The sequence below is a fragment of the Mycobacterium xenopi genome, from assembly GCF_009936235.1.
In the GTDB taxonomy this organism is placed as follows: domain Bacteria; phylum Actinomycetota; class Actinomycetes; order Mycobacteriales; family Mycobacteriaceae; genus Mycobacterium; species Mycobacterium xenopi.
In genome coordinates, this window is record NZ_AP022314.1 from 173,015 (window position 1) to 288,357 (window position 115,343).

Annotated in this window: 55 protein-coding genes and 11 pseudogenes (2 of these 66 running past the window's edge); 36 read left to right on the forward strand and 30 right to left on the reverse strand. The window is 63.6% G+C overall.

Annotated features, from left to right (window positions below; genetic code table 11):
* On the forward strand, positions 1-308 hold the 3' end of the coding sequence (locus tag MYXE_RS00700; RefSeq protein ID WP_023870415.1) for a recombinase family protein. Its footprint begins 1,132 nt before the window's first position; only the last 308 of its 1,440 coding nucleotides appear in the window; its start codon lies off the left edge, out of view; it ends in the stop codon at positions 306-308.
* 238 nt (positions 309-546) lie between these two features.
* On the opposite strand, the gene MYXE_RS00705 is transcribed toward MYXE_RS00700, so the two are convergent.
* From MYXE_RS00705 to MYXE_RS00720, 4 genes are all read right to left on the reverse strand, one after another.
* Positions 547-1,071, reverse strand: coding sequence for a hypothetical protein (locus MYXE_RS00705; RefSeq protein ID WP_033720770.1), 525 nt, complete (start codon positions 1,069-1,071; stop codon positions 547-549).
* The gene (locus MYXE_RS00710) at positions 1,061-2,161 is read right to left on the reverse strand and encodes a helix-turn-helix domain-containing protein (RefSeq protein ID WP_023870417.1); all 1,101 of its coding nucleotides are present in this window, start codon (positions 2,159-2,161) and stop codon (positions 1,061-1,063) included. Before MYXE_RS00710 ends, MYXE_RS00705 begins: the two co-directional genes overlap by 11 nt.
* Before the next feature lie 147 nt (positions 2,162-2,308).
* Positions 2,309-3,898 (reverse strand): SIR2 family protein, encoded by a 1,590-nt coding sequence (locus MYXE_RS00715; protein ID WP_033720768.1) that lies wholly within the window; start codon positions 3,896-3,898, stop codon positions 2,309-2,311.
* Positions 3,899-4,043: 145 nt separating this feature from the next.
* Positions 4,044-4,247 carry a three-helix bundle dimerization domain-containing protein gene (locus MYXE_RS00720; RefSeq protein ID WP_078336429.1) on the reverse strand — a complete coding sequence of 68 codons (204 nt, stop codon included), beginning with the start codon at positions 4,245-4,247 and terminating at the stop codon, positions 4,044-4,046.
* Between the two features lie 131 nt (positions 4,248-4,378).
* Here MYXE_RS00720 and MYXE_RS00725 point away from each other — a divergent pair, with 131 nt between their 5' ends.
* Positions 4,379-4,741 (forward strand): hypothetical protein, encoded by a 363-nt coding sequence (locus MYXE_RS00725; protein ID WP_023870420.1) that lies wholly within the window; start codon positions 4,379-4,381, stop codon positions 4,739-4,741.
* Positions 4,742-5,134: 393 nt separating this feature from the next.
* On the opposite strand, the gene MYXE_RS23710 is transcribed toward MYXE_RS00725, so the two are convergent.
* From MYXE_RS23710 to MYXE_RS00740, 4 genes are all read right to left on the reverse strand, one after another.
* A complete protein-coding gene (locus MYXE_RS23710; protein WP_023870421.1) occupies positions 5,135-5,299 on the reverse strand; it encodes a hypothetical protein in 165 nt (54 codons plus the stop codon).
* On the reverse strand, positions 5,292-6,722 hold the full coding sequence (locus MYXE_RS00730; protein WP_225332406.1) for a replication initiator: 1,431 nt from the start codon (positions 6,720-6,722) through the stop codon (positions 5,292-5,294). The genes MYXE_RS23710 and MYXE_RS00730 overlap by 8 nt, the downstream gene beginning before the upstream one ends.
* Before the next feature lie 67 nt (positions 6,723-6,789).
* Positions 6,790-8,244 (reverse strand): FtsK/SpoIIIE domain-containing protein, encoded by a 1,455-nt coding sequence (locus tag MYXE_RS00735; protein WP_033720764.1) that lies wholly within the window; start codon positions 8,242-8,244, stop codon positions 6,790-6,792.
* 94 nt (positions 8,245-8,338) lie between these two features.
* Positions 8,339-8,683: a hypothetical protein gene (locus MYXE_RS00740; protein WP_023870424.1), complete on the reverse strand. Its 345-nt coding sequence runs from the start codon at positions 8,681-8,683 to the stop codon at positions 8,339-8,341.
* A gap of 255 nt (positions 8,684-8,938) precedes the next feature.
* On the opposite strand from MYXE_RS00740, the gene MYXE_RS00745 reads away from it, so the two are divergent.
* Both MYXE_RS00745 and MYXE_RS00750 read left to right on the forward strand, forming a co-directional pair.
* On the forward strand, positions 8,939-9,739 hold the full coding sequence (locus MYXE_RS00745) for an XRE family transcriptional regulator (RefSeq protein ID WP_033720763.1): 801 nt from the start codon (positions 8,939-8,941) through the stop codon (positions 9,737-9,739).
* Between the two features lie 8 nt (positions 9,740-9,747).
* Positions 9,748-10,215 (forward strand): NUDIX hydrolase, encoded by a 468-nt coding sequence (locus MYXE_RS00750; protein WP_023870426.1) that lies wholly within the window; start codon positions 9,748-9,750, stop codon positions 10,213-10,215.
* A 20-nt stretch (positions 10,216-10,235) separates the two neighbouring features.
* Here MYXE_RS00750 and MYXE_RS00755 read toward each other — a convergent pair whose 3' ends face one another.
* Positions 10,236-10,769, reverse strand: a complete 534-nt coding sequence (locus tag MYXE_RS00755; RefSeq protein ID WP_031354460.1) for an HD domain-containing protein — start codon at positions 10,767-10,769, stop codon at positions 10,236-10,238.
* A gap of 559 nt (positions 10,770-11,328) precedes the next feature.
* Here MYXE_RS00755 and MYXE_RS00760 point away from each other — a divergent pair.
* Positions 11,329-11,970, forward strand: coding sequence for an RNA polymerase sigma factor (locus MYXE_RS00760; protein WP_031354461.1), 642 nt, complete (start codon positions 11,329-11,331; stop codon positions 11,968-11,970).
* Complete coding sequence (locus MYXE_RS00765; protein WP_023870429.1) at positions 11,967-12,200, forward strand: zf-HC2 domain-containing protein; 234 nt, start codon at positions 11,967-11,969, stop codon at positions 12,198-12,200. The genes MYXE_RS00760 and MYXE_RS00765 overlap by 4 nt, the downstream gene beginning before the upstream one ends.
* Before the next feature lie 822 nt (positions 12,201-13,022).
* Here MYXE_RS00765 and MYXE_RS00770 read toward each other — a convergent pair.
* Complete coding sequence (locus MYXE_RS00770) at positions 13,023-14,306, reverse strand: bifunctional alpha/beta hydrolase/OsmC family protein (RefSeq protein WP_043079263.1); 1,284 nt, start codon at positions 14,304-14,306, stop codon at positions 13,023-13,025.
* A gap of 317 nt (positions 14,307-14,623) precedes the next feature.
* On the opposite strand from MYXE_RS00770, the gene MYXE_RS00775 reads away from it, so the two are divergent.
* Together MYXE_RS00775 and MYXE_RS00780 are read left to right on the forward strand one after the other, a co-directional pair.
* Complete coding sequence (locus MYXE_RS00775; RefSeq protein WP_023870431.1) at positions 14,624-15,370, forward strand: SDR family NAD(P)-dependent oxidoreductase; 747 nt, start codon at positions 14,624-14,626, stop codon at positions 15,368-15,370.
* A gap of 103 nt (positions 15,371-15,473) precedes the next feature.
* The gene (locus MYXE_RS00780) at positions 15,474-16,316 is read left to right on the forward strand and encodes an LLM class F420-dependent oxidoreductase (protein WP_225341763.1); all 843 of its coding nucleotides are present in this window, start codon (positions 15,474-15,476) and stop codon (positions 16,314-16,316) included.
* A 1,475-nt stretch (positions 16,317-17,791) separates the two neighbouring features.
* On the opposite strand, the gene MYXE_RS00785 is transcribed toward MYXE_RS00780, so the two are convergent.
* The 5 genes from MYXE_RS00785 to MYXE_RS00805 form a co-directional block, all read right to left on the reverse strand.
* Positions 17,792-18,580, reverse strand: coding sequence for an HAD-IIA family hydrolase (locus tag MYXE_RS00785; RefSeq protein WP_031354504.1), 789 nt, complete (start codon positions 18,578-18,580; stop codon positions 17,792-17,794).
* A 313-nt stretch (positions 18,581-18,893) separates the two neighbouring features.
* Positions 18,894-19,241, reverse strand: a complete 348-nt coding sequence (locus tag MYXE_RS00790) for an ArsR/SmtB family transcription factor (protein WP_196760141.1) — start codon at positions 19,239-19,241, stop codon at positions 18,894-18,896.
* 389 nt (positions 19,242-19,630) lie between these two features.
* Complete coding sequence (locus MYXE_RS00795) at positions 19,631-20,755, reverse strand: alkene reductase (protein ID WP_016343720.1); 1,125 nt, start codon at positions 20,753-20,755, stop codon at positions 19,631-19,633.
* A gap of 61 nt (positions 20,756-20,816) precedes the next feature.
* Positions 20,817-22,301 carry an aldehyde dehydrogenase family protein gene (locus MYXE_RS00800; RefSeq protein WP_016343721.1) on the reverse strand — a complete coding sequence of 495 codons (1,485 nt, stop codon included), beginning with the start codon at positions 22,299-22,301 and terminating at the stop codon, positions 20,817-20,819.
* 407 nt (positions 22,302-22,708) lie between these two features.
* Positions 22,709-22,909: a hypothetical protein gene (locus MYXE_RS00805; protein WP_036448118.1), complete on the reverse strand. Its 201-nt coding sequence runs from the start codon at positions 22,907-22,909 to the stop codon at positions 22,709-22,711.
* A gap of 620 nt (positions 22,910-23,529) precedes the next feature.
* Between MYXE_RS00805 and MYXE_RS00810 the strand changes: the two genes are divergently transcribed.
* Both MYXE_RS00810 and MYXE_RS25155 read left to right on the forward strand, forming a co-directional pair.
* Positions 23,530-24,012, forward strand: a complete 483-nt coding sequence (locus tag MYXE_RS00810; RefSeq protein ID WP_031354506.1) for a YkgB family protein — start codon at positions 23,530-23,532, stop codon at positions 24,010-24,012.
* Positions 24,013-24,378: 366 nt separating this feature from the next.
* Positions 24,379-24,606, forward strand: coding sequence for an anti-sigma factor family protein (locus MYXE_RS25155; RefSeq protein WP_033710422.1), 228 nt, complete (start codon positions 24,379-24,381; stop codon positions 24,604-24,606).
* 75 nt (positions 24,607-24,681) lie between these two features.
* Here the strand turns inward: MYXE_RS25155 and MYXE_RS00820 are convergent, their stop codons facing one another.
* Entirely contained in the window at positions 24,682-25,392 is a 711-nt protein-coding gene (locus MYXE_RS00820) for a cysteine hydrolase family protein (protein WP_033710423.1), read from the reverse strand.
* A gap of 128 nt (positions 25,393-25,520) precedes the next feature.
* Positions 25,521-26,102 (reverse strand): TetR/AcrR family transcriptional regulator, encoded by a 582-nt coding sequence (locus MYXE_RS00825; protein ID WP_036391083.1) that lies wholly within the window; start codon positions 26,100-26,102, stop codon positions 25,521-25,523.
* A 182-nt stretch (positions 26,103-26,284) separates the two neighbouring features.
* Here MYXE_RS00825 and acuR point away from each other — a divergent pair, with 182 nt between their 5' ends.
* The 4 genes and pseudogenes from acuR to MYXE_RS23875 all read left to right on the forward strand — a co-directional run.
* Positions 26,285-26,917, forward strand: coding sequence for an acrylate utilization transcriptional regulator AcuR (gene acuR, locus MYXE_RS00830; protein ID WP_086370962.1), 633 nt, complete (start codon positions 26,285-26,287; stop codon positions 26,915-26,917).
* Between the two features lie 14 nt (positions 26,918-26,931).
* A complete protein-coding gene (acuI, locus tag MYXE_RS00835) occupies positions 26,932-27,915 on the forward strand; it encodes an acrylyl-CoA reductase (NADPH) (protein ID WP_031354507.1) in 984 nt (327 codons plus the stop codon).
* 206 nt (positions 27,916-28,121) lie between these two features.
* Positions 28,122-28,763 carry an SDR family oxidoreductase gene (locus MYXE_RS00840; protein ID WP_036391071.1) on the forward strand — a complete coding sequence of 214 codons (642 nt, stop codon included), beginning with the start codon at positions 28,122-28,124 and terminating at the stop codon, positions 28,761-28,763.
* Positions 28,764-29,106: 343 nt separating this feature from the next.
* A pseudogene (locus MYXE_RS23875) lies at positions 29,107-29,355 on the forward strand (hypothetical protein); the annotation flags it as partial.
* Here MYXE_RS23875 and MYXE_RS25160 read toward each other — a convergent pair.
* From MYXE_RS25160 to MYXE_RS00855, 3 genes and pseudogenes are all read right to left on the reverse strand, one after another.
* Positions 29,352-29,663 (reverse strand): annotated as a pseudogene (locus MYXE_RS25160) (hypothetical protein); the annotation flags it as partial. The pseudogenes MYXE_RS23875 and MYXE_RS25160 sit on opposite strands and share 4 nt — an antisense overlap.
* 107 nt (positions 29,664-29,770) lie before the next feature.
* The gene (locus MYXE_RS00850; protein WP_039890044.1) at positions 29,771-31,042 is read right to left on the reverse strand and encodes a glycosyltransferase; all 1,272 of its coding nucleotides are present in this window, start codon (positions 31,040-31,042) and stop codon (positions 29,771-29,773) included.
* A 65-nt stretch (positions 31,043-31,107) separates the two neighbouring features.
* Positions 31,108-32,223, reverse strand: a complete 1,116-nt coding sequence (locus MYXE_RS00855) for an NAD-dependent epimerase/dehydratase family protein (RefSeq protein WP_039890046.1) — start codon at positions 32,221-32,223, stop codon at positions 31,108-31,110.
* A 282-nt stretch (positions 32,224-32,505) separates the two neighbouring features.
* Here MYXE_RS00855 and MYXE_RS00860 point away from each other — a divergent pair, with 282 nt between their 5' ends.
* From MYXE_RS00860 to MYXE_RS00890, 6 genes and pseudogenes are all read left to right on the forward strand, one after another.
* Positions 32,506-33,678, forward strand: a complete 1,173-nt coding sequence (locus tag MYXE_RS00860) for an acyltransferase family protein (protein WP_081485318.1) — start codon at positions 32,506-32,508, stop codon at positions 33,676-33,678.
* Between the two features lie 283 nt (positions 33,679-33,961).
* Positions 33,962-35,233 (forward strand): annotated as a pseudogene (locus MYXE_RS00865) (glycosyltransferase).
* Positions 35,234-35,373: 140 nt separating this feature from the next.
* Positions 35,374-36,486, forward strand: coding sequence for a class I SAM-dependent methyltransferase (locus MYXE_RS00870; RefSeq protein ID WP_085197325.1), 1,113 nt, complete (start codon positions 35,374-35,376; stop codon positions 36,484-36,486).
* A gap of 390 nt (positions 36,487-36,876) precedes the next feature.
* A complete protein-coding gene (locus MYXE_RS00875; protein ID WP_003920657.1) occupies positions 36,877-37,104 on the forward strand; it encodes an MbtH family protein in 228 nt (75 codons plus the stop codon).
* A gap of 44 nt (positions 37,105-37,148) precedes the next feature.
* A pseudogene (locus MYXE_RS25410) lies at positions 37,149-42,960 on the forward strand (amino acid adenylation domain-containing protein); the annotation flags it as partial.
* A 29-nt stretch (positions 42,961-42,989) separates the two neighbouring features.
* Complete coding sequence (locus tag MYXE_RS00890; protein ID WP_462931602.1) at positions 42,990-54,251, forward strand: amino acid adenylation domain-containing protein; 11,262 nt, start codon at positions 42,990-42,992, stop codon at positions 54,249-54,251.
* A gap of 193 nt (positions 54,252-54,444) precedes the next feature.
* Here the strand turns inward: MYXE_RS00890 and MYXE_RS25165 are convergent, their stop codons facing one another.
* Positions 54,445-55,854, reverse strand: a complete 1,410-nt coding sequence (locus MYXE_RS25165) for a condensation domain-containing protein (RefSeq protein ID WP_039889302.1) — start codon at positions 55,852-55,854, stop codon at positions 54,445-54,447.
* Between the two features lie 440 nt (positions 55,855-56,294).
* On the opposite strand from MYXE_RS25165, the pseudogene MYXE_RS00900 reads away from it, so the two are divergent.
* A pseudogene (locus tag MYXE_RS00900) lies at positions 56,295-56,444 on the forward strand (IS110 family transposase); the annotation flags it as partial.
* A 141-nt stretch (positions 56,445-56,585) separates the two neighbouring features.
* On the forward strand, positions 56,586-57,386 hold the full coding sequence (locus tag MYXE_RS00905; RefSeq protein ID WP_039889303.1) for a TylF/MycF/NovP-related O-methyltransferase: 801 nt from the start codon (positions 56,586-56,588) through the stop codon (positions 57,384-57,386).
* An 84-nt stretch (positions 57,387-57,470) separates the two neighbouring features.
* Here the strand turns inward: MYXE_RS00905 and MYXE_RS00910 are convergent, their stop codons facing one another.
* The 3 genes from MYXE_RS00910 to MYXE_RS00920 form a co-directional block, all read right to left on the reverse strand.
* Positions 57,471-58,256 (reverse strand): GAP family protein, encoded by a 786-nt coding sequence (locus MYXE_RS00910; RefSeq protein ID WP_039889315.1) that lies wholly within the window; start codon positions 58,254-58,256, stop codon positions 57,471-57,473.
* A gap of 173 nt (positions 58,257-58,429) precedes the next feature.
* Positions 58,430-59,203 (reverse strand): GAP family protein, encoded by a 774-nt coding sequence (locus MYXE_RS00915; protein WP_050947608.1) that lies wholly within the window; start codon positions 59,201-59,203, stop codon positions 58,430-58,432.
* 172 nt (positions 59,204-59,375) lie between these two features.
* Positions 59,376-60,644 (reverse strand): glycosyltransferase, encoded by a 1,269-nt coding sequence (locus MYXE_RS00920; RefSeq protein WP_003918665.1) that lies wholly within the window; start codon positions 60,642-60,644, stop codon positions 59,376-59,378.
* A gap of 330 nt (positions 60,645-60,974) precedes the next feature.
* Between MYXE_RS00920 and MYXE_RS00925 the strand changes: the two genes are divergently transcribed.
* The 5 genes and pseudogenes from MYXE_RS00925 to MYXE_RS00940 all read left to right on the forward strand — a co-directional run bounded on the left by MYXE_RS00925 (position 60,975) and on the right by MYXE_RS00940 (position 65,897).
* Positions 60,975-62,363: a wax ester/triacylglycerol synthase domain-containing protein gene (locus MYXE_RS00925; protein ID WP_003918666.1), complete on the forward strand. Its 1,389-nt coding sequence runs from the start codon at positions 60,975-60,977 to the stop codon at positions 62,361-62,363.
* Between the two features lie 229 nt (positions 62,364-62,592).
* A complete protein-coding gene (locus MYXE_RS00930) occupies positions 62,593-63,507 on the forward strand; it encodes a sulfotransferase family protein (RefSeq protein ID WP_232061698.1) in 915 nt (304 codons plus the stop codon).
* A gap of 178 nt (positions 63,508-63,685) precedes the next feature.
* Positions 63,686-63,786, forward strand: a pseudogene (locus MYXE_RS25170) (hypothetical protein); the annotation flags it as partial.
* Positions 63,787-63,895: 109 nt separating this feature from the next.
* A complete protein-coding gene (locus tag MYXE_RS00935) occupies positions 63,896-64,171 on the forward strand; it encodes a hypothetical protein (RefSeq protein ID WP_139821188.1) in 276 nt (91 codons plus the stop codon).
* A gap of 457 nt (positions 64,172-64,628) precedes the next feature.
* Positions 64,629-65,897 (forward strand): glycosyltransferase, encoded by a 1,269-nt coding sequence (locus MYXE_RS00940; protein WP_003918669.1) that lies wholly within the window; start codon positions 64,629-64,631, stop codon positions 65,895-65,897.
* 188 nt (positions 65,898-66,085) lie between these two features.
* Here the strand turns inward: MYXE_RS00940 and MYXE_RS00945 are convergent, their stop codons facing one another.
* Positions 66,086-66,298: a GAP family protein gene (locus MYXE_RS00945; RefSeq protein WP_003918670.1), complete on the reverse strand. Its 213-nt coding sequence runs from the start codon at positions 66,296-66,298 to the stop codon at positions 66,086-66,088.
* A gap of 116 nt (positions 66,299-66,414) precedes the next feature.
* Here MYXE_RS00945 and MYXE_RS00950 point away from each other — a divergent pair, with 116 nt between their 5' ends.
* Complete coding sequence (locus tag MYXE_RS00950) at positions 66,415-67,431, forward strand: Gfo/Idh/MocA family protein (RefSeq protein ID WP_003918671.1); 1,017 nt, start codon at positions 66,415-66,417, stop codon at positions 67,429-67,431.
* 40 nt (positions 67,432-67,471) lie between these two features.
* Here MYXE_RS00950 and MYXE_RS00955 read toward each other — a convergent pair whose 3' ends face one another.
* Positions 67,472-69,037 carry a GMC oxidoreductase gene (locus MYXE_RS00955; protein WP_112650074.1) on the reverse strand — a complete coding sequence of 522 codons (1,566 nt, stop codon included), beginning with the start codon at positions 69,035-69,037 and terminating at the stop codon, positions 67,472-67,474.
* A 253-nt stretch (positions 69,038-69,290) separates the two neighbouring features.
* On the opposite strand from MYXE_RS00955, the pseudogene MYXE_RS24100 reads away from it, so the two are divergent.
* The 6 genes and pseudogenes from MYXE_RS24100 to MYXE_RS24110 form a co-directional block, all read left to right on the forward strand.
* A pseudogene (locus MYXE_RS24100) lies at positions 69,291-69,374 on the forward strand (hypothetical protein); the annotation flags it as partial.
* Entirely contained in the window at positions 69,368-70,132 is a 765-nt protein-coding gene (locus tag MYXE_RS24105) for an NAD-dependent epimerase/dehydratase family protein (protein ID WP_003918673.1), read from the forward strand. The pseudogene MYXE_RS24100 and the gene MYXE_RS24105, both read left to right, overlap by 7 nt.
* A gap of 245 nt (positions 70,133-70,377) precedes the next feature.
* The gene (locus tag MYXE_RS00970) at positions 70,378-71,643 is read left to right on the forward strand and encodes a glycosyltransferase (RefSeq protein WP_003918674.1); all 1,266 of its coding nucleotides are present in this window, start codon (positions 70,378-70,380) and stop codon (positions 71,641-71,643) included.
* Between the two features lie 153 nt (positions 71,644-71,796).
* Positions 71,797-73,113, forward strand: coding sequence for a glycosyltransferase (locus MYXE_RS00975; protein WP_003918675.1), 1,317 nt, complete (start codon positions 71,797-71,799; stop codon positions 73,111-73,113).
* Between the two features lie 652 nt (positions 73,114-73,765).
* Positions 73,766-75,022, forward strand: a pseudogene (locus tag MYXE_RS25415) (condensation domain-containing protein); the annotation flags it as partial.
* A 147-nt stretch (positions 75,023-75,169) separates the two neighbouring features.
* Positions 75,170-91,578: pseudogene (locus MYXE_RS24110) on the forward strand (non-ribosomal peptide synthetase).
* Between the two features lie 70 nt (positions 91,579-91,648).
* Here MYXE_RS24110 and MYXE_RS00995 read toward each other — a convergent pair.
* Positions 91,649-92,643 (reverse strand): annotated as a pseudogene (locus MYXE_RS00995) (ERCC4 domain-containing protein).
* 52 nt (positions 92,644-92,695) lie between these two features.
* A protein-coding gene (locus MYXE_RS01000; protein ID WP_415624423.1) for an IS3 family transposase occupies positions 92,696-93,966 on the reverse strand; the annotation gives its coding sequence in 2 pieces (ribosomal slippage) (positions 92,696-93,693 and positions 93,693-93,966; 1,272 coding nt in all).
* 53 nt (positions 93,967-94,019) lie between these two features.
* Between MYXE_RS01000 and MYXE_RS24900 the strand changes: the two are divergent.
* Positions 94,020-108,116: pseudogene (locus tag MYXE_RS24900) on the forward strand (amino acid adenylation domain-containing protein); the annotation flags it as partial.
* A 101-nt stretch (positions 108,117-108,217) separates the two neighbouring features.
* On the forward strand, positions 108,218-108,409 hold the full coding sequence (locus tag MYXE_RS25420) for an acyl carrier protein (RefSeq protein ID WP_232061699.1): 192 nt from the start codon (positions 108,218-108,220) through the stop codon (positions 108,407-108,409).
* A gap of 64 nt (positions 108,410-108,473) precedes the next feature.
* Here MYXE_RS25420 and MYXE_RS01040 read toward each other — a convergent pair whose 3' ends face one another.
* Both MYXE_RS01040 and pks2 read right to left on the reverse strand, forming a co-directional pair.
* On the reverse strand, positions 108,474-109,148 hold the full coding sequence (locus MYXE_RS01040) for a methyltransferase family protein (protein WP_085197320.1): 675 nt from the start codon (positions 109,146-109,148) through the stop codon (positions 108,474-108,476).
* A gap of 69 nt (positions 109,149-109,217) precedes the next feature.
* A protein-coding gene (gene pks2 / locus MYXE_RS01045) for a sulfolipid-1 biosynthesis phthioceranic/hydroxyphthioceranic acid synthase (RefSeq protein ID WP_085197318.1) crosses the window boundary here: on the reverse strand, positions 109,218-115,343 show its 3' portion. 222 nt of this gene lie beyond the right edge of the window; the window shows 6,126 of its 6,348 coding nt (coding positions 223-6,348); its start codon lies off the right edge, out of view — the gene reads right to left on this strand; its stop codon occupies positions 109,218-109,220.

Genomic DNA, 115,343 nt, shown 5'->3' on the forward strand with positions numbered 1-115,343 from the left:
GCCTCGACGAGCTCGCCGCACTCTATGCCGAGGGCGCGGTGACCGCACGGGAATGGATCGCTGCCCGCGACCCCATCACCAACCGCATCACCCAAACCCGCCGCGACATCGCAAAAGCCACCGACACCAGCTCAATAGTGGACCTCGTGGGCACCGGCAACGCGCTACGCGGCCAATGGGACGGCCTCGACATCGACCGCCAACAAGCCATCATCAAATCAGTACTCGACCACGCCGTCATCGCACCCGGCACCCCCGGCTCCCGCGGCCTCGACATCAACCGCGTCCAGCCAGTTTGGCGTGTGTAGATCGCGCTTCTGTCGCGCAGGCACGACTGTCGCAAACTGTTCCAGATTGGACCCGTGTGACAATCCGGCTGGTGTCCGACTTGCTATTTCGTCGTTCATGCCAGGCGTCCTGGTCAACGGCGACAGGCGCTGCCGACTTAGCATCGGATCACAGAGGGCGCACTGTGCAGATCAGTCCTGGCGACCGGTGCGCCATGATCAGCCATGAGTGACACCTGACCGGCAGTGTGAAACCGGGTCACCTGAACAGCTCAGCGCCGGATCTCACGGGCAGGCGCATATCTGTGGCGAGTAGGGCATCGATCAGAGCGATAGTCTGGTTTTGGTCTCGGTCGAAGATCTCGGTGTGAGCTTGCGCGACCAGCCGCATCGTATCGATGAACGGTATGTGGCGCAGTTTCGCTTGTTCCACTGCCGCGCGTTCATCGAGAACTGCAACCAGTCCACGATGTTTGGCACAGGCGATGACGGCGCACTCGCCCATGTGCTCACCAGTGCCGCCCCCAAGCACCACTTTGACGTGCAGTGCTGTCCATTGTTCGTCGTCATTCATGAATATCCGCTCTGCCCACGCTGCCGAATCCACAGAAGGCACACCAGGATGGAGGTTTCTTGCCTTGTCGATCTCCACTTCGACCTCGCGCGGCACCAGCACGATGCCCTGAGGAGCCAAGCGCTCAAGGACACCGCTGTGACCGGCGCGGCAGAAATGGGTGAATGTGCTGGTGTCCATCACCCATTGCGCGGCGGGGTCAGTCCCCACCGACCGCGAACAGCGTTCGTAGGCTGGCGAGAGATTCCGTTTCCCGCTCTGGAAGATCGTCGCGGGTCATCGTTGCGCGAAGCAGTTCGATTGTCCTGGCGGCGGTCAATCGACCGGATGTGTAGCCCTCTACACATGCGGCGGCGAACCCTGGTGAAAGATAAGGGCATTTCGGTTCGTCGTCCCAGGATAGTTCCAGCCGAACGTAATCCCCGTGGCGGGGTTCATGGTCCAGTAGAGACTGAAACACCTCATATGAAATGAGGTCCAGGTTCTTTAACTGACCGACCGCCGCCTTCCAGCTCAGCCGAAACTGTGCTCCGACAGCGAGTGCACGGTCACGGGTGCTCCATTCGCTGTGTTCGTTCCAGACCTTTACCACTCCTGCACGAGGAGCGAGGAAGTGGATGGCGAATGACATGATCATCTTCTCGTGATCATCACCTGGTGACCCGTCATAGGCGTCGCCACACAGCCAGTGCCCGAGTTCATGCGCGAGGGTCATACGCCGTCGACCAGAGCGAACGTGCCCGTTGACAACGGCAACCGCCACGCCGTGGCTGACCTCAACGCACCCACCGTCAGGTCCGTTCTCGCCCAGCGACGCCGCATAGGTGTACAGCCCCAATCGTTCGCACACGTGCGCGAGGTGGTGTACGGGCTCATTGCCGATATCGAGCTGGTCTCGGACGTGCCTCGCCAATTGCTCGGCATCCTGGTGAGTGTGCGGGGTACGTGCCTCCTGGTCCCGCTTGACGGGATGAAGCAGGCCCATGTCGAGCAGCGTCCGCGTATCGCTGGCGAACAACTCGATCTCGTCGTCGAGGGCCCGCGAGGTCTCATCGGGTCGGGCGCTGTCTGACCGGCGGCTGACCACTGCTGGCAGCGGCTCGTTGACGAAGAAGGCGAGCGGACGCCTCAGCGCCTCTGCGATGGCGACCATCTCGGTCATGGCGAGTTTGCGTTCGCCCTTCTCGGCACGAACCAGCGCCGTGCGCTCCATGTCGACCAGCTCAGCGAGTTTGCTCTGAGGGATGCCCGCGTCTTCTCGCGCTCGGGCAACACGGTGTCCAAGCGTTACGTGGTCCATGTGTGCGATTTTCACACATGAAGGTCGGAGTGTCGATACCGGGCCCTCTACCTGCGGAATTACGCGGCTGTAGTTCCCAGCCCAACGACACCACTGCCGCAGAACCATGGGAGATGGTCACGGTCTCCGGAGCCGGCGAGATCGGACTCACGCAGCGGTCCAGTCCGCCTTGGGACCGTACTTGAGTAGGTCGTAGATGCACACCGCCTTCGTGAACTGTGAGGTCATTTTGCCGTCCTCGTCGGTGTATTCATTCTCACATTCGATTAGGAAGTTCTTGAGCACCCGAGGCTCTATTGCGGTGTGCGCGAACGCCCCGAAGTGTGCCAGCACCTCATCGGTCGTGCAGTACTGGATCATCCCCTTGAGCGACTTATGTGTCTGCGCAAGAGTTTTCGCCTTGCGCATAATGCTGGTGCTGGGCCGCAGGTTGCTGGTGTCCTGAATGCGTTTCAGCAACTTTGGTGAGATGTCCTGGTCGTCCTTGATGTGCCCGCTGGTGTCGAGATACCCCGCCGCCCTCAGATACTTGTACATCGGGAAATTGCCGGCACGACTCATCATCTCGGGCAGCGTCATCTTCACCACGAAGTCAGAATCGAATTCCGCTGTCTCGTGCAGCACGTCGTGGCAGAGATCCTGGCGGGCGACCATCTTGTATCCACGCTTCTGAACCGCGGCAATAACTCCCACTCCGACGACGAACTCTGCATCGTCGTCAACAACTGCGTCGAGGTCGGTCACGTGCAGGAGCCTGTCCTGAGCCTCACTGTCGAGTACGAGCTTGTACAGTTTCTCCTTGATCTGGCGCAGGGTCCGCCTCGGAATCTTCTGATCGAGAGCGGCTAGGACATCGAAGATCGCCTGGAAGTCGGGCACGGTGATCGCGCGAACGGGCACGTTGTGGGCATTGGCACCAATAACCGTCGGCACCATCGAATGCTGGCTACCTTCCTGCCAGTTCACGAACAGCAACCGATCCTGCAACCGCGACATGTGCTCGTCGGTGAGACAACTGGCAAGACTTCCAAGGATCGACTGGACGTTGCTGTCGGTCATGCTGTAGCCGATGAAGATCACCGGATGCTCGGCGAAGAACGTCAGGAGCTTCGCCGCGAGGTAGGCGTTGCGGTCGCGAAACACTGCGTAGTCGGACTCTGTGATGACTAAACTGTTCGGGTCGTCCAGACTGCCGTGGATCTTGTAAATCTCGGCGATTCCAGTCGGATCGGAGAAGACAAGCTCATCCTGCCCGACGAACACACGATAGTCGGGGAAGACCGTCTCAAGGAACGGGTCGTAGTTCGTCGTGATGATCGCGTCGACCTTGGCGTTACGCAGTGCATCGACCTCTGACCTCAGCGCTCTGGGAATCGAACTCTTTAAACCTATGTCCTTCAGAACCTCGGCGACATAGATCTTGAGCGCGCTGTCGGGTCGAATCAGCTTGTCGGAGTGCTTATTCCGCAGCGGCTTCTCCTTGGCAGTCCACAGCCTGTCCTTGAGCGGCTCCACGAGTAGCTCGGCAATCTTCGGCAGGTCTTCGCTGGCGGTCGACCTGTAGTAACTGAACTCACGGTCGGTCATGCCTGCCAGCATTTCCAGCAGTGACTGCCAGTCCGGCATGTTGAGATATCGCCGCGAAACCCCCGACCCAGCGAACAGGATCGGCGCAGCGGCGAAGCGCGCGAGATGCGCAGCAAGGTCGCTGCGGAACTTGTCATCGAACCCTGCCACTGATCACCTTCCGATTGACGGCAACGTCAACCGGCAGAGTATCGCGGCCGTTGCTGTTAACTGGGCTAAATAGGTGTAAGCGATCAGAGTCCGCATGGCTCCGCCCCCGGTCTTGACGGCAGGGGGCGACTCGACCCAAGCGGAATTAGGCGCTGGTTGCCATGTGATGCTGTGCAAGATGGCTGCGCGCGTGCTTCTCGACGAACAGCGGAACGAAATCTCGAATCGGACTCGCATCAAACCGAGCGTGAGCCTTACGGACCGCAGCATCAACATCCGCCAACGTGACCCCGGGAAACTCCTGGATCAGTCTGCGCTCAACCTCGGCCAACACCGTCTGCTCGGCAATCTCGATCATCGGCCACCAGGATCCATGTCCAGTCCGATCGCCGTCAACCAACAGAACTATGAACCTCAGACGGCCGGCGAAGGTAGTCCGCTGGCACACCAGGTCACCGCAGAAGTGACACGATAATCCTCATGACCGATCCGAATGTCGCTCAGGCCGCGCTGCTGATCACCGCCATCAACGAGCAGCTTCGCGACATGACACGGAGGCTGGCGGTCGCCGAGCGTGAAGGGGCCTGCGGGCACCACCCGGCACGGGCACAAGAGATGCGCTCGGTCACCGCCGAGCTTCGCCGCGACATCGACCGGGCCCAGTTCCTCATCACGCGGCTACGCCACCGCTTCCCCGAAGTCGACGTCTACGCGCCGACTACGGCGGCGGACGGGACGGAAGGTGAGGTGCCGATCACCGAAGCCGCTCGCAGTGACAATGCCCGGAATCGGGCACCAAACAGCTCGACGAGCAGCGACGTGCGCCGAGTCATCGCAGGCTGAACCGCAGCACTTACTGCCCTCAATAGTGCGGCCGGCAGGTCGTCTCCCAGGGATATACCGCCCTCAGATTCGCGGCGAGAACAGCTGACGCCCAGCGTCACAGATCGACGTCGGTTTCCACTCTCCCCGACGACTCCTGATGTCGCCGCCGGACCGAGACCATCGATAAAGCACTACATCGACGACAACAACAACCGTCCCCTCGTCTTCTCTGGTCGCAGGCGACGGTGCGGGTCGTGACGGGTGATGTCAAGGCTCGAACCGTGGTTCGCCCGCACGCGGCGCTGGCGTTGACATCACCCGTCACAACTCAGCTTGGAGTTCTTGCATCCAGGAGAAGAACAGTGCCATATAGGCGCTTCGTCATGCTCGGCGGGATCGACTACTCGTGGTTTACCGCAGCAACATCGCGATGTCAGCCAGCACGGTGGGGTTGGTGACGGCAACCGATACCTGTTGGCGTTCGCACGATTCCGTGAGCCATTCGGTGAACTCTTCACGGCTGTACGATCTTTCGTCTCGGACATTCTTGGCGGTGTGGGGTTGTGGGCTAACCATCGAGCACCTCGACAGGAGCGCCACGGCGGGGCTGTCTTGCCTCGCGCGCGGTATGACGCTGCTGGATGCGGCGTAGTGAGGCGCTGATGATCAGTGTGCGTTCGCCGAGGCTCGCGTGCCCCGCGCGGTCGAATTCCCACGCGACCAGATCGTCATCGTCAACAGCGCCGCTGGAACCCCTATACGGTCTCTGATCAGGGTGTTGTGCAGTGCTCTTCGATTGTTGTTTGCGGGTCCAGGTGGCGCGCCGTTGCCGTAGGGCGGTCATGGTGGTGGAGTAGCGGCGGGACTTGGAGGTGATGTGACCGCGGAACCCGAGAGTGTGCAGCCACCGTCTGATCCCGCTGAGTCCTTTGTCGGCGAGCGCGCTGATGGTGGTCAGGATGGCACGCACATGCTCGGACACGTCCAGGTCGCCGATCGCTTCGGTGGAGAGGCGTCGTGCGCTGATTCCGAGGTCGGCCAGGGACTTGGTGACGTACTTGGCGAGATAGCGCGCCACCCGCCTCCCTGACAGTGACCCGGCGATACCTGAATTCTGCTCAGCCGAACCCGTTTTCTCGGGAGCCGAGGATGCGGTGAGGGGTTGGGTGTCGATCTGCGTACCGAACCTGATCCTCCGCACGGCGCTGTCGGTGGTGGGATCGGTCAGGGCGAGCGTCACGGTGCGGGCCGCGTGCTCGATGATGGCGGCAAGTTTGGTTGCACTGGTGGGTGATTCCCAATCGGTCTGATCCGGGTCGTCACCGTTCTCGTGCGGATCGAGGCGGATCAGGGCGTGGATGTGCGGGATGGCGCGGACTTGCAGTTCAATGATTTTGATGAAGCTGACCCGCACCCCGTCCGGATCCACACCTGTGGCTTTCAGTTCTTTGTGTAGGGCGCGTCGCAGGGTGATGGTGAAGCGGCGCCACAGTTCAGGTAGGTGCCAGGTGAACAGCACATGCCCGACGTAGTCGTAGCACTCGCTACAGAGCGGCTGACCGACACGGCCTTCGCCATGATCATGGACGGTGCTGCACCACAACGGTTTTCCATGAGGGCAGCGGCGATAGCCACCGATGCGGTGATGATCCCGACACACGCCGCGCTTGCCGTCGCCACCGCGTGTGGCCGCATGAACGGCCCCGTAGCTGGGGGCGGTAAGGGTGAGGAACACTTGCGGCCGGTCGGCCACCGTGATGGGCATGCCGTGATGCCCGCCCGCGGCGCCGGCATGGACGAGTTGCCAGGTGTCGCGAGCGTAGAGGTCCGAGCAGGAGGGGCAGATGTGGGCGCGGCGATTATTGCACCGCGTCCACACCACCCGATCCCGCCTGTATTCATCGGCACCGACGAGTTGGATGGGGTGGGCGCAGAATCCAACTGATTCGGCTCGCCGCCACCATGATTCGAACCCCATCGAAGATGCTCGGCGCACCATCTGCTCGACCACCTTCGCCGTGTCGACCGTGTCCGGCACCCCGGGCAGGGCGAGCTGGCCCAGGTAATCAACGCTGTTCACTGTTGCCCTCACCCGAAGTGTGGCCGGCATCGGTGGCGCGTGGCCGGCGGGTGCTGCTTGCTCGGCTGGTGGGGCGGCGGAAGCGGCGCGCGAGGGTGGTGATGTCGTGGTCGGTGACGTGGAAGGCCCGCACCCGCTGCGGCTGAGCGGTGCCGTCGATCAGCATGTACCCGACACCCGGGGCGGTGTCGGGGATCCGGTCGCATTCCGCCCCGGCGTCACGGGCTCCTTGCCCGAGGACCATGGTGGTTTGGGTGGCTTCGGTCAGCCGCAACCCGATCCGCACGGTGAACAGCTGCCGCACCGGCAGGGTGTCTTTGGCCGGGTCTTGCACCGCGGCCACCACACTGATCCCCACTGCGCGGCCTTGGGAGAGCAGCAGGCCGAGGAGTTGTTCAATTTCGGTGCGGACCTTGCGGTCGGTCACATACGCAGTCAACGCGGCGATCTCATCGATCACCACTACAAACAACGGCTCAGCCGATGTCGGGGTGTGTAGCCGGGTGTGGCCACGCAGCCGGTTGGCCCGTGCGTGCATCACCGTCACGAGTTGGCGGAGGAGTTCCAGGGTGGTGTCGGTGGCGTCGTGGGTGAACACCGTGAACATCGGTGCCCCGGCGCCCAGTTCCATGCCGCCTTTGGGATCGATGACACACAACCGCACCAGCCCGGTTTTCACCGCTGGGGCGATCCCGGCAATCAGCGACCACAACACCGAGCCTTTCCCGGCGCCGGTGGCTCCCGCGATCAGCACATGATGGCCGAGCAGCGGTAGCTGCCAGCTGTGGCGGGTTTCGGTGATCCCCACCGGCACGGCCCCCAGATCCACCGGGGTCACCGCGGTGGGTATCGGCAGACCAATGGGTTCGGCGAGCACATCCCCGCGCATCAACGTGATCTTCAGTTCGCCGGGGGCGGTCGCGCGGATGGTGATCCGGTCGGCGCGCCACGCGGCGGCCAACGCATCGGATTGCTTGTGCCAGTCGGCCGTCGATTGGCCGGTGACGATCCGCACCGCCAACACATCGGTGGTTCTGCCGATGCGCACGTAGCGCAGTGTGGGTGTGAGGGTGCGTTCGCCGAGGCGGGCGGCCAGGCCGTGCAGGGTGCATGTCGATTCCCAGCTGCGGGTGTAGCGCGACCAGGTCAGCCACCGTCGGCGTACCGGTTCGGTCACCCAGCCGCGAAACGAGCCTCGATCGAGCCACGCCCAGCCTGCATACGCGACGCTCGGTGCGAGCGCGCAGACTAGGCCCGCACGCGGGCCATGGGTGATGCCGAGTGCGAGGCTGGCGATGATGGGGAGGCTGATGGCCGGGAACAGCGCCGCCCACCACAGCAGATATCCGGCCGCGGTGAACAGAGACATGACCAGATCCCCGAACCAGTCATCATCATTATTCTGCTCAGTGTTGTTGGTGTTCCTATTGTTTAATGCCATGTCAGGTGCCCTTCGTGAGCGAAATGGTCGGCAGGAGTTCCCCGGGGGTGGGGCGCGACGATCTGCTCAACGCGCGCCCCAACCCGCTCAGCGGTTATTTCTGCGGACGGGCCTGCTCACTCGACCCAGCACCGTTCGGGGTGGTGGGGCTGATCGCGTCGGCTCGGAACGCCACACCACTGCGATCGCCTTGTGCCCATGGGATGGCCACCAACCCCGACACTGAGACTGGTTGCGTGACTGTCACTTTCGGGTCACCTGCGACGGTGACGTTGAGGACTTCACCGCCGGTGTCATCCAACGCCAGCACCTGGGTGGCAAACAGCGGCACCCCGGTGGCGGTGTCGACTTTCGGGCTGCCGGTCTCGAAGTTCAGCCTTGGCTCAGCCGCACGGGTGACGATGAACCGGGTTCCTGACGTATCGATTCTCAAACGCATTGTCCTACTGGTCCTTTCATGATCTGCTTGCACCCGTTTCGAATGCTGGGCACAGTTCACGTGGACACCGGGGACGTAGCGAGGGACATTTACAGGCATTGCCGACACGGCCTCGGACGTTTCAGACACGACCGAGACACACCAGCGGACGTCGCACGGGCATTACCGTCACGGAGTGGCGACGGACCCATGGCAAACTAGGAACCACGCGTAGAGGATGGACAGAATCGACACGGGAAGATGTGCGCTGACACGATGGACGATCACGACGATGCTGAGGCCGTGACGATCCCCAACGAGCGCCTCGCACAGCGGCTACGGGCCAAGGGCCTATCCCACGCACGGTTCGCCACTGCCGTGGGTGTGGATATCAAGACAGTGCGACGCTGGCTGGCCGACAGTGACTACAAGGTCCGAGAACACAACGCCCACCGGGCCGCCGATGTGCTCGACTGCACCCCGTACGACCTGTGGCCCAACCAATACCCGCCCTCCACTGCGCACCCACTGGCGACAACGTCATCGGGTGGGCCGTTCACCGCGACGCTGTATGCCAGCCGCACCCAGCTACCGATCACCGCATGGCAGCAGCATTTCGCCGACGCCACCACCAGCATCGACATCCTCGTCCTGGCCGCCACGTTCCTCTTCGACACCCTCGACGGATTCCTCGACACCCTCCTCGGCGCCGCCGCCCGCGGCGTTGCAGTGCGATTTCTCGTTGGTAACCCCGACACCGCCACCACGATCCTGCGCGGTCAAGACGAGGGGATCGGTGAAGCCGTCATCGCCCGATGCCGCACCTCCGTCGAACTGCTCACCCCCCACGCCGGCACCCCAGGACTGAACATCCGCACCCACGACACCACGCTCTACACGTCGATCTTCCGCGTCGACGATGCGATGATCGTCAACTTCCACATCTACGGCTCACCCGGACGCAACAACCCCGTCCTCGTGCTATCGCGCCACCACGAACCCCGCCTCTGGGCCACCCTCGAACAGGCCTTCACCCAGGTATGGGACAACGCCACACCCCTGACCGCGAAAGGCTGAACCCATCGATGCGCACCGACTACTACAACGACCCCAACGCCCCGCAGCCCAACAGTGTCGTCCCCTCGGCTTCGGCCATCGTCACTGACGAACAGGGACGCATCCTGCTCATCAAACGCCGCGACAACACCCTGTGGGCGCTACCCGGCGGTGGACACGACATCGGCGAAACCATCGCCGATACCGCGGTACGCGAGGTCAAAGAAGAAACCGGGCTTGACGTCGAAGTCACCGGACTGGTCGGTGTCTACACCAACCCGCAGCACGTGGTCGCGTTCTCCGATGGTGAAGTCCGCCAACAGTTCTCGCTGTCCTTCACCACCAAGGTGCTCGGCGGAACCCTGGCGATCGACGATGAAAGCACCGAAATCGCCTGGACCCATCCCGACGACATGACCGGCCTGGACATGCACCCATCGATGCGGCTGCGCATCGACCACTACCTGCAACACCGCGACGCTCCCTACCTCGGCTGATCCGCGAGCAGTAAGGGCGGCTACTTCCAGGCGCGTACCCGTCCTACTGTCGCCAGCAACTCGTCGCGACCTGCGTCGACCGCCCGGTGCACCGGATCCTCGGGCCCGTAGCGCGCTAACACGTCGCTCAGGCGATCCTGCGGAGGTATCGGTAACCCGTCAGGTCCGGTCGTGAGATCGCAAAAGGTCAACGCATCCAGAACATCGCTGGGTGGATCGCCGAACGCCGATAAACCCGACACGCCTCGCTCAGCAGCCTCCGCGAGCGCACCGGTGTGAAACGCCACCAACGACGCGACCAATTCCCCAAAACCCGCCCACCGGGCAAACTTCGCGCCGTCGAGAGGATGAAACTCGGTTTGGCGCACCGACGGTGCGTAGCCGATATCGTGCAGCCACGCCGCCGCCACCAAGCAGTCCGCTGTGTCCGCATCGAAACGTCGACTCAACCGCTCGGCAGCCGCCGCGACACCCCGCACATGCGCCAACCGCGGCAACCCAGCCAGCCGTGCCTCCGCCTCTCGCCGTGCACGCTGCGTCAGAACCCCGCTCACAACCGCCAGCCTACGAGTCCCACCGCCACTGTGCAGGCCCATAGCTGATGGCCGTTGCAGCATTCGTCTCCGAAGCCCGTAGAAATCCGGCGGCTACCTGCGGGCTTCGCTACGCTCGCTCTGCTCCCGTCCGCTGGCGCTCCCGTCCGCGCCGCTCCCTACGCTTCGCCCTCCGTCCGCCGCCAACACCAGCCCGCGCAGACATCCAGTGCCCGCATCTCAATGCCCACCACACCCTGGCAGCACGACCAGCCTCACTGTCCTCGCCCCCGCCGCATCGAGACGCCGCGCGCAGCAGGCGCGACCGATGCCCGCCTGACCGCCTTGACCTGCGGTGTGATAACTTTCCTTACTGCTATCAAGGACGAGACCACGCGGCGCATCGTCCGGCCGAACTGTACATGTATTTCACCAAATCGTTCGAGAGCGCAGGCCTGCCGAAATGTAGGCAATTCGGCTCGCACCCGATTGGGAATCCCGGTCAATAGAGGTATGACGGGTATGGCTGAGCCGTCGGTAGCGCCATCGCTATACCGGTAGGTACAGTCGCTGAGTGACCATGACCGCAGCCACGGTTTCGGAAGACGAGGGCGCTTTGGTCGCTGCACTTCGCGCCGGCGACCATCGAGCTTTTGCTCGGTTGGTCGATCGTCACACTCCGGCGATGCTGCGGGTGGCACGTGGCTACGTGCCGAGTGAGCAGCATGCCGAGGACGTCGTGCAGGAGACGTGGATCGCGCTCCTCAAGGGCTTGGACAGATTCGAGGGACGGTCGTCCCTACGTACTTGGCTTTTTACGGTTCTTGTCAATATCGCCAAGACTAGAGGGCTCAAGGAACGCAGGCACGTCGACACTCAGATCAAAGCGTTCACCGGCGGCACAGTTGACCCCGAGCGGTTCCGTGCTGCTGGCGACGAGCTACCCGGGCACTGGAAGGCGGAGGAGACACCGACTCCTTTCCCGGACACCCCTGAGGGCTCGGCTCTCAGCAGAGAACTCACCGACGTCGCCAAGCGCAATCTCGATACCTTGCCTGAGCGTCAGCGCATTGTCGTGACGATGCGCGACATGCTCGGTCTCGATTCCGATGAGGTCTGTGCACTACTCGAGATCAGCGCTGCGAACCAGCGGGTATTGCTTCATCGTGGCCGTGCGGTCATTCGAGAGGCTCTCGAAAATTACCTGAAAGATGCGTCGTGAACCCACTCGATTGCAACGAGCTCGTCGAAATTGTCACTGCCTATCTGGACGGCTCACTCGACCTCGAAACGCGGGCGCGCTTCGACGAGCACCTGCTCGAATGCGACGGATGCGATAACTACCTGCAGCAGTTTCGGGTCACTATCAGCACGGTCGGCCGGATCCGTGAAAGCGAGTTGGCACCGGAATTCCGCGCGCAACTACTTGAGGCTTTCAAGGATTGGCGGTGACGCCCTTTTACAACCACAGAGTGCCACCTGCGGGCCAAATGAAGCAGTCCCGGCGCCTGGCAAGCACGCGCGATCGTGCGGGGATGGCGCCACAGTTGTTGGTAGGCGCTATTTGACTCGGGCATCGGCTTGCGAAGGTCGCAGCGGGCTTCGTCCCGAGTAACTTGACCAAACCTATTCGTGCGCAACTATTTGCATGCTTACGCTCTTGGTCAGCGGCATTGGTGTATGGTGAGCCTCCCCGGTTTCAGTGGACACCCGAGATAGCGGGGCACGGGGTTCCGCTGGGAGGATGTGGGTATGTCCAGGACTCGTCGGTCGTTCACGGCGGAGTTCAAGGCTCAGGCCGCTCGGCGGGCGATTGATGGTGGCCCAGCCGGTCGCCGAGATCGGCCGGGAGCTCAATGTTCACGAGCACCTGTTACGTAAATGGGTGGCGGCCGAAAGGCTCCGGGACGGCGCTGCCACCGATGCGCACAGGGTTCCACCGGATGGTGGCTGACCGCGATCGAGCGTGCCGAGTTGGCACCCGGTTCCGTACGGGGATCGCCGAGAAGGAACGCGATATCGCGTTCGTGAGAAAAGTATCGGCGTACTTTGCGGCACAGCAACGCAGTCGTTTCGAGCTCATCGCCGCGGGGTTCGGGCTACCTGTGGGCGGTTCCGGCGCACCACGGTGCCCGGTCGGATGCGCATTCGCGCAAACTATCCTGTCACCACTTCTGTACCGGACATTAATCCGCACGACGCCAACGGGACGCAATGGGCTCATGCGATGAAGCGTTCGCGGCCCATGATCCGCGCTTCGGGCTCGTGGGTGACTCAGCGGTCGCCGATGATCGAGGATGCTGGTGAAAGCTGGGAATGATTACTGTCACGGAGTCGCCCGGTGGTGCGAATGTCCACTTCGGAGCGGAGAGTGCGGTGCACTGGACACCTGCTGGCGATCTCCATGAGCCTGTCGCGTTGGATGGCGCTCAGTGGTCCCTGCAACATAATGTGGCGTTCAATGCGATCGATGAACCCTTTCGTTTTGTCGAGCTCGGCACAGTCCTGCGCGTGGACACGGGAATGGCGGGCATCGACAACCACGCTTTCCAGTGGCCATCGTTTGCGTTCGGCGTACATCCTGATCGTCATCGACGTACAGGCTCCCAACGCGGCGAGCAATAGGTCGTACGGGGTGGGGCCCATGTCGTCGCTGATCGGACGAGGTTCATCCGCAACAAGGCGGTGCGAGCCGACCGTGATGTCCTGGGTGAGACTTCCCGCATCACCCCGCTCTGCGACCCGTACGACACCGTCGTCACTAGGCGGAGGGCCGCTGCGAGTCAGAGCTGTGCTCGCATGGTGCTTCAGGTAACGGCCAGCCCAGGCAGCTATCACAGTAGCGGCGTACTCGGCGTCGTCGCGGCAGCTGAGCAGATGATCAGCGCCGTCAAGTGCGACAAAGGATTTAGGGTGCCGCGCGATGTCGAAGATCTCTCGGGCATTGTCGACTGAGACCACCTGGTCGGTCGGCGAGTGCAACACTAGGAGTGCAGCGTCGGCCGCTCGGATACGTTCCCGCTGGGGCTGTGCTGCGATGTCGTCGAGGAACTGCCGCTGCAGACGGAACTCGCGACCGGCGATAGATATAGTCGCCTCACCTGCCGCGATGTCGTCGCGTGACTGGCGCAGCAGGCCCGCTACGTGACCGGGATCTGCCGGTGTACCAATAACGGCAATGGCATTGACATCATTGATTCGCGACGCCGCCGCAAGCACCGCAGCCCCACCGAGGGAGTGCCCAATCAGCATCGTTGGCGCACCGTGGCTCGCTCGCATGAAGTCGGCTGCACACACCAAGTCATCGACATTGGAACTGAATCCTGTCGCGGCGAAGTCGCCCTCGGAGTCCCCCAACCCCGTGAAGTCGAAGCGTAGGACGCCGATACCACTGCCGGTGAGGGCACGAGAGATTCGCGCCGCAGCCGAGTTGTCTTTTCCACAGGTAAAGCAGTGCGCGAATACCGCCCACGTCGTGGGCGGCTGTTCTGGAGTCTCCAGCCGCCCAGACAGCGAACCGCTACTGCCAGCGAACGTCACGCGTTCTGAATTGCTCATCGGGACGACCTCCTCATCGCTAGAACTGGCCGGATGTGTCAGTCCGCCCGCGGTGTCCAGTTCGCGGTGGGCGGGGTCGTAAGCCCGACGAACGCAATACTTGTCCTTCCACTCGGGATCGGCTTGCCAGCAGACCCTGCACACACGGGTGCTCCAGCGCGAGCATCGCCACGCTGAACCCTATAGCACTCTGCGGGACGGCCGAGACTTGTAACGCTTGACCGTCGTCCGCACACTCATTAGTCGCACGTGATAGTACGAAGAAAACCTTGGCCGCGGCACACAATCCGGTCGACCATAAGAAAGCAGGATGAACGATGGCTGTCCAACTGTCCGAGGCACGCGTTCTCATCACCGGCGGAACTAGCGGAATCGGGCGGGCTGTTGCCGTCTCTCTGGCTAGTCACGGTGCCGTAGTGGCAGTGTCAGGCCGGAACGCGGAGCGTGGGCAACAGGTAGTAGGAGAGATCGAGTCCACGGGCGGCAAGGCCGAGTTTCTCAGCAGTGACCTGCACGACGCCGAATCCGCGAGGCTGCTCGCTGCTGAGGCTGTTACACGGCTCGGCCATATCGACGTGCTGGTGAACAACGCCGGCGTCTATCCGTTCGGACCAACCGAATCGATGACCGAAGAAGATTTCACCGCGGTGTTCAATCTCAACGTTCGCGTTCCGTTCTTCTTGGTAGCCGAACTAGCCCCCAAGATGGCCGAACGCGGCAATGGCGTGATCGTCAATGTCACTACGATGGTCGCCGAGTACGGAAACGTCGGAACCAGTCTGTACGGCGCCAGCAAAGCTGCGGTCGTATCCCTCACCAAAACGTGGGCAGCCGAGTACGGACCGCGGGGCATACGGGTCAACGCGGTCAGTCCAGGACCGACATTCACCGAAGGCACCGCAGCTATGGGTGAGGGGCTTCGCAGGCTGGTTGGCCCTGCTCCCGCGGGCCGTCCCGCGCAGGCTGAAGAAATCGCCAACTCGATTGTGTTCTTGGCGAGCGACCAAGCCAGCTACATCCACGGGGTCACCCTCGCTGTAGATGGCGGCCGCACCGCCGTCTGAACACCGGCTAACCGCACAGTCCATGCTGCCATCAATTCCGATCACACGGGAGCCGAATGCAGCGTGCATCGATTAATAAGTGTCCTGCTCATCCCATTGAAATATGAGGTATATCAATATGTCTAGCCGTCGGAACCTGCCTATTCGCGTCGGTGTGCAGCTGTGGCCAGGAGACACCCCTGACTACCGCACCTGGCGCGACGCAGTGATCACCGCTGAACAACTCGGCGTAGACGCAATCTTCGGCTACGACCATTTCCATAAACCCGCAACCGCCCCGACCTCCGACGGGTTGCCCGAGCTCCTACCCGTGCAGCCCGACGTCAATAATTTCGAAGGCTGGACGTCGCTGGCCTCATGGGGCGAGATCACCTCACGCGCCGAGATCGGCTTGCTCGTAACTGGTGTCGGTTACCGCAATCCGGATCTTCTCGCTGACATGGCCCGCACAGTCGATCACATCAGCGATGGCCGCCTGATTCTGGGGATTGGATCCGGTTGGTATGAAAAGGATTACGTCGTTTACGGTTATGAGTACGGTACCGTCAAGTCACGGATGGACCTATTCGAGCGCAGCCTGAAACGCATAAGCGAGCGGCTCGACAAACTGATACCGGCTCCGACACGCAGCATCCCGATTCTCATCGGCGGCATGGGGGTGCGCCGCACGCTGCCTTTGGTGGCACGGTACGCCGACATCTGGCATACGTTCGCCAGCCCCGCCGAGTACCGGCGTAAGAATGCACTGCTTGGCGAGTTGGCACAGGTAGTAGGGCGCGATGAGTCGGCGATTGAACGCGCAGTGCACTGGACAGGCCGCGCCGACGCCGACGCATTTGCGAGTATGGGGGTAACGTTCTTTACCACTGAAATCCACCCGGATGCAGACGGATTCGACTTTCGCGAACTCAAAGATATGATCCACTGGCGCGATACATACAGCTAGACTGGGTCAGCTCACCGCGACCCTCGCGGGCCGCCCGTGTCCGCGCTACCCAGCGTGCCCTCATACGCGCTCAGGTCACGAGCAACCTGGGCGATCCGGCTTACCCGTTTCTTCGACGATCTGGACCGCACCCTCACGGAACTCCTAGTCGTACTTCTTCCGTTTCTCTGGCATCTCGACCCCTATTGTCGATGCCTCCACGCTCTCGGGGAACTTCACCGAGCTAGTCCGCCGGCAATCTGGGCATCTACCCGGTCACCCTTCTCAGTGGACCAAGCAAAACGACATCGAACACCAAGTGCGCCAAGGTGTCCCGACGAGGGAGCCCCCGCACCAAGTCGGTCCCTGATACGGCTGACCGGCATCTACACTTGCCCGGACCAGAGTGGCTCCAACGTCCACTGCGGTGCGGTCACAGTCGATTATCTGGTCAGCCCCTGCTACAGCATCTCGTTCCAAATAAGTTGCAGGTCAATGCTATATGTCCAACACCGCAGCATCGAAGGCTGTTGCACTGCTGCGCTGTCATCGACAGGGTCAGTCGCAGCATCGTCGGCTGACCGATAGCCTCGAAGGCGATTGCCACCTTGGTGGTCAAATCATTAGACATGGCCATCAGCGACGGCCGCCCAGCCTCAGGCATGTCCTTGCTGATCACGAAACACCCTCCACTTCACGGGTTTCGGATGAAAGATCCGGGTGGCTAGACTGGGTCTGTCGTTTGGATCGATTGGGATGACCTTGGCAGTCTCTTGGGCACGCTCAGCAGCCGAATGTGAATCCGCAGGGCACCATTGCCTTGACGGCTGGCTCAGCGAACGGAGTGCGAGGTTCAGAAGGAGCCGTCGTCTTGGTCGTCGTCTCGCCGAGTGTCATTCTGATGCTGGGCGATTCAGCTCCAGCATCGCTAGCAGAATCCTCAGCTGTCGCCGTTGCGGCGAATACTATCGCAGCGACGCACGCCGACCCGGCAAGTAGCAGCTGGGCGACTTTCGCTGGGCGCCGCGTCAGTTGCGGCCCTCGCAGATTAATTGCCGATCGGAGCGTCACTCCTACGATTCTAATCCAGATATCGCGATATCGCTATATCTAGGAAGGTGGTATTAGGGCGTCTTAGTCTCGATTTCCGTCCAAGGCGATGGTCGCCGGACTCCGGGTCGCAGTTGACGGGGTCAGGCTTGTGGGCGGGTCGCGGTTGCTGGTCTCGTGGCGCCGGGTGGGACGGGCTTCCCAGTGCCAGAGGGCCTTTCGGTTGATCGGTCATAGGCGGTCCAGTGTGGGCCGAAGGCGCCGCGGGGCGCTCTCAGCCGAACTGACGGTGGGCCAGCGGTTTGCTCATCGCTGACCAGGCCCGCTTGGATGGCGTGGCGGTGCGCGGGGTGGATGAGCACGTCTGGCGGCACGGGCCGTAAAGCCGCGTACACCGGTTACTGCCACACTCACAGCGCAGGCACCGTCGTACGGCTAGATGGCTATCAGTGCTGGTGCTCGTTGCGCGTTAGCCAAGCGGGCATGTCAACGATGGAGTCCAGAGTGGTTTCTGCGGGATGTGTCTGGGTAAGGTCGATTTGGTCGGCATACATGCCGGTGCGTACCTGGATTGTGTGTGCGCCTACCGCGTTTCCCATGGCAATATCGTTGGCGGGTTGGTCGCCGATCAGCCAGAGTGCGTTCGGCTTGACGGGCACGCTCGCTGCGGCGGATCGCAGAAATTCTGGTGATGGTTTGCCGAGGAGTTTGCTGGTGACGCCGGTGGCGTGCTCAAGCGCTGCCGTGATCGCACCGGTGTCGATATGGTTGCCGTCGGGGCGTTTTCGATACTTCCCTCTTTGGAGTGCTATAAGGGTCGCACCGCGCTCGAGAGCGCGAAACGCCAAGTCGAGTAGCTGATGCGTTAGCGTGTCGTGAGTGTTGCCGACGACGACATGGGTGATCGCACCGCCGGCGTGGCGGTAGGGGGCAAATGTCGGAAGCAAGGCGCTTGACACCACCGGCAATACGTTGATCCGGCCGCGCGTTGCTTCAAAGAGTTGCAGGGCAGCGGATACGGGGGTGAAAACTTCGCCGACACGAACGTCGAATCCGCGCTCGCGCAGTGTTTCTTGGAGGGTCTGTGGTGGCACAGTATCGGTGTTGGTGAGAAAACGGAGCGTGCAACCCATGTTTCGGAGTCTTGTCACAGCCTCAGGCGCGCCGGGAACGAGCTCGTCACCAACGTATAGCGTACCGTCCAGGTCGCTGAATACGACAGGCGTTGGCGTCATCGATACTCCGCGAAATGACTGACCTGCCGCATGTGCCGGATGTATCGAGAACGTTCGGGAAGAGCGATTGGGGCGGCGCCGATCTGTTTGTCAGAACTTGGTGACATAGTGGAGTTGCCTCTGTAACGGTATGGCGTTGACGTGGATGCCGGGCTGGGCTGCGCGAAGCAATATCAAGCCGTCTCAGTTAATGATGGTAGCCCCGCGTCCTTGCGTGTTCAGTTAAAAGTGAAATGACGGCTGTAGCTTTTACCGCAGGCTATTACCTGGCTGGCTCGTGCTCAGTTGGTCAGCGAAGGAGAGCGCGCAGCGGTTAAATCAGCGCATTCAAGGCTTCCAGCAGCGACTCAATATTCTTTTCGTGCCTTTTGTAGTACGTCCAGGGCCCGATCCGTCGGGAGGTTACCAATTGCGCGCGTTGCAGAACTGCCATATATGACGACACTGTCGACTGTGATAAGCCGACATGCTTTTGAATGATACTCACGCACACGCCGACTTCTTGTGGATCGATATCCTGTTCGGGAAAATTTTTTCGCGGATCCTTGAGCCAACTGAGTATCGTTAATCGGGTAGGGTTATCGAGGGCTTTCAATGCCTCGTTGACATCAATACTTATTGAATTCTGGGAATTAGTACGTTCAGGTGAAGTGCTCAGCATTTTATGATCCCTTTCGTGGTCATGCTACGCGGGTGGGCCGCCGATCTGACGGATGTTGCACAGTAGTTAGTAAACGTGGGCCTACATCCAGTGGCGGCGTTGCTAGTTCGACACACCGGGAGCTGGAGAACGGACATGTTGCGGATCCTGTCGTGTATAGGGACTAGCGTACCTGCGAGTTTGTGCCGATGCGCTGGGTAGTTGGCCAGAACGCTGCGCGGCCCATCGGTGATCGTCGTCGGCGCATGTCGTACCTCGTTGGCGGCTTCGCGGTTGGGTCCGCATGAAACGTTTCTCGTAGGCGGTTCGGCTGGGCCGCGGAGCGTCCGAGGTGCGACTCGTCTTGCCGTGCAGCCTGATCGACTGCACGGCAAGACGTGGTTCGGTTACTAGCTACGGTAGGTGGGGTAATCGGTGTAGCCTTTCTCGGTGCCGCCGTACATGGTGCTCGGGTCCGGGGTGTTGAGCGGCCAGTCGTTGGCGATCCGTTCGGGCAGGTCTGGGTTGGCGATGAACGGTCGGCCGAAGGCGATCAAGTCGGCCCAGCCAGCCTCAATGGCACGGACTGCGCGTTCGGCGGTGTACTTGCCCGCCAGTAGGATGGTTCCGCTGAAGTTTTCGCGCACTGCGACACGGAAGCTTTCCGGCATTTCGGGAGCGTTGTCCCAGTCGGCCTCAGCCAACGACACATATGCGATGCCAACCTCTTCGAGGATCTTTACCGCCTCGATGTAGGTCTCATGGGGGTCATCTTCAACCAGGCCAAGGTAGACACGGTCTTCGCCAGTAGTGGTGAACAATGGCGAAAACCGCACACCCAGACGGTCTTTACCGACGACGCCGGCAACTGCCTCGACCACCTCGCGCAGGAACCGGAGGCGATTCTGCAGGGAACCGCCGTATTCGTCGTTGCGGTGGTTGGTATGGGTGGACATGAACTGGTTGACCAAGTACCCGTTGGCTGAGTGGATTTCCACCCCGTCGAATCCGGCGTCGAGAGCATTGCGCGCGGCGTCGGCGTAGAGCTGCACGACGTCTTTGACCTCGCCGGTCGTCAGAGCCCGCGGCGGCGACGGCGGCGCCAGCGCTCCGGCTCCCGGGCCCGTTTCCACGAAAACCTTCACGGCGTCCGCGGTGATGGCCGACGGGGCGACCGGTGCGCCGGCGTCGGGCTGCAACGAGGTGTGCGACACCCGTCCCACATGCCAGAGCTGGTTGAAGATCACCCCACCGGCGGTGTGAACCGCATCGGTGACTTTGCGCCAACCCGCAACCTGTTCAAGGTTGTGGATCCCGGGTGTCCAGGCGTAGCCCTGCCCGCGCGGTTCGATCTGCGTACCTTCGGTCACCATGAACCCGGCGCCACTGCGCTGCGTGTAGTAATCCGCCATGAGTTCGTTGGGTACGTTGCCGGGCTGCGAACTGCGCGAACGGGTCAACGGGGGAAGAACGATGCGATTCTTGACCTCATAGGGGCCGAGCTTGGTAGCGGTGAACAGCACTGAGTCTTTCATTTCTTTTCTTTCCGGTGTTGGTGTGATGGTTTAAATCTTGTGCAGCGATGGGATACGCGATTTAGAACAGTCCGCGCGGAGCTTCGTTCATGCTCACGTAGATGTTCTTCTTGTGGGTGTACGCGTCAAGCATGGATTTGTAGGCTTCGCGGCCCAGGCCGGATTTCTTGTAGCCCCCGAAAGGTGCATGCGCAGGGATCTCATGGGCGGTGTTCACCCACATCCGACCGGTCTCCACCGCGCGTGCCACGCGAAGTGCACGGTTGATGTCTTGGGTCCACACTGTGCCGGCGAGTCCGTATTCTGAGTCGTTGGCCAAGGCGATAACTTCATCCTCGTCCTTGAATGGGATAACAACGAGAACGGGGCCGAAGATCTCTTCCGATGCAACGCGCATATCGTTGCGCACATCGACCAATATTGTCGGCTCGACAAAGAATCCGGAATCGTAGTCCCCGCCAGTGAGCCGGCGACCACCCGTCAAAACCGTGGCACCTTCAGCACGACCGGTTTCTACATAGCCCAACACGCGCTCCAGCTGGGCTTTGCTGATCAACGAGCCCACCTGGGTGTCTGGTGAGAGGGGATCCCCCACGCGGGCCGTGGTGAACTTGGCTTTTAGTTCGTCGATAAAACGGTCGTAGATCGACTCGTGAATGAAGAGGCGAGCTCCGGATTCGCAGGCTTGGCCTTGATTCCATAGAATCGCCAGGGCTGCCCCCTCGACGGCCTTGTCCCAATTCGCGTCGGGGAAAACGATATTCGCCGATTTGCCGCCCAGCTCCAGCGTTGCTGGTACCAGTCTTTTGGCTGCGGCTTCGGCGACGGTGTAGCCGACTCGGGTGGAACCGGTGAATGCCAGCTTCTGTACCGTCGGGTGATCCAGCACGGCCTGGCCGGCAACCGGCCCTGTGCCGGTGACGATGTTGACGACACCGGGGGGAAGAACTTGCGCGAAAATCTTTGCCAGTTCGGAAATGCTGACCGGCGTCATCTCCGATGGCTTGATCACCACGGTGTTCCCTGTGGCGATTGCCGGGGCAATCTTCCAGGCTGCCATCAACAACGGAAAGTTCCAGGGGATCACCTGACCAACCACACCAAGCGGTTCGCTCAGCACGAGGCTGAGGGTCTGTTCATCAAGCACGGCCGCCTCGTCTGAGTGACTGCGAATCACTCCGGCGAAGTACCTGAAGTGATCAATGGCGATGGGCACGTCGAGAACGCGCGACTCGCGAATCGGCTTGCCCACATCCAGCGACTCCAGGACCGCGAAACGCTCGGCGTCAGCCTCCAGCAGGTCGGCGATCCTGTTCAACGCGTTCGCACGTTCCGTCACCGTGGTCGCCCTCCAGCCCGCAAACGCACGCTGCGCCGCCTGGACCGCGCGATCGACATCAGCGGCTGTTCCACTAGGAATACGAGTCAGCACCTCACCCGTCGCGGGATTGATACTCTCGATCGTCTCCCCGGACTCCGCGTCCACCCATTGGTTGTCGATGAACATTCCGTAGCTGCGGTCCGGAGCATACTGGGACGTGGACATGGCGCGCTTCTCCTTCTGATTGGCGGGCGGGCCGGAAGTACAACCGGCTCAACCTCTTCCGTGATTTCGTTGTTCACCACCCCTGACGACGTGGTGCCACCAACCCTAACCTAGATATCGAGATACGTCAATATCCCAATAGCGCGATATTCAGATGGGCGTAAAGGGGGTGTCTTCCTGCGCTAACACCGCCGGGTCGGCTGGTTGGTGGCCGTCGGTGCGTGACCGTGCTTGAGGTGCGCTCTGCTGCGCGGCTTAACTCGGACGATCCCCACTCAATAGGGACTCGCCGAACTGCGCAGGTTCGACCGTGCCATCCGGCCAGGAACCCGCAGTCGAATGAAATCGGCAACGATACGAAAACCGTGAACCACCCCAGGTTTGACGCGGATCAAACCCGGGGTGGTTCAAAGTGCTTGGGAGGCGGTGCCAAGCCGGCGGTGCGGTGGCCACTTGATCGATTCTCGCGCAGCGTCTACTTCCTGGGCCGAGGTCTGCTGCAACGCCGCAAGCTTGCCGAGCATCGTCGACCTCGTCATGTGCACCATGCCTGTCAGCTCCGGTCGAAAAGTGAGCAGGTAGTTCCGGTTGAAAAGTGAGCACTTCACCTTTCGATTGGAGAGTGATCACTGTGGAGGATTGGGCGGAGATTCGCCGGCTGTATCGGTCGGAGAAGCTGTCGCAGGCTGCGATTGCGCAACATGGTCGGACCATCGCTCCTAGCCGTCGATAGCCTCTCAAGGTCGCCCAAAACTGGAGAGACCCAGCACTGTCTGGTGGCGGTCAGTGCGTTTAGGGTTGCGTTCATCGCCTTGCTCAAAGCAGATTGGTCGCCAAATCTGTTCGGCCGTTAGTTAGTCGCGACACAGCAAATCGGCACTACGAGGGCCGACAGACCACGCCGGCGTTTTCCCTGACAGCGCTGCGCTGCTAAATGGTCCGTGCTTTGCTGGTCGATTGCGCCGACACGGGGCGGATAAGCCGACTTCTGGGGTTACCGCGACTAAAGGAACTTGGCGTCGACGACCGCAGCGCCGCGCGGAAGGGCGTGGGCACCCAAATGGTCGAGGGCGAGACCTCGCAATCCGCGTCGTCGGTCTCGACCCACAAGATCCCCGCAGGAACTATGACGTACGGCACACCCACCTAAACGGAAGCGCTGTAACGCTTTCCGAAGTGCATAGCACTCAGTGGTGTAGTCAACCCAACTAGCAAGGGAGTCATCATGATCGCTACCATCCGCGAGCAGATTCAAGCCGGCGTGCGCCCAGAGTCGCCAGTAGCACGTGGCGGCGCGGGCCTGGCACGGTACGGGCTGGCCGTCGTCATCGCCTGGATCGGCATGCTGAAGTTCACAGAGTACGAAGCCAACGGCATCGCGCCATTCGTGTCGAACAGCCCTTTCATGTCTTGGCTGTACGACATTTTCTCGATCACCACCTTTTCGTCGCTACTCGGTGTAGTCGAGATCGCAATCGCGGTCTTGCTCGCCGTCAAACCGTGGTTCCCTCGACTCTCAGCGATCGGTAGCCTCATGGCCATCGGCATGTTCGCCACAACACTGACATTCGTGCTCAGTACGCCTGGTGCATTCGAAGCATCAGCAGGAGGTTTCCCGGTGTTGTCGTCGACTGGTCAGTTCCTGATCAAGGACGTCGCACTGCTCGGAATCTCTGCCTGGACGCTGGTCGATGCACTCACACGCCGCTGAGGCCGAAGCCGCCCTCGTCACCTCGCTTCGTGCGGGTGACGAGGGCGGCTTCGTGCAAGTTGTCGACTTGCAAGCCCCACGACGCCACGCCTCGCACGCGACTACGTCAGGACACCAGATCGCCGAAGGCCCCCTACAGGAAGGCCTCTTACACAAAGGAATCGGCTCTTCCCAGGATCAGTCACCTCGGTTCACAGAGCTGTCTGCGAACTTTCATAGGAGGAAAGGTCGCAGTCCCTTGACGACGAGAAACTGGACGAGGAGTCGGAGCAACGAAGCCATCCTCGGGAATTTTTCCTCAAGCACCGGGGAGCATGGTCGCCGGCGAGCCGGTCGCTCATGCACTACATGAAAGGATGCAGACAGATGAGATGCAACGAACTCGCCGAACTACTCACCGAATACCTGGACGACTCGCTCGGTTCGAGCGACCACGTGAGGCTCGAAACGCACCTGTCCGAGTGCGCCGGATGCGCAAACTATCGCACTCAATACATATCGACGATCGCAATCTTGAATCAGATCCCCGTGGCCGGCTTCAAGCGCACGCTGCGCGATACGTTATCGGCGCACTTACACCAACGGCGCCGCTGAGCTTCGCAGGGCAACCGAGTTCAGCTCAGCAACAATGGATACACCAACTTTGCTGCCGTCAGCGCCCATCGGTCTTTAGGTGGCTTGCGCCAACTCAGCCACCGCTTGATCGGTGGTCCAGATAGCTGAGGCGAGGAATCGGAAATTAATCAGGGCAGCCAAGTATCCGTCGCCTTCGGGCAACCGTGCACCCGCAGTCGCGTCACGGATGACGACAACCTCGAAACCCTGTTCGATCAGCTCGCGCAAATGGCTTTCGGTGCACAGATTCGCGGCCATTCCAGCCAGAAGAACCTGGGTCACACCGCGTTTGCGAAGCTGAAGTACGAGATCGTTGGACTGCGGACCCACGATTTTATGGGGAGAAGCGACCACCGTCTTTCCGTCCAGGATGCGGTTCTTGTACCGCTCGAGATAGTCCGCGCCCGAACCGTCGAACCCTTCCAGCTGCAGCGGATGCGTCCGCGCGAACATGCCGACACTGTGCATGAAGCGCTCAAGCGGTCCGGCGAATTGCCAGTCCTGATCGGATGGATAGTAATAGTGCGGAGAGATCGCAACCGTGATCCCCGCGCTCTTGGCAGCTGACAGTAGTTGGTCGATGTGCTCGACAGTGCCGTTGTCTTCGACGCTGGCGCCGAACACCGACCATGTTGCACCATCGGGGCTGAGAAAGTCGTTCTGCGGGTCAGTCACGACGAGCGCAGCGTGCGTCACGTCAAGCTGGAAGCCAGATGGCGGAAGTCCGGGCTCTGCGGGCTCGTCGTACACGGATGAAGTCGACATTGGATGGGAGTCCCTTTCCTATCGGGCGCTAGTGCGCGACACACGGCAGCGCCCGGAAAGTATAAATAGACGACCGGTCGGATATCAACAAGTCCGGCCTTTCGGACCTCGATGATGGAGGCGGGACTTCAGGACGTGCCGACCAAACCCACCAACTGCGGCAAGGTTATTCGTGAGAAACGGTCGTATGGAGCGCGGGTGCGATCGATCCTGGCGCGAAGCACTGCCCCTTCCCACGCTTCGATAATCAAACCTGCGACTTCGCGACGCCGTTGAGGCGTTCCCTCTGTGAAAACAGCGGCCAGTTCGTGCTCCCAAGCACAAACAATGCCGCGTAGCTTTTCGTGGACCGACGCACTGGTGGCTGAGACTTCGAGCGCGAGATTGCCAATTAGGCAGCCGCGCATAAAGGTATGGCGCTCGTGCTCGTCGGCAATCACCGCGAAGTAGCGTTGCAGGCGGCGAACCGGTCTCCCGCGACCTAGCAGCAAGGATCCGGACCGGTCCTGAAGTTCGAGCCAGTACTGTTCTAGCACTGCGACAACAAAGGCTTCTTTGCTCTCGTAGTACGTGTAGAACGCCGCCTTCGGTACGTGGGCACGATCGGCAATTTCCTTGACACCTGTCGCGTTGACGCCACGGGCATAGAAGAGCTCGAGTCCACTAGCGAGTAACCGTCTGCGGATATCCGGGTTCCCCGGGCGAGGCACAGGAGCAGAGTAACTGACCGAACAAGGACCTTGGCCGTGCACGGCACCAACTCGACCACGCGCGTCCAGACGCACATATCCGGTCAAGTGAGCATTTTTGGTGCGCCATTGCGTAGCGCGAACTCACCGGGCGCTGAACGCGCCCGTGGACATTTAGAGACAGTCGGTCTAATCTCATCACCATGAGCGCTCCCATTGTCCGGCCTCGTCGTGGACGGCCGCCAAAAGTCAGCCGTGACCACGAAGACACGCGGGGAGCATTGCTTCGCTGCGGGATGGAAATCCTGACTGCGCAGGGCCTCACTGCGACAGGTATTGAATCGGTGCTCAAGCGCGTCGATGTACCGAAGGGCTCGTTTTATCACTACTTCGACAGCAAAGACGCATTCGGTCTGGAGGTGCTGCAGAGCTACGCGGAGTATTTCGCGCGCAAACTTGATCGCTGGCTGTTGGACGACAGTCTGCCACCACTGCAACGTCTGACCCTTTTCGTCGAGGACGCGAAAGCCGGAATGGCCAGACACAGGTTTGATCGTGGATGCCTTGTTGGCAATCTTGGGCAAGAAGTTCGGACACTTCCCGAGAGCTATCGCACGAAACTCGAAGAAACACTTGAGGACTGGGAGCAGCGCTTACAGGATTGCCTGCGACTGGCCGTTGACGTAGGAGATCTTCCGGCCGACACCGACTGCGCCGCGCTATCACGGTTCTTCTGGATCGGTTGGGAGGGAGCGGTATTGCGCACCAAACTCGCTCGGACAGTCGAACCGCTCGACGTGTTTTTCAGTGGATTCCTCGCATGTGCCCGCGCGTAGGAGAAGGGAATACGATGTTCAGCGCGATTGTGGTTGAGAAGACCAACACGGACTACCGTGCGGAAATGCGGCGGCTCGGCAGCGACGACCTACCTGAGGGGCAAGTGACCGTCCGGGTCGCATACAGCAGCCTCAATTACAAAGACGCCCTGGCCATCACCGGTAGGGGCCCCGTCGTCCGTCGCTTCCCGATGGTCCCGGGAATCGACTTAGCCGGCGTCGTTGAGGCCAGCAATGACGCGCGCTACAAACCCGGTGATCACGTTCTGGTGAACGGTTGGGGACTGGGCGAGACCCACTGGGGAGGGCTTGCACAGATCGCTCGGCTCCAGGCGGACTGGCTAGTGCCACTCCCCCCCTCGTTCACCGAGGCGCAGGCCACTGCCATCGGCACTGCGGGCTATACAGCGATGCTTTGCCTGATGGCACTCGAACAACACGGGGTCACCCCTAGCGACGGCGAAGTACTCGTCACCGGTGCCAGTGGCGGCGTCGGAAGCATCGCGGTCACGCTGCTCGCGAGCAACGGCTACACGGTCGTCGCGGCAACCGGCCGCCTCGCTGAGGCAGACTATCTGCGGAGGTTGGGTGCGGCTACGGTGATCGACCGAGCCGAACTCGCCGAACCGGGCCGCCCCTTGGGCAGCGAGCGCTGGGCCGGCGCTATCGACTCCGTGGGCAGCCACACACTGGCCAATGTGTGTGCCACTACCAGTGCCGAGGGAGCCGTCGCCGCGTGTGGCATGGCTCAAGGCATGGAATTCCCAAGCACTGTTGCGCCATTCATCCTGCGCGGAGTGAGCCTGTTGGGTATCAACAGTGTCACGCAGTCCCACGCCAAACGCGTCACAGCGTGGGGCCGGCTGAGCAGCGACCTCGACACCGGACACCTAGGCGAGATCAGCCACGAGATCGGCCTCACTGACGCTATCTCCACTTCAACAGATCTTCTTGAGGGCCGAGTGAGGGGCCGCATCATCGTTGACGTGAATCGCTAACTCCCCTTTGCTGGAGCAGTGCGGGATAGTCGCTAGCTGACGGGTTATCTGCACGATAGGCACGTGCTCTCCCGCAGCATGCGATCAGCACAACCGAGGGGCCGCCAGCTCGCCAGTAACTGTCGTGCCGGACTCGGCCGAGTAGGAAATACCTTGATCGCCGCTTATAACGCCCACCACACACGACGACAGAAGGAGCAGCATTCATGACACGAGTTCTTGTACTTGGTGCCGGAGGCAGAATCGCGCAAATCGTAGTACGCGAACTGCTCCACGACGAGAGCGTGAATCTCACCCTCTACCTACGGAACGACCAACGCTTGCACGACTTGCCCGACCTCCGCGCAACGGCAGTAGAAGGTGATGTCCTTAACGGAAGTCTCCTGAAACAAGCGGTCGCGGGACAAGACATCGTCTATGCCAACCTTGGCGGTAAAGATATCGTGGACCAAGCGCGTGGGGTCGTCACTGCACTTGAGGGCGCTCGCGTGCGAAGGCTCATTTGGATCTCGACGCTAGGGATCTACGACGAAGTCCCCGGCGAGTTTGGCCGTTGGAACCATCGGATGCTCGACGGCGGCTATCTCGAAACCTACGCCGCAGCGGCGAAAGTGATCGAGTCTTCGCGCCTTGACTACACAATCATCAGACCCGCATGGCTTACAGACAAAGACGAAGTGGACTACGAGATCACCCAAAAAGGAGAACCTTTCAAAGGCACCGAGGTATCCCGAAAAAGCATCGCGGCACTCGTCGTACGATTGATTACCGATCCCTCACAAGAACTCCACGGCTCACTGGGAGTAAACAAGCCAGGCACCGACGCCGACAAGCCTGCATGGCAGTAATTCCGGACGCGATCGGGAAGAGCCGTTGGATAGTGGATAGTCCAGGCGCAATGCGAACTCTGGGCATGAGGTCGCAGCCTGCGTCGGGCGGCGTAAGTTCACCCTCGCGGGAGCACTAGACCGCCTAGGTCGAGTACGAGCAGGCCAAGCGGATCGTCATTGGCTGCATGCTCCACAGGCGATGACAACATCTGAAGAGACTTCACTCAGAGGGAGGCGGCACAACCCCATAGATCGTGTACGGGCTTCAGTACGTACGTTGACGCTCACCCAGCTTTGCTCACGCTCACCAGCGCCACACTGGGAGAATGCAGGCAAGAAGCAGGTAGATCAACGACTTGTAACCAACCTGGTGCTGGTCTGCCCCTACCATCATCGCTTGCACCACCGCGGTGTGATCACCATCGCCGGAACCGCCGATAATCTCGTCGTCACCGACAGTGACGGTCGACGGCTCAGCGGAGCATCGCTCGCCCGCCAACCCAAACGTCCCCCGCCCGCCGTCCCACCGTGGCCCGGGCCCCTCGGCGAGCGCGCCGACTGGTGGTGGTACGACCCCTTCCAACCCCAGCCCCCACCACCAACCAACTAGGTCGGCCACCGGAGCCGATCATCACCGGCACTGTACCGAAGCCCAAACAGGTTAAGGTGTGGGCAAATTCGTTCGCGGTACCCGCTGACGTAGGCACTGAGTTGAGCTAAGTCGGGCGGGAGTACTTCGAGCGCCCACTTCGGACGCGAGTTCAGTTCAGCAGTCGCGGCTCGATTGTGCACCTATCAGCGCGTACGTCACCGTCACGGAATTTCGATACGGCGACGGGGTTTCGGGGCCGCGCAGACTTCAGCAATCTTGCGTCCTCTCTCATGGATTGTGGTGGCGTTGCCGGACCGGATATCGAGGCAGCACTCCGACGACAAAGTTGCCTCAGCCACGGCCGCTGGCGGTCTCCTCAGTAGCTGGCCCGCACGATGGCTCATCCGCAGACCGTTGCGCTGCCCCTTCTTAATCAGGCAACTCGCCTCACCCGCACGAGATTCTCCACAAGATCGGCGGCTTTGGCCACGCCTTCGGCGGGTTTGCTCATCCGGCTCGCGAGTTCCCGGGCGCGCGCGACGTACTGGGGTTCCAAAATGGTGCGCAAGTCGGCGACCAAGGTTCGCTCAGTGACCGCCGAAAAGCGGCGTGCGGTGCCAACTTTCAATCGTTTGACCTGAGCACCCCACAGCGTCTGGTTGAGGTCCGTGGGAAGAATCAACGTGGGCACTCCTGCGCGCAGTCCGAGCGCAGTGGTGCCCGCGCCGCCGTGGTGCACCACCGCGCGGCAGGCGGGGAAGATAGCCGCGAAGTTGGCCGCGGCGACCACCTTGACGTGGTCCATATGCGGGGCGTGGCTGAAGTCGGTTGATCCGCCGCAGAACAGCGCCCGCTCGCCTAGCTGCGCGCAGGCCGCGCCGATCATGGTGAGGGTGTCGGCCGGTGATTCGACCGGGATGCTGCCGAACCCGAAGAAGATCGGCGGTGTTCCTGCGGCGATCCACGAGGCGATCTCGTCATCGGCATCGGTCGGTAATTCCAACGTCAGTGTGCCAACAAACGGTCGTCGGTCACCAAATTTCGCCCATTCGGTCGCCAGCCCCGGAAAGCACACCTCGTCGTAAGCCTGGATTTCGAGGGCTGCGCGCTTCGCGATCCGACGCGGCCAGGGGCCGGTTTCTTTCGGCAGTCCGAGTTCTCGGCGCTGGGCTTGTTCGATTTTCTTGGCCGCACCGCCCCAAGACAGCAACTCGTATAGCGTCATCGCAGAGCGGCCCAGTGATGGGGGCACGAACGGCACAAGCTGGCCGTTGGCACGCATCGGGAACCAGTGCAGCGTGACTAACGGAAGGTCGTAGTGCTCTGCAACGTTGGCAGCGAGAATCTCGAAACCGATATTGCTTGCGAGTAGGAGGTCGGCTCCATCGGCCAACGATGTCAGCGTCCTGCTCATCTCCCCCCAAGCGCTAAGAGGGCCTGAAATTTCGCGCCACAGGTCTCTCAGAGTCTGGATCTTCCAGGGGCTGCGAAAGAAACACGTCCAGAAGTTCCGGTAGGAGTCCATGAAAGCCTGCAACTCCGGTCCATAAGGGACTGCTGTAAGGCCAGCAGATTCGGCGAACTTGACGTAATCCGGAGGGACTGCAATGCGAACGTCATGCCCGCGACGTTGCAGTTCACGGCCGACGGCGGCGCAGGGCTCGACCTCGCCACGACTTCCCCAGCTCGACAGCGCAAATTTCATCGTGGGAAATCCTCCCTTTTTCACTCCCCCCGGCAGTTCAAATCAGTGTGCTGTCAACGCAACCATCACGTTCGATCGGAGGACTTTCCGGGTAGATGGTCGGGTTTAGTTGTCTCACAGAGAGATCCATGCTGTTCGTCGATCCATTCAAGCAGTGAGTGCAGGCCATCATCAAGCGTCCATTTCGGCTGCCAGTCCAGCTCGGCCTTCGCGGCCACGATGTCGCAACTGGCGGCGCGTACATCACCGTCGCGGAATTTAGGGACGACGATCGGTTCCGGAGCCTTGCAGATCGCGGCGATCTTTTGAGCGAGTTCGAGGATCGTGGTCGCGACGCCCGACCCGATGTCAAGGCAGCGAGTCGCAGGCCGCTGCACCGTAGTTAACAGTGCGTCAACGACATCATCGATAAAGACGAAGTCGCGCACAATCCGGCCGTCTTCATAGACCTCCAACGGACGACGCTCACGCGCCAACCGCGCGAAAAGAGTGACTATGCCTGTGTACGCATTGGTCAGCGATTGGCCCGGCCCGTAGACATTCTGCAGCCGCAACACACTCAGATCGGTGTCGCGGGCAGCAGTCCACGCCCCCAACATGTGCTCCTGCGCGAGCTTGGTTGCGGCGTAAATGTTGGTGGGCCTGGGCTCGGTTCGGCCCGCGCAGCTCGGAAGTGGCACTGCCGGCTCGCCTTTCGGCCCTTGGGGATCCCAGATACCAGCCGACAGTTGGGCGTGGCTGCGCGGCGGCGGATAGAAAACTTCTGCGCCACATTGCCAAGCGCCCTCGCCATACACAGCCCTTGAAGACGCGAGGACGAACTGGTCGGGCACCCACGCTGAGCGGCTCAGAGCGTCAAGAAGCTGGGCAGTACCCACCACGTTTACCGAACCATGGCGCGTCGCATGGGTGAGCGACTGCCCCGTTCCGGTCTCGGCCGCCAAATGGACGATCTGAGAAGGCCGAAACAAACGAAGCACCGCATCCAAGTCAGGGCCATGGGTGACATCGCCGGTGAACAACCGCACCGAAGGCGTCAGGTTGAGCGCTCTTCCATCAGCGTGCACTTGCGGATGCAAGACGTCCATCACAGCGACGTCATAACCGGCTTCGACGAGACGGCGCGCGAGTGCGGACCCGATAAACCCTGCCCCACCGGTGACGAGGACGGACGTTGACAAGAGCCGAGGCCTCCGGTTCCTTCTTGGTGCAATTACATGACCAACGCGTTAGCGGAGAGCGCAATCCGAGCGGATCATATCGGCTCCCTGATTACCATCATCCCCGCGGGTCGCATCCTGCAGACCGGTATGGATAAACGTGTTCCGCTGCGTGACTGGATGACAGCCAGCGCCCGACGTCGACTTCTGTCGAGCAGCACTGCGGTTGGATGAACGGGGTACAAAATTCCCTGACCTCTATAGAGTCATCCAACGCAGGCTGAAGCGCTACGGAAGGCAAGCATGAAACTCGGGCAGGCATTCGATCCGAGAAGAAACGCGCTGAACGCGTGGCGGCTAACTTTGGCGACCGGAGTGATCCTCTGGCACTCGTTCCCACTCACCGGCCACCACATCGCATTCCAGCCAGTTCACCAGCTTCTCCGTGATGCATGGGTTGACGGGTTCTTTGCGATCTCCGGATTCCTCATCACTTGGAGCTGGCTCAGCAACCCGCGGCTGTGCACCTATCTCGTTGCTCGAGGCCTTCGTATCCTTCCCGGGTTGTGGCTCTGCCTGATCATCACCGCGTTTGTCATCGCCCCGGTCAGCGTGGCGATTCAGGGCGGTCCAGCCGCCAAGCTGCTGCTATCCCGCGCACCACTCGAGTACGTTCTAAAAAATTGCGCAGTGCTGATGGCTCAACTCGATGTCGGCGGGACACCGCGCGGGGTTTTATTTGCAGGCAACTGGAACGGTTCTCTCTGGACCCTGATATTTGAGGTGTTGTGCTACATCGCGGTTGCTGTTCTGGGCCTAGTTGGGCTCCTCAATCGTCGCTGGTTCATCCCTGCCGCCTTGGCGTTGATGCTCTTCTGGTCGACCCGGCTGCCACCGTGGTACCTCTTCGCTGAAAACCCAGCAGCCCCGCAGCAGCATGTCGACGCTGCAAAATCCTTAGCGGTAGCGGAGGCGTCTGCAGCTCGGCTATTCACCATGTTTTTCGCCGGCGCGCTTCTTTACCAGTTCAGAAACGTCATTCCTGCTCGATGGTCACTCGTCGCAGTATGCTTTGCCGTCGTCATCGCGGCCTCTGCGCTGCCTAATTACCGGCTGATCGGTGCGATTCCACTGGCTTACGCGATCATCGTTTCAGGGACGCTCATCCGCCACAAGCGCTTGAGACTACGGACAGACTTCTCCTACGGCGTATACATTTACGCCTTCCCGGTTCAGCAGTTGCTGATAATTGGAGGGCTCGGCACTGTGAATCCGATTGTGTTTGCAATCATCGCAGCCATCGCCACCTTCCCGCTGGCGGCACTTAGCTGGTTCCTAGTCGAGAAGCCCGCATTGTCTCTAAAAGCGCGCCTAAAACAGAAAAGTATTGCCAAGTCGGCCGAGCGTGGACCGACACAGCCGGTTCCAGGCCCAGACCAGCCGGAACTCGCTGAACCACATCACCCTGGTCAATAATTTTTGCAGCGATCCAGCACGGCGCTGCGATTTCCCGCTAGCCCCTTGGAGGCATGGTGGTTGAAGAGCGCTGGGATGTCGTGGGGTCGGCGCCTAGGCTTCGACGAGACGGCGCGACAACGCGGATCGGCTAGGTCCCGCAGCGGTGACGATCACAAACGACCGCCCAAGACTTTTTGGATTTCAGTCCAATAGCGCCGGATATTCGGTTATGTTGCAGCGCGGCTTAGCCCGAAGCACTCCCACTTTCATTCCGAACGTAGGGAAAGTGAAAGGTCGCGCGATGAGATTCGTGCTAGCAAGCTGGGGGAGCCGCGGCGATATCGAGCCCTTCGTCGTAGTAGGCCGTGAATTGGAGCGCCGCGGACATGACGTGCGCATGACCGTCCCCCCTGATCAAGTTGGTTTCGCTGAGGCGGCTGGACTTACGGCGGTGCCCGGCGGGCTGAAAATTAAAGAGTGGCTGGATGTGCACGCGGACTTCTGGACCTGCTTGTTACGCACGCCGTGGAAGTTCTGGGAGCTCAACCGCTTGTGGCGCGAAGTTGGGGAACTTATCAGCCGGTGCTGGAAGCAGATGAGCGCACCGCTGATGTCGCTGGCTGACGGAGCCGACTTGCTGTTCACCAACGTGGGTTTCGAGCAACCCGCTATCAATATCGCCGAGTATTACGGCATTCCGTTGGCTACATTGCATTACCGCCCGATACGGGTCAACGGTCAGATGGTTCCAATCCTGCCGTCCTCGTTGGCGCGCTTCGCCATGACGGTGGATGAGTGGCTGTCCTGGCGCTGGGCCAAGAAGGTCGACAACGCGCAGCGTCGGGAACTACGGCTGCCGAAATCCGCTGGTCCCCCGTCGCGGCGCATCGCTGAGCGCGGGTGGCTGGAAATTCAGGCCTACGACGAGGTTTGCGTTCCCGGACTGGCCGCCGAGTGGGCAAAATTTGACGGTCGGCGGCCCTTTGTCGGCGCACTGACGATGGAGTCGCCAACAGAGGCCGACGACGAAGTCGCGTCATGGATCGCCTCTGGCCTGCCGCCGATTTATTTCGGGTTTGGCAGCATGCCGGTCGAGTCTGCCGCCGGCACGCTGGCCATGATCAGCAAACGCCTGCGCGCAGCTAGGGCAGCGGGCGTTGGTGTGCGCCGGCTGGAGCGATTTCAGTCACGTCCCCCCATCCCCGACCACGTCAAGGTGGTGGCTGCGGTGAACTTCGCGGCGGTCTTTCCCGCCTGCCGCGCAATCGTGCACCACGGCGGTGCCGGCACGCTCGCCGCAGCCATGCGTGCCGGAGTCCCCCAGTTGATCCTGGCGATGATGGCAGATCATTTGATGTGGGCGGCTCAGCTCAAACGACTGAAAGTCGGGTCTGGCCAGCGGTTTTCGGCTACGACGGAGAAATCACTGGTCGCAGACCTCCGCCGCGTCCTGGCCCCGCAATATTCCGCCCGGGCCCGAGAGATCGCCACCCGGATGAGTAAACCCGCCGAGAGTGTTGCGGCCACCGCAGACCTTGTCGAGCGGTTGGCCGTCTCGCGTCGGGTTGGCTGATCAACGACAAAGTGACTGACGTCCCGTCGATACGCCGGCACGTGAGCAGTAGCAAGGCGGTGCCACAGCGCCGAGTCAGGGTCAACACGTTCGGCTGATGCGCATCTGGTTACTCTGGCCGATGACTGGGAGGTGAGCGGGTGGGTGTGGTCGTCGATGGACGCGCGGTTGATCGGACGAACCTTCATCGTGTCTGGAAAGTAGTTCTCGTCGGCATCGCAGTCATCGTGGCCATCGCCTGCTGCTTCGTTCCGGTCATCGCCGTCGCACTCGGTTTATTTGTAGTGTTGCTGCTATGCGCACGCTTGGTTTATCCGCGTCGTGACCGCTACATTCCCAACTTATACGCCCGCGACATCGACACCTACGATCCCGAATATCGTGCGTTTATCAGGGGCACCATCTCAAATCTCCGGCGACACCGTATCCGAAGTCACACCCTATTGTGGGAAGCAGCACAGCTGCCCGCAGCGAGCATTGATAATGCTCAGGAATTATTGCTCGATCTAGGAGTCTGGATCGGCTGGTCGACAAGGCTCATATCTGACGTTTGCGGCCGCACGGTATACGGCTTCGACACGTTTTCCGGACTGGTAGAAGACTGGGAACTCGAAGACCTAACCGTCCTCAAGCGGGGATCTTTTTCGCTGTCACAACCGCTCGCACAACGTTTTGTCCGAGATACCGGCGTGACGTTGCACGACGGCGTGCCGGACGCGCTCGGCCGTAACGTCGAGTTCATAAAAGGCAGCACCTATGACACGTTGGCGCCATTTCTAGCCGAACGGCCCGGTGCTCCGATCCGGCTTTTCCACATGGATTTGGATACATATGAAAGTTGCCTGCACGCGCTAGAAACCTGTAAGGATCGATTCGTCGAAGGATCCATCCTGGTCTTTGACGAGTACCTCGTCACCAGCAGCGAAATGCGCGCGTTCTACGAGTTTCAGCGCCGCTACCAGCTAGAATGGCGCTATCGCGCTTGGGGCCTCGAGATCATGGAAATGAATATCGAGATGATTCCTGGACGCTGGAAGCGCTTGTGGTATTACTTCACGGCCATTGCATTCTATTGGTTGCTTGCAGACGGTCGCTATGTATGGATGCCCTTCAGCAAGCGTTTCTGGAGATTCTGGCTCGGCGCGCCTTTAAGCGACATCGTCTTCATGCTGGGCGCTGCCGGCCAGCGGAAGTCGGTCAGCCTGGAGATTACCGGCCTAGGGAAACTCGAACGGGAACGCGATCGCATCTAGGACCGAGTAGCGCCCTCGGACTGCTGCGTCAGGCCTTGCCCGGGCCGGCCCCGAACGGACCCACGATGACGGAGCGATCGGCGCAGGCTGAGACCTTGGGTCGATGCGGGTTGAGGCGCAGTAGCCGCCGAGGTTGCGCTCGGCCGCGGAAATATGAGGCGCTACAAAAGTATTGTCACTCTGCGCTGGCTTGCCTGAAGGCCACCAACAAAGCCGTTGCTGCAGGGCACAGCGGCAACATCGGCGCCGAACCCCATAACTTGCACCAATAGCCCAGCTGTGTCATGGCTCACACACCGTAACTTTTTCCAAAGCCAGGACCGAAGTTATTGGACAACAGTAAGGTTTGACAAGTTCCACGCGTGTCAAGTAGACGGTCTGGGGGAACCAGTGGGCATCAATCCGTTCGACGACGACAACGGTAACTTTCTCGTCTTGCTCAACGACGAGGAGCAACACAGCCTGTGGCCGTTCGCTGATGTTTCAGCTGGCTGGCGAGTGGTGTACGGCGAAGCAGGCCGTGCTGCATGTCTGCACTACGTCGAACAGAATTGGACGGATATACGGCCGAAGAGTCTGCGTGAGAGGCTGGCAGGGAGCCGGGGTATCGATAACTAACAACCGGTTACCGAAAACTAAACCGTCCGGGTTCTGGGAGTTCAATGGAGCTTGACGAGAACGCGCATCCGCTGACACGCGGACAGTTGGATATATGGCTTGCGCAGGAGGCCGGTCGCTTCGATCCTGACTGGCACATCGTCGCGTTCGCCGTAATCCAGGGCGAAGTAGTGCCCGAACTCCTCGAACAGGCAGTACGGCGGGCCGTAGCAGAGGCCGAGCCGGTCAGGGCGACGGTTTTCGAGACGGATGGCCAGGTTTTCCAACGAGCGCTTGAGGATCCGCCGATCGAGGTTCCCTTTCACGACCTCAGGCACTTTCCGGATCCTATTCAGGAGGCATACCGCTTCGCTGAATCCATCCGGCGCACGCCGATGCCGCCCACAGGTCCACTATTCAGATTCGCATTATTCCGCACCGCGACGGACGAGTTCTACTGGTTATTGTGTTTTCACCATCTTGTCACCGACGGATTCGGGACGGTGCTTTTCGCCAATCGGGTGGCGGCCGTCTATTCCGCGCTCATTTCCGGTACACCGGTAGCGCCCACCTTCTTCGGTTCGCTGCAAGAGCTGGTTTCCTGGGAAACAGAATACGAGGCTTCTGAGAACTACTCCGAGGATTTAGCGTATTGGCGTGAAAACCTACCACCGGAAAGTGCGTCGCATTATGGCGTCACACACTCGGAGGACGGGCGCGACGAATCCTCGGTTTCCGACTCGGTCAAATTAGACCCTGGGATCGTTGATCGCGTTCACGAGTTGTCTAACGCGTTGAGCATGCGCCGCTCGTCGGTCATTACCGCGGCATGCGCGCTGTTAGTACGGGCCTGGTGCGCAGAGCGCTCACAAGTGGTGCTCGATTTCTTTGTCAGCAGACGAACGACTCCCGAGTCGGCGACCTTTCCGGGGATGGTCTCCGGGTTTGTCCCGCTGGTGTTGACGGTTTCGCCGGGATCGACGGTCGCCGGCTTCTGTGAGCATGTCGACACGCGGATACGCGAAGCGCTGCAGCACCAAAGGTTCCCCGTGCATGTTCTGGAACGCAAAGCGCAGGCCAGCGGTCCGAGACACGTGTCACAGAGGGTAGGTGTCAACTTCGTCCCGTCGATAACCCTCGTGCCTTTTGGCGACGCTCCCGCGTCCGGGATGGTGACTCGCTTCGGTCGCGTGAACCACTTCGGACTGTTCTTCTTGAACGACAACGGCCAGCTCGCGTTGAGCACGGCCGGTGCTGGGCAGCCTTTGTCGAACTTCGACGTCCCCGAGCTGGCAGAGCGATTGCAGCAGGTGCTGGCCGCGATGACCGCCGACCCGAGCCGGCCGTTGTCGTCGGTGGATCTGCTCGACGGGACTGCGCTCGAGCGCTTGGACATGTGGGCGAATCGGGCGGTGCTGACTGGGCAGTCGGCCACGCCGCAGTCGATTCCGGCGGTGTTTGCCGCGCAGGTGGCGCAGCGCCCGGATGCGGTGGCGTTGACCTTCCAAGACCGCGCCATGACGTATCGCGAGCTCGATGATGCGTCGAATCGGTTGGCGCACTTGCTGGCTGATCACGGCGCCCGTCCCGGGGGGTGTGTGGTGCTGCTGTTGCCGCGCTCGGCCGAGGCGATCGTGGCGATTCTGGCGGTGCTCAAAACGGGGGCCGCCTATCTGCCCATCGACCCCGCGCATCCGGCCGCGCGGATCGAGCTCCTGCTCGCTGACGCCGCCCCGACCGCCGCCGTCAGCACCGCCGAGCTGCGCTCACGGTTGGACGGACACGACTTCGCGGTAATCGACGTCAACGATCCAGCGCTAGATGCCCAGCCCGCCACCGCGTTGCCGCCGCCAGCGGCGGACGATATCGCCTACCTGATCTACACCTCCGGCACCACCGGCGTCCCCAAGGGCGTGGCCATCACCCACCACAACGTGATCGCCCTGCTGAGATCAGTGCACGACGAACTCGCGTCTCCGCAGGTGTGGTCGCAGTGGCATTCGTATGCGTTTGATGTGTCGGTGTGGGAGATCTGGGGTGCCCTGTTGCGCGGTGGCCGGCTGGTGGTGGTGCCCGACTCGGTGGTCCGCTCTCCCGAAGACTTCCATGCCTTGCTGGTTGCCGAGCAAGTCAGCGTATTGAGCCAGACCCCGTCGGCGTTCTATGCGCTGCAAACCGCCGACACGCAGCACCCGGAACTGAGCAAGCAGCTGAGCCTAGAGGCCGTCGTGTTCGCCGGGGAGGCGCTGGAACCGCAGCGTCTTCGGCCGTGGCTGGGCCACCATCCGAGAGCGCCACGGTTGATCAATATGTATGGCACCACCGAGACCACGGTGCACGCGTCATTCCGCGAGATCGTCGCCGCCGATGTGGACAGCGGCGGCAGCCCGGTGGGGGTGCCGCTGGCGCACCTCGCATTCTTCGTGCTGGATGGCTGGCTGCGTCCGGTGCCGGCGGGGGTGGTCGGTGAGTTGTATATATCGCCGGCGCGGGCCTGGGGGCGGGGTATTGGCGGCGGGCGGGGTTGACCGCGTCACGGTTTGTGGCGTGCCCGTTCGGTGACCCGGGGCAGCGGATGTATCGGACCGGGGATTTGGTGTGTTGGGGCGCCGACGGGCAGTTGCAATACCTGGGCCGCGCCGATGAGCAGGTGAAGATCCGCGGGTATCGCATCGAGCTGGGCGAGGTGGAGGCGGCGTTGGCCGCGTTGGAGGGGGTGGAGCAGGCGGTGGTGATCGCCCGCGAGGACCGTCCCGGTGATAGGCGCCTGGTGGGTTATGTGACCGGGGCCGTTGATCCGGCCGGGCTTCGCGAGCAGCTGGCCCAGCGGCTGCCGGGCTACATGATTCCGGCCGCGGTGGTGGTGGTGGAGGCGTTGCCGTTGACGGTCAACGGCAAACTCGACAAACGCGCGCTGCCGTTACCGGAATACGCCGACACCGACCGCTACCGCGCCCCGGCTACTCCCACCGAGGAGATTTTGGCCGGCATCTACGCCGAGGTGCTTGGGCTCGAGCGGGTCGGTGTCGATGACTCGTTTTTCGATTTGGGCGGGGACAGCATTTTGTCGATGCAGGTGGCCGCGCGCGCTCGTGCCGCTGGTGTGCTGTGTCGGCCGCGTGATGTGTTTGTTGAGCAGACCGTGGCCCGGCTGGCTGGGGTGGCCAAGGTGGCCGATGGTGTCCAGGGGCCGGTTGATGAGGGTGTGGGGTCAGTCGCGCCGACTCCGATCATGTGCTGGCTGGCCGGTATGGGGGGGCCGGTGGAGCAGTTCAGCCAGACGATGGTGCTGCAGGCTCCGGCGGGGGTTTCCGAGGCCGATGTGGTGGTGTTGGTGCAGGCGTTGGTGGATCGGCATGCCATGCTGCGGGCCCGCGTCGTTGATGATGGCGCTGGGGGTTGGGTGCTGGAGGTGCCCGAGGCCGGGTCGGTCGATGCGCTCGGGTGCCTGCACATCGTGGAGGTGTTGTCTGATGAGGCGCTGATAGAGGCGCGCTCGCGGCTGGATCCGGCAGCCGGGGTGATGCTGACCGCGCTGTGGGTGGCCTCGACGGGCCAGTTGGCGTTGCTCATCCACCATCTGGCTGTCGACGGGGTGTCGTGGCGGATTCTGTTGGATGACCTCAACACCGCCTGGGCTCAACGTTGCGCTGGCCAGGCTGTGGTGTTGCCGGTGTCGGGGACGTCGTTTGCCCGCTGGTCGGTGCTGTTGGCCGAGTACGCGCACCATCCCGATGTCGTGGCCCAGGCCGAGGTGTGGCGCCAAGTGGCGGCGGCGTCCCCAGTGCTGCCCGCGGTGCGCCCTGAGGTTGACACGTTTGCCACGGCTGGGCGCCTTTCGCAGGAGTTGGACGTCGAGACCACGCGGATGCTGCTCGGTGAGTGCCGGCGGCGTTTCACGCCGGAGTGCACGAGATCTTGGTGATCGCGTTCGGGCTGGCGCTCGCTGAGTTTTTAGGCCACCACGGTGTGCCGATCGGGATCGATGTGGAGGGTCATGGCCGCCAGGAGGACCTGGCCCCCGATGTCGATCTGTCGCGCACGGTGGGCTGGTTTACCACCAAATACCCGGTGGCGTTGACGGTGACCCCGCCGGCGTGGGGGCAGGTCGTCGGCGGCGAGGCGACGCTGGGGGTGGTGGTCAAAGCCGTCAAAGAGCAGCTGGCCGGCCTGCCCGATGGTCTGACCTATGGTTTGCTGCGGTATTTGAACCCTGACGTTGACCTGGCCGGGGTCGACCCGCCGATCGGGTTCAACTATTTGGGGCGGCTGGGTGTGTCGACGGCCGAGAGCTCCGATGGGCTGTGGCGGGTCAGCGGGGACGCGTTGTCGTTGACCGCCGCCACCGTTTTGCCCCTGCCGCTGGCGCACACCCTGGATCTCAACGCGGGCACCGTCGACACCGACACCGGCCCGTGCCTGCACGCCCACTGGGCGTGGGCACCCTCAGTGTTTGATCGAACCCAGGTCAGCCGGCTTGCCCGGTTGTGGTTTGAGGCCTTGGCCGGTATTTGCGCGCTTGTGCGTGCCGGTGGTGGCGGGTTGACGCCGTCGGATGTGGCGCCGGCCCGGCTGACCCAGCAGCAGATCGACCAGCTCGAGCAGCGCTACCGGATCGCTGACGTGCTGCCGTTGACGCCGCTGCAGCAGGGACTGCTGTTTCACGCCAGCACCGCACAGGGCGACGACGACCTGTATGTGTTGCAGTTGGAGCTTGCGGTGGCGGGCCCGCTTGACCCTGATCGGCTGCGCGCCGCCGTCCAGCTGGTGGTGAGCCGGCATCCGAACCTGGTGAGCCGAGTCTGCGACCAGTTCGACGAGCCGGTGCAGGTCATCCTGGCCGATCCCGCGCCGGGGTGGCGCTATGTCGAAGTCGATGGTGGCGGCGTCGATGAACAGATCGCGCGGCTGTGCGCGGCCGAGCGGGCCGCGGTGCGTGATCTGGCTGAGCAGCCGGCGTTTCGGGTCGCGCTGATTCGCATCGGCGACGAGCGGCACCGGATCGTGGTGACCGTCCACCACGTTGTGGCCGACGGGTGGTCGCTGCCGATCGTGGTGCAACAGATGTTCGTCGGCTACCAGGGGCAGCGGCTGCCCATACCCGCGCCTTATCGCGACTTTGTCGCCTGGCTGGCCGGTCGTGATCTTGATACTGCCCGCGCCGCGTGGCGTGAGGTGTTCGATGGTTTTGACACCCCGACGCTGGTGAGCCCGCCGGGCAGATCAGGACGGGGGCGCCGAGGCGTGGCATTGTTTCGGGTGCCGGCTGAGACCACCCGGGCGATCACTGCGTTGGCGCGCGCCAGTCATACCACCGTCAACACGGTGTTGCAGGCCGGGTTTGCGCAGTTGCTGATGCTGGTGACCGGCCATCAGGATGTCGCGTTTGGCACGACGGTGTCGGGCCGGCCGGCCGAGGTGGCTGGCGCCGAGGCGATGGTGGGTTTGTTGATCAACACGGTGCCGGTGCGCGCGCGCGTCACAGCGGCCACCACGACCAGCGGGCTGCTCGACCAGCTGCACGGCACCCACAACCACACCCTGGAGCACCAGCACCTGGCACTTGCCGAGATTCACCGGGTCAGTGGCCACGACCAGCTGTTTGACACCTTGTTCGTGTTCGAGAACTACCCCCTAGACACCGCCGCGTTAGCGAGCGGGGAGGGGTTGACCGTCACCGGGTTCACCAACCGCGAATACAACCACTATCCCCTTGCGGTGCAAGCCTTTCCCGGCAGTGAGCTGGGCCTGCGGGTGGAGTTCGACACTGATGTGTTCGACACCGCCAGCATCGAAACACTCGTCAAGCGGTTGCAGGCGGTGTGGGCTGCCATGGCCAGCGATCCGGGGCGGCGGCTCTCGTCGATCGATGTGTTGCAGCCTGCTGAGCTAGCCTGCCTCGATGAATGGGGCAACCAGGCCGTGTCGGCCCGGCCCGCCACCGCGACGGTATCGATTCCAGCAATGTTCACCGAACAAGTCGCGCGCACCCCGACGCGGTGGCCGTGGTCTGTGGTGAGTGCTCGACGACCTACCGGGAACTCGACGAGACCGCCAACCGGTTGGCACACCTGCTGGCCGACCGTGGGGTGGGCCCGGGGCAGCGGGTGGCGCTGCTGTTTTCCCGGTCGGCCGAAGCGATCGCGGCGATCCTGGCGGTGCTCAAAACCGGCGCGGCTTATGTGCCGATCGACCCGGTGGTGCCTACGGCCCGGATCGAGTTCATGCTCGCCGACGCCACACCGATCGCGGCGATCACCACCACGGACCTGGCCGACCGGCTGCACGGCCGTGGTCTGCAGGTGATCGACGTCAACGACCCCTGCCTCCGGACCTATCCGCACACAGCTCCCCCGCCGCCGTCGCCTGATGACATCGCCTACCTGATCTACACCTCGGGCACCACCGGCGTCCCCAAAGGTGTGGCGATCACCCACCGTAACGTCGTCGAGCTGATGGCATCCCTGGACAACAGCCTGGAGCTGGACGGACAGGTGTGGTCACAGTGGCATTCGTTGGCCTTCGACGTCTCGGTGTGCGAGATCTGGGGTGCGCTGCTGCATGGGGGCCGGCTGGTGGTGGCGCCAGAGCAGGTGGCACGTTCGCCGGAAGACTTCCATGCCTTGCTGGTCAGCGAACAAGTCTGCATCTTGAGCCAGACGCCGTCGGCGTTTTATGCGCTGCAAACCGCCGACGGACTGCAGCCGGAGCTGGGGCAACAGCTGAAGCTGCAGGCGGTGGTGTTCGCCGGGGAAGCGCTTGAACCGCCGCGTCTTCGACCATGGCTGGACAACCACCCGGGAGCACCGCGGCTGGTCAACATGTATGGCACCACCGAGACGACCGTGCATGCCTCGTTCCGGGAGGTCGTCAACAGCGACGTCGACAGCAACGCCAGTCCTATCGGGGTGCCGCTGGCGCACCTTGGCTTTTTCGTGCTGGATGGGTGGTTGCGGCCGGTGCCGGCCGGCGTGGTGGGGGAGTTGTATATCGCCGGCGCCGGGCTGGGGTGCGGGTACTGGCGGCGCTCCGGATTGACGGCGTCGCGGTTTGTGGCCTGCCCATTCGGCGGTGTTGGGGCGCGCATGTATCGCAGCGGGGATTTAGTGCGTTGGCGTCCTGACGGGCAGCTGGACTATCTGGGCCGCGCCGACGAGCAGGTCAAGATCCGCGGGTATCGGATCGAGCTCGGCGAGGTGCGCGCAGCTCTGGCCGCGGTGGCCGGGGTGGAACAGGCGGTGGTGATCGCCCGCGAGGACCGCCCCGGCGACAAACGCCTGGTGGGTTATGTCACCGGGACTGTTGATCCGGCCGCCGCGCGCACTGCGTTGGCTGCGCGCTTGCCCGAGTACATGATTCCGGCCACGGTGGTGGTCTTGGACGCGCTGCCGCTGACGGTCAACGGCAAACTCGACAAACGAGCCCTGCCGGCACCCGAATACAGCGATGCCGGTCGGTATCGTGCCCCGACCACCGCGGTCGAGGAGCTGGTGACGGGCATCTACGCCGAGGTGCTCGGCGTCGAACGGGTCGGCGTCGACGACTCATTCTTCCAGCTGGGCGGGGACTCGCTGTCGGCGATGCGGCTAGTGGCCGCAGTCAACGCCGGCCTGCACGCCGGGCTTGCGGTGCGTACAGTTTTCGAGGCGCCCACCGTTGCTCAGCTAGCCCGGCGTATCGGTGTCGACGGCGGACATCGGCTTGCGCCAGTGGTGGCAGTCGCGCGGCCTGAAGTAGTCCCGCTGTCGTTTGCCCAGCAGCGGTTGTGGTTCCTGGAGCAGTTGCACGGGCCCTCACCGGCCTACAACATGGCGGTGGCCTTGCGGCTGCGCGGGCAGCTGGATGCCTCCGCGCTGGGCCTAGCGCTGGCCGACGTGGTGGCCCGCCACGAAAGCCTGCGCACCCTGTTCCCGGCGGTCGACGGGACACCCCAACAGGTGGTGGTGTCGGCCGAGCATGCCGACTTCGGGTGGGACGTCGTTGACACCACCGGGTGGCCGGAAAGCCAGCTGCAGCAGGTCATCGACATCGCGGTGCGGCACGGTTTCGATCTGGCGACCGAGATCCCTTTGCGGGCAAGGCTTTTCCGTATCGCTGACGCCGAACATGTGCTGGTGGCGGTGGTACACCACATCGCTGCCGATGGCTGGTCGATCACCCCGTTAGGGCGTGATCTGGATGTGGCCTACGCCAGCCGGCGGCGGGGACGGGCCCCCGATTGGGATCCGCTGCCGGTACAGTACGCCGATTACACGTTGTGGCAGCGGGCCCAGCTGGGTGATCTTGATGATCCTGACAGCCCGATCGCCGCCCAGTTGGCCTATTGGGAGCAGATGCTGGCCGGCATGCCCGAACGCATTGATCTGCCCACCGATCGGCCCTATCCGCCGGTGGCCGATCAGCGCGGCGCCCGGATGGCGATCAGCTGGCCGGCCGAGCTGCAGCAGCGGGTGGCGCGGGTCGCCCGGGAGCACCACGCGACCAGCTTCATGGTGGTGCAGACCGCCCTGGCGGTGCTGCTGGCCAAGCTCAGCGCCAGCAGCGAGGTGGCGGTTGGCTTTCCGATTGCCGGGCGCCGCGATCCTGTCCTAGACGAGCTGGTGGGATTTTTCGTCAACACCTTGGTGCTGCGGGTCGAGCTCGCCGGCGATCCCACCGTGGCCGAGTTGCTGGACCAGGTGCGTGTGCGCAGCCTGGCCGCCTACGAGCACCAAGACGTGCCGTTTGAGGTGCTCGTCGACCGGCTCAACCCGTCTCGGTCATTGACACATCACTCGTTAGTGCAGGTGATGCTGGCCTGGCAGGACGCTGACCCGGCCGCCGAGCTGGCCTTGGGTGATCTACGGGTGAGCCAATTGCCGGTGGACACGCGTACCGCGCGCATGGATGTGGCGTTGTCCCTCGCGGAGAAGTGGAACTCGGCCGGCGAACCCGCGGGGATCTGCGGGGAGGTGGAATATCGCACCGATGTGTTCGACGCGGCCAGCGTTGAAACGCTGATCGAGCGGTTGCGGCGGGTGCTAGTGGCACTGACCGCCAACCCGGCTGGGCGGTTGTCGTCGATCGATGTGCTCGATGGGGCTGAGCATGCTCGCCTCGATGAGATCGGCAACCGGGCGGTGGTGACCCAGCCGGCGACCACGCCGATGTCGGTTCCGGTCCTGTTCGCCGCCCAGGTCGCTCGTGCCCCGCAGGATGTGGCGGTGGTCTACGGTGAGCGCCGCTGGACGTACCGAGAGCTCGACAATGCCTCTAATCGGTTGGCGCACTTGTTGATTGGCTACGGTGCGAGGCCCGGGAACTGTGTGGCGCTGCTGTTTTCCCGTTCAGCTGAGGCGATTGTGGCGATGCTGGCGGTGCTCAAAACCGGGGCGGCTTATCTACCGATCGACCCGGTGATACCGACTGCCCGCATCAGATTCATGCTCGACGATGCCGCGCCGATCGCTGCGATCACCACCGCGGACCTGCGATCCCGGCTCGACGACCACGGCCTGCTGGTCATTGATGTCAACGATCCCGCTGTCGAAACCCAGCCCGGCACCGACCTGCCGGGCCCGGCGCCCGAAGACATCGCCTACCTCATCTACACCTCGGGTACCACTGGCACACCCAAGGGGGTGGCGGTCAGCCACCACAACGTCACCCAACTGTTGGGGTCGCTGGATGCGGGCCTGCCGGCGGCGGGGGTGTGGTCGCACAGTCATTCCCTGGCGTTCGACGTGTCGGTGTGGGAGATCTTCGGTGCGCTGCTAGGTGGGGGGCGGCTGGTGGTGGTGCCCGAAGCGATCGCGGGGTCGCCCGACGACTTCCACGAGGTGCTGGTTGCTGAACAGGCCAGTGTGCTTACCCAGACCCCGTCTGCGGTCAGGGCTTTGTCACCGCAGGGGTTGGAGTCAACAGCGTTGGTGGTCGTGGGGGAGGCTTGCCCAGCCGAGGTGGTGGAGCGCTGGGCGCCCGGACGGATGATGATCAACGCCTACGGGCCCACTGAGACCACGATGTGCGTGGCCATCAGTGAGCCATTGACGCCGGGATGGGCTGTGCCGATCGGCTCGCCGGTGCCGGGGGCGGCGCTGTTCGTGCTCGACGGATGGTTGCACCCGGTGCCGGTGGGCGTGGTCGGCGAGCTGTACGTGGCCGGCCGCGGCGTTGCATATGGATATTTGCGCCGTGCCGGATTGACCGCGTCGCGGTTTGTGGCCTGCCCGTTCGGCGGCCCGGGACTGCGGATGTATCGCACGGGGGATCTGGTGCGCTGGGGTGCTAACGGCCAGCTGCACTATCTGGGCCGCGCCGACGACCAGGTCAAGATCCGCGGGTATCGCATCGAGCTTAGCGAAATCCAATCCGCACTGGCTGCGCTCGATGGGGTGGAGCAGGCGGCGGTGATCGCCCGCGAAGACCGCCCCGGCGACCAGCGCCTGGTGGGCTATGTAAGCGGAACCGCCGTCCCGGCCGGCATCCGCGCCCAGTTGGCCGAGCGGTTGCCGGGCTACATGGTCCCGTCCGCGGTCGTGCGACTGGACGCGCTGCCGCTGACCGTCAACGGCAAACTCGACATCCGCGCCCTGCCCGCGCCGGAATACACCGACTCAGACCGATACCGGCCCCCGGCCACCCCCACCGAAGAGATCCTGGCCGGCATCTACGCCCAGGTCCTCGGCGTCGACCGGGTCGGCGTTGACGACTCGTTCTTCGACCTCGGCGGTGATTCATTGTCGGCGACGCGCTTGGTCGCCGCGGTCAACCAGGTTTTCGACGCGGGTCTTGGCGTGCGCGCGGTGTTCGAGGCGCCGACGGTTGCCCAGCTCGCACCGCGTATCGGTGTCGGTGACGCAGGCGGGCTGGAGCCGTTGCGGCCGGTGCAGCGCCCTTTTGTGGTGCCGTTGTCGTTTTCCCAGCAGCGGCTGTGGTTCATCGACCAGTTGCAGGGGCCTTCACCGGTCTACAACATGGCGGTGGCATTGCGGCTGCGCGGTCGGCTCGACGCCCAGGCGCTGGGCCAGGCACTGGCCGATGTGGTGAGTCGCCATGAAAGCCTGCGCACCCTGTTCGTGTCGGTCGACGGGAGACCGCAGCAGCTGGTGGTCCCTGCCGAGCAGGCCGACTTCGGCTGGGATGTCGTCGACGCCGGCGACTGGTCGGCAACCCGCCTGGATGAGGCGATCGACACCGCCGTATGTCACCGCTTTGACCTGGCCGCCGAAATCCCGCTGCGTGCAAAGCTTTTCAAGCTCGCCGACGACGAGCACGTGGTGGTGGCCACCCTGCATCACATCGCCGCCGACGGCTGGTCGATCACCCCGCTGATGCGCGATCTAGGGGTGGCCTATGCCAGCCGATGCGCGGGTCGGGCTCCCGATTGGGCGCCGCTGCCGGTGCAGTATGTCGACTACACCCTTTGGCAGCGTGCGCAATTCGGAGACCTCGACGACAGCCAGAGCCGCATCGCCGCGCAGTTGGCCTACTGGGAGCAGGCGCTCGCCGGCCTACCCGAGCGGCTGGAACTGCCCACCGATCGGCCCTACCCGCCGGTGGCCGACCACCGCGGCGCCCGGTTGGCCGTCAACTGGCCCGCCGAGCTGCAGCAGCAGATGGCGCGGGTCGCCCGCGAGCACAACGCCACCAGTTTCATGGTCATGCAGACCGCCCTCGCGGTGCTGCTGTCCAAGCTCAGCGCGAGCCCTGACGTGGCCGTCGGGTTTCCCATCGCAGGGCGCCGCGACCCGGCACTCGACGAGCTGGTCGGATTCTTCGTCAACACCCTGGTCCTAAGGGTCGACCTAGCCGGTGATCCCACCGTGGCTGAGCTGCTGGACCAGGTGCGGGCGCGCAGCCTGGCCGCCTACGAGCACCAAGACGTGCCCTTCGAGCTGCTCGTCGAGCGGCTAAACCCCACCCGCAGCCTGACCCATTCTCCGTTGGTGCAGGTCGTGTTGGGCTGGCAGAACTTCGCCCGGCACACCAGTGAGCCCGCCACCACGGTGCCCCTGCGTGATCTGGAGGTCACCCCGCTGCCAGTGGACACCCGAACCGCCCGGATGGATCTCACGTTTGCCCTGGCCGAATACTGGTCGGAGGCCGGCGAGCCCGCCGGAATTGCCGGGGAAGTGGAATTTCGCACCGACGTGTTCGATGCGGCCAGCATCGAGGTGCTGATCGGACGCTTGCACCGCGTTTTGTCCGCGCTGACCGCAGATCCGGCTCGTCGGCTCTCGTCGATCGACCTGCTTGACGAAGCCGAGCTTGCGCGCCTGGATCAGATCGGTAACCGCGCGGTATTGACGCGGTCGTCGAGCCGGCCATCGTCGATCCCTGAATTGTTCGCCACCCAGGTGGCGCGCACACCCGATGCCGTGGCACTGGTTTGCGGTGAGCGGTCATGGACCTATCGCGACGTCGACAAGGCTTCAAACCAGTTGGCGCACTTGTTGATTGCGCACGGTGCGCGGCGCGGGCAGTGTGTCGCGCTGTTGTTGCCGCGCACCGCCGAGGCGATCGTGGCGATCCTCGCTGTACTCAAGACGGGCGCGGCGTATCTGCCGATCGACCCGGCGCACCCGCAGGCGCGGATCGCGTTCATGCTCGCTGATGCCGCGCCGATCGCGGCGATCACCACCGCCGAGCTGACCGGGCGTCTCAGCGAGCATGAACTGCCGGTTGTCGATATCGGCGACCCCAGCATCGACGCCCAGCCCGCCACTGCGGTTGCGGTGCCGGCGCCCGAGGACATCGCATACGTGATCTACACCTCGGGAACCACCGGTGCGCCCAAGGGGGTGGCAATCGCGCATGGCAACGTGACCCAGCTGCTGGCGACGCTGGATGCCAGGCTGGAGCTGGCGGCCGGGCAGGTGTGGACGCAGGCGCATTCGCTGGCATTCGACTATTCGGTGTGGGAGATCTTCGGGGCGCTATTGCACGGCGGGCGCCTGGTGGTGGTCGCAGACTCGGTGGTGCGCTCACCCGAGGATTTGCACGCGTTGCTGGTGGCCGAGCAGGTCAGCATGCTGAGCCAGACACCGTCGGCGTTTTACGCGCTGCAAACCGCCGACGCGCTGCAGCCCGACCCGGGCGGGCAACTGGCGCTGGAAACGGTGGTCTTCGGTGGTGAAGCACTGGAACCCCGCCGCCTCAGCGGGTGGCTGGACAAGCATCCGGGAGCGCCACGTCTCATCAATATGTATGGCATCACCGAGACGACGGTGCACGCTTCCTTCCGGCAGATCAGTGACGTCGACGTCGACAGCGCTGCCAGCCCCATCGGGGTGCCGCTGGCGCACCTGGGCTTCTTCGTGCTGGACAGGTCGTTGCGCCGGGTGCCTGCCGGTGTGGTCGGTGAGTTGTACGTGGCCGGGGCGGGGCTGGCGTATGGGTATGTGGGCCGGGGCCCCCTCACGGCATCGCGGTTCGTCGCGTGTCCGTTCGGCGGTTCTGGGGCGCGCATGTATCGCACCGGGGATCTGGTGCGCTGGGGCGCTGACGGGCAGCTGCAGTACGTGGGGCGCGCCGACGAGCAGGTCAAGATCCGCGGGTATCGCATCGAACTCGGCGAAGTGCAGGCGACGCTAAGCGCACTAGAGGGCGTGCAGCAGGCGGTGGTGATCGCCCGCGAGGACCGGCCCGGCGACAAACGGCTCGTCGGTTATGTGACCGGAACCGCCGACCCCGCCCGGATTCGCGAACAGCTGACCGAGCGGCTGCCCACCTACATGGTTCCGGCGGCGGTAGTGCGGCTGGAGGCCTTACCGTTGACGGTCAACGGCAAGCTCGACGTACGGGCCCTGCCCGCGCCGGACTACCAGGACACCGAACGGTACCGCGCTCCCGCCGATGCGATCGAGCAGATTCTGGCGAGCATCTTCGTTGAGGTGCTCGGTGTGGAGCGGGTCGGCGGTGATGATTCGTTTTTCGAGCTGGGCGGCGACAGCATCTTGTCCATGCAGGTGGTGGCGCGGGCACGTGCGGCGGGCCTGCTGCTAAAGCCGCGCGACATTTTTGTCGAGCAGACCGTGGCGCGGCTGGCCCGCATCGTCGGGGTGGTCGACGAGGGCGGCGCCTCGGCCGACGAGGGCATCGGCCAGGTGGCGCCCACCCCGATCATGCGCTGGCTGGCCAGCGTCGACGGCCCGGTGGCGCAGTTCAACCAGACGATGCTGCTGCAGGCCCCGGCGGGGGCCACCGAGGACGACGTCGTGCTGCTGTTACAGGCGTTGCTGGACCGGCATGCCATGCTGCGGGCACGCGTCGACGACGACGGCGCCGGGGGTTGGCTGCTCACCGTGCCGGAGCCGGGCTCCGTGGATGCGCGGGAGTGCCTGCACAAAGTCGATGCGCTGTCCGATGAGGCGCTGACCCAGGCGCGGTCGCGGTTGAACCCGGCCGCCGGTGCCATGCTCAGTGCTTTGTGGGTGGCCTCTGCCAATCGGCTGGTGCTGATGATTCACCACCTGGCCGTCGACGGAGTGTCGTGGCGAATCCTGGTGGAAGACCTCAATCTTGGCTGGGCCCAGCACCACAGCGGGCAGCCTGTGGTGCTGCCGGCGACCGGGACATCGTTTGCCCGCTGGTCGGCCCTGCTGGTCGAGCACGCGCGTCGTCCCGACGTCGTAGGCACAGTTGAGGCGTGGCGGCAGGTGGCAACGACCCCCGCGGCATTGCCGGCGCTACATCCTGTGGTGGACACCTTCGCTGCGGCAGGACATTTGTCGGCGTCGCTGGACACCGAGACCACCCGGATGCTGCTGGGTGCGGTGCCGGCGGCATTTCATGCCGGGGTCAACGACATCTTGTTGATCGGGTTCGGGTTGGCGGTGGCCCAATTCGTGGGTGCCGACGGCGCACCGATCGGCATCGACGTCGAGGGCCATGGCCGTCACGAGGAGCTGGGCGCGGATGTGGACCTGTCGCGCACCGTCGGCTGGTTTACCACCAAATATCCGGTGTCGCTGGCGCTGGATCCGCTCAACTGGGGGCAAGTAGTCGACGGTGATGCCGCGCTCGGAACGCTGATCAAGCACGCCAAGGAACAGCTGCGGGCCCTGCCCGACGGCCTGACGTACGGTCTTTTGCGTTACCTCAATCCCGATATCGACCTGGCCGCGTCCGACCCGCCCGTGGGTTTCAACTACCTGGGCCGGCTGGGCTCGTCGGCCGGTGAGCTGCCCGACGCCGGTTGGCAGGTCTGCCAGGACGGCTGGTCGTTGACGGGAGCCGCCGCGGCGATACCGATGCCGTTGCCGCACACCGTAGAGCTCAACGCCGGCACCCTCGACACCGAGGCTGGGCCGCAGCTGAATGCCCACTGGACATGGGCACCCTCGGTGCTCGACCACACCCAGGTCAGCCGGTTGAGCAGGCTGTGGTTCGAGGCGTTGCGCGGCATCTGCGCCCATGTGCGCGCCGGGGGCGGCGGATTGACGCCGTCCGATATTGTGCCTGCCCGGCTGAGCCAGCAGCAGATCGACCAGCTGCACCGCCGCCACGGGATCGCCGACGTGTTGCCGTTGACCCCGCTGCAGCGCGGGCTGCTCTTTCACGCCTGCGCCGCCAAGGGAAGCGACGACGATGCGTATGCGGTACAGCTGGATTTCACCATCCCCGGCCCGCTCGACCCGCACCGGCTGCGCGAAGCGGTGCAGACGGTGGTCAATCGGCACCCCAACCTGGTGGCCCGGTTCTGTCCACAATTCGACGAACCGGTGCAGGTCATCCCGGCCGAGCCGGTGGCCCCGTGGAGCTATATCGCCCTCAACGGCGCCGATGCCGACGACCAGATCGAGCGAATATGCGCCGCTGAACGTGCCGCGGTCTACCACCTCACTGAACAGCCGGCTTTTCGGGCGGCGTTGATCCGCGTCGCAGAAGACCAGCACCGGTTCGTGATCACCAATCACCACATCGTGCTCGACGGTTGGTCGGTGCCCGTCCTGCTGCGCGAGATCTTCGCCACCTACTACGGTCGGCGCTTGACGGCGCCGCCGCCGTATCGCAGCTTCATCACCTGGCTGGCCGGTAGAAACCTCGATGACGCCCGCGCAGTCTGGCGCGAGGTGTTCGACGGGTTTGACACTCCCACCCTGGTGGGCCCGCCGGATCGATTAGGGCTCGGGCGGCGAAACGTCGAATCATTTTTGGTGCCTGAGCAAACCACTTGTGCCGTAACCGAATTGGCGCGATCACGCCACATCACCGTCAACACCGTGCTGCAGGCCGCCTGGGCGCAACTGCTGATGTGGCTGACCGGGCGCCACGATGTCGTCTTCGGTGCAGTGGTCTCGGGCAGGCCCGCCGAAGTTGCCGGCGCGGAATCGATGGTGGGCCTACTGATCAACACCGTGCCGGTCCGCGCCCGCATCACGCTGACAACCACCACCGCAGGCCTGCTCGACCAACTGCAACGCGCCCACAACGACACCCTCGAGCACCAGCATCTACCGCTCAGCGACATCCACCGCATCACCGGTCACGACCGATTGTTCGACACGGTGTTGGTCTACGAAAACTACCCGATCGACACCGCCGACATCTCGAGCGTCGACGGTGTGGGCATAACTCAACTTACGGTCCGGGACTATTACCACTATCCGCTTGCGGTGCAAGCCGTCCCAGGCCGTGAACTGGACCTTCGCGTCCAATACCGCACAGATGTTTTCGACGCTGCCAGCATCGAAATCCTGATGGGGCGTTTCAAAGCAATATTGGCCGCTATGACCGCCGATCCCACCCGGCCGTTGTCGTCGATGGATTTGCATGACGCCAGTCAGCGCCTCCCCGCGAATGAACCGTGTGACGGTGCAGCGCTGGACAGTGGCGATGGGCATCGTGAGCCGGCAAATCTCGTGGAGGAGATCCTCGCCGACATCTTCGCCCAGATTCTCGCGGTGGACCGAGTCGGGGTCGATGAGTCGTTCTTCGACTTGGGCGGCGATTCGCTTTCTGCGATGCGCGCAGTCGCCGCGATCAGCGAAGCGATGGATGTTGAGCTCGCTGTGCGCGACCTCTTCGACGCACCAACCGTTCGCGGTCTTAGCTTGCGAATGGGCAGACATTCGATCTTGGTAGAAGAAATCTCCAGCACTGACGAGCTTGACTCTCAGGCCGAGCTGGGGCCGCGAAGATTCGAAGCGGTGCACGTCCGCAAAGCACCAAGGCGTCGCCAGTGACCTCGCGAGGCGAGCCGTAACGTACGCCAGTATCTACTGTGAGTCGAATACGTTGTCCAGCAAGGGTTCTTCGAGTACCCTCGTGATAACGCCCAGCTCGTACAGACCAGGCGGGTTGCTCCGCCGAAACGTGAGTTGCGGTCGCCTGGACGGTAGCGATCAATTGGTACGCTCTTGTGCCACAACGTATTTGTCAGTCGATTTTGCCCGTCAAGTCGAACTCGGCTAACGTACGGGCGGCAAGCTCCCGCAACGCGGGCTTGGTGTTCTCAGCACCCGGCTGGTAAGCGTTGACCGTGATGTAGATCTTAGTGCCGCCAGTGCGCCAGCACTGAAGAGTCATTTGGCCGCCCACTTGATTGAGCCACCGTCGGGTCACGCGTTGCCCAATCGATCGCGTCATGACCAGCTCACCGTCGGTGCCGTCGAGGCGGCACACCAGCGGGCCGAAGTCGCCGAGATTAGAGCAAAGCGTGGGGACATCGGGGTCAGTGAAGCCCGCATCGACCATCCGTTTCAGCGCTCGCGTTGGCATGAACGGGATAAGCGCGCGCAACTGCAACGACTCGTCAGGTGCCTCGCGCAAAGTTGTCAGGGCCCGCCTGATCTCTGTGCGAATGTCACGCAGATCCGTCGTTAGTCGCGTCGGATCGACGCGGACGGTCGCGATCGACATCGCGTTCGCCCGCGTATCGCCTTCCGTGCGCACGTTGATGGGTATGTGCAGGGTGACCGCACCGTCACTGGCGCATCGACGTCCTAGGCGCTCAGCGAACTTCGCGGCGAACCCAGCCACCAGCGTGTTCCCTGTTGCGCCGAGAGCCTGTGCACGAGCCTCCCAATCAGCCGAGTCGACGTGGATCGACACAGCGGGTACGACGACGAGAACGTCGTCGGGGTCGCCGCTACCGAGTGCCACCGGTCGCGGCAGTGGCGATCGGGCACGTCCGCGCCGGACGCGCGCTTGCTTTCGGGCCAATCTTGCCGCCGCAAGCAGCGCGCGGGCAACCTCAGGAGCGTCGTGGGCTGTTTGGCGGGCATCCTGAAGCACCGCCCGCCGTCGGGTACGTGAGTGTGGTGGCGGGTAGCCAAGGTCGCGAGTGTTCCCAAGAACCGCGTCGGTGATCGTGAGGGCAAGCCCGAGACCGTCCGCGAGATAGTGTGAGTGCACAAGACTTACGGCGGTTGAGCCGTCTGTGAGCCGAAGAGCACTGAGATGCCAGCCGGGCCCCCGTTCCGGATCGATAGGCGATTGCGAGCATTCATCGGCCCAGTCGCCGACCTCAGCGCGCGGGCGAGCGCACTGAGCGATGTCAATGTCCGACGGTTCTCGATCAAGGACCCATCGAGGTCGGCCAAACGGAAGCGGCGAAACTTCGATGCGCCGGCCCAGCATTCCGTAACCGAGATTGCGGTGGAAACGCGTTAGCCCATCGAAGTCGACAGGATGCTCGTAAATCCAGACGCACTGGATGACCAGGTTGATGCCGGCGGCGCGATGTCCAGCGAACAAGGCCTGGTCGACGAGGGAGAGTCGACTATCCGGACCGGTGGATGCGTGATCGCTACAGGATCCGCTTGTACGACGTATGTGGACTGGCACTGATCAGCCTCCGAAAACCGAGGATTCGCCTATCGCGCACCGTGGAAGCTAGATCCGGTAACGCGGCACGACCCCGTAGACGTCCTCTGTGTTCATCAGACAGAGGTTAGCTGATGCGTGCTCGACGTCGGCGGATTTGGGATTCGCGACGCCAGCCGCGGTCGACGACTACGAGATTGAAATTCGGTCGCTAACGAACCGCTCTGGCCGACACCCGATGCTAGGGTTCCCGTCAGTGTCAGGGTGATAGTGCCACTAATGGCGGTGGTTGGATTCTGATGATCTGGTGTCCGGCTCATAGGGTCGGTGCCGCCCCTGGGGTTGGCGTCCCCGGGTTTGCCAGCGTCAGATGTCAAGGATCGGCCGGCGTGACTTAATAGGAGCGTGGCATCGCCGCCACTGAGACGTGTCCGGTGAACCGGCCCAACCGTCACCTCACATTGAAGGAGGCAACCACCATGGTTGTTGTTGGAGCCGATGTACACAAGCGCACGCCCACTTTCGTCGCGGTCAACGAGGCTGGTCGCAAGCTTGGCGAGAAGACCGACACCGCGATCACCGCGGGGCACGCCGAGGCGTTGATGTGGGCCGGCCAAGGTAGCTCCACCCCCAAAGCGCTACGCTGCCTCAAGCGCCGCCTGGCCTGCGTCGTCTTCGGCCACCTGCGCACCGACCACAACAAACTGTCAAGCGCCTTGCCAAAGGGCAGCGGCTTGACATAGGAGAAACCCATGGCAACCTGGCGGTCGGTCAGGACGCGACTCGCGCGGTGGGGGGTACGCGTACCTGGGCACGCCTCATACCGGGTTCTGCGCACTTTGCTGCCTGACGCCTACGCCAGCGACGGATTGATTAGCATCCACCGCCACGCATTTGTCGACGACCCCGAATTCCAACGCGCCTATCAGCGTGGCGTGCAAGCGCTCGGTGGTCAGGACTTCTACCGTTGGCAATGGCGCGTGCACATCGGGCTATGGGCAGCAAGTAATGCCAGTCGGCTTGACGGTGATTTCGTCGAGTGCGGTGTCAGTTATGGATTTTTGAGCAGTGCAGTGATGGAGTTCCTCGACTGGGATCGGTTGGGTAAGATGTTTTATCTGCTCGACACCTTCACCGGACTCGACCCGCGCTTCCTGACAGCCGCCGAGCAAGGTACTAGGGCACTGAAGAAGAGCAAACGATGGCTACGCTACGGGTTCTATGCGAGCTCTGCAGACAGCGTTCGGGCCAACTTCGCGCAGTGGCGTAATCAGCGCATCATCGTGGGCGCGGTCCCAGAAACGCTCGGTCAGGTCGACGCGCGCACCGTGGCTTTCCTGCATCTCGACATGAATTGTGCTGCGCCAGAGGTCGACGCCCTGCGCTTTTTTTGGCCGCGATTCTCCCCTGGAGCTTTTGTCCTGCTGGACGACTACGCCTTCGGCGGAGCCGACGAACAACGCCGTGCTATGGATTGCGTGGCACGCGAACTGGGCGTTCCGATCTGCGCATTGCCCACGGGCCAGGGCCTACTTATCAAACCGGCACGATAAGAGCAGAAACCTGGGAGTTGCCGACCACTTCGCTTCCGGCTGCTGAGCAGAGTTAGGGAAAGCTATAACCGGGCTAGATTCCCCTCAGCTGCTTCGGATGACGCTGGCCATCAAGGAAATTCCTCCCACTGTGAGAATGCCGATAACGAGGTGCTGACGGTGGATCAGAGCCCAGCTCTGCAGTGGTCGCAGTAAGGCTTCTGTCTTCGCCGGTGCGACCAGGTAGCTGACCAGGGCAACCTCTACAACCGCTAGTACTCCGACGACAAACAAGATAGCTGCGACGACCTGCGCGCCGATCGCCGCTCCCGAGGCGACAACGAGAGTAAGTGCGATGAGAGCCAGCTCAGGTGCTACTCCGCCAAATGCTATGCCGATCAACAGCGCAACCCACAAACTTCCGCTTTCCCATGCATCGTAGGCGCGGCGGAATACCCGGCGGATGACAGACCCGCCCTCAACGGCCGCATCTTGCGCGCGGCTTAGCAGCAGCGAAATAGGGGTTGGCTCATGCGTGTCCGCCAAGGCCGAGCTGTTGTCGGTTGGCGCCGACAGGTGCGCACGCCGACGCTTACAGAGGCGGGCTGTCATTAGCCCGGCTACAGATAGCACCAGTAAACCCACGCAGAATTGGATAAGTCGGACCGTGGGGTCCGTTGCCCAACTATGCACATAAGTCTTGAGCGTTGGTATGAGGTGTAGCAGCGTCAACGGCACCGCCACCGTGGGAATGAACGCACTCAGGCAGCCGAGCCAGTAGATCAAAAGGTTTTGCACGGGCCGTGATCGGGAGATCACCAATAGGGTGATGCCGAAACGCATCGGATCCAGCCCCGCTAGAAGTCCTAGCGCCAGCACCGCGCTCCACATGGCCCGAAGAGTACCTTGGCCGTTCATACCGTTTGGGCATTCACAATTGATACGCGGGTACATACACATTGGTAACCCGGGTGTCGGAGTGGTTCCTGAAGAAACCGTTTCGGTTCGGATCTAAATCCCTGGAGTCGGCGGCCAGAATTCTAGGGGGTCATCAGCAGCCAAGCTCAGGTGATGCCTGCGCCCCTGGCCAACAGCGATACCCCCACGACTGCAGTGATGCCTGCCAGAATCAGGGGACGATGCGCCAGCGCCCATTCGTGCAGTGGCCGCAGCAGTGCTTGGGTTTTCGCTGGCGCGAGGAGGTAACCAACGAGCGTGATTTCGAATACTGTAAACATTCCGATGACGAACGCGATGACAACGACGATTTGCGTGCCGATCGGGGCCCCTGTGGCCACGATGGTGGTGTCGACGAGTAGCACTACGACAGGCCCTGGCAAGAACGTCATGCCGGCCACCAGCGAGACCCACAACGATCCGTTTTCCCATGCGTTATTCAAGTAGTCGACTAGGCGCCGGAGTGCGGTTCGGCGCGTTGCCGACTTGTCTTGGTGTGAGCGCTGCGGCTGCGCGACGAGGGCTGGTGGAGTCGGATTAGGTATCCCGGTCGGGGCCTCACCAACCGGGGTGGGCACACGTTCGCGCCGACGCGCCTTGGAGCGGGCGATGATCAGCGTGGATATCGATAACGCAAGTACACCCATGCCGAGTTGAACATGACGAGTGGTGGAGTTGGGGCCCGCGGTGGCCAAATGTTGCGCAGTAGATCTGAACACTGGCATAACGTGCAGCATCAACAGCGGAACTAATAGCGCGGGAATGTTCGTAATTAAACAACCGATCCAGCAAACGATTAGGTTTTGCACTGGTCGAGGCCGGGAGATCAAAAGAAGGATGAGGCCAAAAAGCACGGGATTCAGTGCCAACAGCACCACCATTCCCAGCACGGAACCCCACACGCCCCGAAATCCTATCCTGCCGAGACAGGGTAGGCCACAGGCGCGGCCCGCCCGGCCTGCTTGCGTGGCTCAACTTGTTGTTCGCGAGACAAGGTATGCGACACAACAAGAAGTGCGGACACGCAAAAGGACGGATTAGCGACCTCCGCAGTTACCGAACACGCCTTGGGTGAACAAGATTCTCCAGCAGGTCGGCTGCATTGGTGACGCTTTCGGCGGGCTTAGTTGTCTGCGTCGCGAGCGCGCGGGCTCGGGCGGCATAGTCTGGTCGTAGGACTCGGCGCAGATCTTTGACCAGTGACTCCCGGTTAGCGGACGAGAGCCGCCGTCCAAGGCCCACCCTTAGGTGTTTGACCCGGGTTGCCCAGATCGCCTGATCGGGCGCTGTCCACAGGATCAGCATGGGCACCCCCGCGCGCAGTGCCGCGGCCGTAGTGCCCATGCCACCGTGGTGCACGATGGCGCGACAGCCCGGAAATGTGGCGGCGTAGTTCATCGTGTCCACCACCTTGACGCTTTTGGAATGAGAAACTCTGCCGAAGTCACTCCAGCCTGAGCAGACCAATGCCCGCTCGCCCAACTGCGTGCAGACCGCGCTGATCATGGCGAGGGTGTCGTCGGGTGATTCGACAGGTGTGCTGCCAAAGCTAAAGCAAATCGGCGGTGTTCCCGCCGCGATCCATGAGGCGACCTCCTCGTCGGCATCCGTGGGCAACTCGAGCGTCAACGCGCCGACAAATGGCCGTTGCCCCTGAAATTTTGACCATTCGGCTGCCAGCCCGGGAAACCAAATTTGCTCATAGGCCTGAATTTCCAGTGATCCGCGTTCGGTGATGCGTCGCGGGGCGGAGCGCGTTGCCTGGGGCAGGCCCAGCTGACGGCGCTGCGCGTCATCGAACCGCTTTACCCCGCGCCAAACCAGCCACTCGTAAGCTCTCAGCGCGTAACGGCCCAACCACGGCGGCAATAATGGCAGGATTTGGCCGTTGGGTCGGACAGGAGCAATATGCAGTGTGGCGAGCGGAATTTTGTAGTACTCAGCGACATTGACGGCGGGTTGCTCGAAGTTGAGAAAAGTGACTAGCAAATCAGCCCCATCGGCCAGTAAGCGCAGCGTCGTAGTGACGTTTTCCCAGTGCTGGATGACGGACTCCCCGATTTGGCGCCATAACCGGATCAAATCTCGAATCTGCCAAAAGTTGCGCAGCAAACCGGTCCAGAAGTCGCGGTGTGCCCCCCACCACTGCCGCGTGTCCGGCCCGTATGCGACTGCCACAAGTCCGGCCGACTCGGCGAAGCCCACCAAGTCAGGCGGGACTGCCAGTCGCACATCGTGACCGCGGCGCAGCAGTTCACGACCGACAGCGACGCAGGGCTCCACATCGCCGCGTGTGCCATAGCTCGCCAGCACACATTTCATCGCGAATCGTGTGGCATGAAACTCCTTCTGACCTTAGCGAACTCTGCTGGATCGCTAACGGCGGCGAACAGGTGGTGGTTAAGTCAGGGCGGTGCGGAGTAATGCGCGATGCGACTATAACTTAGAAGTCGTGAACCTTGAACTGCCGCCGGTTCGCGTTTAACTGCGCAGTCTTAAACAGGGCGTCCATCTTTGCTGCCGGTTTGGGCTTCGCCCAACTTCCGGCCACAGTCGAAGCCGTGACGCTCCCAGTGTCGGCACAGACCCGGAGGCCAGCGTCTTACGATATTCCGGCTCTGAAGACACGCGGCAGGAAGTATGGTACGGGCAATGGACAATGTGCTCGACCCGCTCGACCAGCTCACTTTCGACGCCGAGCGCGTAACGGGCGTGGCTTCGATACCACATCCGTTCTGGATATACAACCGCCCCGTCGACGTCGATGGCCTGCGGAAATTTCATCACCACCTTCAACGAGGATGGTTAAACCGCCGCATCGAACCGTCACCCCTGCGATTTGGCCGACACCGCTGGGTATTAGACGACAATCCGTCCGACATCGAGATCGTCGCGACGCCTCGCCCGCGTGCAGAACTAGACGCCTGGCTCGAGGAGCAGGCCGCGACTCCCATCGATGCCGAGCGCGGACCCGGGTGGCATCTTGCCATGCTGCCGTTCACCGACGGCGGCGCGGCGGTGAGCTTAACCGTTTCACATTGCCTTGCCGACGGTCTCGGGTTATTGGAAGCGATGGGGGATGCGGCCGATGCTCGCGACGCCCCGATCTGCTGGCCCCATGCCGGGTCGCGCCGACGGTGGCAGGCCGTACGCGAGGACGTCCGTCAATGCGTACGCGACATGCCTGCCCTCGGACGTGCCGCTTTCGCGGCGTTGCGTCTGGCCCGGCATGCCCGCCATCAGGCCCGAGCCGCACCATCTACCACACCACTTAGGCTGCCGACCAATGCTCACGAACCCCTAGCGCCGCCGACGGCGACAGCCTTCGTCGCTGCTGACGAGTGGGAGAGCCGAGCACAGGCACTGGGAGGGACCAGCAACGCACTGCTTGCGGGGCTGGCGGCCCATCTGGCCCAGCGATTGGGACGCGTCACAGCCGACGGTTCGGTCCTCATCAAGATGCCGGTCAATGAGCGCACAGCCGGTGACACACGCGCCAATGCGGTTAGCCATCTAACCGTCACAATCGACCCTGCTTCCGCGACAAACGATTTGCGTGAGATTAGGGCTGCGGTCAGACAAGCGCTGACCAGCCACCATGAGGCCCGCGATGACGAGCGGGCAGTGATGTCCTTCGTTCCACTGTTGGGCCTGTTGCCCAAACGGTTCGTCAGGCTCGTCGACAATGCCGTCGTGTCATCCAACCTCGGCGTGGTCAACCAGGCGGCTATTCGGCCAGACGGCACGCACGCCGACCTCTTCGCCGCGAGGCTTTCCTACCGGGGTGTCACCAGGGAGTTGATGCATCGTTTGGGCGGAGCCCTGTACTTATTGTCGGGGACTGCACAAGGGCAGATCTTCCTCTCGGTAAGTGTATATCAGCCAGGCTATGCCAACTCGAACGTCGCTCTGCGACAAGACCTTTTGGGTGCACTAAATGACTTTTCACTCACTGGTAGCTATATCGGTACGACTCCTCTTACGCATCGGTTGCGATCGGGTACTCAAGTCGGTCAAACCACAAAGGACTACCGTTGCTGACGTGTTGTGATCCGCGCAATGTGGCCCACCGTGCTTGACCGACCGATGAAATCCTTGCCTCCGTTGGGTTTACCTCTCTGAGGTGGCTGCCGAATAGCCCTAGTTCGGCGGCTGGCGATGCCTTAGAGCTCCGGCGTGCCTTTCTTCTCAATTACGATTAACCTGTGCAACTGAACTCGGTTGATGCCTCGATTCTGTGGCAGTGCCATGCGGCAAAGGCGGGGCGCGGATGACAACAATATTGTTCGTGCTGGGAATGGCCCGATCCGGCACGTCCGCAATGACACGCGTCCTCGCACTGTCCGGAGCCGCGCTTCCGCCTGGAATGATAGGCGCTGCGAAAGCTAACCCGCGAGGCTTTTGGGAGCCACGTCAAGCCAGCTACCTCAACGACAAGATTCTCCGTCGCCACCACAGCAGATCTGCCGACCCCACCTTGCGCCTGCACGAGAAAGCTGCCGAGAAACGAGACATTTCCGAGATCCACGCTTATCTTGCGGCACTGCAGCAAGCGGACCTCTACGTTATAAAAGACCTTCAGATTACGCCCATAGCTGGAATGTGGTTCGAAGCCGCGCGCATGACGGGGTACAACCCTGCCGCCGTGATCGCGGTACGCCACCCCGACGAAGTTATGAAGTCCGTCACAGCGATGATGCCGATCGTCAAACCAGAACTCGCGGCCGCACTGTGGTTGAAGAACAGTTTGCTCGCTGAGCGCTACACACGCGGGCTGCCGCGCGTATTCATGGAATACGGCAATCTCCTTCATGATTGGCGCAGGGAGGTCGCACGGATATCAAAGGCTTTAAACATCGATCTCAACCCCAACGAGGTCGCGATCGATGAATTTCTCGCAGCTGACGAATGCCACCAGCAGGCCGACGGATCAGCATGCCCTGAGCCGTTTGGCGCCGACTGGCTGACCACCACCTACCGCAATCTGCACCGCGCCGCAGCTAGCGAAACTTGGAGCCAAGACGAGTTGGATCGCGTGTTCTGCGACTACCGGGTGAACGAACAGCGGTTGGGAACGGCACTCGAAAACTATCAGCAGGTCACCCGCGCGCAGCGCTTCATTCCAAGGAAGCTCGTCCTCGAAATCGCCGCCCTCCTCCACCGACGCAAGGGCACCTGGGCCTGAATGCCCCTGGCCTGAAGCGCCACTTCCCCAAACCTGGTGATTTCGGGTCGATAATGCGAGTTGTGGATTATGCTGCCGGTCGGTTGGCCCGGCGCCGCGGCGCTTCCGCTTTCATTTCGCAGGATGCGGACGGAAAGTGAAAGGCTTAATCGGCAGTGAAGGTCGTTGGGATTTATGGAACTCGCTGGTGGGGTTTTTCGTCAACACGTTGGTCTTGCGGGTCAACATTGGCTGGTGATCACAGTGCGGCTAGGTTGTTGGGCCAGGTGCGCTATCGGCCACGCCTTGGTGACCGCAGTGCGCTTGGCCCGGCGCAGCCAAGACGGTGTTGTACCTGCCACCCGGCCGCCCACGCCCCGCCGGCGCCGACGAACCCATCACGGTCTCGATGGCGACGATGTTAGTCGACGCCGACGTGTGGGAGGCCCGTGTCCACTCACTCTGCGGCAGCGGCAACGCGCTGCTTGCGGCATTGGCGGCTCGACAGGCCCAACGACGGGGACGGCTCACCGCCGACGGCTTGGTCGCGGTGCAGATCCCGGTCAACGAGCGCACGGCAGGCGACACGCGGGCCAATGCCGTCAGCAATGTCGGCGTCTTGGTCGCCCCTGTCCCGGTGACGAAGGACTTGCGTGAGTTGCGCGCCGCATCAAACACGCGCTGATTCGCCATCGAAAGGCGCGGGACCAAGAGCACGCGATGTTGTCCATCGCTCCCCTGCTACCAAGCGGCTCATTCTGGTTGGTAGTACGACCAACGTCGCCTCATCGAACCTCGGTACGTTCAATCTGGCCGCTGGGCGGCCAGACGGCACCGGCGCGGATTACCTCGTCATACACGTCGTCTACCCAGGGATGACCAAATCGCTGATGCACTGGATAGGCGGGCTGAGACTCTTGGTTTCGGGAAAGGTGCTCAGACAGGTCTTCCTCATCGGTTCTTGCTTATCAGCCTGGTTGCCGGAATTCGAAGGACGCCTCAGGACCCCATCTTTCCAAGGCCTTGAACGACGTCTTGTTTGCCGGCACGCACCTCAGCGCGCCGGAACCGTCAGCATCCTTGATGATCACTGATTGATGCGTGCCGGAACGCCCACGGAAAGTGAAAGGCATGATCGCGCGATGAAATTTGTGCTGGCAAGCTACGGAACTCGCGGCGACGTCGAGCCCTGCCTCGCTGTCGGCCGTGAGCTGCTGCGCCGAGGGCACGAAGTGTGCACGGCCGTCCCGCCAGACCTGGTTGGCTTCGCCGAGGCGGCCGGGCTCGCAGCAGTCCCCTATGGCCTGGATATGCAAGAACCGTGGGAGGCGACGCGCAACTTCTGGACGTTCTTCTTCCACAACTTCTGGCGGATTCGGCACCTGACGAGGATCTGGCGTGAAGGCTGGGAGCTGTTCACCCAGTGCTGGGAAATGACGAGCACAACGCTGGTGTCGCTGGCCGACGGGGCAGACGTGCTAGTCACCGGCCCCAGTTTCGAGAACGCCGCGGCAAATGTCGCAGAGTATTACGACATTCCGTTAGCCACACTGCATTACTTCCCGCTGCGGGCCAACGGTCAGCTCCTGCCGTTCCTGCCAGAGCCGCTGGGCCGCGCCGCCATGAGAGTATACGAGTGGCTAGCTTGGCGCAGGGTGAAGACGCTCGAGGACGCCCAGCGTCGCGACTTAGGCCTGCCGAAGACCACAGGGCCCGCGTCGCGGCGTATCGCCGAACGCGGATCACTCGAGATTCAGGCCTACGACGAGATTTGTTTTCCCGGGCTCGCAGCTGAGTGGGCGAAATTCGATGGCCGGCGGCCTTTTGTTGGCGCACTGACGATAGAGTTCCCGGCGAAGGAAGATGACGAAGTCGCTTCGTGGATTGCAGCGGGAACACCGCCAATTTTCTTCGGCTTTGGCAGCACGCTGGTCGACTCTCCCGCCGACACACTGGCGATGATCAGCGCAGCCTGTGCGCATTTGGGGGAGCGAGCATTGGTATGCGCGGGATGGAGTGATTTTAGCGATGTTGGGGAGTCCGAGCACGTCAAGGTGGTCGTCGAGATTAATTACGCAACGGCTTTTCCTGCCTGCCGAGCGGTCGTGCACCACGGTGGCTTGGGCACCACGGCCGCGGGCCTGCGTGCGGGAGTCCCCACGCTGATTCTTTGGATGTTGCCCGACCAGCCGATCTGGGGTGCTCGGGTCAAACGGCTGAAGGTGGGCACCGCTCGGCGCTTTTCGAGCACTACCTGCGAAACTCTGGTGGCCGACCTGCGCACTATCCTCGCCCCGGAATGCGTTGCCCGGGCCCGCGAGATCGCCCGTCATATAACGAAATCCGGCCAAAGCGCTGTTACCGCTGCCGATCTCCTGGAAGATTTCGCCCGGCTCAGGCATGTTGGCTGATCGGCGTTAGGGAAAGCGCTGTACTGCACGGCCTAACGACGCTTCCGGCGATCGGCTCTTGTGGCGCGCTGGCGCGCGCTCGGGGCGCATGGCCACCAGCTCAGACGATGGCCCCGTGCTGTTAGCCACCAGCGCGACATCCCGCACCACAAAATGGCGATTATGATTTTCCGGCGGTGGGCCAGCGCCTAGTCATGGAACCCCTGCACTATCACTTGGGTTTTGGCCGGCACGACCAGATAGCTGACGAGGGTTATCTCGACAACGGCAAGCATCCCGGCTACGAACGCGATGACGCCGCTGATCTGCGTGCCGATGGCGGCTCCCGAGGCGACGATGAATGCGAACGAAACAGGGCCAAGTCCGGTGTCGGTCCTCCTAACCAGCACCGAGCCCAGCATGGCTTAATCCCTACCCTGTTGGTCTTGTCCTTCCGGCGCTTTCCCGAGTTGTCCTGATTCATATTCCTCGCGATTCGTTTGCGCGCATCAGCCTGAGAAGGGCGCCGAATGCTAGCATGCGGTCCGTGTCTGGTCGCGGGACCCCGTTGCGGATCGGCGTCTTGGGCGCAGCCCGCGTCGCACCGCTTGCGCTGATCAATCCGGCCCGGGAACAAGCGCATGTAGTTGTGGCTGCCGTGGCGGCGCGCGACGTGTCCCGTGCTGAGGCTTTTGCGGCCAAGCACGGTATTTCCCGCGTACACGACAACTATGAGGCGCTGATTGCCGATCCGGAAGTGGATGCTGTGTACAATCCGCTGCCGAATGGCTTGCACGGCAAATGGACCCGAGCTGCCCTCAATGCAGGCAAGCATGTGCTGTGCGAAAAGCCGTTCACTGCCAATGCCGCGGAGGCCCGCGAGATCGCCGACCTGGCAGCGAAGTCGGATCGGGTGGTGATGGAGGGATTCCATTATCGTTACCATCCACTGAGTTTGCGTATTGAGCAGATCGTTGCCTCGGGGGAGCTGGGAAAGCTGCAGCGGGTAGAGGCGGTTTTATGTTTCCCACTGCCTAAGTTTTCCGACATCCGGTACAACTACTCGCTTGCCGGGGGCGCGACGATGGATGCTGGGTGCTATGCGGTCAATATGGTCCGCACGTTCGCTGGTTCCACGCCGGAAGTTGTTTCGGCCCGGGCTAAATTGCGCGATCCTCAGGTGGATCGGGCCATGACGGCCGAATTGCGCTTTCCAGGCGGGCACACAGGTCGGGTCTGCTGCTCGATGTGGTCGTCGAGCCTGCTGCGGTTTGGCGCCAAGGTGGTCGGCGACCGGGGCGCGCTGCGTGCATCCAATCCGGTCGCACCTCACCTATTCAATCGGCTCTGGGTGCAGTCGGCGCAGGGGAAGCGGGTAGAGCGCTTTCCACGGCGCACCTCTTACGCTTATCAGCTTGACGCCTTCGCCGCTGCAGTGCTGCGCGGCCAACCGGTGAAGACATCTCCCGAAGACGCAGTCGACAATATGACCGTTATCGATGCGATCTATCGCGCTGCCGGACTACCACTTCGCGAGCCGGTTTCGAACTTCTAATCTGTTGGGCCCATAGGTATTTCGACGCGATCGGCAGGGGTCAGGTGGCAAAATGCACGTGGTTCAGGTGCGCCGCCACTCGTAAGGCGTTGGCTGCGATGGTCAGACCGGGATTCAGACCGGCGCTGGACGGAAAGAATGAGCCGTCCACCACGTAGAGGTTGTCCACTTCGTGTGCCCGGTTTTGTGGATCCAGCACACTGGATTTCGGGTCCGTACCGAAACGACACGTGCCGCAGACGTGGGCCAGGTGGCCATTGCCTTTGGCGGCTCCGATAGTGATCTTGCGGAACGGCTCGAACACCTGCTTCAACTGCCGGAGAAACACGGCGCGGCGCTCAACTTCGTTGGGGTGCAATCGATATTGAATTCGCATGCGCTGACGCCCGTCCACGCTCGGCCGATCGGATGGGAGGACGCGGTTGTCCAGATAGGGCAGGTCTTCCATGATCGCAGCCAGCACGAGTCCGCCGCTGAACCGTTCGTAGATGGGACGCGCCGCGGGGCTCATCCACCGCATCACCTTGAACGGCCAGCCGGGGTGGTTGGTGAAATACTCTATCGGCGGCACTGAGCCCATTGACTGCACTGTCCCGTATTTCTGCCCTTCCCAGAAATAGAAGTCAGTCAGTCCGATCTGCTTACTCGGTTCCGTGATCTTCGAGTCGGCTTGGGGCCAGATCTCAACCAGGTCGAGCAGATGACGCATCAGGTTGCGGCCCACCCAGCCCGAGCCGTTGGCCAATCCTTGCGGCCAGTCACCTGATCGGGAACTGAGCAACAACACTGGGGTGACCAGCGCACCGGCCGCCAGCACCACCACCTTGGCCCTCAGAGCCAGCATGCCGGAGCGATGCTCGCAGATCACCCGCTGGACCCGGGTGCGGTCTGCGTCCAGGCACACCACCCGGCATTCCGTCAGCAGCTGGGCGCCATGCTCGACAACGGCGGGCATCAGGAAGTTGCGAGCCGCGTCGCGTTTGCACGATCGGTGGCAGAGATAGCCCGTACAGGTGAGGCAGCCTTCGGTGTAATCACAGGCCATCGGCAAGTGGTACGGATGCAGCCCCCGACCTACCAGATAGTCGACCAGTACCTGATTGTCCGTAGAGAACGGCGGCGCCGGAGGCAAATCGACGGCAGCCGCTTCCGGCCGCAGCGGATCTGGCTGGCCACGGACCCCCAGCAGCTTCTCAGCCGCTGCGTACCACGGGCTCAGTTGCTCGTAACTAAGCGGCCACGCCTCCGGCACAGTGGAATCCCCGGGGGTGCGGAAATTCTGCCGGGGAGTGAAGTCGCGAACAAAAAACCGCTCGCAGACCATGCCGTAGATCGCCGACGACCCGCCTGTCCCACTGCCGATCAACGGCAGAAACCGCCGCGGAAGGCGCCAGCTGATGTCTTCGATCTCGTCGATTGAGCGCCCGGCCCGGGCCAAAGCGTCGTAGTACGCCGCTGGGGAACGACCCGCTCGCGGTTCGGCCAGCTCCGGGAACGAAGAGCGAATCGTCCCTGGCACACCGGGCAGGGTCGAGCGCCCCTTTTCGAGAAAGAGCACTTTGCGGCCTGACCGAGCCAGCGAATAGCCCAGCGTCCCCCCGCCCATGCCGGTTCCCACCACAATCACGTCCCACACGGCGTGTTCCGCCTCGCGCGGATTCAGCTCGGCGACAGCCAAATCGAGCTCCTCGGCGGGGTGAAGGCCCAAAGCTTTGTCTGGTTCAGCGAATCACGAAAGTACCATCTGTTGCCGCAGAAAGTTGACGATTCCCGGCCGGCCCTCCAGGAAACGTGGTGTTCGATCCGGCTGCCGTCGACATCTCAGCCGTACCGAAGAAACGGCCCGTTGCGCCAACACGATGCCGAAGGGTAGCCACGACGTGAATATCTTGATGCCGGGTGTGGGTGTCGGCGGTTGCTGCTTGACTAAGGATCTGTGGTTCGTCGATCAACTGGGCCGGTCCCTCGGGTTGGATCTGGCAATTCCGCGCACGTCGAGGGCTGTCATCGACACAATGCCTGCCTATACCTACGAGCTGCTCGAGCAGCTGCTCGCCAATCAGGGCAACATCCGCTCACACTTGGTCTCCGCATTGCTGCGCTGCGGCGACTCTGCCGAATTTTCGACCTTGCCGAGGACTCCCGAGACAGCGGGCTTGACTTCGGCCGCCAGGCCAACTTCCGGTTCGTGCGCGGCGATGTCACTGATCCGGCAGCGCTCGAAACAGCGCTCATGCCGAGAGTCAACACCGTTTTCCACCTGGCCGCAGTCGTGGGTGTCGAGAACTATCTCTACGATCCCCTCCGTATTTTCGACGTCAACGTGACCGGCACGCGCAACTTCCTCGCGTTAAGCCCTCGGCACGGAGCACGAGTGGTGATGGCCAGCACGTCCGAAGTGTTTGGGAGGAACCCGAACGCCGTCGCCGAGGACGGCGATTGCGTCCTGGGTTCCACAAGGCCCGCGCGATGGAGTTACAGCACCAGCAAGGCTATCGCCGAGCATCTCGCATTCGCGATGTACACGACCTACGGCCTGCCGGTGACAGTGGTGCGTTACTTCAACGTCTACGGCTCGCGGCAGCATGACCGAGACAACGGTGGGAGGAGCTGTCGCACTTGCAATCAAGATTGCAAAAGTCGACGGAGTGTCGCAGGCCGAAAACCGTTGATACCGCAGCCCATTATGTGGCCTGTATAAGGAAATCTCGCGCCGTATCCCAGATTCCACCAAGGCGCAACGGAAGCTGGGCTGGCGCCACCAGGTAGACCTCGCGGAAGGGGTCCGTTGAACGATCGATTGGGCGTGGGTCAACCCATGGGATCTCAAGGAGCCCGGGTAAATCAGCCTGTATCGGGTTATGCTGCGAGACGCGGGGCTGGGAACATGAGGATGCCGCTGTCATTTCGCACAACGCGCCGTGAAGTGAAAGGCTGAAGTTCGAGATGAAGTCTGTGCTGGCGTTCTATGGAACTCGTGGCGATGTCGAGCCGGGCGTTACTGTCGGCCGGGAGTTGCTGCGCCGCGGGCACGACGTGCGTGTAGCCGTTCCACCGGACCTGGTCGGCTTCGCCGAGTCAGCAGGTCTTGCGGCGGTCGCCTACGGTCCGGATGCGCGGCGGTGGCAGGACGCGCACCGCGAGTTCTTGACTCGTTTATTCAGCACTCCCTGGCGGGTCGGCGACGTGAGGAGGTTGTGGCGCGAAGATCGAGAGCTGCTTGCCCAGTGCTGGCAGGAAACCAGCGCGACGCTGAGGTCGCTGGCCGATGGGGCCGACTTGGTGGTCACCAGCGTAATCGGCGAAGATTCCGCTGCTAATGTCGCTGAGTATTACGACATTCCGTTAGCCACGCTGCACGCCTTTCCGTTGCGGCCCAATGGGCAGCTCGTTGCGAGCCTACCGGCGCCGTTGGCGCGCTCCGCAATGCTTTTGTCAGAGTGGCTGGGTCGGCCTGTGACGAAGAAGCTCGAGGACGCTCAGCGACGTGAATTAGGCCTGGCGAAAGTCACAGGCCTCTCGTCGCGGCGCATTACCGAACGGGGATCGCTGGAAATCCAGGCCTACGACGAGATTTGCTTTCCCGGACTGGCTGCCGAATGGGCGAAATTCGATGGTCGGCGGCCCTTCGTCGGCGCGCTGACGATGGAGTTGCCGACGGAGGCAGATGACGAGGTGGCGTCGTGGATTGCGGCAGGAACACCGCCGATCTTCTTCGGCTTCGGTAGCACGCCGGCCCAGTCTCCCGCCGACACGCTGGCCATGATCGGCGCGGCTTGCGCACAGTTGGGGGAGCGAGCGCTGGTATGTGCCGCCGGGACGGACTTCAGCGGCGCCCCCCACTTCGAACATGTCAAGGTGGTGTCCGCGATGAATTATGCGGCCGTCTTTCCTGCCTGCCGTGCGGTGGTGCACCACGGCGGCACGGGCACCACCGCCGCGGGCCTGCGTGCTGGAGTCCCCACGTTGATCCTTTCGACATGGGGCGATCAAGCACTTTGGGGCACTCAGGTCAAACGCCTGAAAGTTGGTACCGCCCGCCGCTTTTCAAACACGACACAGGGATCGTTGGTTGCGGATCTGCGCCGGATCCTGGAGCCGGAATACGTTGCCCGGGCGCGTGAAATTTCCGCGCGGATGACCAAGCCCGCGAACAGCGCCAGTTACGCTGCGGACCTCGTGGAAAATTTCGCCCGCAGGCGTGTCGGCTGAGCAACGGAAACCCGTCGGTCGCTCACCCGAAACTGCTGGATCTTGGGTCGGCAGCGGCGGTATCCGGCTAAACTGCCCGGCTGAGCATGGGACGCGAGGCTGCCGATTTCGTTTCGCGAACGTGCGCATGGGACTGAAAGGCCAGAATCCGCGATGAAATTTGTGCTGGCATCCTACGGAAGTCGCGGCGACGTCGAGCCATGCGTCGCTGTCGGCCGCGAGTTGTTGCGGCGCGGGCACGAAGTGCACATGGCCGTCCCACCCGACCTGATTGGCTTCGCCGAGTCAGCTGGGCCTGCGGCCGTCGCTTTCGGACCGGACGTGCAGCCCATCCTGCATGCGCACCGCGACTTCTGGACGTACTTTTTCGGGAATTTCTGGAGGATCGGGGACCTGATCAGGTTGCGACGCGAAATTGCGGCGCCCGTCATCGATCGCTGGGAAGAGATCTGCACGACGCTGGCGTCGCTGGCCGATGGGGCCGACATGCTAGTCAGCGGACTGAATTTCGAGCAGTCCGCTGCCAACGTCGCCGACTATTACGACATTCCGTTGGCCACCCTGCACATCTTTCCGGTACGCGCCAACGGGCAGTTCCTGCGATTGGTGCCGTCATGGGTGGGCCGTTCCGCGATGAGGCTGTTCTGGTGGCTGTCTTGGCGGTTGGCGAAGAACGTCGACGATGCGCAGCGCGGTGCACTGGGCCTGCCGAAGGCAACGGGTCCCTTGCCGCGGCGGATGAATGAACGCGGCTGGCTGGAAATCCAGGCCTATGACGAGGTTTGCTTTCCGGGGCTGGGTGCCGAATGGGCGAAATTCGATGGTCGGCGGCCCTTCGTCGGTGCGCTGACGATGGAGTTGCCGACGGAGGCCGACGAGGAGGTCGCGTCCTGGATTGCGGCGGGAACACCGCCGATTTACTTCGGCTTCGGCAGCGTCCCGGTCGAATCTCCGGCCGACACGCTAGGCATGATCAGCGCGGCGTGCGCACAGCTGGGTGAGCGGGCGCTGGTATGCACCGGCGGGAGTGACTTCAGCGGCGTCCCGCATTTCGAGCACGTCAAGTTGGTGGGCGCGGTGAATCTCGCGGCCGTGTTTCCGGCCTGCCGCGCGGTCGTGCACCACGGCGGCACGGGCACCACCGCTACCGGCCTGCGCGCAGGAGTCCCTACGCTGATCCTTCCGACAGACATCGACCAGACACTGTGGGGAAGTCGGGTCAAACGACTGAAAGTGGGTACCGCCAGGCGCTTTTCAAGCACGAGCCAGAAATCGTTAGTCGCGGACCTGCGCCGAATCCTGGCTCCAGATTACGTCGCACGGGCCCGCGAGATCGCCGCCCGGATGACCAGCTCCAGCGAAAGCATTGCGGCCGCAGCCGACGTCGTGGAAGACTTCGCCAGCCGTCCTCGAGGGCGGAAATCTCGCTATGGGGGTCCACATGGGCTCCGAGGCGCCGACAAACATTGACCTGTAATTCAGTCGAATCCTACGAACAAGTCATTTGTCGGCCAAGGGAATAACGTGCGATCCTCATGCGGGGATCCACGACTGCCGAGATTCCGGCCGAACCGGTAGTCAGCGCGCACGTCGGACTGGCCCCGTCGGTACGCCCGCTGCACTATCGGCGTATATCGCCAACGAATCTTCACCGTGTCGGTGGCGCACATTGCCCGGATCAGAACGGGCTGGCCATGAACGCCACTACCGAGTATTGCCGGGTCGTCAAAACAACTGAGCTATCAATTCTGCATTGAGCTATAGAAGGGCTGCTAGCCGTGTTGGCTGGTGGCACCGAGCACTGGGTCGGCGCACAGTGCGGGATGTCCGATGTGCCCGCATCCAGGCTTTTGGAAATTTGTCCAAAAACGCGGACTGACGCTCGAGGGCTCCAGTATGCTCTGGAGCGCTGTTCCACTCATGTCTAGTGGACGGGCTGTCTAACTAGATATTTGGAGAACCGGTTGCATGAATTCGTTCCGCACAGCAATCGCAACACCGTTAGCGGCTGGCATGCCCTTTACAGCCAAGACATCCAACAAAATCGGACCGGGGAAGGCTTACGAGGTCGCCCGGGCGGCGGAGGGCGGGTGTTGACAAGTAAACCGTGAGGCGAGTCCGAATGGAGCTTGACGACGGGGCACTTCCGCTGACGCGGGGACAGCTGGATATCTGGCTTGCGGCGGAAACGGGTCACTTTGGTGCCAAGTGGCAGCTCGGCATGCTTGGGCGAATCGACGGACCGCTCGAGCCTGGCTTGCTCGAGCAGGCGGTCCGCCAAGTGGTGCGCGAGGCCGAACCGCTTAGAGCTGCCTTTTTCCAAGTGGATGGCGAGGTCGTCCAGAAGGTGGTTGATTACCCGGACGTCGAGCTCGCCCGCTACGACTTGACCGGCTCGCAGGATCCTGCTCGCGACGCCCAACGGCTAGCGTCATCGATCCAACGCACACTGATGCCACTCACTGGTCCGCTGTTCAAATTTGCGTTGTTGCAGACAGCAGTCAACGAATTTTATTTGTTCGTGTGCTGTCATCATATCGTGATCGATGGCATTGGCATTGGACTTATTTGTCATCGGATCGCGGCTGTTTACTCGGCAATGGCTTCTGGTACGCCGATTCCCCCTGCTTTTTTTGGATCGCTGCGTGATCTGATCGCTTGCGAGCTAGAGTACGAAGCGTCCACCGATTTTCTCGATGATCGAGCCTATTGGACGAAGAATCTTCCGTCCGATAGCGAAGTACGTCACCGGATCGTGCACACCGCGGACGGGCATGACCCCGATCCGTCTTTTGCGCCGGTTCAATTGGATCCGGTCGTCGTTGCCGAAGCCCGCCGGTTGTCACGGACGTTGGGAGTGCGTCGGGCGTCGGTGATCACGGCGGCGTGCGCGCTGCTGGTCCGGGGGTGCGACGTTGAAAGTTCGGAAGTAGTGCTCGACTTTCCGGTGAGCCGGCGGGTGCGTCCAGAAATGGCGATCGTACCGGGGATGGTTTCTGGGGTTGTTCCGCTGGTGTTGACGGTTTCGCCCGACTCGACTGTTGCGCGTTTTTGTGAGCACGTTGACTCGCGGATACAAGAAGCACTTGAGCATCAACGGTTTCCAGTTCACCTTCTTGAGAAGAAGTCGCGTCTTGGTAGCTCCAGGGAAACGTCGAACCGGGTACTGGTTAATTTTATTCCGACGACGCGGCTCGCGGATTTTGCTGGTGCTTCGGGTTTCGGAGCCGTAACCCATTCTGGTTTCGAAGATCAGCTTGAGCTCTGGTTTATCCGGGCGGGTGACGAGCTGTTTCTCAACACCGCCGGTCCCGGGCAATTGTATGCGGATTATCGGGTCCGAGATTTGGTCAAGCGGTTGGAGTGGGTGTTGGCGGCGATGACTGCCGATCCTTCTCGGCGGTTGTCGTCGATTGATTTGCTTGATGGGACTGAGCTCGCACGTCTGGATGGGTGGGCGAATCGGGCGGTGTTGATCCGGCCGGCCTTGGCTGCGGTGTCGATTCCGGAGGTGTTTGCCGCGCGGGTGGCCCGCCACCCCGAGGCCGTGGCGCTGGTTTGCGGTGAGCAGTCGTGGACGTACCGTCAGCTGGACGAGGCGGCTAACCGGTTGGCGCACTTGCTGATTGGCCACGGCGCAGGCCCGGGGCAGCGGGTGGCGGTGTTGTTTTCCCGCTCGGTTGAGGCGGTTGTGGCGATTTTGGGGGTGCTGAAGACGGGGGCGGCGTATGTGCCGATCGACCCCGCGCATCCGCGGGCGCGCGTGCGGTTGCTGCTTGAGGATGCTGCGCCGGTGGCGGCGGTGACCACCGCGGAGTTGGCGGACCGGTTTGTGGGGTATGAGCTGCGGGTTATCGATGTTGCTGACCCGGCGGTGGCGGCTCAGCCCGACACCGACCTGCCGGTGCCGGCGGCCGATGATGTGGCGTATTTGATTTACACCTCGGGCACGACGGGGGTGCCTAAGGGGGTGGCGATCACGCATCGCAATGTGGTGCAGCTGTTGGGGTCGGTGGAGGCTGAGTTGCCGGCGGGGGCGGTGTGGTCGCAGTGGCATTCGTATGCGTTTGATGTGTCGGTGTGGGAGATCTGGGGTGCCCTGTTGCGCGGTGGCCGGCTGGTGGTGGTGCCCGACTCGGTGGTCCGCTCTCCCGAAGACTTCCATGCCTTGCTGGTTGCCGAGCAAGTCAGCGTATTGAGCCAGACCCCGTCGGCGTTCTATGCGCTGCAAACCGCCGACACGCAGCACCCGGAACTGAGCAAGCAGCTGAGCCTAGAGGCCGTCGTGTTCGCCGGGGAGGCGCTGGAACCGCAGCGTCTTCGGCCGTGGCTGGGCCACCATCCGAGAGCGCCACGGTTGATCAATATGTATGGCACCACCGAGACCACGGTGCACGCGTCATTCCGCGAGATCGTCGCCGCCGATGTGGACAGCGGCGGCAGCCCGGTGGGGGTGCCGCTGGCGCACCTCGCATTCTTCGTGCTGGATGGCTGGCTGCGTCCGGTGCCGGCGGGGGTGGTCGGTGAGTTGTATATCGCCGGCGCGGGCCTGGGGGCGGGGTATTGGCGGCGGGCGGGGTTGACCGCGTCACGGTTTGTGGCGTGCCCGTTCGGTGACCCGGGGCAGCGGATGTATCGGACCGGGGATTTGGTGTGTTGGGGCGCCGACGGGCAGTTGCAATACCTGGGCCGCGCCGATGAGCAGGTGAAGATCCGCGGGTATCGCATCGAGCTGGGCGAGGTGGAGGCGGCGTTGGCCGCGTTGGAGGGGTGGAGCAGGCGGTGGTGATCGCCCGCGAGGACCGTCCCGGTGATAGGCGCCTGGTGGGTTATGTGACCGGGGCCGTTGATCCGGCCGGGCTTCGCGAGCAGCTGGCCCAGCGGCTGCCGGGCTACATGATTCCGGCCGCGGTGGTGGTGGTGGAGGCGTTGCCGTTGACGGTCAACGGCAAACTCGACAAACGCGCGCTGCCGTTACCGGAATACGCCGACACCGACCGCTACCGCGCCCCGGCTACTCCCACCGAGGAGATTTTGGCCGGCATCTACGCCGAGGTGCTTGGGCTCGAGCGGGTCGGTGTCGATGACTCGTTTTTCGATTTGGGCGGGGACAGCATTTTGTCGATGCAGGTGGCCGCGCGCGCTCGTGCCGCTGGTGTGCTGTGTCGGCCGCGTGATGTGTTTGTTGAGCAGACCGTGGCCCGGCTGGCTGGGGTGGCCAAGGTGGCCGATGGTGTCCAGGGGCCGGTTGATGAGGGTGTGGGGTCAGTCGCGCCGACTCCGATCATGTGCTGGCTGGCCGGTATGGGGGGGCCGGTGGAGCAGTTCAGCCAGACGATGGTGCTGCAGGCTCCGGCGGGGGTTTCCGAGGCCGATGTGGTGGTGTTGGTGCAGGCGTTGGTGGATCGGCATGCCATGCTGCGGGCCCGCGTCGTTGATGATGGCGCTGGGGGTTGGGTGCTGGAGGTGCCCGAGGCCGGGTCGGTCGATGCGCTCGGGTGCCTGCACATCGTGGAGGTGTTGTCTGATGAGGCGCTGATAGAGGCGCGCTCGCGGCTGGATCCGGCAGCCGGGGTGATGCTGACCGCGCTGTGGGTGGCCTCGACGGGCCAGTTGGCGTTGCTCATCCACCATCTGGCTGTCGACGGGGTGTCGTGGCGGATTCTGTTGGATGACCTCAACACCGCCTGGGCTCAACGTTGCGCTGGCCAGGCTGTGGTGTTGCCGGTGTCGGGGACGTCGTTTGCCCGCTGGTCGGTGCTGTTGGCCGAGTACGCGCACCATCCCGATGTCGTGGCCCAGGCCGAGGTGTGGCGCCAAGTGGCGGCGGCGTCCCCAGTGCTGCCCGCGGTGCGCCCTGAGGTTGACACGTTTGCCACGGCTGGGCGCCTTTCGCAGGAGTTGGACGTCGAGACCACGCGGATGCTGCTCGGTGAGGTGCCGGCGGCGTTTCACGCCGGAGTGCACGAGATCTTGGTGATCGCGTTCGGGCTGGCGCTCGCTGAGTTTTTAGGCCACCACGGTGTGCCGATCGGGATCGATGTGGAGGGTCATGGCCGCCAGGAGGACCTGGCCCCCGATGTCGATCTGTCGCGCACGGTGGGCTGGTTTACCACCAAATACCCGGTGGCGTTGACGGTGACCCCGCCGGCGTGGGGGCAGGTCGTCGGCGGCGAGGCGACGCTGGGGGTGGTGGTCAAAGCCGTCAAAGAGCAGCTGGCCGGCCTGCCCGATGGTCTGACCTATGGTTTGCTGCGGTATTTGAACCCTGACGTTGACCTGGCCGGGGTCGACCCGCCGATCGGGTTCAACTATTTGGGGCGGCTGGGTGTGTCGACGGCCGAGAGCTCCGATGGGCTGTGGCGGGTCAGCGGGGACGCGTTGTCGTTGACCGCCGCCACCGTTTTGCCCCTGCCGCTGGCGCACACCCTGGATCTCAACGCGGGCACCGTCGACACCGACACCGGCCCGTGCCTGCACGCCCACTGGGCGTGGGCACCCTCAGTGTTTGATCGAACCCAGGTCAGCCGGCTTGCCCGGTTGTGGTTTGAGGCCTTGGCCGGTATTTGCGCGCTTGTGCGTGCCGGTGGTGGCGGGTTGACGCCGTCGGATGTGGCGCCGCCCGGCTGACCCAGCAGCAGATCGACCAGCTCGAGCAGCGCTACCGGATCGCTGACGTGCTGCCGTTGACGCCGCTGCAGCAGGGACTGCTGTTTCACGCCAGCACCGCACAGGGCGACGACGACCTGTATGTGTTGCAGTTGGAGCTTGCGGTGGCGGGCCCGCTTGACCCTGATCGGCTGCGCGCCGCCGTCCAGCTGGTGGTGAGCCGGCATCCGAACCTGGTGAGCCGAGTCTGCGACCAGTTCGACGAGCCGGTGCAGGTCATCCTGGCCGATCCCGCGCCGGGGTGGCGCTATGTCGAAGTCGATGGTGGCGGCGTCGATGAACAGATCGCGCGGCTGTGCGCGGCCGAGCGGGCCGCGGTGCGTGATCTGGCTGAGCAGCCGGCGTTTCGGGTCGCGCTGATTCGCATCGGCGACGAGCGGCACCGGATCGTGGTGACCGTCCACCACGTTGTGGCCGACGGGTGGTCGCTGCCGATCGTGGTGCAACAGATGTTCGCCGGCTACCAGGGGCAGCGGCTGCCCATACCCGCGCCTTATCGCGACTTTGTCGCCTGGCTGGCCGGTCGTGATCTTGATACTGCCCGCGCCGCGTGGCGTGAGGTGTTCGATGGTTTTGACACCCCGACGCTGGTGAGCCCGCCGGGCAGATCAGGACGGGGGCGCCGAGGCGTGGCATTGTTTCGGGTGCCGGCTGAGACCACCCGGGCGATCACTGCGTTGGCGCGCGCCAGTCATACCACCGTCAACACGGTGTTGCAGGCCGGGTTTGCGCAGTTGCTGATGCTGGTGACCGGCCATCAGGATGTCGCGTTTGGCACGACGGTGTCGGGCGGCCGCCGAGGTGGCTGGCGCCGAGGCGATGGTGGGTTTGTTGATCAACACGGTGCCGGTGCGCGCGCGCGTCACAGCGGCCACCACGACCAGCGGGCTGCTCGACCAGCTGCACGGCACCCACAACCACACCCTGGAGCACCAGCACCTGGCACTTGCCGAGATTCACCGGGTCAGTGGCCACGACCAGCTGTTTGACACCTTGTTCGTGTTCGAGAACTACCCCCTAGACACCGCCGCGTTAGCGAGCGGGGAGGGGTTGACCGTCACCGGGTTCACCAACCGCGAATACAACCACTATCCCCTTGCGGTGCAAGCCTTTCCCGGCAGTGAGCTGGGCCTGCGGGTGGAGTTCGACACTGATGTGTTCGACACCGCCAGCATCGAAACACTCGTCAAGCGGTTGCAGGCGGTGTGGGCTGCCATGGCCAGCGATCCGGGGCGGCGGCTCTCGTCGATCGATGTGTTGCAGCCTGCTGAGCTAGCCTGCCTCGATGAATGGGGCAACCAGGCCGTGTCGGCCCGGCCCGCCACCGCGACGGTATCGATTCCAGCAATGTTCACCGAACAAGTCGCGCGCACCCCCGACGCGGTGGCCGTGGTCTGTGGTGAGTGCTCGACGACCTACCGGGAACTCGACGAGACCGCCAACCGGTTGGCACACCTGCTGGCCGACCGTGGGGTGGGCCCGGGGCAGCGGGTGGCGCTGCTGTTTTCCCGGTCGGCCGAAGCGATCGCGGCGATCCTGGCGGTGCTCAAAACCGGCGCGGCTTATGTGCCGATCGACCCGGTGGTGCCTACGGCCCGGATCGAGTTCATGCTCGCCGACGCCACACCGATCGCGGCGATCACCACCACGGACCTGGCCGACCGGCTGCACGGCCGTGGTCTGCAGGTGATCGACGTCAACGACCCCTGCCTCCGGACCTATCCGCACACAGCTCCCCCGCCGCCGTCGCCTGATGACATCGCCTACCTGATCTACACCTCGGGCACCACCGGCGTCCCCAAAGGTGTGGCGATCACCCACCGCAACGTCGTCGAGCTGATGGCATCCCTGGACAACAGCCTGGAGCTGGACGGACAGGTGTGGTCACAGTGGCATTCGTTGGCCTTCGACGTCTCGGTGTGCGAGATCTGGGGTGCGCTGCTGCATGGGGGCCGGCTGGTGGTGGCGCCAGAGCAGGTGGCACGGTCTCCGGCTGAGTTGCACGATCTGCTGGTTGCTGAGCGGGTTGATGTGTTGTGTCAGACGCCGTCGGCGGCGGGGATGCTGTCGCCGCAGGGGCTGGAATCGGTGGCGTTGGTGGTCGCTGGTGAGGCCTGCCCGGTGGAGTTGGTGCAGCGTTGGGCGCCGGGGCGGGTGATGATCAACGCCTACGGGCCCACCGAAACCACCGTGTATGCCGCAATGAGTGCGCCATTGCGGGCCGGGTCAGATGCGCCGATTGGGTCGCCGGTGGCGGGGGCGGCGTTGTTTGTGCTCGACAGCTGGTTGCGCCCGGTGCCCCCTGGTGTGGTGGGGGAGTTGTATGTGGCTGGTCCTGCGGTGGGGGTGGGGTATTGGCGGCGGCCGGGGTTGACCGGGTCGCGGTTTGTGGCGTGCCCGTTTGGGGGGTTTGGGGCGCGCATGTATCGCACCGGGGATGTGGTGCGTTGGCGTGCCGATGGGCAGTTGGAGTATTTGGGCCGCGCTGATGAGCAGGTCAAGATCCGCGGGTATCGCATCGAGTTGGGTGAGATTCAGGCGGCGTTGAGCGCGCTGGAGGGGGTGGGGCAGGCGGCGGTGATTGCCCGCGAAGACCGTCCGGGGGATAAGCGCCTGGTGGGGTATGTCACCGGCAGTGTGGATCCGGGGTGGTTGCGGGCCAAGCTGCGTGAGCGGTTGCCGGAGTACATGGTGCCCGCGGCGGTGGTGGTGGTGGAGGCGTTGCCGTTGACGGTTAACGGCAAGTTGGATAAGCGGGCCCTGCCGGCACCGGAGTATGCCGATGCCGATCGTTATCGGGGCTCCGGCCGGGCCGACCGAGGAGTTGTTGGCCGGTATTTATGCCCGGATTCTTGGTGTGCCGCGGGTGGGGGCCGAGGATTCGTTTTTTGATTTGGGTGGCGATTCGTTGTCGGCGATGCGGTTGGTGGCCGCGGTCAATGAGGCGTTGGGTGCCGGGTTGTCGGTGCGGGCGGTGTTTGAGGCGCCCACGGTGGGGCAGTTGGCGGGCCGTGTCGGGGGTGAGGGTGCCGCCCGGTTGGCGCCGGTGCGGCCGGTGGCGCGCCCGGCGGTGGTGCCGTTGTCGTTTGCCCAGCAGCGGTTGTGGTTTTTAGAGCAGTTGCAGGGGCCGTCCCCGGTTTACAACATGGGGGTGGCGTTGCGGCTGTGTGGGCGGCTGGATGCGGCGGCGTTGGGGGCGGCGCTTTCTGATGTGGTGGCCCGCCATGAGAGCCTGCGCACGGTGTTTCCCGCGGTGGAGGGGACACCGCGGCAGGTGGTGGTGCCGGTTGAGCGCGCCGAGTTCGGTTGGCAGGTGGTCGATGCCAGCGGTTGGTCGCCGGCATCGTTGGGGCAGGCCGTTGAGGCCGCGGTGCGGTATTCGTTTGATTTGGCGGTCGAGATTCCGTTGCGGGCACGGCTTTTCCGGGTTGCCGAGGATGAGCATGTGCTGGTGGCGGTGGTGCATCATATCGCCGCTGATGGTTGGTCGATCACCCCGTTGGTGCGCGATTTAAGTGTTGCTTATGCCGCCCGTTGTGGGGGGCGGGCCCCGGGGTGGGATCCGTTGCCGGTGCAGTACGCCGATTACACGTTGTGGCAGCGCGAGCAGCTGGGTGAGCTTGATGATCCCGATAGTCTGATCGCCGCCCAGGTGGCGTTTTGGGAACACGAGCTGGCGGGGTTGCCCGAGCGGTTGGAGTTGCCCACCGATCGGCCGTATCCGCCGGTGGCCGATCATCGCGGGGCGCGGGTGCCCTTGGAGTGGCCGGCGCAGGTGCAGCAGCAGATTGCCCGGGTGGCCCGGGAGCACAACGCGACCAGTTTCATGGTGATGCAGGCCGCGTTGGCGGTGTTGTTGTCCAAGCTGGCCGCCAGTGCTGAGGTGGCGATCGGGTTTCCGATCGCGGGGCGGCGTGACCCGGTGCTGGATGAGTTGGTGGGGTTTTTCGTCAACACCTTGGTGTTGCGGGTGGATTTGGCCGGCAATCCCAGCATCGAGGAGGTGTTGGGCCAGGTGCGCGCGCGCAGCCTGGCCGCCTACGAGCACCAGGATGTGCCGTTTGAGTTGTTGGTGGAGCGGCTCAACCCCACCCGAAGCTTGGCCCATCACCCGCTGGTGCAGGTGATGTTGGCCTGGCAAAACAGCATCCCGGAGTTGGGTTTGGGGGAGGTGCAGGCCAGCCCGGTGCCGGTGGATACGCGTACCGCGCGCATGGATTTGGCGTTTTCCATCGAGGAGCGCTGGACCGAGCATGGGCAGCCGGCCGGGATTTGCGGGGTGGTGGAGTTTCGCACCGATGTGTTTGATGCGGCCAGCATTCAGATGTTGATCGGGCGCCTGCAGCGGGTGGTGGTGGCGATGACCGCCGACCCGAGGCGGGTGTTGTCCTCGGTTGAGGTGGTCGATGCCGCCGAGTTGGCGCGTTTGGGTGAGGTGGGTAACCGGGTGGTGTTGACCCGGCCGGCGCCGGTGCTGGTGTCGGTGCCGCGGTTGTTTGCCGGGCAGGTGGCCCGCGCCCCGGATGCGGTGGCGCTCAGCTGTGGTGGGCGATCGTGGAGTTACCGGCAGCTCGATGAGGCGTCGAACCGGTTGGCGCACTTGCTGATCGACTACGGGGCGGGTGCGGGGGCGTGTGTGGCGTTGTTGTTGCCGCGCTGCGCCGAGGCGATCATCGCGATCCTGGGGGTGTTAAAGAGCGGGGCGGCGTATCTGCCCATCGACCCCGCACACCCGGTCGAGCGCATCGGGTTCATGCTCGCCGACGCCGCCCCCCTCGCGGTGATCACCACCACCGGGCTCGCTGACCGGCTCGATGGCCACGATGTGGCGGTCATCGACATCAACGACCCCCGGATCAACACCCAACCCAACACCAACCTGCCCGGCCCGGCCCCCGATGACATCGCCTACCTGATCTACACCTCCGGCACCACCGGCGTCCCCAAAGGAGTCGCCGTCAGCCACCACAACGTCACCCAACTGTTGGGGTCGCTGGATGCGGGTCTGCCGGTGGCGGGGGTGTGGTCGCACAGTCATTCCCTGGCGTTCGACGTGTCGGTGTGGGAGATCTTCGGCGCGCTGCTGCGCGGCGGGCGGCTGGTGGTGGTGCCCGAAGCGATCGCGGGGTCGCCGCACGACTTTCACACCCTGCTGGTCGCCGAACGGGTCGGCGTGCTCACCCAAACCCCTTCGGCGGTCAGGGCACTGTCCCCGCAGGGGTTGGAGTCGACGGCGTTGGTGGTCGTTGGTGAGGCCTGTCCGGCCGAGGTGGTAAACCGTTGGGCGCCGGGGCGGGTGATGATCAACGCCTACGGCCCCACTGAAACCACGATGTGCGTGGCCATCAGTGAGCCATTGACGCCGGGATGGGCTGTGCCGATCGGCACGCCGGTTGCCGGCGCGGCGCTGTTTGTGCTCGACCGATGGCTGCGCCCGGTACCCGCTGGGGTCCTCGGCGAGTTGTATGTCGCCGGCACCGGGGTGGCGTATGGCTATGTACGCCGTGCCGCGTTGACGGCGTCGCGGTTTGTGGCCTGCCCGTTCGGCGGCCCCGGTGCGCGGATGTATCGGACCGGGGATTTGGTGCGCTGGGGCTCCGATGGGCAGCTGCAATACGTGGGCCGCGCCGATGAGCAGGTCAAAATCCGCGGGTATCGCATCGAACTCGGTGAAGTCCAGGCCACCCTGGCCGCAGTGGAGGGTGTGCAGCAGGCGGCGGTGATCGCCCGCGAGGACCGCCCCGGCGACAAGCGCCTGGTGGGCTATGTCACCGGAACCGCCGACCCCGCCGCGATCCGCGAGCAGCTGGCCGAGCGGTTGCCGGGCTACATGGTGCCGGCCGCGGTGGTGGTACTGGACGCGCTGCCGCTGACCATCAACGGCAAACTCGACACCCGCGCCCTGCCCGCCCCGCAATACACCGCCACCGACCACTACCAGGCCCCAACCAACCCCACCGAAGAAATCCTGGCCGGCATCTTCGCCGAGGTGCTGGGCTTGGAGCGGGTCGGCGTCGATGACTCCTTCTTCGACCTCGGCGGCGACAGCATCTCGTCGATGCAACTGGTGGCGCGCGCGCGTGCCGCGGGCCTGTTGGTGAGGCCGCGCGATGTTTTCGTCGAGCAAACGGTGGAACGCCTTGCCCGAGTGGCCGAAGTGGTCACCGATGACGCACAAGGCCCGGTCGACGAAGGCATCGGACCGGTGGCGCCGACTCCAATCATGCGATGGCTGCAACGTGTGGACGGCCCGGTTGCGCAGTTCAACCAGACCATGGTGGTGCAAGCTCCCGCCGGGGTCACCGACGTCGATTTGGTCGCGCTCTTGCAGGCGTTGCTGGATCGGCATGGCATGTTGCGGCTGCGCGTCGGCGAGGACTGGTCACTGATGGTTCCCGAGCCAGGTTCGGTGGACGCACGCGACTGCTTGCACGTAACGGATGCGTTGTCCGACGAAGCGCTGATGGCGGCGCGCGCTTCGCTGAACCCGGCCGACGGGGTAATGGTCAGCGCGCTGTGGGCAGCCGATACCGGCCAGTTGGCGTTAATCGTCCATCATCTGGCCGTCGACGGGGTGTCATGGCGAATCCTGTTGGAAGACCTCAACATCGCGTGGGCCCAGCACCGCAAGGGCCAACCGGTGGTGTTGCCGACGAGCGGGACGTCGTTCGCCCAGTGGGCGTCACTCCTTGCTGAACACGCCCGTGACGCAGCCGTGGTGGAGCAGGCCGACGCGTGGCGGCAGGTGGCCGCGACCCCACCTGCGCTGCCGGCAGTGGAACCCGACGTGGACACCTTCGCCACTGCCGGGCACTTATCGGCGGAGCTAGATATCGAGACCACCCGAATGCTGCTCGTCGAGGTGCCTGCCGCATTTCACGCAGGGGTGCATGACATCTTCTTGATCGGATTCGCGTTGGCGGTGGCGGAGTTTCTAGGCAACCGCAGCGCGCCGATCGGCATCGACGTCGAGGGCCATGGCCGCCACGAAGAGCTGGGCCCCGACGTCGACCTGTCCCACACAGTGGGCTGGTTTACCACCAAATACCCGGTTTCCCTGACGGTCGGTGACCTTGCCTGGGCGCAAGTGAGGGCCGGTGACACCGCGCTAGGCACACTGATCAAAAACGCCAAAGAGCAGCTTCGCGCCCTACCAAAGGGTTTGACCTACGGTTTGCTGCGGTACCTGAACCCGGATATCGATTTGACCGAATCCGACCCGCCGATTGGATTCAACTATCTGGGGCGCCTGTGTATGGCAACGGGCCAAGTCTCGGATGCGATGTGGCAAGTTAGCCAAGACGCACTGGCCGCAACCGGCGCGGCCACAGCGGTGCCCATGCCGCTGGCGCACACCCTTGAGCTAAATGTCGTCACCGTTGACACCGACACGGGCCCACAACTGCAGGCCAACTGGATGTGGGCACCTTCGAGGTTGGATCACGCGCAGGTCAGTCACCTGAGCGAGTTGTGGTTCGACGCGTTATGTGGCATTTGCGCGAATGTCGCGCGTGGCGGCGGCGGGTTGACACCGTCCGATATCGTTCCGGCGCGGCTTAACCAACAGCAGATCGATGAGTTGCAGAGTCAATACCGGATCGCCGACGTTTTGCCGTTAACCCCGTTGCAGCAGGGACTGCTCTTTCATGCGGGCGCCGCACAGGGCTGTGACGACGTCTACGCAGTGCAGCTCGATATCGCGTTGCAAGGACCGCTCAGCGCGCAGAAGTTGCATGAGGCGCTGCGTGGTGTGCTCAACCGCCATCCCAACCTGGCGGCTCGATTCTGCGACCAATTTGACAACCCGGTCCAACTAATCCCAGCTGATCCGGTAGCGGAGTGGCAGTATCTCGAGCTCGATGGTGTCACTGCCGATGAGCCCATTGAACAGTTCTGTGCCGCCGAGCGGGCCGCCGTATGCGATCTGACAAGCCACCCGGTCTTTCGGGCGGCATTGATTTGCACTGGGCCAGACCAGCACCGGTTCGTGCTTACCGCACACCACATCGTGGTCGACGGCTGGTCGCTACCGATCCTGTTGCACGAAATCTTTGCCGGTTACCACGGGCAGCGGCTGCCGGCGGCCACGCCGTATCGCCGTTTTATTGCCTGGCTGGCCGAGCGGGACCTCGATGCCGCTCGTTCAGCCTGGCGCGAGGTCCTGGCTGGTTTTGACACCCCAACTCTGGTGGGTCCACCGCAAAAGTATCGGTCCGGGCGACGAGGCATCACGTCGTATCGGATTCCGGAACAGACTACGCGAGCACTTTACGAGCTGGCGCGTTCGCACCACACGACGGTCAACACCGTGCTGCAGGCCGCCTGGGCGCAGCTGTTGGTGGGGCTAACCGGCCAGCATGATGTCGCCTTCGGGGTCGCGGTGTCAGGACGGCCCACCGAGGTGGCCGGGTCGGAATCGATGGTGGGCCTGTTGATGAACACAGTGCCGGCCCGCGCAATTATCACGACCTCAACAACCACTGCCGATCTGCTGCACCAGCTGCAATACGCCCATACCAAAACCCTTGAGCACCAACACCTCGCCCTCAGCGAGATCCAACGCATCACCGGGCATGACCAACTGTTCGACACGATGCTGGCGTTCGAAAACTATCCGGTTGACACCGGCACATTTTCTGGTGTCGATGGGCTGAGCATTACCGGCTTTGCTAGTTACGAGTCCACTGACTACCCGTTGACAATGCAAGCCATACCCGGTCAGGAACTGGGACTGCGCGTCGAGTACGCCAGCGATGTGTTTGACGCTGCGAGCGTTGAGGCGTTGGTGGGGCGGTTGCAGCGGGTGTTGGCGGTGATGACTGCTGAGCCTGCCCGGCGGTTGTCGGCGGTGGATGTGCTCGATGCCGGTGAGCATGCCCGGTTGGAGGAGTGGGGTAATCGGGTGGTGTTGACCCGGCCGGTGGTGCCGGTGTCGGTTCCGGAGTTGTTCGCCGCTCAAGTCGCGCGCTCACCGCAGGCGGTGGCGTTGTCTTGCGGGGATGTGTGCATGACTTACCGCGAGTTGGATGAGGCCGCTAATCGGTTGGCGCACTTGTTGGTTGGTTATGGGGCCGGCCCGGGCCAGTACGTGGGACTGCTGTTTCGCCGATCCGCTGAGGCGGTCGTGGCGATGGTGGCGGTGCTCAAAAGCGGTGCGGCGTATCTGGCGATAGACCCGGCGTTGCCGGATGCGCGCATCGATTTCATGCTCGCCGATGCCGGGCCGGTCGCGGTGCTCACCACCACCGGTCTGGCCGACCGGTTGGATGGCCATGAGGTAGCCGTCATCGACATTGACGACCCGGCCGTTGAAACGCAACCGGGTACTGCCCTGCCGGGCCCGGTTCCTGCGGACCTCGCCTACCTGATCTACACCTCGGGCACCACGGGGGCGCCCAAAGGGGTGGCCATCACCCACCACAACGTCACCCAACTATTCGACTCCCTTGATGTTGGTGTGGAGCTGGCGCCGACCCAGGTGTGGACGCAGTTTCATTCGTATGCGTTTGACTTTTCGGTGTGGGAGATTTGGGGTGCGTTGCTGCATGGTGGGCGGTTGGTGGTGGTGCCCGATTCGGTGGCCCGCTCCCCCGACGACTTCCATGACCTGCTGATCGGTGAACATGTCACGGTCCTGACCCAGACCCCTTCTGCAGCAGTGGCTTTGTCCCCTGAAGGTTTGGACTCGACAGCCATGGTGATCGGCGGTGAGGCTTGTCCGGCTGAGTTGGTGGAGCGTTGGGCGCCGGGTCGGGTGATGATCAACGTTTACGGTCCGACCGAAACAACAATGTGGGCGTCAAAGAGTGTGCCGCTCAAAGCAGGCGGGGGGGCCCCGCCGATCGGTTCGCCAGTGTCCGGTGCGGCTGTTTTCGTCCTGGATGGCTGGTTGCGGCCGGTGCCGGTGGGGGTGGTTGGTGAGTTGTATGTGGCCGGTCGTGGGGTCGGGTGTGGGTATTGGCGTCGGTCGGGGTTGACTGCGGCCCGGTTTGTGGCGTGTCCGTTTGGGGGGGTTGGGGCGCGGATGTATCGGACCGGGGATGTGGTGTGTTGGCGTGCCGATGGGCAGTTGGAGTATGTGGGCCGCGCTGATGAGCAGGTCAAGATCCGCGGGTATCGCATCGAGTTGGGGGAGATTCAGGCCGCGTTGGCTGGTTTGGATGGGGTGGATCAGGCGGTGGTGATCGCCCGTGAGGACCGCCCTGGCGATAAGCGCTTGGTCGGCTACATCACCGGCAGCGCTGATCCGGTTGAGGTTCGCCAAAAGCTGGCGCAGCGGTTGCCCGAGTACATGGTGCCCGTCGCGGTGGTGGTGATCGACGCGCTGCCGTTGACGATCAACGGCAAACTCGACACCCGGGCCTTGCCCGCTCCCGAATACAGCACGGGCAACTATCGTGCCCCGGCCACACCCACCGAGGAAATCTTGGCCGGCATCTACGCCCAAGTACTCGCACTGGAGCGGGTCAGCGTCGACGACTCCTTTTTCGATTTGGGTGGGGATTCGTTGGCGGTGATGCGCCTGGTTGCTGCGGTTAACAACAGTTTGGGCGCTGATCTTGCGGTGCGCACGGTGTTTGAGGCGCCCACGGTTGCCCAGTTGGCGCCGCGTATCGGTGCGGGTGGGGGTGGGCTTGCGCCGTTGCGGCCGGTGGAGCGCCCGGCGGTGGTGCCGTTGTCGTTTGCCCAGTCGCGGTTGTGGTTTTGGAGCAGTTGCAGGGGCCGTCTCCGGTTTACAACCTGGCGGTGGCGTTGCGGCTGGGCGGGGCACTTGATGCTGGCGCGTTGGGGGCGGCGTTGGGTGATGTGGTGGCCCGTCATGAGAGCTTGCGCACGGTGTTTCCTGCTGTTGACGGGGTTGCTCGGCAGGTGGTGGTTTCTGCGGAGTGGGCCGATATCGGTTGGCAGGTGGTTGATGTCGCTGGGTGGCCGCCGGGTCGGCTGCAAGAGTCGATCGAGCAGGCGGCGCATCATAGTTTCGACTTGGCTGCTGAGATTCCTTTGCGGGCAGGGCTTTTCCGTCTCGCTGACGACGAACATGTGCTGGTGGTTGTGGTTCACCACATCGCGGCTGATGGCTGGTCGATTACCCCGTTGGTGCGTGATCTGGGTCTGGCCTATGGTGCCCGGTGTGCGGGGCGGGTCCCTGATTGGGATCCGTTGCCGGTGCAGTACGCCGATTACACGTTGTGGCAGCGCGCCCAGTTCGGTGATCTCGATGACAGTCAGAGCCTGATTGCTGCGCAATTGGCTTATTGGGAGCAGGTTCTGGCGGGGATGCCCGAGCGGCTGGTGTTGCCCACCGATCGGCCGTATCCGCCGGTGGCCGGTCAGCGGGGTGGTCGGGTGGCCGTGGAGTGGCCGGCGCGGTTGCAGCAGCAGGTGGCGCGGGTGGCGCGTGAGCATAACGCGACCGGTTTCATGGTGGTGCAGGCTGCGTTGGCGGTGTTGTTGGGCAAGCTTGCCGCGAGTTCGGATGTGGCTGTTGGGTTTCCGATCGCTGGGCGGCGGGATCCGGCGTTGGATGAGTTGGTCGGGTTTTTCGTCAATACGTTGGTGCTGCGGGTGGATTTGGCCGGTGATCCCTGTGTGGCTGAGTTGTTGGCCCAGGTGCGGGCGCGCAGCCTGGCTGCTTTCGAGCATCAGGATGTGCCCTTTGAGGTGTTGGTGGAGCGGCTTAACCCGGCCCGGTCGTTGGCTCATCACCCGTTGGTGCAGGTGATGTTGGCTTGGCAGAACCTGCCTGGGCAGCTTGGTGATGGCCTGGCCGGGTTGGCGTTGGGTGATCTGCAGGTTGCTCAGATGCCAATCGACACCCACACCGCCCGCGTGGATTTGTCGTTTTCGTTGGCGGAGTGCTTCACCGAAGCCGGTGAGCCGGCGGGGATTTCCGGGATGGTGGAGTTTCGCAGCGATGTGTTTGACGCTGCGAGCGTTGAGGCGTTGGTGGGGCGGTTGCAGCGGGTGTTGGCGGTGATGACTGCTGAGCCTGCCCGGCGGTTGTCGGCGGTGGATGTGCTCGATGCCGGTGAGCATGCCCGGTTGGAGGAGTGGGGTAATCGGGTGGTGTTGACCCGGCCGGTGGTGCCGGTGTCGGTTCCGGAGTTGTTCGCCGCTCAAGTCGCGCGCTCACCGCAGGCGGTGGCGTTGTCTTGCGGGGATGTGTGCATGACTTACCGCGAGTTGGATGAGGCCGCTAATCGGTTGGCGCACTTGTTGGTTGGTTATGGGGCCGGCCCGGGCCAGTGTGTGGGGCTGCTGTTGGAACGCTCGATCCAGGCGGTCGTGGCGATGGTGGCGGTGCTCAAAAGCGGTGCGGCGTATCTGGCGATAGACCCGGCGTTGCCGGATGCGCGCATCGATTTCATGCTCGCCGATGCCGGGCCGGTCGCGGTGCTCACCACCACCGGTCTGGCCGACCGGTTGGATGGCCATGAGGTAGCCGTCATCGACATTGACGACCCGGCCGTTGAAACGCAACCGGGTACTGCCCTGCCGGGCCCGGTTCCTGCGGACCTCGCCTACCTGATCTACACCTCGGGCACCACGGGGGCGCCCAAAGGGGTGGCCATCACCCACCACAACCTGGCTCATCTAGCGGAGTCGTTGCCCCCACACCTGCCGGGGGCTCAGGTGTGGACGCAGTTTCATTCGTATGCGTTTGACTTTTCGGTGTGGGAGATTTGGGGTGCGTTGCTGCATGGTGGGCGGTTGGTGGTGGTGCCCGATTCGGTGGCCCGCTCCCCCGACGACTTCCATGACCTGCTGATCGGTGAACGGGTCAATGTGCTGACCCAGACCCCCTCGGCGGTGAGCGCGCTGTCGCCGCAGGGGTTGGAGTCGGTGGCGTTGCTGCTCGGCGGTGAGGCTTGTCCGGCTGAGTTGGTGGAGCGTTGGGCGCCGGGTCGGGTGATGATCAACGCCTATGGCCCGACCGAGGCCACGGTGTATGCGTCGATGAGTGCGCCACTGTCGGTCGGGACCGGCGTGGCACCGATCGGTTCGCCGGTGTCGACCACCGCGTTGTTCGTCCTGGATGGCTGGTTGCGGCCGGTGCCGGTGGGGGTGGTTGGTGAGTTGTATGTGGCCGGTCGTGGGGTCGGGTGTGGGTATTGGCGTCGGTCGGGGTTGACTGCGGCCCGGTTTGTGGCGTGTCCGTTTGGGGGGGTTGGGGCGCGGATGTATCGGACCGGGGATGTGGTGTGTTGGCGTGCCGATGGGCAGTTGGAGTATGTGGGCCGCGCTGATGAACCATCCCGGGTTTGATGCACACCTCGTTTCGTGTGACCGGTGTGCTTCCTGATCTGGTGGTGAGCGTAGTACGCGGCCGTAGACGCTAGGTTCGGTTCGACGAGTTGGTGTCGTACCAAGCAGTCCAGATCTCGGGGCGGAGCCGCCGCGGTCGGGTACCGGTAAGCCGGTGCCGCGAGCCCAGGCGCGGACTTCGGCGGTGGATGGCGTCGGCGCTGCGGGTGCCTGGTCGAGGTGGGCGATGTCGACTCTGATCGGTGAGATACGTTGCATGGCAGCGTGTTCGGTGGTCGCCCAGGCGTTGGCGGCGGCGAGGAACCGGTAGGTGTATTCCTCGGCGAGCTGGCGGGTCTCGCAGAACACGACGGGCACGTTCGGCCAGCGGATCTGCAACTCGGCGAGCCCGTCGGCGACCACCGCGGGCCGGATGCGGTCAAGCTTGAACAGCTGCGAGTAGCGATCCTCGATGACCACCGCCGCGCGCGGGAGCGCGGCTAGGTCGCCGACCTGGTAGCGCAGCTTGCCGCCGGTGAGGCTGGCTACCAGATCGACCAGTGACTTGCGTTCCACGCTGGCGACAAGCTGACCATCAACGACGATTCCGTAGTCCCCGCACGGCAGCGCCCGCTTGACCGTGGTGACCTGCTGGGTTGCGAACCGGTAGGCGTACTGCTCGTGGCTGTCGACCACGATCTGCAGCTCCTCGATGCCGTGCGCGCGGGCGGTCGGGGTGCGCACGTTCGGGCGTGCCTGTTTGCGGGTGCGCGGCGACTGCCAAAACACCACGTCGCGGCCCCGAGCCTGGGTGAACACGAGCTGGGAGCGGTTGTGCCGGGACCGGTCGGCGATCACGTCGATCGCTGCGCCGCGCCGACGACACGACCGCAACCGCACTCGTTCGACGATTACCGGATCGTCGGGCCACTCGTCCAGCGGTACCGGGTAGGCGAACAAAGCTTTTTCCCGCGGCCAGGTTCCCGACGTGCGGAACAGCAGGTCACCGCCACCGAGCGGGACCCTCAGCAACAACGGCAGCCTGGAGTCTTCATCCGGGTTGACCGCGATCAACAACTCCGCCACAAGTCCCGAGTCTGCCATCGGTGTTGGGTGACACCCCCGTCGCGACCCGAGCCTACGGACTGCTGATGGGGTCGCCGGCTTGCAGCCGGGCGTAGTACTCGGCCTCGGCTTCGGCTGGCGGGCGGCGGCCAAGGCGGTGCATGAGCCTGGCGGTGTTATACCAGTGCACCCACGCCGAGGTGATGTTCTCCAGGTCGGCGAGGGTGCGGATCGGTCCGGTGCGGAACGGGGAGCCCGCGCGCACGCACTCGGTTTTGTAGAGCCCGATCGTGGTTTCGGCCAACGCGTTATCGAGGGCGTCCCCGACAGTCCCGATCGACGGGACGAGTCCGGCCAGCATCAGTGTCTCAGTGAAATGTGTTGCGGTGTATTGTGATCCGGCATCGCTGTGATGAATCGTGTCACCGGTGAGCGGATGTCCCTGCCGCGCCCGGTATGCCGTGGCTTGGCGGATCGCCCGCTCGACGAAGGCGGTGTTCTTCGTCAACGAGCACTCCCAGCCCGCGATCAGCCCGGCATAGGCGTCGATTACGAATGCGGTGTAGCCGAACCCGCCGCCATCGAGCGGCACGTAGGTGAAGTCCGCCACGTCCAGCTCGTTGGGCCGCGATGCATGGAAGCGCCGCCGCACCAGGTCCGGCGCTCTCGCGGCGGCCGGATCGCGCTCGGTAGTGCGTATCGTCCGGGCGCGCGTGGCCCCGCGCCAGCCGTGCTTGCGCATGATCCGTTCGACCGTGCAGCGCGCCACCGGGATGCCCTGGCGCTGCAGGTGCGCCCACATCTTCAGGCTGCCGTACAGGCACTCCGGTGGGCGTTTGCCGTGCTCGTCAGGCTCATAGACGCCGGCGAGGATCTCGGTGATCGTGGTGTCCCACAGGGCCCGTTTTGACGGCGCCGACGACCGGTGTGCCCAGTAGGTGCGTGGGGCGATCGCCACGCCCTGGACACCCAGGGCGCGGCACATCGGTACGACCCCGAACCGGTCCTTGTGTTCGTCGATGAACTCGCAGATCAGCGGTGTAGCGGGTCGCACTCCCGCGCGAAGAAAGTTGTTGCGGCCTTTAGTATTTCGATCGTTTGCTCAAGTTCCTTGGTTTTGCGGCGCAGCTCCCGCAGCTCGCGTGCGGTCTCAGTCGGCACACCCGCAGCCTCACCGTCGTCCACCTCGGCCTGGCGCACCCATTTGCGCAGCGTCTCCGCGCTCATCCCCAACCGCGCCGAGATCGCGCGCATCGCCGCCCACTCGGTCTCGTAGTCATCGCGATGCTCTCGGACCAGCCGCACCGCCTTGGCCTTGGTGTTCTCATCGTACTTGCTCGGCATCGTGCCATCCTTCCCTCAAAAGAAGGTGTGCACGAAACCCGGGACGGTTCACTGATGAGCAGGTCAAGATCCGCGGGTATCGCATCGAGTTGGGGGAGATTCAGGCCGCGTTGGCTGGTTTGGATGGGGTGGATCAGGCGGTGGTGATCGCCCGTGAGGACCGCCCTGGCGATAAGCGCTTGGTCGGCTACATCACCGGCAGCGCTGATCCGGTTGAGGTTCGCCAAAAGCTGGCGCAGCGGTTGCCCGAGTACATGGTGCCCGTCGCGGTGGTGGTGATCGACGCGCTGCCGTTGACGATCAACGGCAAACTCGACACCCGGGCCTTGCCCGCTCCCGAATACAGCACGGGCAACTATCGTGCCCCGGCCACACCCACCGAGGAAATCTTGGCCGGCATCTACGCCCAAGTACTCGCACTGGAGCGGGTCAGCGTCGACGACTCCTTTTTCGATTTGGGTGGGGATTCGTTGGCGGTGATGCGCCTGGTTGCTGCGGTTAACAACAGTTTGGGCGCTGATCTTGCGGTGCGCACGGTGTTTGAGGCGCCCACGGTTGCCCAGTTGGCGCCGCGTATCGGTGCGGGTGGGGGTGGGCTTGCGCCGTTGCGGCCGGTGGAGCGCCCGGCGGTGGTGCCGTTGTCGTTTGCCCAGTCGCGGTTGTGGTTTTTGGAGCAGTTGCAGGGGCCGTCTCCGGTTTACAACCTGGCGGTGGCGTTGCGGCTGGGCGGGGCACTTGATGCTGGCGCGTTGGGGGCGGCGTTGGGTGATGTGGTGGCCCGTCATGAGAGCTTGCGCACGGTGTTTCCTGCTGTTGACGGGGTTGCTCGGCAGGTGGTGGTTTCTGCGGAGTGGGCCGATATCGGTTGGCAGGTGGTTGATGTCGCTGGGTGGCCGCCGGGTCGGCTGCAAGAGTCGATCGAGCAGGCGGCGCATCATAGTTTCGACTTGGCTGCTGAGATTCCTTTGCGGGCAGGGCTTTTCCGTCTCGCTGACGACGAACATGTGCTGGTGGTTGTGGTTCACCACATCGCGGCTGATGGCTGGTCGATTACCCCGTTGGTGCGTGATCTGGGTCTGGCCTATGGTGCCCGGTGTACGGGGCGGGTCCCTGATTGGGATCCGTTGCCGGTGCAGTACGCCGATTACACGTTGTGGCAGGCGCCCAGTTCGGTGATCTCGATGACAGTCAGAGCCTGATTGCTGCGCAATTGGCTTATTGGGAGCAGGTTCTGGCGGGGATGCCCGAGCGGCTGGTGTTGCCCACCGATCGGCCGTATCCGCCGGTGGCCGGTCAGCGGGGTGGTCGGGTGGCCGTGGAGTGGCCGGCGCGGTTGCAGCAGCAGGTGGCGCGGGTGGCGCGTGAGCATAACGCGACCGGTTTCATGGTGGTGCAGGCTGCGTTGGCGGTGTTGTTGGGCAAGCTTGCCGCGAGTTCGGATGTGGCTGTTGGGTTTCCGATCGCTGGGCGGCGGGATCCGGCGTTGGATGAGTTGGTCGGGTTTTTCGTCAATACGTTGGTGCTGCGGGTGGATTTGGCCGGTGATCCCTGTGTGGCTGAGTTGTTGGCCCAGGTGCGGGCGCGCAGCCTGGCTGCTTTCGAGCATCAGGATGTGCCCTTTGAGGTGTTGGTGGAGCGGCTTAACCCGGCCCGGTCGTTGGCTCATCACCCGTTGGTGCAGGTGATGTTGGCTTGGCAGAACCTGCCTGGGCAGCTTGGTGATGGCCTGGCCGGGTTGGCGTTGGGTGATCTGCAGGTTGCTCAGATGCCAATCGACACCCACACCGCCCGCGTGGATTTGTCGTTTTCGTTGGCGGAGTGCTTCACCGAAGCCGGTGAGCCGGCGGGGATTTCCGGGATGGTGGAGTTTCGCAGCGATGTGTTTGACGCTGCGAGCGTTGAGGCGTTGGTGGGGCGGTTGCAGCGGGTGTTGGCGGTGATGACTGCTGAGCCTGCCCGGCGGTTGTCGGCGGTGGATGTGCTCGATGCCGGTGAGCATGCCCGGTTGGAGGAGTGGGGTAATCGGGTGGTGTTGACCCGGCCGGTGGTGCCGGTGTCGGTTCCGGAGTTGTTCGCCGCTCAAGTCGCGCGCTCACCGCAGGCGGTGGCGTTGTCTTGCGGGGATGTGTGCATGACTTACCGCGAGTTGGATGAGGCCGCTAATCGGTTGGCGCACTTGTTGGTTGGTTATGGGGCGGCCCGGGCCAGTGTGTGGGGCTGCTGTTGGAACGCTCGATCCAGGCGGTCGTGGCGATGGTGGCGGTGCTCAAAAGCGGTGCGGCGTATCTGGCGATAGACCCGGCGTTGCCGGATGCGCGCATCGATTTCATGCTCGCCGATGCCGGGCCGGTCGCGGTGCTCACCACCACCGGTCTGGCCGACCGGTTGGATGGCCATGAGGTAGCCGTCATCGACATTGACGACCCGGCCGTTGAAACGCAACCGGGTACTGCCCTGCCGGGCCCGGTTCCTGCGGACCTCGCCTACCTGATCTACACCTCGGGCACCACGGGGGCGCCCAAAGGGGTGGCCATCACCCACCACAACCTGGCTCATCTAGCGGAGTCGTTGCCCCCACACCTGCCGGGGGCTCAGGTGTGGACGCAGTTTCATTCGTATGCGTTTGACTTTTCGGTGTGGGAGATTTGGGGTGCGTTGCTGCATGGTGGGCGGTTGGTGGTGGTGCCCGATTCGGTGGCCCGCTCCCCCGACGACTTCCATGACCTGCTGATCGGTGAACGGGTCAATGTGCTGACCCAGACCCCCTCGGCGGTGAGCGCGCTGTCGCCGCAGGGGTTGGAGTCGGTGGCGTTGCTGCTCGGCGGTGAGGCTTGTCCGGCTGAGTTGGTGGAGCGTTGGGCGCCGGGTCGGGTGATGATCAACGCCTATGGCCCGACCGAGGCCACGGTGTATGCGTCGATGAGTGCGCCACTGTCGGTCGGGACCGGCGTGGCACCGATCGGTTCGCCGGTGTCGACCACCGCGTTGTTCGTCCTGGATGGCTGGTTGCGGCCGGTGCCGGTGGGGGTGGTTGGTGAGTTGTATGTGGCCGGTCGTGGGGTCGGGTGTGGGTATTGGCGTCGGTCGGGGTTGACTGCGGCCCGGTTTGTGGCGTGTCCGTTTGGGGGGGTTGGGGCGCGGATGTATCGGACCGGGGATGTGGTGTGTTGGCGTGCCGATGGGCAGTTGGAGTATGTGGGCCGCGCTGATGAGCAGGTCAAGATCCGCGGGTATCGCATCGAGTTGGGGGAGATTCAGGCCGCGTTGGCTGGTTTGGATGGGGTGGATCAGGCGGTGGTGATCGCCCGTGAGGACCGCCCTGGCGATAAGCGCTTGGTCGGCTACATCACCGGCAGCGCTGATCCGGTTGAGGTTCGCCAAAAGCTGGCGCAGCGGTTGCCCGAGTACATGGTGCCCGTCGCGGTGGTGGTGATCGACGCGCTGCCGTTGACGATCAACGGCAAACTCGACACCCGGGCCTTGCCCGCTCCCGAATACAGCACGGGCAACTATCGTGCCCCGGCCACACCCACCGAGGAAATCTTGGCCGGCATCTACGCCCAAGTACTCGCACTGGAGCGGGTCAGCGTCGACGACTCCTTTTTCGATTTGGGTGGAGACAGCATTCTGTCAATGCAAGTCGTTGCGCGGGCGCGTACCGTCGGTCTGCAGCTGCGGCCGCGCGATATTTTCGTCCAACAGACTGTGGCCCGCTTAGCTCGCGTGGCCAAGGCGGTCGATGCTGCCAGCCCAAGTGATGACGGTGTCGGGCAACTGCCCGCGACCCCGATTATGCGCTGGCTGCAGAGCATCGGCGGCGCGGTAGAGCAGTTCAACCAGACGGTGCTGCTGCAGGCGCCGGCCGGGGCAACGGAGGCCGACGTGGCGGTGCTGTTGCAGGCGTTGCTGGATCGGCATGCCATGTTGCGGGCACGTGTCGACGACGACGGTGCGGGCAGCTGGTTGGTCACGGTGCCCGACGCCGGTTCAGTGGACGCCCGCACCTGCCTGAGCACCGTCGAAACGCTCACCGATGAGGCGCTGATCACGGCGCGGTCGCGGCTCAGCCCGGCCGCGGGGGTGATGGTCAGCGCGCTGTGGGTGACCTCCACCAGCCAGTTGGTGTTGATGATTCACCATTTGGCGGTTGATGGCGTGTCATGGCGAATCCTGCTGGAGGACATAAACATTGCCTGGGCCCAGCACCGGAGCGGACAGCAGATCTTGCTGCCTATCACTGGGACGTCTTTTGCCCGTTGGGCCACACTGTTGGCCGAGCACGCGCGCCATCCAGAAGTGGTTGAACAAGCGCAGATGTGGCGGGAGATCGTCGCGGTGCCTGCGGTGCTCACAGCGGTCTGCCCCGAAGTGGATACGTTTGAAAGCGCCGGGCGCTTGTCGGTGTCGTTAAAGGACGTTGAGACGACCCGAATGGTCCTTGGTGAGGTACCGGCAGCGTTTCACGCCGGTGTGCACGAAATCTTGTTGATCGCATTCGGTCTGGCGTTGGCCGAGTTCGTGGGCACTGGTCCCACGCCAATCGGTATCGATGTGGAGGGCCACGGACGTTACGAGGAACTGTCTCCCGATATCGACGTGTCACGCACCGTAGGGTGGTTTACCACTAAATACCCGGTCTCACTGAGCCTGGGTGGGCTCCGCTGGGCGCAAGTAACCGCCGGCGATGCCGCGCTAGGGCGGGTGATCAAGGAAGCCAAAGAACAGTTGCGCGCACACCCGCACCCGTTGACCTATGGCCTGCTGCGCTACTTGAACACCGACGTTGAACTCGACGGGTCCGACCCGCCGATCGGCTTCAATTACCTGGGACGTCTGGGTGCCGCCGCGGCCGAGATCTCCGATGAGGTGTGGCGTATCAGTTCCGAGGGCTTGTCGTTGACGGGTGCAGCCTCGGCGATCCCGATGCCGTTGCCGCACACGGTGGAACTCAACGCCGGCACCGTCGACACTGATGCCGGCCCGTTCCTGCACGCCAACTGGACTTGGGCGCGTTCAGCTTTCGACGAAACGGAGGTTAGCCGCTTGAGCCAATTGTGGTTTGAAGCTTTGCACGGCATGTGCGCGCACGTGCGAAGCGGTGGAGGCGGATTGACGCCTTCGGATGTCGCACTTACCGGCCTTAGCCAGGAGCAGATCACCGAGCTCGAGAGGCAATATGCGGATCGGTGACGTACTGCCCTTGACCCCCTTGCAGCGGGGGCTGCTGTTTCATGCGAGGGCTGCACGGGACAATAGCGACGATGTCTATGCGATGCAGCTGGACATCGCCATATCGGGACAGCTTGATCCCCACCGGCTCCATGATGCTGTACAGAAAGTGGTGAATCGCCATCCCAACCTGGCAGCGCGATTCACCGAAAAGTTCGACGTGCCCGTGCAGATCATCCCCGCCGATCCTGTGGCGCCCTGGCGGTACGTCGAACTCGACGGCGACGGCATCGACGAGCAAATCCAGCATGTTTGCGCCGCCGAACGTGTTGCGGTGTACAACCTCACCGGCCAGCCGGCGTTTCGGGCCGCGTTGATCCGCATCGCGGAGGACCAGCATCGGTTTGTGCTGACCGCCCACCACATTGTGATGGATGGGTGGTCGCTGCCGGTTGTGTTGCGGGAGCTGTTCGCCGGCTATTACGGGCAGCGGCTGCCGGCACCCGCGTCGTATCGCAGCTTTATCACTTGGCTGGCCGATCGTGACCTTGACGCCGCGCGCACGGCGTGGCGTGCGGTGTTCGACGGTTTCGACAACCCCACGCTGGTGGGCCCGCCCGACCGGTTGGGGCCGGGGCGGCGAGGCGTGGCCTCGGTGAAGGTGCCCGAACGGATCACCCGCGCGGTTAGCGAGTTGGCGCGCTCGCAGCATACGACGGTCAACACCGTGCTGCAGGCTGGGTTCGCGCAGCTGCTGATGTTGCTGACCGGCCAGCGAGATGTCGCCTTCGGCACCGCGGTCTCGGGTCGGCCCGCCGAGGTGGCGGCGCGGAGTCGATGGTGGGTCTGTTGATCAACACCGTGCCGGTGCGGGCGCGCATCACGGGGCAAACCACGGTCGCCGAGCTGCTCGAGCAGCTGCAGCACGTGCACAACGACACACTCGAACATCAGCACCTGGCGCTTAGCGATATTCACCGCGCCACGGGCCACGAGCAACTGTTCGACACCCTTTTCGTGTACGAGAACTATCCAATCGACACCGCCGCCTTGTCCGGTGCCGACGGGCTGGCCATCACCGAGTTCACCACCCGCGAATACAACCACTACCCGCTGTCCGTGGTGGCCGTGCCCGGCCGCGAGCTGGTGCTTCGCGTCGAATTCGACACCGAGGTGTTCGATGCGCCCGGCGTCGAGGCGCTCACCGAGCGGTTGCGGCGGGTGTTGGTGGCGATGACGGCTGATCCGGGGCGGCGGTTGTCGATGGTGGATGTGTTGGACGAAGCTGAGCGCGTCCGGCTTGATGGGTGGGGTAACCGGGTGGTGTTGACCCGCGCGGCGGCCAGGCCGGTGTCGATTCCGGTGGTGTTCGCTGAGCAGGTGGCGCGCAGCCCGGAGGCGGTGGCGGTCACCGCCGTCGGTGGCTCGATGACCTATCGGGAACTGGATGCGGCGGCGAACCGGTTGGCGCATCTCCTGACTGGTCTCGGGTGGGTGCGGGTCAGCGGGTGGGGGTGTTGTTGCCCCGGTCGGTCGAGGCGATTGTGGCGATCGTGGCCGTCCTGAAGACGGGGGCGGCGTATGTGCCGATGGATCCGGCGCACCCGCCGGCGCGGTTGAGGTTTTTGCTCGAGGATGCCGCGCCGGTCGCCGCGGTCACCACCGCGGGGCTGGCTGAGCGGCTGGACGGGCGCGAGCTGCTGGTTGTCGATGTCAACGACCCCGCGATTGCCGCCCAGCCGCACGCCCCGCTGCCGGTGCCGGCGCCGGAGGAGATCGCGTATGTGATTTACACCTCGGGTACTACCGGTGTGCCTAAGGGGGTGGCGATTGCGCATGGCAATGTGACGCGGCTGCTGGCGACCCTGGACGCCGAGCTGGGGTTGTCGGCGGGGCAGGTGTGGACGCAGTGCCATTCGCTGGCGTTTGACTTTTCGGTGTGGGAGATTTTCGGCGCGCTGCTGCACGGTGGCGGCTGGTGGTGGTTTCTGATGCGGTGGTGCGTTCGCCAGAAGACTTGCGCGCGTTGCTGATTGCCGAGCAGGTCAGCATGTTGAGCCAGACCCCGTCGGCGTTTTATGCGCTGCAAACCGTTGATGCGCAACACCCCGACCGGGCACAGCGGCTGGCGTTGCAGACGGTGGTGTTCGGCGGTGAGGCGCTCGAACCCCAACGGCTTAGGTCGTGGCTGGATGGCCATCCGGGCGTGCCGAGGCTGGTCAACATGTATGGGATCACCGAGACGACGGTGCATGCCTCGTTTCGGGAAATAGCCGCCAGCGACGCCGCTAGTTCAGCCAGCCCGATTGGGGTGCCGTTGGCCCATCTCGGGTTTTTTGTGCTGGACGGGTTGTTGCGGCCGGTGCCCGCGGGGGTGGTCGGGGAGTTGTATGTGGCTGGCGCCGGGGTGGCGTACGGGTATGTGGGCCGTGCCGGGCTGACGGCGTCGCGGTTTGTGGCCTGCCCGTTCGGCGGGCCTGGGGCGCGCATGTATCGCACCGGGGATTTGGTGCGCTGGGGTGCTGATGGGCAGCTGCAATATGTGGGCCGCGCCGATGAGCAGGTCAAGATCCGCGGGTATCGCATCGAACTGGGCGAAGTCCAGGCCACCCTGGCCGCAGTGGAGGGTGTGCAGCAGGCGGTGGTGATCGCCCGCGAGGACCGCCCCGGCGACAAGCGCCTGGTGGGCTATGTCACCGGAACCGTCGACCCCGCCGCGATCCGCGAGCAGCTGGCCGAGCGGTTGCCGGGCTACATGGTGCCGGCCGCGGTGGTGGTACTGGACGCGTTGCCGTTGACGGTCAACGGCAAACTCGACACCCGGGCCCTGCCCGCCCCGGAATACAGTGACGCCGACCACTACCGGGCCCCAACCAACCCCACCGAAGAAATCCTGGCCGGCATCTACGCCCAAATCCTGGGCCTACAACGCGTCGGCGTCGACGACTCCTTCTTCGATTTAGGCGGCGATTCACTGTCGGCGATGCGGCTGGTGGCCATGGTCAACACCGGCTTGGATGGCGGGCTTGCGGTGCGCACGGTATTTGAGGCTCCGACGGTTGCGCAGTTGGCTTTGCGTTTGCGCGACGATACTGTGGCGCTTGAGCCGTTGAAGCCGGTTGCGCGCCCCGCGGTGATCCCGTTGTCGTTCGCTCAGCAACGGTTGTGGTTCATTGACCAGTTGCACGGGCCCTCACCGGTTTACAACATGCCGGTGGTTTTGCGGTTGCGGGGCAATCTCGACGCCCGGGCGCTGGGTCAAGCGCTGACCGATGTTGTTGTCCGCCATGAAAGCTTGCGCACAAAGTTTCCTGCGCCCAACGGGACACCCCAGCAGCGGGTGATACCTGCTGAGCAGGTTGACATTGGGTGGGATGTTGTCGATGCCAACGAATGGGGAGCAGGCCGCTTGGATGAGGCAATCGGCATCACGGTACGTCATAGGTTTGATCTCGTAGCCGAAATTCCTCTGCGGGCCACGCTTTTCCGCATCACCGACGACGAACATGTGCTGGCAGTCGTGGTGCACCATATTGCCGCCGACGGATGGTCGATTACTCCGTTGGTGCGTGATCTAGGGGTGGCTTATGCCAGCCGACGCGCGGGGCGGGCGCCGGACTGGACCGAATTGCCTGTGCAATACGTCGATTACACATTGTGGCAGCGCGCGCAGTTCGGGGAACTCGGTGATCGCGAAGGCCCGATCGCAACGCAGTTGGCCTACTGGGAGCAGGCGCTGGCTGACATGCCTGAACGCGTTACCCTGCCCACCGACCGGCCCTATCCGCCTGTCGCGGAACATAGCGGCGCCAGAGTAAGCCTAAAGTGGCCAGCTGAGTTGCAGCGGCAGGTTACGCGGATGGCCCGAACGCACAACGCCACCAGTTTCATGGTGATGCAGGCCGCCTTGGCGGTGCTGTTGGCCAAGCTCAGCACCAGCACTGATGTGGCCGTCGGCTTCCCGATCGCCGGTCGCCGCGACCCCGCACTCGACGAGCTGGTGGGGCTTTTCGTCAACACCTTGGTGCTGCGAGTCGACCTGACCGGTGATCCCACCATGGCCGAGCTGTTGGACCAGGTCCGAGCACGCAGCCTGGCCGCCTATGAGCATCAAGATGTGCCCTTTGAACTGGTGGTGGAGCGGCTTAACCCGACGCGATCGTTGACTCATCACCCTCTCGTGCAGGTGATGTTTGCCTGGCAGAACTTCGCCTGGCATGGCAGCGACCCCACCGCCGCAGTGCCACTGGGTGGTTTGCAGGCTAGCCCGCTGCCGGTGGATACGCGCACCGCGCGGATGGATTTGTCGTTTTCCCTGGCGGAAGGGTTCACCGCGGCGGGTGAGCCGGACGGGATCAGTGGAGTGGTGGAATTCCGCACCGATGTGTTCGATGCGCCCGGCGTCGAGGCGCTCACCGAGCGGTTGCGGCGGGTGTTGGTGGCGATGACGGCTGATCCGGGGCGGCGGTTGTCGATGGTGGATGTGTTGGACGAAGCTGAGCGCGTCCGGCTTGATGGGTGGGGTAACCGGGTGGTGTTGACCCGCGCGGCGGCCAGGCCGGTGTCGATTCCGGTGGTGTTCGCTGAGCAGGTGGCGCGCAGCCCGGAGGCGGTGGCGGTCACCGCCGTCGGTGGCTCGATGACCTATCGGGAACTGGATGCGGCGGCGAACCGGTTGGCGCATCTCCTGACTGGTCTCGGGGTGGGTGCGGGTCAGCGGGTGGGGGTGTTGTTGCCCCGGTCGGTCGAGGCGATTGTGGCGATCGTGGCCGTCCTGAAGACGGGGGCGGCGTATGTGCCGATGGATCCGGCGCACCCGCCGGCGCGGTTGAGGTTTTTGCTCGAGGATGCCGCGCCGGTCGCCGCGGTCACCACCGCGGGGCTGGCTGAGCGGCTGGACGGGCGCGAGCTGCTGGTTGTCGATGTCAACGACCCCGCGATTGCCGCCCAGCCGCACGCCCCGCTGCCGGTGCCGGCGCCGGAGGAGATCGCGTATGTGATTTACACCTCGGGTACTACCGGTGTGCCTAAGGGGTGGCGATTGCGCATGGCAATGTGACGCGGCTGCTGGCGACCCTGGACGCCGAGCTGGGGTTGTCGGCGGGGCAGGTGTGGACGCAGTGCCATTCGCTGGCGTTTGACTTTTCGGTGTGGGAGATTTTCGGCGCGCTGCTGCACGGTGGCCGGCTGGTGGTGGTTTCTGATGCGGTGGTGCGTTCGCCAGAAGACTTGCGCGCGTTGCTGATTGCCGAGCAGGTCAGCATGTTGAGCCAGACCCCGTCGGCGTTTTATGCGCTGCAAACCGTTGATGCGCAACACCCCGACCGGGCACAGCGGCTGGCGTTGCAGACGGTGGTGTTCGGCGGTGAGGCGCTCGAACCCCAACGGCTTAGGTCGTGGCTGGATGGCCATCCGGGCGTGCCGAGGCTGGTCAACATGTATGGGATCACCGAGACGACGGTGCATGCCTCGTTTCGGGAAATAGCCGCCAGCGACGCCGCTAGTTCAGCCAGCCCGATTGGGGTGCCGTTGGCCCATCTCGGGTTTTTTGTGCTGGACGGGTTGTTGCGGCCGGTGCCCGCGGGGGTGGTCGGGGAGTTGTATGTGGCTGGCGCCGGGGTGGCGTACGGGTATGTGGGCCGTGCCGGGCTGACGGCGTCGCGGTTTGTGGCCTGCCCGTTCGGCGGGCCTGGGGCGCGCATGTATCGCACCGGGGATTTGGTGCGCTGGGGTGCTGATGGGCAGCTGCAATATGTGGGCCGCGCCGATGAGCAGGTCAAGATCCGCGGGTATCGCATCGAACTGGGCGAAGTCCAGGCCACCCTGGCCGCAGTGGAGGGTGTGCAGCAGGCGATGGTGATCGCCCGCGAGGACCGCCCCGGCGACAAGCGCCTGGTGGGCTATGTCACCGGAACCGTCGACCCCGCCGCGATCCGCGAGCAGCTGGCCGAGCGGTTGCCGGGCTACATGGTGCCGGCCTCGGTGGTGGTACTGGACGCGTTGCCGTTGACGGTCAACGGCAAACTCGACACCCGGGCCCTGCCCGCCCCGGAATACAGTGACGCCGACCACTACCGGGCCCCAACCAACCCCACCGAAGAAATCCTGGCCGGCATCTACGCCCAAATCCTGGGCCTACAACGCGTCGGCGTCGACGACTCCTTCTTCGATTTAGGCGGCGACAGCATCTTATCGATACTGGTAGTCGTCTGGGCCCGCGCTGCAGGTCTGCTGTTACGGCCGCGCGATGTTTTCGTCGAGCAGACCGTGGCCCGGCTGGCTCGGGTGGCTCGGGTGGCAGAGGTGGTCGATGGCGGGGTCGACGAGGGCATTGGGCAGTTGGCGGCCACCCCGATCATGCGCTGGCTGCGCAGCCTGGGCGGCGCGGTCGAGCAGTTCAACCAGACGATGGTGGTGCAGGCGCCGGTAGGGGTCACCGACACCGACGTCGTGGTGGTGTTGCAGGCGTTGCTGGACCGGCACGCGATGTTGCGGGCACGGGTCGATGACGACGGTGCCGGGGGCTGGTTGCTGACGGTGCCCGAGCGCGGCTCGGCGGACGCGCGCGACTGCCTGCACGTCACGGACGCGCTATCCGATGAGGCGCTGATCGAAGCGCGGTCACGGCTGGACCCGGCCGCCGGTCGGATGGTCAGTGCGCTGTGGGTAAGCTCCACACGACAATTGGTGCTGACGATTCATCACCTGGCCGTCGACGGGGTGTCGTGGCGGATCTTGCTGGAGGACCTCAACATCGCGTGGGCCCAGCACCGCGGTGGGCAGCCGGTCGCGTTGCCGGCGACCGGGACGTCGTTTACCCGATGGGCTTCGCTGCTGAGCCGGTACGCGCGCCGGCCCGACGTTGTAGCCACCGCCGAGGTGTGGCGACAGGTCGCGGCGACCCCGGCGGCGTTGCCCGCGGTGCGCCCTGAGACAGACACATTCGCCGCCGCCGGATACTTGTCGGCGTCGCTGGACGCCCACGACACCCGCATGCTGCTCGGCGAAGTTCCGGCGGCCTTCCACGCCGGGGTCCACGACATCCTGCTGATCGGCTTCGCCCTGGCAGTGGCTCAGCTAGGGGCCGCTCGCGGCGCCCCGATCGGCATCGACGTCGAGGGCCACGGCCGCGACGAGGACATTGCCCCCGACGTCGACCTGTCGCGCACGGTGGGGTGGTTCACCACCAAGTACCCGGTGTCGTTGACGGTCGACCCGTTGCCCTGGGCGCAGGTAGTGACCGGAGGACCCGCGCTGGGAGCGGTGATCAAGCGCGCTAAAGAGCAGCTTCGCGCCTTGCCGGATCCGCTGACCTACGGCGTGCTGCGCTACCTCAACGACGACGTCGACATCGCCGAATCGGACCCGCCGATCGGGTTCAACTACCTGGGCCGCTGGGTGCCCCCGCGGCGTATGCATCCGGTGATGTGTGGCGCATCAGTGCCGAGGGATTGTCGCTGACCGGCGCGGCCGCGGCGATCCGAGTGCCGCTGCCGCACACCCTGGAGCTCAACGCCGGCACCGTCGACTCTGACGCCGGCCCGCAGCTGCACGCCAACTGGACCTGGGCGCCGTCGGCGCTGGACCACGCCCAGGTCAGCCGGCTGAGCCAGTTGTGGTTCGAGGCGTTGCGCGGTATTTGCGCGCACGTGCGGGCCGGTGGCGGTGGATTGACCCCGTCGGATATCGAGCCTGCCCGGTTGAGCCAGCAGCAGATCGACGAACTGCACCAGCGTCACCGCGTCGCTGACATTTTGCCGCTCACACCACTGCAGCAGGGGCTGCTCTTCCACGCCAGCGCCGCCCACGGCAGCGGCGATGACGTGTATGCGGTTCAGCTTGATGTGGCCATCACCGGCCCGTTGGATCCGCACCGGCTGCGCGAGGCGGTGGGCACGGTGGTCAACCGGCATCCCAACCTGGTGGCCCGATTCTGGGACGGGTTCGACGAGCCGGTGCAGGTGATTCCGGCTGATCCTGCGCCGCCGTGGCGGTATGTCGAACTCGACGGCGCCGACGTCGAGGCGCAGGTCGAGGAGATCTGCGCCGCCGAACGCGCCGCGGTCTGTGACCTCAACGGCCAGCCGGCGTTCCGGGCGGCATTGATCCGCGTCAGCGAGCACCAGCACCGGTTTGTGCTCACCAACCACCACATCGTCCTCGACGGCTGGTCGATGCCGATCCTGCTACGGGAAATATTCGCCAGCTACCACGGGCAGCAATTGGCGCCGCCTCCGCCATATCGCAGCTTCATGACCTGGCGGGCCGGCCGGGATCACGCCGCCGCCCAGGCGATCTGGCGTGAAATGTTCAACGGCTTCGCATCCCCCACACTGGTCGGCCCGCCGGACCGGTTAGGGCTCGGACCGCGAAACGTTGAATCCTTCCCGATACCCGCCAAGACCACTCACGCGGTCACCAAACTGGCCCGCTCACACCACGTCACCATCAACACCGTGCTGCAAAGCGCCTGGGCGCAACTGCTTATGTGGCTCACCGGCCGCCACGATATCGCCTTCGGCGCGGTCGTCTCCGGCCGACCGGCCGAACTGGCCGGCGCGGAATCAATGGTGGGCCTACTGATCAACACCGTGCCGGTGCGGGCAACCATCACCGCGGCCACCACCACCACCGACCTGTTACACCAACTACAACGTGCCCACAACGACACCCTCGAACACCAACACCTAGCGCTAACCGACATCCACCGCCTCACCGGTCACCAGCGACTGTTCGACACGGTGTTCGTCTACGAGAATTACCCCATCGACACCGCCGACGTCTCCAGCGTCGACGGGCTAAGCATTACCCAACTCACAGTCCGCGACTACTACCACTACCCGCTTGCGGTGCAAGCTGTGCCGGGCCCACAACTCGACCTTCGCGTCCAATACCGCACCGACGTATTCGACAGCGCCACTATCACCACCCTGATGGAGCACTACCAACGAATCCTGGTGGCAATGACCACCCATCCCAACCGGCCACTGCCCTCGCCAACCATGATGGTTATCGCACGCCCGCAACACCGCTCGAACAGATTGTTGCCGACATTTTCGCTCAGGTGCTGGGTATTAGCAGCGTGGGGGTCGACGAGTCGTTTTTCGACCTGGGCGGAGATTCGATTGCTGCCATGCGGGCAATCGCCGAGATTAACGCGGCAACGGGTTCACGCTTGACAGCCCGTGAGTTCTGCGATGCGCCGACGGGTAGCCGTTTGAGCTTGCTAGTTGCTAGTCAGCGACCGGGTGAGCACAGAGCAAGAAGTGGCTAGTGCGAGTCCGCACACTGCTAGCGATTAGGACCAGTAAGAACCCTTCGTGGCCCAACTGAGGTGCTCACCACATACCTGGCACCAGGCGATAGCGAACTTTCTGGGCGTACTCAGGGTAACCATCGAGCTCATCGCGGAGCAGTTTCTCTTCATCGCGGATTCGCAAGACCAATGCAAGTACGCCAGGTAAAACAAAGACGAGCCCCCAGTAGGAGCCAAGCGCTAGTGGTATGCCGATCATGACAACCACATTTCCGGTGTACATCGGGTGACGCACGAACCCATACAAGCCCGTAGAGATAAGCTTCTGATTGGCTTCCACCCGCACCGTAGCGGCCGCGTAGTTGTTTTGAATGATCACAAGAATTGCTACCCCAAGGCCGACCGCGACAAAAAGATCCCCAAGCAAGCAGATCGGTGTCGGTACGAGCGCCCACCCAAAGCGATGCCCCAGGGTGCTGACGATCAACAGTGCCGCCAGCGACAACCACAGGCCACCCATAACGGCCTTCTGCATCTTCCGGATCTCCGCCGCCGGCCCACCCCGCATCCGTCGTTGAAGCGCAGCGGGATTCGTCCTCAGCAGGTAAATGCCCGGGATCCAAGTCAAAAGCGCATACACCGCCAGAAAAACCCAGGCCTGCCAGTAATCGAATGTGCCGGCTGCCAAAAACAGCAACAGGCCGAACACAACAGGCTCGACAACGGCGGACACCAGCATTTTGGGAGTGGCTTTCACCGATCTTCCTCATCGTGCGACACACAACGCGTCCGGCCGACGCACCGCAGCGTCTCGGCGACCAAAATGTCAGGCAGCTTCGGCGGGCGCCAGCTTTTCAACCAGCAGGTCCGCCAATCCGCGAATGGTGCCGATGCTGGTGAGATCGCCGGCGTTGATCCGTATTCCGGTCTCGGCCTCGATGCGGGTACGCAGTTCGAGCGCGCCCAGCGAGTCCAGGCCGTACTCGGTGAGCGGCCGGTCGGGATCGACGCTGCGACGCAGGATCAGGCTGACCTGGTCGGAAAGCAGACGCCGAAGCCGGGTAGGCCACTCGTCGATCGGCAACTCCTTGAGCTCGGCGAGGAATTTGCTTGTGCCCCCGATATTTTGCCCGGTCGAGCGGAACGCTTCAGCGAACGGGCTTAGCTCGGCGAATGCGGTTAGCCACGGCGCGCCCGTGATGGGCGCGTAGCCGGTGTAGGCGCGGTCGTGGCGCAACAGCGTTTCGAACGCGTACGCGCCCTCGTCGGGATCGATGGCAACCGCACCGCCCTCGGCCATCGCGGTTGCGCGCCCGATCTCGGCCCAGGCTCCCCAGGCGATCGCGGTCGCCGGCAAGCCCTGCGCGCGACGCCACCAAGTGAAAGCGTCCAGCCAGCTGTTGGCCGCCGCGTAGGCGCCCTGTCCGGGCGAGCCCACCAGCGCCGCCGCCGAGGAGAACGAGCAGAACCAGTCCAACGGCTGGTCAGCAGTGGCGGTGTGCAGGTTCCATGCACCGTAAACCTTTGGTGCCCAGTCCTGTTCGACGAGCTCGTCGGTGATGTTAGTCAGGGTGGCGTCCTCGATCACCGCCGCCAGATGCAGCACACCGCGCACCGGCAGCCCGGTAGCCGTCGCCGTAGCCACCAGCCGCTGCGCCGTGTCGGCCTCGGTGATATCGCCGCTCTCCACCACGACGTCGGCACCGAGCCCGCGAATGCGCTCGATGGCCTCCGCGGCCTCAGCCGTCGGCTGCGAGCGCGAGGACAACACGATGCGCCCACAGCCAGCCGCAGCCATCTTCTCGGCCAAGAACAGCCCCAGGCCGCCAAGCCCACCGGTGACGAGGTAGGCGCCGTCGCGGCGGAACACCTTCGCCTGTGCCGGCGGAACCACCACTCGGCTGGCCCCGGTGTGCGGGATGTCGAGCACGAGTTTGCCCGTGTGCTGGGCCCCGCTCATCACCCTGATAGCGGTGGCCGCGTCGGCCAGCGGATAGTGCGTGGTCTCCGGCATCGGCAACGAGCCATCGGCGACCAGCTGGTACACCGTGCTCAGCACGTCTCGCAGCCGGTGGGGATGGGTGACGGTCATCAACGCCAGATCGACGCCGTAGAACGACAGGTTGCGCCGGAACGGGAACAGCCCCAACCGGGTGTCGCCGTAGATGTCGCGTTTGCCGATTTCGATGAATCGGCCTCCGTAGGCCAACAGTTCCAGGCCCGCGCGCTGGGCGGCGCCGGTGACCGAGTTGAGCACGATGTCCACGCCGTAGCCGGCGGTGTCGCGGCGGATTTCGTCGGCGAACGCGACGCTTCTCGAGTCGTAGACATGCTCAATCCCCATGTCGCGCAACAATTGCCGACGCTGCTCACTGCCTGCGGTGGCGAAGATCTCGGCTCCTGCGGCGCGGGCCATTGCGATCGCCGCTTGCCCCACGCCCCCGGTCCCGGAATGAATCAGCACCTTTTCGCCGGCCTTCATGCGGGCCAGCTCGTGCAGGCCGTACCAGGCGGTGGCGTGCGCGGTGGTCACCGCCGCCGCTTGCTCGACGGAAAGTCCGGCGGGCAGCGGCACGGCCAAACGCGCATCGCAAATGACGAACGTGCCCCAACAGCCGTCGGCGGACAGACCCCCGACACGATCACCCACCTTGTGGTCGGTCACGTCGGGACCGACGGCGGTCACCACCCCGGCGAAGTCGGTGCCCAGCTGCGGCAGCCGACCCTCGATGGCCGGGTACCGGCCAAACGCGACCAGTACATCGGCGAAGTTGATGCTCGACGCGCTGACCGCGACTTCGATCTGTCCGGGACCTGGCGAAACCCTTTCGCGCGCAACGAGCTCCATCGACTCCAAATCACCGAACGTGCGGATCTGCATGCGCATCCCGTCACGCTCATGGTTGGCGCGCGTGGTTTTCCGCTCCTCGGGCAGCAGCGGAGCGGGATACAACCGCGCGACATACCATGCGCCGTTTCGCCAAGCGGTCTCGTCTTCCTCGGAATCGCCGAGCAGTTGCTGTGCCAACTGGTCGGCGTCGACGGCTTCGTCCACATCGATCTGGGTCGCGCGCAGATGCGGATGCTCGGTGCCGATCACCCGCACCAATCCTCGCAGTCCGGCCTGCTCCAGGTTGACCACGTCACCAGCCAGCACCTTTTGGGCATTGCGGGTCACCACGTACAGGCGAGGCGCCTCCCCGGGAACCTCCGGCAATTCACGGGTGATACGCACCAGATGCTGCACATACTCGCGGCCCAGCAGCGGGGACTGGTCATGCGCGTCGCCGTTTTTCGGTCCCGTGAGGATCACCACACCGCTGAATCCACCTGTGCGCAAGTAGTTTTCGAACTCTTCGCGGTTGGAGACATGGTCGGCACGCGGTGGCCAGCACATTGTCGTGCAGTACGCGCCATGGCTTTTCAGGGCATCGGTTAACCTGGTGGCCACCACGTCCGCGGTGGCGGCAGTGCTGACCAGCAGCCAGCTTCCAGCGTCGGGGTGTTCGACCTCGGCCGGCTCTTGTTGCCGCCACTCGATGGCCAATAGCCGCTCGCTCAGCACTCGCTCTTTGTAAGCGTCACCGGAAAGTCGTGCGCCCCATTGCCCGCCCTGCATGGTGAGCAGCACTGTGCCGTGCTCGTCGAGCAATTCGAAATCCGCCTCGACACCGGAATCGTCGGCTTTCACCACTCGCGTGTAGCAGTAGCGGGCGTTGCGAACCGAACCGTAGGCGCGTAGCCGTCGCACACCCCGCGGCAATCCCAGCACCTCTTCGCCGAGAGCCTGGACGTCCCGATGACCCTCGATGCATTGAAAACATGTATCCAGCAACGCCGGGTGGATGCCGTAAGCATCCTGCTGCGAACGTATTTGGCGCGGTAGCGCAACCTCGGCCAGCACCGTGTCGGTTCCCTCGTCACCGGCGTACACGGTGCCGAGCGCGGTGAACGCCGGACCGAACTGAACCCCACGCGCATCCAATCGCCTGCGCACCTCGTCGCCGTCTTCGCGATGCGGATGCGCGGCCAGCAGGGCAGACATATCCCGGGCAGGTGGCTGCTCGTCGTCGGCGGCCTGCAGGACCGCGGCAGCGTGCCGCGCTTGTTCGCCGCCTTGATTGGTCTCCACGCTGAACTCGGCGACGCCCGGCGAGGTCAGCGACGCCGTAGCGCCGACCGTGGTCTGTGCATCCAGCCGCAGCGCCCGCTCGAAGCGAATGTCGCGGACCTCGGAAGCTTCACCCAGCACCGTTCGCGCGGCCGCCAGCGCCATCTCGCAGTACCCCGCCCCGGGCATGACTGCGACATCGCGGATCCGGTGATCGCCCAGCCAGGGCTGGGCGTCGGTGCCGACCTCGGCCTGCCACGCGTGGCGCTCGGGTTCCTCCTGCAAGCGCACATGCGATCCCAACAACGGGTGCACCGACACCGTGCACGCACCGTGCATCGGGGAATCCTGGGCCTCGCGATTCCAGAACAATCGCCGGTGCGTCCACGTCGGAAGCGGCGCATCGACCAGTCGACCAGCCGGATACAGCACCGAAAAGTCCACTGCGGCACCCGCGTTGTGCACATCGGCTACAAAGCCACGCAGCCCGAACGGCAGCGGTTGTTCGCGGCGCATACCGGCCACCGCGGCCAGCGGGATATCCAGGTTGCGAGCGGTCTGGTCCAAAGCGTGGCTGAGCAGCGGGTGCGGCGAGACCTCGGCGAAGACGCGGTAGCCGTCCTCCAAGGCGGCCTGCACGGCCGCGGCGAACCGCACCATGCGGCGCATGTTGTCGGCCCAGTAGCGGGCGTCGCAGACCGGTTCTTCACGCGGATCGAACAGGGTCGCCGAGTAGAAGGGAACTTCCGGTGTCATCGGGTTCAGCTCGGCGAGCGCATCGGTCAGCTCCCCGAGGATCGGATCGACTTGCGGTGAATGAAAAGCCACGTCGGTGGGAACCTCGCGGGCCATCACGTCACGCTGCTCCCAGGCTGCGACCAGCTCACGAACCGTCTCGGCGGCGCCGGCGATCACCGTGGACTGCGGCGAGGCCACTATCGCCACCACGACGTCGTTGATGCCGCGGGCCGTGAGTTCCGAAAGCACATCCTTGGCAGGCAGTTCCACCGATGCCGTGGCACCGGTGCCCGCGACGCGTGACATCAGCTGTGAGCGGCGACAGATGACACGCAACCCGTCTTCGAGCGATAGTGCGCCTGCAGCGACCGCGGCCGCGGCCTCGCCGAGCGAGTGCCCGATCACCGCGCCCGGACGAACCCCGTATGCCTTGAGGGTGGCGGCCAAGGCGACCTGCATGGTGAACAGGGTCGGCTGAATCCGCTCCTGACCGGTCACCACCTCGGGGGCCGTCAGCGCTTCGGTCACCGAGAACCCGGATTCACCGGCGATCATCGGCTCGGCCTGCGCGACGGTGGCGGCGAACACCGGCTCGGTCGCCAGGAGCTGCGCGCCCATACCGGCCCACTGCGAATCCTGCCCGGAAAACACCCACACCGGCCCCCGGTCGTCTTGCCCGACAGCGGGCTGATACGGCGTGTCGCCCTCGGCGACTTCGCGCAACGCGTCGATGAGCTCCTGGCGGTTGTTGGCGATGACGGTGGTGCGGACCGGGCGGTGCGCGCGCCGGCGAGCCAGCGTGTAGGCCAGGTCCGGCAATGCCACGTTGTCGTGTGCCTGCACCCAGTTGGCGATCCTGCCTGCGGTGCGGCGCAGTTCGTCGGCCGAGGTAGACGACAGCGGGAACAGCAACGGTTCCGTCGCTGCTTGGGCGGTCCCGTCGTGTTGTCCAGCGGCTTCAGTGGTTTCGGGAGCTTGCTCGACGATGGCGTGCGCGTTGGTTCCCGAAAACCCGTACGCCGACACCGCCGCCCGCCGCGGAGCGTTGCCGTTGATTGGCCACGGCGTATTTTCCTGCGGCACAAACAGATTGGTCTCGATTTGGGCGACGTCGTCGGGCAGGCGGGTGAAGTGCAGGTTTCGCGGGATGACGCCATGCTGCAGCGCCAGGATGGCCTTCACCAGGCCCAACGTTCCCGCGGTCGACTGGCTGTGGCCGAAATTGGTCTTTGCGGCTCCGAGCGCGCACGGAGTGTCGATGCCGTAAACCTCAGCGAGGCTGGCGTATTCGATGGGGTCGCCGGTCGGTGTCCCGGTGCCGTGGGTCTCCACCATGCCGATACTGCTTGCGTCCACCCCGGCCACCGCCAACGCGTCACGATAAGCCTCGACCTGCGCGGACCGCGAGGGCGTGGTGATGGTGACCGTGCGGCCGTCGTTGTTTAGGGCGGTGCCGCGCACCACGGCCAGGATCCGGTCACCATCGCGCAGCGCATCCGCAAGTCGCTTCAGCAACACCACGACAGTGCCTTCGCCGCCCACGAACCCGTCCGCAGCAACGTCGAACGCCCGACAGCGCCCGGTCGGAGACAGCATGCCGCCCGCCGACCCCGCGGAGAACTTGCGCGGATCCAGTGCCACCGCCGAACCGCCGGCCAGGGCGAGGTCGCATTCGCCGTCGCTCAAGCCACGGCAGGCCATATGTACCGTGACCAGTCCGGCCGAGCAGGCGGTGTCCACTGTCAAGGCGGGACCATGCACCCCCAGGGCATACGAGATCCGCCCCGAGCCCATGCAGTACCCGTTACCCAAAAAGCCGTAGGGCCCCTCCAACGCGTGGGCGTCGGCAGCCACCAGCTGGTAATCGTTGTGTCCTAAGCCCACGTACACGCCTGTGCGCGTGCCGGCCAAACGCGCCGGGCTCAGCCCCGCGTGCTCGGCTGCTTCCCAAGAGACTTCCAGCAGTAGCCGGTGCTGAGGGTCGATCGCGATCGCCTCCTGCTCGCTGATCCCGAAGAAATCTGCATCGAAGCCGGCAACGTCGTCGATGAAGGCGCCCCACTTCGACACCGACCGGCCCGGTACTCCGGGCTCGGGGTCGTA

Coding starts and splice junctions, on each gene's coding strand:
- MYXE_RS00760 (WP_031354461.1), top strand. CDS start 11,329: ATGACCGCAGCCACGGTTTCGGAAGACGAGGGCGCTTTGGTCGCTGCA.
- MYXE_RS23710 (WP_023870421.1), bottom strand. CDS start 5,299: ATGGTTAGCCCACAACCCCACACCGCCAAGAATGTCCGAGACGAAAGA.
- MYXE_RS00770 (WP_043079263.1), bottom strand. CDS start 14,306: ATGAGCAATTCAGAACGCGTGACGTTCGCTGGCAGTAGCGGTTCGCTG.
- MYXE_RS00750 (WP_023870426.1), top strand. CDS start 9,748: ATGCGCACCGACTACTACAACGACCCCAACGCCCCGCAGCCCAACAGT.
- MYXE_RS00940 (WP_003918669.1), top strand. CDS start 64,629: ATGAAATTTGTGCTGGCAAGCTACGGAACTCGCGGCGACGTCGAGCCC.
- MYXE_RS00930 (WP_232061698.1), top strand. CDS start 62,593: ATGACAACAATATTGTTCGTGCTGGGAATGGCCCGATCCGGCACGTCC.
- MYXE_RS00950 (WP_003918671.1), top strand. CDS start 66,415: ATGCGGTCCGTGTCTGGTCGCGGGACCCCGTTGCGGATCGGCGTCTTG.
- MYXE_RS00860 (WP_081485318.1), top strand. CDS start 32,506: ATGAAACTCGGGCAGGCATTCGATCCGAGAAGAAACGCGCTGAACGCG.
- MYXE_RS00850 (WP_039890044.1), bottom strand. CDS start 31,042: ATGAAATTTGCGCTGTCGAGCTGGGGAAGTCGTGGCGAGGTCGAGCCC.
- MYXE_RS00790 (WP_196760141.1), bottom strand. CDS start 19,241: ATGCTGAGCACTTCACCTGAACGTACTAATTCCCAGAATTCAATAAGT.
- MYXE_RS00945 (WP_003918670.1), bottom strand. CDS start 66,298: ATGCTGGGCTCGGTGCTGGTTAGGAGGACCGACACCGGACTTGGCCCT.
- MYXE_RS00740 (WP_023870424.1), bottom strand. CDS start 8,683: ATGCGTTTGAGAATCGATACGTCAGGAACCCGGTTCATCGTCACCCGT.
- MYXE_RS00795 (WP_016343720.1), bottom strand. CDS start 20,755: ATGAAAGACTCAGTGCTGTTCACCGCTACCAAGCTCGGCCCCTATGAG.
- MYXE_RS00840 (WP_036391071.1), top strand. CDS start 28,122: ATGACACGAGTTCTTGTACTTGGTGCCGGAGGCAGAATCGCGCAAATC.
- MYXE_RS00935 (WP_139821188.1), top strand. CDS start 63,896: ATGGCGACGATGTTAGTCGACGCCGACGTGTGGGAGGCCCGTGTCCAC.
- MYXE_RS00910 (WP_039889315.1), bottom strand. CDS start 58,256: ATGTGGAGCGCGGTGCTGGCGCTAGGACTTCTAGCGGGGCTGGATCCG.
- MYXE_RS00975 (WP_003918675.1), top strand. CDS start 71,797: ATGAAATTTGTGCTGGCATCCTACGGAAGTCGCGGCGACGTCGAGCCA.
- MYXE_RS00735 (WP_033720764.1), bottom strand. CDS start 8,244: ATGGCATTAAACAATAGGAACACCAACAACACTGAGCAGAATAATGAT.
- MYXE_RS00710 (WP_023870417.1), bottom strand. CDS start 2,161: ATGGACCACGTAACGCTTGGACACCGTGTTGCCCGAGCGCGAGAAGAC.
- MYXE_RS00925 (WP_003918666.1), top strand. CDS start 60,975: ATGGACAATGTGCTCGACCCGCTCGACCAGCTCACTTTCGACGCCGAG.
- MYXE_RS25155 (WP_033710422.1), top strand. CDS start 24,379: ATGAGATGCAACGAACTCGCCGAACTACTCACCGAATACCTGGACGAC.
- MYXE_RS00800 (WP_016343721.1), bottom strand. CDS start 22,301: ATGTCCACGTCCCAGTATGCTCCGGACCGCAGCTACGGAATGTTCATC.
- MYXE_RS00785 (WP_031354504.1), bottom strand. CDS start 18,580: ATGACGCCAACGCCTGTCGTATTCAGCGACCTGGACGGTACGCTATAC.
- MYXE_RS00820 (WP_033710423.1), bottom strand. CDS start 25,392: ATGTCGACTTCATCCGTGTACGACGAGCCCGCAGAGCCCGGACTTCCG.
- MYXE_RS00730 (WP_225332406.1), bottom strand. CDS start 6,722: ATGGTGCGCCGAGCATCTTCGATGGGGTTCGAATCATGGTGGCGGCGA.
- MYXE_RS00775 (WP_023870431.1), top strand. CDS start 14,624: ATGGCTGTCCAACTGTCCGAGGCACGCGTTCTCATCACCGGCGGAACT.
- acuI (WP_031354507.1), top strand. CDS start 26,932: ATGTTCAGCGCGATTGTGGTTGAGAAGACCAACACGGACTACCGTGCG.
- MYXE_RS00780 (WP_225341763.1), top strand. CDS start 15,474: ATGAGGTATATCAATATGTCTAGCCGTCGGAACCTGCCTATTCGCGTC.
- MYXE_RS00955 (WP_112650074.1), bottom strand. CDS start 69,037: ATGGGCGGGGGGACGCTGGGCTATTCGCTGGCTCGGTCAGGCCGCAAA.
- MYXE_RS00920 (WP_003918665.1), bottom strand. CDS start 60,644: ATGAAATGTGTGCTGGCGAGCTATGGCACACGCGGCGATGTGGAGCCC.
- MYXE_RS00725 (WP_023870420.1), top strand. CDS start 4,379: ATGACCGATCCGAATGTCGCTCAGGCCGCGCTGCTGATCACCGCCATC.
- MYXE_RS00905 (WP_039889303.1), top strand. CDS start 56,586: ATGGCAACCTGGCGGTCGGTCAGGACGCGACTCGCGCGGTGGGGGGTA.
- MYXE_RS00745 (WP_033720763.1), top strand. CDS start 8,939: ATGGACGATCACGACGATGCTGAGGCCGTGACGATCCCCAACGAGCGC.
- MYXE_RS00970 (WP_003918674.1), top strand. CDS start 70,378: ATGAAGTCTGTGCTGGCGTTCTATGGAACTCGTGGCGATGTCGAGCCG.
- acuR (WP_086370962.1), top strand. CDS start 26,285: ATGAGCGCTCCCATTGTCCGGCCTCGTCGTGGACGGCCGCCAAAAGTC.
- MYXE_RS00890 (WP_462931602.1), top strand. CDS start 42,990: ATGGGGCAACCAGGCCGTGTCGGCCCGGCCCGCCACCGCGACGGTATC.
- MYXE_RS00915 (WP_050947608.1), bottom strand. CDS start 59,203: ATGGTGGTGCTGTTGGCACTGAATCCCGTGCTTTTTGGCCTCATCCTT.